This window comes from uncultured Apibacter sp. (assembly GCF_946479295.1).
In the GTDB taxonomy this organism is placed as follows: domain Bacteria; phylum Bacteroidota; class Bacteroidia; order Flavobacteriales; family Weeksellaceae; genus Apibacter.
In genome coordinates, this window is record NZ_CAMLFD010000001.1 from 403,699 (window position 1) to 519,041 (window position 115,343).

The window sequence follows — 115,343 nt, forward strand, 5'->3', positions numbered from 1 at the left end:
AAATAGATGAAAGGAATATTAAATTTGAAAAATTCTAATCGTATTGTCTTTTTCTAAACCAAAGATCATCAAAATTAAACCCTACCTTAAAATTAACAAAGTTTTCCTTAATTAACCCATTTGATTTAGTTCCTCTTTGCCCTAATTCAATTCCTAAATTAAGCATGGAAGGATCATATTTACCCCTCTTTCCTAAAGGTAATCCTAGTCCAGCTGTTAATGCATATTGGTTGATAGTTTTATTATTTACGTCAAGCCCTGTATTTTCATAATACACACCATAACGATAAACAATTTTTTCAAAATAAGATCTAAAACCATTTATATTTGGAAGATACCATCCACCTACAGCTACACGATATTTATTTTTATAATTAAAATTATCTTCCGGTATTTTCAATTTAAATTGATCAGTAAATTTAAAATCTGCACCTAAAGACCATTTATGTTCTTTTCCATAAGAAACCCCGAACGAATACGATGATGGTAATTTTGCATCATGGGTTCCTTTAACATAATTTAATGTATCAACAGTGATTTTTTCATTATTATTGTTATAATTATAAGTTGAATAAAGATAATTTACATCTGCATCTATATTATGTCCTATATTATAGGTCGCTCCGATTTTTAATATATGATTATCTTTTAATTTTTTATGATAAGCAACCCCTAACGTATAATCGAAGAAACCGTATTCTTGTTTATTAAAAATACCTGAAATTAAATTTGCATTTTGTAAAGATATTTCTTGATCTTTTTTCAAATCTCCCCATACATAACCAATTTTAGCTCCTAAAGAAAATTCCTCAGATATATTGTAGGAATACATTCCACTAAATGCATTGAGTCCACCCCTTCCTTTAAATAAGGATCTTTGGTTTACTATCCCTAAATTTTCCATATTTATATCATACCCTATATTGGTATAAGGTTGTAAGTTAACCCCAACTCTCGATTTGTTACCAACTGGAAAAGCTAAGGATAGATTGGCCAAATAAGTTGTAGATCGATCACTACTTACATTTGAAGTCTTTGCATTAGTATAATCGGTATTAATTACAATATTGTAACTAGTGTACCTTAAATTTCTATTAGCTGCCGGATTAATAAAGTTAGCTTCATTATTAAAATCTGAAATATAAGATGTACCTAAACCTCCCATCGATGAAATCACGATATCGGAATTAGTTTTACTTTCCCCTAATCCAAATGAAGAATAAGGTGAAGTAGAAGTTTGCTGAGCATAAATTACATTCAGAAAAATAATAAATGATAATATTGAGAAAATTTTAATTTTCATTCAGTGCGTTTTTATACAATATACAAATATGTTAATAATGTATCGATTATAAAAATAATTGTAAGTAAAAATTCTTAGCAAGAATAAAGAAGTAATAAAAAATTGATTTTTTTTTGAAAAATATTTTGTCATTAAAAAATATGTCCTATATTTGCAATCCCAAATGAGAGGTACCTTAGCTCAGTTGGTAGAGCAAAGGACTGAAAATCCTTGTGTCCTTGGTTCGATTCCAAGAGGTACCACTTCATAAATCCATAATCAATTCGTTAAGAAAAAGATTATGGATTTTTTTATTTAACGAATTTTTATCAATTTTATTTTCATGTAAATTTTTTTAAAAATTTAATTGCATTTTAAAGATTAAATCAGCTTTTTGCAAGTTCATTCTTAAACTCTTTTTCTGACATTAACAAAATCTCTATAAACTCTTGACAAGTTTGCCAATTGAAAATTTTAATTCTACAATATAATTCCAATTCTATCAGATTTAAAATAAATCAGTTATTTTCTTTTCGATAAAATGTAGATCACTTTCATAATTCCTTTTATCATTCATTTTTATTTTAAATAATATTTAATTATTTTTTTGCTTATTTTATTGAATTTTGGAATAAAATTAGATTATCATATTTATTATAATCTTAACTCTTAGAGCTAAAAAATACAATAAATATTTTTAAAGCATAGCTCTCATTAAATTATATTAATTATGAATAACATAAGCATTTTCGTTTTTTTAGCAGGAATAATTATATTAAATCTAATAGCTTTTTTGCTGGGAAATTTATATTGTTTTGTTCCAACTTGGTTAAATTATACTATGGTTGGAGTTGAATTATTCTGCCTTTTACTGAGTATATATGCACGCATGAAAGACTTTAAAAATATAGATGCTTCTATAGGTATTATCCTTAATATTTTTCTTACAATTTTATTAGTTTGCCATATGATACTATATAAATCATCCAGTTAAAACAAAATTGAATTATCTATAAAGTAATTTAGAAAACGTATTTTTGCTTTTCTATTTTTAATCTATGAATTATCTTTCAGTAGAAGACATTAGTAAGTCTTATGGTATAAGAACTTTATTTTCGAATGTTTCTTTTCATGTAAATGAAGGAGATCAAATTGCATTAGTTGCCAAAAACGGAAATGGAAAAACTACTTTATTAAAAATCCTAGCTGGGATTGAAGTTCCCGATTCTGGAACAGTATTGCTTAATAAAGACAGTAAAGTAGTTATGTTTGAACAATCGGAAAGTTTCGATGGAGAAGTAACTGCTGAAGAATATATATTTTCTCATTCAAATCCTGTTTTGGATATTGTTCATCAATACGATAAGATGGTGCAGAGCGATCCATCCAACCCCCAATTATTAAGACTTATTGAAAAAATGGATCAATACGATGGATGGAAAGTGGAACCTGTTATTCAGGAAATAATTTCTAAATTAAAAATTGATTTTCTTACACAAAAAATAAAAAATTTATCCGGAGGCCAGCAAAAAAGACTTTCACTTACCAAATTTTTAATTGATATAAGTTTTGAAAAAGGAAATATTTTATTAATACTTGACGAACCTACCAATCATTTAGATATTGAAATGGTTGAATGGTTGGAATTCTTTCTTAACAAGGAAAATAAAACTCTAATTTTGGTTACTCATGATCGTTACTTTCTTGACGCAATTTGTACACGAATCTTTGAATTGGAAGATGGAGTCATATATTCACATTCCGGAGACTATGAAACTTATGTAACAAATAAATCCTTACGAATTGAGAATCAATTAGCCCAAACGGATAAAGCAAAGAATTTATATCGTAAAGAATTAGAATGGATGAGACGGCAACCTCAAGCCCGAACATCCAAATCTAAAAGTAGAATTGAAAGCTTTTATAAAACGGAAGAAATCGCAAAAAAAAGCATATCGGATACAAAAGTTCAATTAGACATGCAAATGATTCGACTTGGGAAAAAAATTATTGAAATGGAGCATGTTTCTAAACATTTTGGAAATAAAGTAATTTTAGATAACTTTTCATATTCCTTTGCTAGAGGAGCGAAAATCGGAATAATAGGAAAAAATGGGGTAGGTAAAACAACTTTTTTAAAAATACTTGAAAAACATGAGCAATTTGATTCAGGAACCATAGAATGGGGCGAAACCTTAAATATCGGGCATTTCAAACAAGAAGGTCTTTCATTTAAAGAAGACCAAAGAGTAATTGATTTTGTGAAAGATATTGCAGATTATTTTCCTTTATCTAATGGAAAACAAATTACTGCCAGCCAATTTTTAGAAATGTTTCTTTTTACACCTGAAACTCAATATACCTATATTTCCAAATTGAGTGGAGGAGAGAAAAAGAGATTACAATTATTATCAATCTTATTTAGAAATCCAAATTTTCTAATTCTAGACGAACCTACTAATGATCTGGATTTACCAACCCTAACCGTTCTCGAGAGTTTTTTAAATGAATACCAAGGATGCGTATTGATTGTTAGTCACGACAGGTATTTTATGGACAAAGTAGTTGATGAACTAATGATCTTTGAAGGAAATGGAAAAATATCTCAATTTATAGGAAATTACACTCATTATTATTTAAAATCTAAAGAAAAAAATTCTGAAACTGTTAAAGATACATCTAAAAATGAAATAAAAGATATAAATACAAAAATTAACAAAACTCCTAAATTATCTTTTAAAGAAAAAAAGGAATTAGAAATGTTGGAAAAAGAAATTCCTAACTTGGAAAAAGAAAAAAATAAATTAACTGAAAAATTATCTTCTTTAAATTTAAGTTTCGAAGAAATTCAAGAAATCAGTAAACAATTAGAAAATTTAATACAGAAATTGGATTCTAAAGAAACACGATGGCTGGAACTTAGTGAACTTAAATCATAGAGTTATAGTAATTTTACGATTAGTTTTTACGATACCACATGCCCTAAACGCGAAAGTTTTTGATGGTTAATAATTTTTATTCTTCTGCCTTCCACTTCAATAAGTTCATCGTTTTTGAATTCTGAAATTAAACGGATGGCACTTTCTGTAGCTGTACCAATCAAATTTGCCATTTCTTCACGCGTTAAGTTTATTTTAATAAATCCTTCATGATCAACATCAAGTTTCTTTTCTAAAAAAAGTAAAATTACCGCCAGCCTTTCACGTACAGTGTTTTGCGCCAATAGAGTAATCGTTTTTCCCGCTTCACCTAAATGCTGAGAAATCTTTTTTAATACATCAAAGGCAACTTTTGAACTCACTTCTAATAAACGGTGAAAAATAATTTCAGGGATGTAAACAGCGGTAATATCATCGATAACTGTACAAGAGGCACTGAAGGTTTCTCCTCCTAATAAAGATCGGTATCCGACTATTTCTCCTTTTTTGACGAAACGAAGTATTTGCTCTTTACCATTAAATCCTCTTTTATAAATTTTCCCGGTTCCACTTAAAATTCCATATATACCGGTAGGCTTATATCCTTCATGTATAATTTCCTGACCTTTTTCATATCGAATCTCCTTCATTTCCTTATCTAGAATATTGCACTCATCTTTAGTAAATTTACTAAGAATTTCTTTATTTTTTAATTCTGATATAATTAAGTCTACTGAATTTTTAGGCATGATATTACTCATATTTTTAACAAATTATGCACAAAAATAATACTTTAATTTTAAATAAAAGGATATAACTTTGTACATCCAGGACTAGAATTTTTTATATGAGTGAGCATTGTTTTCATTGTGGACAAACTATCGAGAATAATATAAAAATTGATTTTGATAATAAAATATTTTGTTGTAATGGATGTAAGTCCGTGTACGAAATTTTAAATCAAAATAAGCTGGAAAACTACTACAGTCTCAATTCAAATGCAGGAATAAAACCTGAAAAAGGTCAAAATTATTTTGAATTTTTAGACACTCCTCAAATTTTTAATAAGATTATCGATTATTCGGAAGACGGAATAACACTGATTACTTTTAAAATACCGGCAATTCATTGCAGTGCTTGTATATGGCTATTGGAAAGCATAAAGGGAATCAACAAAAAAATTATTTATTCTACGGTTAATTTTTCCGCAAAAACAGTTCAAATAGCTTATAGAAATGAATCGTATAAATTAAGTGAATTGGCTCATTTTCTTACAGATTTAGGTTATAAGCCCGTAATTAATTTTGAAACTACAGAAAAAAAACATGAAAAAGTTGATCACACTCTACTCATAAAAATCGGTATCGCAGGATTTGCTTTTGGAAATATTATGTTATTAGCATTTCCTGAATTTCTTGAAAATGAAAAAGATCTATGGTTACAACAATACAGCTACTTTTTCAGAATTCTTATGTTTCTTTTTTCTCTACCTGTAGTTTTTTATTGTGCTTCAGATTATTATAAATCTGCATGGGGTGCTTTAAAGCATGGCGTTTTAAACATTGATTTCCCGATTGTTATTGGAATTATCGCCTTATTTTCGCGAAGCTGTTTTGAAGCATATACAGGGATCAGCAACGGCTATTTTGATTCACTCTGCGGACTTCTGTTTTTTATGCTTCTAGGAAAATATTTTCAGCAAAGAACCTATAAATCATTAGCATTCGATCGGGATTATAAATCTTTTTATCCTATTGCAGTTACCAAAATTGGTCCTAATACTAGCCAGGAAAATGTTCTTATTTCAAACTTAAAAATTGGAGACCGTATTCTAATCCGAAATCAAGAAATAATTCCTGCAGACTCCGTTTTAATTCATGGAGAAGGCTTTATAGATAATAGTTTCATCACTGGAGAATCTAAACTCATTGAAAAGAAGGTCGGAGAAAAAATATATGCCGGAGGCAAACAGTCCGGCACTACTATTGAGCTAGAAGTCATTAAAGAAGTTAACCAAAGCTACCTCACTCGTTTATGGAACAATGAAGCGTTCAAAAAAGATTCTTCCACCATTGAATCTATTACTAATAATATAAGTAAATACTTCGTTATTGTACTACTAATTATCACAATTTTAAGCGGTTTATATTGGTACTTAATTGAAAAAAGTCCTTCACAAATGTACCAAGTTATCACAGCTATATTGATCGTTGCCTGTCCTTGCGCTTTAGCTCTTTCAGCTCCATTTACCATAGGGAATATAATGAGGGTTTTCGGTAAAGAAAAATTTTATGTAAAAGATGCCATTACTGTAGAAAAGTTAGCAAAAATAAATCATATAGTTTTCGATAAAACAGGAACACTCACTATAAATAAAGCCAGTAAAATCAGCTATACAGGTAATGAATTAACTACTAAAGAATTAGAAAATTTAAAAGCTTTATTACAAAATTCCAATCACCCACTAAGCAGATCGCTTTATGAATACATATCGATGTCTTTTGAATTTATACCTGTTAAATTGTATGAAGAAATTCCCGGAAAAGGTATAAAAGGAAATGTTAATGGAATGTTCTTTAAAATAGGTTCTTCCGATTTTGTAGGAGCTAAAAAAAAGATAAGTTCAGATACTTCTGTTCATATCTCCATTAACGATATATATAAGGGGCATTATATCTTTAAAAATCAATATAGAAAAGATTTAAAAGAAACAATAAACGCTCTTAACAATTATAAAATTTCTCTATTAAGCGGAGATAACGATTCCGAAAAATATAGATTAGAAAAAATATTTTCACCAGAAACAATTTTAAAATTTAATCAATCTCCTCAAGACAAATTGGACTACATTAGGGAATTACAAGAAAAAGGCTATCATGTGATGATGCTCGGTGATGGACTAAACGACGCTGGAGCTTTGAGACAGTCTAACGTAGGTATCGCTATATCAGACGACATTAATAGCTTTACCCCTTCTTCAGATGCTATTTTAGATGGAAATAATTTTTCTTATCTACCTTCCTATCTTAAATTATCAAAAAAAGCATTAGGTATAGTATCCCTATGTTTCGTTATTAGTTTCTGTTATAATATTATCGGATTAAGTTTTGCTGTTTCAAATAAGCTTTCTCCATTAGTTGCTGCTATACTCATGCCACTAAGTTCCATATCCGTTGTAACATTTACTACCTTAGTAAGCAGAATTATTGGTTACAAAATGTTTATCCATAAATGAAATAAATTTACCACATCCCAAGTAAGTTATTGTACCTATACCTAGCCTTAATTTAGAAATATTCTAAATTAAACATCCGATGTAAAAATATGTAACAAATCATTATCATTCATATTAAATAAAATGTATTTTTGTTCAGTCAGTATGGAAATATTATATTTAATGATATTATGCAGCCTTTCGTTAGCCATTATATTTTTGGTTCTTTTTATCTATGGAATAAAGAAAGGACAATTTGACGATGACGAATCACCTGCCGTGCGAATATTATTCGATTCCAATGACGATAATATAAACGAAGAACAAAAAAATAATAAATAAGAAAATAATAAAGTAACTACATACTATACAAATGGAAACACAAAAATTTTCATATGATAATAAAATTACTAAAGCATTTGCCTATGCAACCATATTCTGGGGTATAGTCGGTTTCATTGTAGGACTTACTGTAGCCTCATTATTATTCATACCTACTCTACCCGAATTCTTTTTTGGTAGTGAAGGGGCCGAATTAGCAAGGTCTCATGGTTTTATGGGGTATGGAAGATTGAGAATGCTACATACAAGTGCCGTAATTTATGCATTCGTTGGTAACGGATTTTTTACAGGATTTTATTATGCAACCCAGCGACTATTGAAATGCCGAACTAATGATTTATTAAGCTGGATTCATTTTTGGGGGTGGCAATTAATTATCGTATCTGTAGCAATAACTTTTTTAATGGGAATAAATACTTCCAAGGAGTATGCAGAACATGAATGGCCTATAGATATTATGGTAGCCATCATTTGGATATTATTCGGGCTAAATATGTTTATAACCATTGCCAAAAGAAGAATAAGCCATATGTATGTGGCCATTTGGTTTTTTATAGCTACCTGGGGAGGTATTACCTTATTATGGGTATTTAATAACCTTGCTATTCCTTTAGATTCAAATATTTTATACGCAAAAAGCTATTCCATATATTCAGGAGTTCAAGATGCAATGGTACAATGGTGGTTCGGTCACAATGCTGTAGCATTTTTCTTAACTACACCTATTTTAGGGTTGATGTATTACTATTTACCAAAAGCAGCTAACAGACCAGTATTTTCATACAAATTGTCAATAATACACTTTTGGTCATTGATATTTGTTTATATGTGGGCTGGTCCACACCACCTATTATATACATCTTTACCTGCTTGGGCTCAAATGTTAGGAACTGCATTTTCCATTATGTTAATTGCTCCATCTTGGGGTGGTATGCTTAATGGATTATTAACCTTACGAGGAGCATGGGACAAAGTACGAGAAGATCCAATACTCAAGATGTTTGTAGTAGCTGTAACCTGTTATGGTATGGCAACTTTCGAAGGACCGTTATTAGCTACCAAAACATTAAATAAAATAGGCCACTTTACAGATTGGGTTATAGGTCACGTTCACTTAGGAGCTCTAGGATGGAACGGGTTTATAATTTTTGGAGCAATTTATTATATCATTCCAAGAATTTATAATACTAAGTTATATTCAGTAAGATTAGCAAATTGGCATTTTTGGTTAGGTACTATGGGAATAATCTTATATGTTATCCCTATGTACATGAGTGGATTTACTCAAGGACTTATGTGGAAACAGTTTAATCCAGATGGAACTCTAGTAACTAAAAACTTCTTAGAAACCGTTACTTCTTTAAGATATTTCTTTATTTTCAGATTTATCGGTGGAGTATTTTACTTATCAGGAGCTATATTATTAGTAATAAACATTATTGCAACAGTTAGAAAAGGAAAATTTGTAGCTAATGAAGAAGCAGAAGCTCCAGCATTAAATATTTCTCCAGCTAAAGGAGTCAATGAAAAAACTTTTTCTTGGTTGGAAAGAACCCCTCTTTTCTTCTCTATATTAGCTATCATTGCATTAGCTGTTGGAGGAGCAGTAGAAATATTGCCTACTATTTTTGTTAAATCTAATATACCTCAAATTACTAGCGTAAAACCTTATACTCCCTTAGAATTGGAAGGTAGAGATTTATATATTCGGGAAGGTTGTAATGCTTGCCATTCTCAAATGATTAGACCATTTAGAGATGAAGTGGTTAGATATGGAGAATATTCAAAGGCAGGAGAATATGTATATGACAGGCCATTCCTTTGGGGATCTAAAAGAACAGGGCCAGATTTACATAGAGAAGGAGGAAAAAACCCGGATTCATGGCATTTTACCCATCTATTCGATCCTAGAGAAACTTCTCCCGGTTCAATTATGCCTCGTTATCCTTGGTTAATATATAATAAACTGGATGTATCTAAAACCAAAGAAAAGCTTGAATTGATGAAAAATTGGTTTAATGTCCCATATGAGCAAAAAGATATAGACAATTATCAGGCAAATATGGAAGCACAAGCTAAAGAAATTGCTACCAGTATATTTACTGACAGACCAGACTATAAAGCCGGATTTGATACATCTGCTAAGGCTGAAGGCGCCAATTTTGTACCTTTAGAAAAAAGAGAAATTGTTGCAATAATAGCTTATTTACAAAGATTAGGTGTTGATATCAAAAAAACACAAACAGCTAATAATTAAAAAAATGCTAAAATTTTATAATAAGATAATCGCAGGAGTAGACAATGCAATAATTTATCAAAGCCTAGCCCTTCTGCTTTTTGTCCTATTCTTTCTTGGCGTAACCTTTATGGTAATGAATAAGCCAAAAGATTATTATACAAATATGAGCAATCTACCATTAGAAGAAAAAGATAAAAAGGAATAAATAATAAAATACAAAATGATCATATGAAACCTAGAACACCCTTTGTCATAAATGCTATACTAGCGGTATTTTTAATTACCGGAGCATTTTACATGTTCTTGCAAAATTTTGATTTCATCACAAATCCTATATTTTTGGCTACCATTGCCATTTCATTTGTGTTATTACTTATTAACAATTCTTTGAATGCACTTATAGATGCCGAAAAATTCAAACTGCTTACAGAAAATGAAAAAAAGGACTATTTAGAACTTGTAAAAACGCCTTATCTAACAAGAGTTTGGAGAGATGCATTTAAACAAAGTAAAGCAGAAGAGAGCGGCGAAATCAAGTTAATAGACCATGGATACGACAATATAAAAGAGTTAGATAATCGACTCCCCAGATGGTACATCGGCTTATTTGCTGTAACCATCACATACGGAGTGGTATATTTCTTCTCTTATTCATTTACAACCTTCGCACATCCGGATGTTGAATATGAAGAAGAATACAAAACTCAGTTAGCAGAAATTACTGAATATGAAAAAATTGCCCCTCAAGCTACCATAGAAACGGCACAATTTAATCCTGATGCTGTAGCCGATGGAAAGGTAATATATGATCAACTTTGTAAAACTTGTCATGGGGACGGCGCAAAAGGACTTTCAGGCCCCAACCAAACTGACGATTATTGGATTAACATTCAGGAAGAATATAATAATGCTAATGAAGATTCCGAGTTTAAAAATATATTCTATACCGTATGGAATGGAAGTAAAAACAATCCAACTATGAGAGCCTTTGGAGCAACTGGAGAAATAAAAGGTAATGATATTGTTAAAGTAGCAAGCTATCTATATCAATTAAATAAAAATTCACCAAAAGATGCTAAAGGTAAGTCTGTAGATAATACAGCTAAAGAGCCTCAAGGTACTTTAGCCCCTTGGTCTAAAGCATATAAAGGAGGCACAGCTCCAGCTACTGCACCGAATCCGAATGAAGCAGCTCCAACAGCTACTACACAAGCCTCATCAGATTCAGGAAAATAAAATAATAATCATATTAAGTCTGCTTAGTTTCTTAAGAAACTATCAGGCTTTTTATTTTTAAGATATAATTTTATCTATTTATTTTAGATTGTAATTTAATGAATAATAATTATATTTATACTAACCTAACTATTAAACACAATAAATAAAATAAAACACCATGTCTCAGGAAACGGATGATAGAAAAACTCCTGACCTTGAACAGCAAAAGGAAGATTTCAGAGAAAGCCTTGCTACTGCAGAAGTTTCAGGAGAAAGAAAATGGGTATACGCGAGAAAACCTCATGGAAAATTTACAAGATATAGAGATATAGTAAGTGCTCTTCTTCTTATTAGTTTATTTGTATTTCCGTTCATTAAAATTAATGGAAATCCTATCTTTCTTTTTGATATATTAAATAGACAATTTTATATTTTCGGTGCATATTTTTCACCATCAGATTTTTATCTTTTTGGGATAGGTCTAGTTACTACAACTGTCTTTATCATTGTTTTTACAGTCATTTACGGAAGAATATTTTGTGGCTGGATCTGTCCGCAGACCATTTTTATGGAACATGTTTTCAGAAAAATAGAATTTTTGATAGATGGAGATAGAAATATGCAAATACGTTTAGATAATCAAGTATGGAACGGTCAAAAAATAAAAAAAAGAATTTTAAAATGGTCCTTATTTCTAATCGCTTCCCTAACTATTTGTGCTATACTTTTTTCTTATGTATTAGGAACAGATGAGATAATAAAAATAGGTAAAGAAGGTATTTCTAAACACATAACTTTATTCATTGTATATATTATATTCACAACTCTATTTTATTTTGTATTTGCCTGGTTTAGGGAGCAAGCCTGCACTTTTGTATGCCCCTATGGTAGACTTCAAGGGGTATTAATAGATAAAGACACTATAAACATTGCTTACGATTTTGTAAGAGGTGAAGGTACTGCCGGAAGATCAAAGTTTAAAAAAAATGAAGATAGAAAAGCCTTAGGTAAAGGAGATTGTATAGATTGTAAACAATGTGTTGAAGTTTGTCCTACAGGTATCGACATAAGAAACGGTATGCAAATGGAATGTGTTAATTGCACTGCTTGTATCGATGCTTGTGATATGGTCATGACTAGAATGAAGATGCCTACAGGATTGATAAAATATGCTTCGGAAAATATGATTGAAAAAAGAACCGATTTCAAATTTACTCCGAGATTAATTGCTTATACTATCGCTCTTTTTGTATTTGTTTCTGTCTGTATTTCATTGCTCTTTTTCAGATCAAACGTTGAAACCAAATTTTTAAAAATTGTTGGTACTCAATTTACTATTGAAAAGCAGTTAATAGTCGATGAATATCAATTTATTTTTATTAATAAAACGACTGAAAAGAAAAAATTGCATGTCAAAATTGTAAAGCCAAATCACGCTATAATCACTTTAGTAGGTTACGGTACAGAATTTACGATACAACCCAAACAAACTCTTAAAGGTACCGCAACAATAAAAATCCCACAATCTGATCTAATTAAAACAAAAGAAGAGATTATTATTGGTATATTTGATGAAAATGGCAAAAAAATAGATGAATATAAGACCAACTTTATAGGCCCTTCTAAAATACGTTTTTAATTATGAAATTTAAATTTACCTGGGGGCATGGAGTAATAATTGCTCTTGCTTGCTTTATTATATTTATATGTACTCTAATATTCACAGTAGAATTTTCAAAAAATACTTTTGATTTGGTTACGGATAATTATTATGAAGAAGAAATAAATTATCAACAAGAAATTGATGCTACTAATAATGCCTCTTTATTAAAAGAAAAACCTAAAATTGAAATAATCCCTGATTCCGGCATCAAAATAACTTTCCCAAAAGAATTTAACTCAATCAATACGATTGGAAAATTTAAGCTTATTAGAGCCAATTCACAAGCTTTGGATATTAATAAAAAAGAGTTTGATTGGGTCCCGTCAAACACCTTATTTATACCAGCCAAAGTTTTGGTTAAGGGAAATTACACTTTAAAATTGTATTGGACAAAAGAAAAAACAAATTATCAAATGGAAATACCAATAAAATGGAATTAGATATAGTATATTTATATACGGCATTAAGTCTAGGATTATTAGGTGGATTTCACTGTATTGGAATGTGTGGTCCCATAGCATTTTCAATTGGTTTAGACGCTACTAATAAATTTAAATTCTATTCTCAAAACATCTTGTATCAACTTGGTAGAATAACTACATATTCATTATTAGGTGGAATTGTGGGAATTGTAGGAAAAAGTTTTAATATAGCCGGATATCAAAAATATATATCTATTTTTGCCGGAATTCTTTTAATTCTAATGGTTTTGTTGCCAGGAAAAACAACAGAAATTGGAGATAATTTTAAACCTATGAATAAATTTATGATAAAAATTAAAATATTCTTAGGTAGATTTCTCAAAAGAAAAGATAATACTTCTAGATATCTTACCGGAGTACTTAACGGATTTCTTCCTTGTGGAGCAGTATATGTTGCCCTAACTTCTTCTATTGCTTCTGGGGGAATTATTCAAGGTATGATGTTTATGTCTATGTTTGGGTTAGGAACATTTCCTTTTATGTTTATAACCACTTTAACAGGCAAATTTATAGGAGCTAAAATAAGATTTAAAATTTTGAAAATCTTTCCTTACTTTATCATACTCATAGGTATTTTATTTATTTTAAGAGGTTTAGGATTAGGCATACATCTAGTGTCTCCTTCTAATCAAGCATTAAAGTTAGAACAAACTGATCAAAAGAGAAGTTGTTGTCATTAATACAGATTCTTTTAAAAATAATCTTTCTTTTTTTAAAAACAAAAAAATAGTAACTTCGCACAATTATGGGAATGATTTCGAATATTGGTGCTTATTCTTTCTTAATGGCCAGGGTTTTCAAAAAGCCTCAAAAAAGAAATATTTTCAGAAAAAGCTTACTTAGAGAAATAAATGATTTAGGTGTTAATTCAGTAGGTTTGGTTGCTTTTACATCATTTTTTGTGGGTGCTGTTGTAGCAATTCAGATGTATAACAATTTTAAAACGTCCTCCTTTCCTATTCCTGATTATTATGTAGGTTATGCAACTAAAGTTGTATTGATATTAGAATTTTGTCCTACTATAATTAGTGTAGTTTTAGCAGGTAAAGTGGGATCTTTTATTGCTTCCAGTATAGGAACTATGCGAGTAACCGAGCAGATTGATGCATTAGAAATTATGGGTGTAAACAGCCCATCGTATTTAATTCTCCCTAAAGTAGTAGCCTCTTTGTTTTTTAATGTTATCTTAATCATGATTAGCCTTATCATGGGAATACTTGGTGGCTATTTTGCAGGAAGTTTTTCCGGAAGTTGGGCGCCTGTAGATTATGTTCAAGGACTGCAAATGGCTTCTCCTGATTTCTTTATTTACTACTGTTTTATTAAAACTATCGTATTTGCATTTATCATAGCAACTGTGCCTTCTTATTATGGATATATAGTAAAGGGAGGTTCTTTGGAAGTTGGACGTAACAGTACTTCAGCGGTTGTATGGACAACAGTTCTTATCATCATCACAAATTTAATGTTAACACAAGTTTTACTAGATTAAACAATGATTTCAGCAATAAATGTTACTAAATCATTTGATGGAGTAGAAGTACTTAAAGGCATTTCTGCTACTTTTAAAAAAGGGAAGACCAATTTGATCATAGGGCAAAGTGGTTCTGGGAAAACCGTCTTCCTTAAATGTCTGTTAGGCTTATTTGAACCTTCTTCTGGACAAATACTATATGAAAATACAGATGCATCGAAATTATCCGTATCATCAAGACAAAAATTAAGAAGTGAAATAGGAACTGTTTTTCAAGGAAGTGCGCTTTTTGACTCAATGACAGTGGAGCAGAATGTAAAGTTTCCTCTTGAAATGTTTGCGAATTTGTCCGAGAAGGATATGAGAGAACGCGTTGATCAAGTATTAGAACGCGTAAATCTGATTAATGCGCGCAAAAAATTTCCTTCAGAAATTTCAGGGGGAATGCAAAAAAGGGTAGCCATTGCTCGAGCTATTGTTAATAATCCAAAATATTTATTTTGTGATGAGCCTAATTCAGGGTTAGATCCTCAAACTTCTCAAATAATAGATACGCTTATTCATGAAATTACTCGTGAGTACGATACTACAACTATTATTAATACACATGACATGAATTCAGTTCTTGAAATAGGAGAAAATATAATATACTTAAAAAACGGAAAAAAAGAATGGGAAGGAGATAAAAATTCCATAGTTACTTCTGATAATCAGGCATTATTAGACTTTGTATTTTCTTCGAAAATATTTAAGATGGCGCGTGAAGCGATGTTATATCATTTAAAAAATAAAAAATAAGGTTAATAATATTAACCTTATTTTGATTTTTTATCTTCTTCTAATTTTTTAATATTTTCCAGATAATCTTTTATTTTTTGGTCGTTATCTCGAGGGCAAACTAATAGAGCTTCTGAAGTATCCACTATAATAAAATCTGTTAAACCGTCAATAATATATATTTTGTTTGAAAGGTCTGTTTTTATTATAGTATTACTGGTATCGTAGGTATATATGTTATTTCCATGAACCGCATTGCCTTCTTCATTTTTATTAAAATTCTCATATAATGCACTCCACGTGCCTAAATCACTCCAACCGAAATTAGAAGGAATAACCCAAACGTTGGTTGATTTTTCTAAAATTCCATAATCTATAGAATTTTTTTCAATTTTGGAATAAATATTTTCAACTGCTTCCGCCTCATTATTTGTATTATAATAGGGAACAATGGAATTAAATATTTCGTACATCTCCGGAAGGTATTTTAGATAAGAATTTAATATACTTTGAGAAGACCAAATGAAAATCCCAGAATTCCACAAAAAATTTTTACTTTTTAAAAATTCTTTTGCTGTTTCGAGATTTGGTTTCTCTTTGAAAGATTTTACTTGGTATAATCCCTCTTTTCCTTCTTTCGCATATTCAATATATCCATATCCTGTATCAGGTCTTGTAGGAGATATTCCTAGTGTAACTAATATATCTTCATTACTCGCATGTTGCAATGCGGTTAAAACATTTTTAATAAATAAGTCCTCATCGATAATTAAGTGATCGGATGGAGCTACAATGATACTTGCATTTGGATTTAACTTATGTATCTTTTCTGCCATGTAGATATTGCAAGCCGCTGTATTCATCATTTTGGGTTCACCAATAATCTGATTTTTGGAAATATCCGGCAATTGACTTAAAGTTAGTCCTACATATTCTTTATTGGTAATGACAAAAATATTTTCTTTTAGGATAACTTTATTTAATCTCTCAAATGTTTGTTGTATTAATGTTTTACCTGTTCCTAAAATATCATGAAATTGCTTTGGAAATTTTGTAGTGCTTATAGGCCAAAATCGGCTCCCTATTCCTCCGGCCATAATTACACAATAATAGTTCTTATTCTTTGTCATAAAACATTTATTTCAGTAACTGGAGCATTCTCAGCTATCAAATATCTTTTACCTGTCTTTTTTTCAATGCAAATATAACGAGTTTTTGATTTTTTTGATTTATAAAAAAATTTATTATTAATCTCAAATAGTGCATTTAAACATAAATCTTTTAATAGTAACGCATTAGGGCTCTGCATTCTTATAAAATATTCCGATAATTTTTTATCAGCATAAAAACTTGCTTTAGGATTACGCTTGTATTCAAATAGTAGTTCCTTCAATTCTTCTTCGTAAACTTGAATACTTTCCGAAATCATTTCAGAAAAAATTTTTTTCCACTCTTTTCCATGAGGCATAATATTTTTAGAATAAATATCAAATGCTCTTAAGTGGGCAATTTCATGAGTTAAAGTTAAAAAACATAAAGACTTCGGCATTCCTGAATTAACAGTAATTATATGAGGCATTCCCTTGATTGGAATTCTGTAATCACCTAGTTTAGTAACTCTTGGTTTTTTTATTACCAAATGAAACCAATAAGGACTCAACCATTTTTGAATAAAGCTTATTGCTTGTATGGGTATATGAGGAATTAATTTTGAATAATCTATTTTTTTATCAGTTTTCACAATATTTATAAATATTTCTGCAATTTTTATTCAAAAGTAAGTCTTTTATATTAAATAAAAGAAATATATCGGCTATTACCTTATGCTAAAATAATTCAATACAAAATATTTTAAGACTTATAACTTTAAAAATATCTATCTTTGTAAATTAGATTAATTTCGAGTAAATGGAAACATGCAGTTCTTGTAGTTCTGGTGAACTACCTAAAGGATGTAAAAATAATGGAGCTTGCGGAACTGGAAATTGTAACAGTAAACTTTCTGTATTCAATTGGTTATCCGATATACATCCTCCTACCCAAAAAAATCAACCCCAATATATTGAAGTCCGATTTAAAGATGATAGAAAAGATTTTTATATAAATGATTCAAACCTTGTCCTTTCCATTGGAGATATTGTTGCTGTAGAAGCAAATTCGGGACATGATGTAGGAGTTATTTCCTTAACAGGTGAATTAGTAAAGATTCAAATGAGGAAAAAAAAGGCAAAAATGGATGAGTTAGGTAAAGTTTATAGAAAAGCTACTCAAAAAGATATTGAAATTTGGCAAAACTTCAAAAATAAAGAACACAATGTCATGTTAGATGCGAGAAAGATTGCCAGAAGTTCGGGGTTGCAAATGAAAATCTGTGATGTAGAGTATCAAGGAGACGGGTCTAAAGTTACTTTATATTATACCGCTGAAGGAAGAGTCGACTTTCGACAGCTAATTAAAGATTATGCAATGGCCTTTCGATCAAAAATAGATATGCGACAAATCGGATATAGACAGGAAAGTGCTAAAGTAGGCGGAATTGGATCTTGTGGTAGAGAATTGTGTTGTTCTACCTGGTTAACAGATTTTAGGTCTGTTAATACAGCTGCAGCAAGATATCAGCAACTCTCCATTAATCCGCAAAAATTAGCAGGTCAATGCGGAAAATTAAAATGCTGTCTTAATTTTGAATTAGATACATATGTAGATGCGTTGGCGGATTTTCCTTCCAGTCAAACTGTATTAGAAACAGAAAAAGGAAAAGCCTATTGCATAAAAGTCGATGTATTTAGAAATCAAATGTGGTTTACTTATACAGAAAACCCCATCTCTTGGCATCCGATAAATATTTACGATGTAAAAAAATTAGTTGAACTCAATAAAAAAGGTATAACTGTAAAACCATTAGATGAATTATTGGAAAAAGAGGACCTTAAAATAGATTTAATTGAAGAAAACAATTTACATAGATTTGAAAAAAAATCTAAATCAACGAATAAAAGAAAATCAAGAAATAAAAATCAGCAAAAAACAGATACCAAAAACACAACGGACAAACAAAAAACAAAATCAAAAACTAACAATACCAATTCTAATCAACAAAAGAAAAGAACCCCAAAAAAACCTAAATAATTTTTTAGTATTATTTTAAAATGAAAAAATTTCTTTTTATATCCTTTTTATCCCTCATTTTTTTTTCTAATTGTAGTTATAAAAATGAATACTCCCGAATGGAAAATATAAATGATTCTTGGAGTAAAAAAGATACGATAAATTTTAACTTTAAAATTAAAAATGCTCCCACTAAAAAAAATATAAATTTTGTAGTAAGGAACAATAAAGACTATTTATTTAGTAATCTTTATTTATTTATAAAATTAAAACAAGGAAAAAAAGTTATTTGCACTGATACACTCAATTATAAATTAGCAGACAAAACGGGAAAATGGCTGGGCTCAGGCATGGGATCCATTAAAGAAATTTATTTCCAATATAAAAAAGATTTCTTATTTTCAAAAAGCGAGGATTACACAATATCCGTGGTCCAAGGTATGAGAAAAGATACTTTAAAAGGAATTGTTGATTTTGGGGTAAATATTGAATAAAATTATGGCATCAACGAATAAAAATAAAACTAGAACTGTTGCTAAAAAAAAACAGCCTAACACCAATAAAAAATTTATTACAAAATTTTTATTCTGGTTTTGGGGATTATTTCTAGCTGGAATTTTAGCATTTACTTTACTTTTTATCTTGACTATTTATGGCTTTTTTGGAGAAATGCCCAATGTTAGAGATTTAGAAAATCCGGATATTTTTATAGCTTCTGAAATTATATCTGAAGATGGTGTTGTTATACAAAAATTTGAAAAGGAAAAAAGAATACCGGTTGAATATCAAGACTTACCTCCTTCTTTAATTTATGCTTTAATGACTAAAGAAGATGAACGTTTTCCTAATCATTCCGGGGTCGATAAAAAAGCTTTATTCAGAGCTGTTTTCTATAGAGGAAAAAGAGGTGGCGGGAGTACTATTACCCAACAGCTCGCCAAACTTCTCTTTACTTTAAAAGAAGATGAAGATGGTAATTTTACCTATAAAGGTGTTTCCCAAAATAAATTTCAACGGGCTTTTCAAAAAATAAAAGAAATTATCATTGCTGTTCAACTTGAAAAATTATATACCAAAGATGAAATTATAACTCTTTACCTAAATAAATTTGACTTTCTCTTTAGTGCGAATGGTATTGCCACAGCTTCAAAAGTTTATTTTAACAAAAATGTAAAGGACTTAGATTTATCTCAAAGTGCAACTTTAGTCGCTATGTTAGAAAATCCCGTAATTAATAACCCTAAGATAAATCCTGAAAATGCTAAAAGAAGGAGAAATGTAGTTCTCGGATTAATGAAAGAACAAGGATATATTACCGAAGCTGAGTTTAACTCAATAAAAGATACTCCTATCGAACTTAATTACAAACCTGTAAAAGAAATAGGTGAAGGATATTCCGCTTATTTTAAGCATGCTCTAAAAAAAGAAGTAACCGCAGTGTTAAATGACTATGAAAATCAGACCGGAAAAAAATATAATCTTTATAAAGACGGCCTAAAAATATATGTAACCCTTGATTCAAGAATGCAAAAATATGCTGAAGAAGCGATTGAAAAACATTTAAAAAATCTTCAAAAAACATTTTTCAATGAACAAAAAGGAAGAACATATGCTCCTTTTTATACCTATCAGGGTGATCCTAAAATAGATTTCTTATATAACAAGCTCATGACAGACGCCATGAAAAGAACAGGAAGATATAAAAACCTGAAAAACAAAGGCTTATCCGATGAGCAAATTTTAACCGAATTTAAAAAACCAACTACATTACAAATATTCACATGGAAAGGTGATAAAGACACCTTAATGTCTCCATGGGATTCTATAAGATATCATAAGCATATTATTCAGGCAGGGCTCATGGCTATAGAGCCTCATTCAGGAAATATAAAAGTTTGGGTAGGCGGTATTAACTGGAAGCATTTCCAGTACGATCATGTTAAACAAGCAAGAAGGCAAGTTGGATCCACATTCAAACCTTTCGTATATGCCACAGCCATAAAAAACCTTAATTATACTCCGTGTACAGAAGTTTCAAATGCTACCTACACTAAAGGTAAATGGACTGTTTTAGGTAACGGAGCTTCCATGTCACTAAAATCAGCGCTTGCCTATTCCAAAAATGCAGTAACTGCTCGATTAATCGATGCTACAGGCTATGATGCCGTAATAAAAATGGCAAGAGATTTAGGGGTTGAAAGCCCTATTCCTAGAAATAATACCATAGCACTTGGTTCTGCAGATTTAACTGTATACGAAATGGTAGGAGCCTATAGTACTTTTGCCAATTTTGGTAATTATACGAAACCGGAAATGATCTGGCGTATTGAAGATAACAATAGTAAAGTAATTAAAGAATATAAGCCTCAGGTAAGAGAAGTTATGAATGAAATATATTCATACACTATGATAGAATTAATGAAAGGAGTAATTGATCAAGGTACCGGTAGAAGAATTCGATCCATGGGTATTGATGCCGAAATAGCAGGCAAAACTGGAACCACTAATAAAAATGCTGATGGGTGGTTCATTGGGATAGCTCCAAAATTAGCTACAGGAATATGGGTTGGATGGGAAGATAGATATGCGCATTTCGCATCTACTTCTATAGGACAGGGTTCAAGTATGGCATTACCTATTTGGGGATACTTTATGCAAAAAATTTATGCGAATCCTAAATTAAGCATCACTCAAAAAGACAAGTTTGTAAGACCGGAAACTATGAAAGATAATTTCAGCTGTGATGATTTAGCATATTATGGGGCTTATGATGGAGATTTTCCAGAAAATGGAGGTTATCATAATAATCACGTGGAAATTAATGAATCAAATAAACAAGGGAGCATAAATCAAAACCTTAGAAAAAAAGATTCTATAAATTTTGATAGATAAATAAAAAATAAAGTATTATTTTTATGCTACTTTCAAATTAATAAATTTAATAAATATAAAAAGGTAATTTTTCTTTAATTAAAAGTATTTTATCTAATTAATAATGCCTATGAATACTTATTAGTAACAAGTTATTCAAATAGAGTGAATAATTACTACTAGCTAATTTCTGTCACATTATAATAACATAAAATTACGTAACTTGCAAATTATTTTAATAATTTAATGATTTCTCTTATAACATCCGCAGTATTACTTGGATTAATTTTAAGCCTTGTATTAATAGGTCCCGTATTTTTTTTATTAATTGAAACGAGTCTTACTAAAGGTATTAAACCTTCTATAGCCCTCGAAGCCGGAGTTATATCTGCAGATATATTATGTATATATGTATCGCATACAGGAAGTAGAGGATTATTAAAATTTATAGATACTCATCCATCTGTATACATGATTGCCGGATTTGTCATATTTATTTATGGACTTTATAATATCCTATCCAAAGGCAATTTACACATAAAGACCAATGCCAATATTGCAACTACCAATTATTTTAAAACCTATCTGAACGGATTTTTACTTAATCTTGTGAACATCGGAGTTATTGTTTTCTGGTTAACAACCGTTGTATTAATATCTGCACAATATCCTAAGATGTCTGATTTTTATCTATATATAATCATTTTATTACTCACAATGGTATCTATAGATTTACTCAAAATATTTCTAGCTTCTAAATTTAAACATCAACTTACTGATAGGTTAGCCTATAAAATTAAAAAAATTGTTGGTATATCTCTTATAATATTCGGTATTATTATCTTTGGTAAAAGTTTTATAAAAACTAAAACAGAAAATCCATTTGAATTAATTGAAAATAATAATTTTCGTAAGAAAAATTAACACTAAAGACTATTTTTTTTATTATTTATTTTTTCATGTAACCTTTTAGTTTTAGCCTTGTCTATACAGAAAATAAATTTATTAAATGATTACAAAGAAAAATACATTATCCCTATTGTGTTTACTATTATATACCTTTATATTTTCACAAAACATCGTCATCACAGGAACGGTCACTACTAATACAAATCAACCGGTTCCTTTTAGTAGCATTACGCTTACAAACTTAGAAGATACCTCTAAAGTATTTGGAGGCTTGGCTGATGAAAAAGGAAAATTTACTATTAAAATAACACCGGGGGAATATGAATTGGTAGTTGATCAAGCGGGATTTGATTCTTTCGTAGATCTAAAATCACTACTTCAATCAACTTCATTAGGAAATATAAAAATAGAACAAAGTTCTAAAGAGTTGGAAGAAATTGTTGTGGAAGGAAAAAAGCCTTTATATAGAGTCGATCTGGATAAAAAAGTTTATGATGTTTCTCAAGACATAACAGCAAAAACAGGAACACTTTCCGACGTAATGCAAAACGTTCCTTCGGTAAATGTTGATGTAGACGGAACAGTCAGTCTTAGAGGAAATGAAAATGTAAAAATCTTGGTAGATGGAAAACCATCAGCTATGCTTGGTATTAATGATACCGCTGAAGCATTAAAATCCATACCTGCAGATATGGTCGAAAAAATCGAGGTAGTAACTAATGCTTCCGCCAGATATGAGTCATCCGGAACGGCAGGAATTATTAATATAGTAACTAAAAAAAACAGGAAAAAAGGATTAACCGGCAGCGTTCAGATATCTGGAGGGACTCCCCAATCATACGGTACTTCTATTAATCTGGGATATGGTAAAAAGAATTGGAATTGGTTTACCAATATAGGTTTAAGATATGGTAAAAATAAAGGAAAAGAGAAAAAAAATTATATCGGATATGATTTAAACGAGGAAATGATTGAAAATTCATTTCAAGATTCTAGAAGATATCGCGAAAGAACCTCTATTAATGCCAGTACAGGATTTAACTTTACCTTTGATAAAAATAATTCATTATCCGCTTCTTTAGGTTATAATTACAACATAAGCAATTATAAAAGTATCACTCATTACAATACATTATTATATCCTTCATTAATACAAAATCTTACGGAAAGAAAAGAACGAGAAAATAGAAATAATTACGGGATAGATGGCAACCTAAATTTTACTCATAATTTTTCAAAAAAGGGTAATGTATTGACAGTCGACGGATATTATTCTTATAATCTTAAAGACTCCGATTCCGATATTTACGATCGTACTCCGGGAAAAAATAAGAATGATAACACGCAAACCAAATTAATGTTAAAATCGGATTATATACTTCCTTTTAAAGAAGGTTCGCAATTAGAAGCTGGTATGAGGGCAGATTATACTAAAATTAATTCGGATTTTTCTTTAAATGAATTTAAAAACAACTCTTGGGTATTAAATCCGGATCAAACGGATAATACAATCTATGAAGAAAATATTTTATCTTCTTATTTACAATACGGAAATAAATGGGGCGCTTTTTCATTTTTAGCAGGATTAAGAGAAGAAACTTCTATTATTAAAGTACAGTCTCATCAAGCAAACTCAACAATACATAAAAATTATACAGACTTATTCCCTACTCTTCATCTTAATTATGATTTAACAGAAAAAAGTCAGTTGCAAATCAGCTATAGCAGAAGAATACATCGTCCGGATAGCAGAATGCTAATACCTTATAAGAACATTTCAGATGACAGAAATACTCGTCAAGGGAATCCAGATTTAGATCCTTCTTATACCAATTCATTTGAATTAGGATATAACCTTCAACACAGCATTTGGGGTATAACTCCTTCTTTATATTATCAAAGAACTCAAGACCCTTTACAGTTTATAACTACTTCTGATCAATATGGAAATTTAAATACAATGCCTACCAACTTAGGACATGAAAATCGGTACGGAGGAGAAGTATCTTACTCCATAAATCCATACAAATGGTGGAAAATTTTTGGAGATGTAAATCTTTTTCAATACAAAAGTTATGGAAGTTATACGTATGAAAAAATAAATACCGTATCCGGAACTACAACATTAATCACAGAAAATTTAGATAAAAAAGGGTTTACTTGGAGAACTCGTATGAACATGACCTTTAAACTTCCAGAAAATTTTAATTTTCAGGTACAAGGAAATTATATGGCTCCTTCTAAAAATGGACAAAATAAAAATAAAGAAATGTACGGAATGGATTTAGGTCTCAGCAAAGATATTCTAAAGGGTAAAGGAACCTTACTTTTTAATATACAAGATGTTTTCGATTCTAAAAAAAGAAAAACTAAAACTTACGGGGATGATTTTTACAGGTATTCCGAAATGCAGTGGAGACCAAGACAGTTTACTTTATCCTTTACTTATAGATTTAATAAAGATAAAAGAGCCGATAAAAAGAATCATTCTCAAAACAATAATTCTGATTCTGAATTTATGGATTTATAATTTTTTAATTATAACCTTACATTAGCATTGTCATAAAATCAAATTAAAAAAGTATTATTTCATTTTTTCCAATTTATGAAATACTTGAATATTATTAGCTCTTGTATGTAATGATCAAAAAATCATAAGGGAAAAAGATGAGAAACTGCTATTATATTTTATAGCCTGTTATTTATGGGAAGATAAAGAATATTTATCTTCCATTTTTAAATTAAAATGAATATAGAAAAAATATTTCAAGTTATTTATTTGACTATATTTCAGCAATCTGATAAATATATTTAATGACGGATGTATTAAAATTAATCTTTAACTTGCGTTAAATTAATTTTATTTAATGAAAAGAATATTTTTTATTTGCTTATTAGTATCAGGATTGATATCGAAATCACAAATAAATCCGTATTATCAACAAAAAGCTGACTATAAAATGAACATCGATGTTGATACCAAAGACTTTAAGTATAAAGGTAATCAACAAATAATCTATTATAATAATTCGCCTGATACACTTTCCGTTTTTTATTTTCATGTATACTGGAATGCTTTCCAGCCCAATTCTATGATGGATCAAAAATTGAAAGAGTTAAATAAATCTGCAGATAGGCGAATGGTCACTTCAGAAGGAATTTCAATTATTTCAATGCTAAAACCTAATGAGATAGGTTATCAAGAAATTAAATCTTTAAAACAAAATGGTATTCCTGTCAGTTTTGTTGTAGAAGAAACTATAGTAAAAGTAAAATTAGCTCAGCCTATTTTACCTCATTCAACGACTCAATTTGAAATGGAATGGTCTTCTCAAATCCCAAAAACCATTAGAAGAGCAGGAAGAAATAATAAAGAAGGGATAGATTTAACTATGACGCAATGGTATCCTAAAGTAGTTGAATACGACTATGAAGGATGGCATACATTTGATTATATAGCGAGAGAATTTCATGGAGTATTTGGTACTTACGATGTAAAAATAAATATAGATAAAAATTATATTGTCGGAGCAGGCGGAGTTCTTCAGAATCCTAAAGAAGTTAAAGGATATGACTTGAGTGCAAAGTCGAAAATAAAAAACAATAAAATTCAATGGCATTTCAAAGCCGAAAATATTCACGATTTTGCTTGGGCTGCAGACCCTGATTACTCAGTAGATACCGTATCTATACCTGAGGGACCTTTAGTTTATTTAGTATATCAAAAATCTGAGAAAACTAAATTTTGGAATGACACTAAACCTGTCATCAAAAAATATTTCCAATTGATGAAAGAGAATTTCGGACCCTACCCCTATCCTACGTACTCTTTTATACAAGGTGGAGACGGAGGTATGGAATATGGAATGTGTAGCATGATTATGGGAAATGCCAAATCTTTAGAAGGACTTGCAAGACTCATGTTTCATGAAGCCTCACATTCCTGGTTTCAACATATACTTGCTACTAATGAAAGCATGAGGGCTTGGATGGATGAAGGTTTCACTTCTTATGCTGAAGATTTGATGATGGCTAAAATATTTCCTGAAAGTGTTAAAGATTTTCCTAATCCGTATTTTAAAAGTTTAGAATTATACACTGATTTTACCAAGTCCAAACAAGAAGAAGTGATGGGCATATTTTCCGATCATTTCACATCCAATAATGGTTATAGTATTTCAGCTTATATCAAAGGAGAATTATTTTTAGTTCAGTTGGAATATATCGTTGGACAGCAAACCCTTTCCAAAATCATGAAAAATTATTTTGAAACGTGGAAATTCAAACATCCTACTGACAGAGATTTTATACATATTGCTCAGAAAATATCCGGTATGGATTTAAAATGGTATTGGAATTATATGACTTATACTACCCGAACCATCGATTATGCTATTAAAAATGTCTCAAAAGATGAAAAAAAAACTAAAATAGAGCTTGAAAACCTTGGAAATTTTCCTATGCCTATCGATGTTTATGTAACATATTCAAATGGAACCAAACAAATATATAACATTCCTTTACATATGATGCATAACTATAAAAATCAAGAGAATACCATAGATCAAATAAATCTTCCTTATTGGAAATGGACCCAAAAAGAATATGAATTTAGCCTTCCTGTATCTCCTGAAATAATTAAATCTATTGAAATAGATGCAACATATCGTATGGGAGACGTAAACAGAGACAACAACATTTATACAAAATAAAATAAGTATGCTTTTAGTAGTGAACATCGGTAATAGTAATATACGCTTTGGTATATTTAAAGAAGAGGAATGTATTAATTCCTGGGTAATGAACACAAAGCCTTATAAAAGTGAAGATGAGCTATTTTCTCAATTTAAAATGACTTATCAAAATTATGGAATTAATCCTAATGATATAACTAAAATTGCAGTAGGTTCTGTCGTTCCTCATTTAACCTATCCAGTAAGAAAATCATTAACTCGATTGCATAATATTAAAACGGTACAAGTAACCAGAAATACTCCTACTGAATTAACTTCGAGTACTTCGCAAATGGGGACTGATTTATATGCCAATGCCTACTATGCCCATAAAAAATATAAAGGAACTAAAATTATAGTTGATTTTGGTACGGCATTAACTTTAACCTGTGTTGACAAAAATGCAGATATTAAAGGTGTTATTATAGCCGCAGGTGTCATTACTTCTTTAAATTCATTAATTGGAGCAACTGCACAGCTTTCAGATATTGAAATGCGTACTCCTAAGCATGTTCTTGGAAAAACTACGGAAGAGTGTATGCAAAGTGGAATGGTTTTCGGTTTTCTTAGTATGGTAGAAGGACTTATTGATCGAATCAATAAAGAATTAGGAGAAGATACTTTTGTTATAGCAACCGGTGGGCTTGGCCATCTTTTTGCTCCATTAACAACAAAAATTCATATTTACGATCGTTTTCATACGATAAAGGGTTTAAGAGAATTATATTTAAAACAGACATTAGAAAACGAAAATAAGGGATAATTTTTTATTATTCTCCTATTTTTAAATATTTAAAAAACATTAATGTATAATTTACCCCATAAGTAAGCCTATATTATTTTTTAATTTTAACATATTTTATACATAGAATTTACCTACCGTATTTTGGTAATATTAAAATCGAAATTAGGTGAAGATTATTATTAATTTATCCTTACAATATCATTAATTTTTACTCCTATGTTATTAGGTAAAACTGACGAACCTGTATCTACGCCAAAATAAATTTTATACCCTGCATTTATTGAATTAATATCGGACAAAGTAGGAAAAGCAACTTGAAATTTAACATTACTTCCAACATTTGTTCCTGCCGGAACAATGATGGCATCCGAATAAATGGTTTCATTGGTAGAATTAGAAATAATGGAAACGTTAAAAAAACCGGTAGTGGTTGGTTTCGTATTTAAAATTGCATATTCAAAATTAATTCGGAAAAAATTAGCTTGATCTGACATTTTATTTTCTAAAAGTAAAGTTCCTGAATCTCCATTTTTAGGAGAAAGTATATCTGATGGAGAGCTTGATTGAGAGGTCCAGATACCACTTACATACTTGGGATCAATACTTACAGAAGAATTTTGTAATAATAAGCCATACGATTGATATCCCGAGAGAGGAACATAAGCCGATTGATTAACAGCTATTTTTACTCCTGCAAGATTTCTTCCTTCGGTTGGTGAAATGCTATTCGTATTATTGGTTGCATATAAGCGTTGCCACTCTTGGCCGTTATACATATAAACACCTGCTTCTCTATTGTAAATCTTATTGTTAATTGTTTCTGAAAATCCATCAGGTTCATAGATGATTAAACCAGTTGCCGGGTTTTCAATAGTGGTTGTATCGGTAATCGAGGTAATATGAACCCGAGGAGGCAAAAAGCCTTTATTATTTGCTTTTATTTCTAAAAGTGAGGAACTATCCGGGTTTTCTGTCCCGATACCTACTTGTCCGAAGAAGAATATTGCATAAAATACGCAGAGGAAAATAGATAAATTTTTCTTCATACCCTTAAATTTAAACTGTTAAATGGATAATATTTTAGAACCTGAATATTTCTAAGACAGATAAATTAATGATAGAAGCTAGATATTTAATCACAAATAGCATGCCTTATATAGCTATAAATTAATTATTTACAACGTTTTAGCAAATAATCTTATTTTTATACATTTATGTATGCATATACCTAAAAATATATGTTCCTTTCAGGAAAAAATAACTGAAAAATGACTGAATTTTTGATAATTAATATTTTAAGCTTATTATTCTCTAAACTCAACTATAGCTCTAATAAAAGCTTCAGCGTTTTCTAGAGGCACATTGGGTAATATACCATGGCCTAAATTTGCAATATAACGTTGAACTCCAAAATCACGAATCATTTGTTGAGCTTCAGAATATATATTTTTTGGAGTTGACAATAATTTAGCCGGATCAAAATTCCCTTGCAAAGTAATAGCTTCGCCTGAAAATTCCCTTGCTTTTTGTGGAGTTATCGTCCAATCTACTCCCAGTGCCGAAGCTTTTGATTGAGACATGGTTGGTAAGGCATACCAACATCCTTTACCAAAAACTATCACCGGAACTTTAGTTGCTAAAACCTCTACTATTTGGTCTATATATCTCCATGAAAACTCTTCATAATCTTTCGGAGAAAGTAACCCTCCCCAACTATCAAAAATTTGTATAGCGTCTACCCCACTTTCTACTTTTCTAAGTAAATATTGAATGGTATAATCAGTAATTTTTTGTAATAATAAATGGGCCCATTCTGGATTTTTAAAGCAAAATGATTTAGCTTTATCAAAAGTTTTGGACCCTTTTCCTTCTACAGCATAGCATAAAATCGTCCAAGGACTACCGGAAAATCCTATCAAAGGAATTTCATTATGTAAAAGCTCTTTTGTAATTGAAATAGCTTCCAAAACATATCCTAAACTTTCCTCTATCGGAGGATTTTGTAGTCTTTCAACATCTTGCTTAGAGGCTATCGGATTTTGCAAATAAGGCCCTACGGATTCCTTCATCTCAAAATTCAGTCCCATTGCTTGTGGAACAACTAAAATATCTGAAAATAAAATAGCAGAATCTATAGGAAATCTTTTTACAGGCATCATAGTAATTTCCGCAGCCAATTCCGGCGTTTTACAACGGGTAAAAAAATCATACTTATCACGCAGTGCTCTAAATTCAGGCAAAAATCTTCCTGCTTGACGCATCATCCATACCGGAGGGCGTTTAACATTCTTACCTTTTAAAGCATCTAGAAATAAAGTATTTTTAATCATTTAGGGTCTTTTTTATTAGTTCAAGTAAAGATTCTTTAGTGGTTTCTTCAGGGTAATATATATCATAATTTCCCAACGTACTGACTGTCGCAGCTGTTGTTTTACCGCTTGTAAAGATAATGGTTTCCTGTGGAATCTTATTCATAGAACTAAAAGATCTAACGGCTGAAGGACTTGTAAAAACTATTGCATCATACGTTTTATCAATCTTATGTGGAGTAAGAATTGTTTTATAACTCTCAATTCCAACCACTTCCACTCCATGTTCTCTTAACGTATCCGGTAAAATAGTGAGTGATAGATTTCCTTTAAAAAAAACATATTTTTTTATATCAGTCTCAAGCATTCTTTCTAACAAATCTTCTGCATAATTAGTTATAAATGCGATATCCCTGTTTTGTCCGTACAACTCTTTGGCTGTGCTTTTTCCCACTACAAAGAACTCTCCTTCTAATTCAATATCTTTAATGGCTTTTGCAGAATTTTTACTAGTTACAATATATGATTGCACATCCGGAGGTATATATTTAATGATATCGTAATAAGGATATATTTCTGTATATATAAAAGGAATATAATCAATTTCATATTCCTGCTCATAATCGTCAGGAATTGAGAAAGAAGAAGTAAATAATATTCTTTTCATATCATTTTGATTTATACAAATATACTGTTTATTGCATGCACATAAAAAATCAATATTTAAAAAATTTATTGATTTTAAATTTTATTGTTTAATTTTTATATTTTTTATTCTTTTCATTAATTTTTTTAAGATAATATTCTCATAATTGTTAATTTATTAACAGCATTAAATTTATTTTTCCAACTGTTGGTAAAATTTAAAATTCCTACGTAAGAAAATTCTTAAAAAATATTACTACTATGAATAATAACTTTTTTATACAGTCATAAAAATTCCTACTTTTTTCAAGTTTATTCTTGAAAAAAAATACTTACTGGGATAATTAATTTTGTAGTTAAAATTTACATTTATTAACTAATTTAGGCGATTTTATAGCTGAAAACTTCTTGTTTTTGCATATGATTTTTTGAAAAGATTTAAGATCTATAATAGTTTTTGATATTCATAAAATTGTAGCTTACATTCTTTTCCAATGGACAGCTCTTCTTCACTTATAAACCAAAATCTATTAAATTTTGAAACGCATTCTACTAGATAATGAGATCCTTGAAAATAACTTCTTATTACTTTTACAGGTATACCTGTTTGAGAAATTACGAATTGATGCGGATAAACAATAATTTTATTTTCGTCTATTTCTTCAAAAAAATCCGGAAAATCTTCCCGCTTTATAATGGTACTTTCGCCAAATAAATTTGCTACATACATAATTTCAGGATTTTTGTATAAATCATTGGGATTACCGTATCGTACAACTTTTCCTTCTTTTAAGATCATCATTTCATCTGCATAAGCAAGAGCATCTTCTATCTCATGTGTAGCTAATATGATAGATATATTATTTTCTTTAGCAAAATCAAAAACGGCTCTCTTTAATACATTTTTCTTAAAAGTATCGACTTGAGAAAATGGTTCATCCAACAGAAGTACTGAAGGAGTTTGTGCTAGAGCTTTTGCTAAAGCTACTCTTTGTTTTTGACCTCCACTTAGTGAAATGGGTTTCTCATCAATATAGCTTGCCATGCCTACAATATCTAAAAGAAACATAATTCTATTTTGTTTCTCTTTTATATCTATATTAGAAAGGAATTTACCAACATTTTCTCCTACAGTAGCATAGGGCATCAGCCCAAACTCCTGTTCCAAATATTTAAATTCAGGTTCTCCAGGAACTAAATTCCCTTTAAATCCAGCTAATTTTCGTCCATTATAAAAAATTTCGCCGCTCTCCCACTCCAATAATCCGTAAATTAATTTTAAAACTGTACTTTTTCCACTTCCACTTTCCCCAACCAAGGCCAACATGTTTCCTTGCTGTAAGATAAAAGATAGAGATTCTATGATTTTTTTATCTTCGGTATATGAAAAAAAGAGATTTTTAACTTCTAGCATATAAATCAATTTGTTAAATTCTTATGTATCCTTAATTGATCGCAAAGCGTATAATTTTGTAAATAATCAAGCATATTTTCACAAATTTAAAATTTTAATACTAAAAAATTTCTTTCGAACTTTTATTTATTTTTTCATCAATAACTTAAAAATAAAAAATATTTGAAATGATTAAAAATAAAATTTTATTTTTATCTCTATTTTTTAAAATATTATTTCTTAATAATCACTTATCCAGTAATTAAATTAATGTATCTTTCAGCATGCTTACTATTTATTATGTACATAAAAAATTGCAATTTTGCAGGTACAAAAATGTACCTCACGCATGAAAGTATGTATTGCTGAAAAACCAAGCGTTGCTAAAGATATTGCCCAAATTTTGGGGGCTAAAGAAAGAAAAGATGGATATTATCAAGGAAATGGATATCAGGTAACCTGGACTTTTGGGCATTTATGTACTTTAAAAGAGCCTCATGATTATAATCCGAATTGGAAATTCTGGTATTTGGAAGATCTTCCAATTATCCCCACAAATTTTGGTATCAAACTCATATCAAATAAAGGAGTAGAAAAACAATTCAAAATTATAAAAAATCTGGTTTCCGAGTGTGACGAAGTAATAAATTGCGGAGATGCGGGACAAGAAGGAGAATTAATTCAACGGTGGGTATTATTAAAAGCCAAATGTAAAGTCCCTGTAAAACGTTTATGGATATCGTCTTTAACAGAACAGTCTATCAAAGAAGGATTTGAAAATCTCAAAGACTCTTCACTATATGAAAATCTATATTCAGCAGGTAGTGCTCGTGCCATTGGAGATTGGCTTTTGGGAATAAATGCCACTCGATTGTTTACTAAAAAATTTGCTTCCAATAAAACTCTACTATCAATTGGAAGAGTTCAAACACCTACCTTGGCCATGATTGTACAACGGCAGAAAGAAATTGAATCTTTTATTATTGAAGAATATTGGGAATTAAAAACTATCTATAAAGATGTTGAATTTAACGCCGATATTGACCGTTTAAAAACTGAAGAAAGAGCAAAAAAGGGATTAGAGTATTTACAAAAATATCCGTTTGAAATAATTTCTTTCGAAAAGAAAGAGGGAAAGGAAAAAAATCCAAGATTGTTTGATCTTACTTCTTTACAAGTCGAAGCAAATAAGAAATACGGTTATTCTGCAGATAATACCTTAAAATATATACAAAGTCTGTATGAAAAAAAGTTAGTTACATATCCTCGGGTAGATACAACTTATCTTTCTGAAGACTTATATCCAAAAATTCATGGAATTCTTTCCAGCATGAAATATTATGAAACCCTTATTTCTTTTCTTTTAAAGAATCCTATTCCTAAATCCAAAGCTGTATTCGATGACACCAAAGTAACCGATCATCATGCGATCATACCCACCGATGTATCGCCGGAAGGAATTTCATCTGATGAAAAAAAGATATATGATTTGGTAGCTCGAAGATTTATTGCTGCATTTTATCCAGAATGTAAGATTTCTAATACTTTGGTTACTTCAAAAGTTGGCGAAATCCCATTTAAAGCTAGTGGAAAACAAATTTTAGAACCTGGTTGGAGAATAATATATGAGCAAGATAAAAAGAATGAAAAAGAAGAAAATTTAATTCCTGTTTTTCAAGTCGGAGAAAGCGGGCCTCATAAACCGTTTATCCACCAAGGCAAGACTTCTCCACCTAAATATTATACGGAAGCCTCTTTATTGAGAAGTATGGAAACAGCCGGAAAGCAGGTTGAAGATGAAGAAATGAGAGAAGTATTAAAGGATAATGGAATTGGTAGACCATCAACTAGAGCAAATATCATTGAAACCTTACTTCATCGAAAGTACATTGAAAAAAAAAGGAAAAATATATATGCTACTCCAACAGGAATGGATTTGATAGATACTATACAAAGTGAATTATTGAAGAGTGTAGAGCTTACCGGACTTTGGGAAAAAAAACTTAGGTTAATTGAAAAAGGCACCTATTCTTCCGATCTTTTTAAAAAGGAACTCATAGAAATGGTAACTAATCTCACACAAGAAGTTAAAAATAGCCAATACCGTAGAATCTCAGTACAAGATAAAAAGAATGTAGAAAATAAGAATATTCATAAAAAATCAAACACTAATTCACAATCTGTGGAGGAATTGTTATGCCCTAAATGTAACGCTCGTAAGTTAATAAAAGGAAAATCTGCATACGGATGTTCCAATTATAAAAATTGTGATTTTACCGTTCCCTTTGAAATATACGGTAAAAAATTGTCTTTAAAGCAAATTTCTGATTTAATATGTAAAGGTAAAACTTCAAAAATAAAAGGCCTTACAAATCCCGAAACCCATGAGAAAACAGAAGGTATTTTATCTTTTGATAAAAATTTCGGAATAGTATTTGAATAATAGTTGAAGTATTAGTTGATTATATTATTTTAAAATTTAATTTATTTTTACAATCTTAATTAATTTTATTTTTTATGGGTTTTATAAAAGAATTTAAAGATTTCGCCTTACGTGGAAATGTTGTCGATATGGCTGTTGGTGTAATTATCGGTGGTGCCTTTAATAAAATTATTACTTCTTTAGTGGAAGATATTATTACTCCTTTAGTTCTGAATCCTGCCCTTAAAATGGCAGATTTAACAGATTTAGCTAAATTAACCATTCCGGGTACAGCTATTAAGTACGGTAATTTTCTTTCTACATGTTTATCTTTTATAATTATAGCTTTTTGTCTATTTACCATGATTAAAGTAATTAATAAGCTTAATAAGAAAGATGAGAACAAAAAAGAACAAGATAATACACCAAAACCACCTTCCCAAGAAGAATTACTAACTGAAATAAGAGATTTGCTTAGAAATAAATAAAAAAAATCCTAACAAATGTTAGGATTTTTTTTATTAAAATTATTTTTTAAAATCTCATGCCTAATGTTAACACAAAATTATTTTGTGTATTATTAACTTTTCCAAAATAGGGCTTATTCAAATCAAGATTTACATTTGATCCATCAACTGTATAAAAATCACCAGATAGAGTCGTATGATAATCTGTTTTTATATTTTGATATCCTAAATCAACAAAAAACACCCCTATATCGTATCCTACACCAAAAGACAATTTATTTTTTTCTCCAGCTAAATAGTTTTTTACATATACCGGACTTGAATCATTATCCCATACACCGGCTATAGATTGATCTTTTATTGGAGAAGAGGCATAAGCATATCCAGCTCTTAATTTAAGTTCTTTGAATCTATATTCTAACCCTGCACGATATTCTTGAGAATTTCTAACATAATTATTTACAAAGTTATTGTTAAGTCTATAATCTACATCTCCTTTAAACTCCATATCCTTATTGAAATAATTAATAAAATCAAAATTAAATGCCAAAGAATTATCATCATCAAAAATATTTGATGCAAAGGCACCACTCAAAACAATTTTTCCCGGGGACACATTTTTATAACGATCATAATATATATAATCTTGGAAAAATTGTCCTTTATCATTAACACTATACACCCATCTATAATCATCCATATCAGACCACCAAATCGGAGTATGATAAGCAGCACCTAAACGTATTTCAGGTGTGATCTTCCCTATTACCCCTACATTTAATCCGAAACCGTTTGCTTCTTGACTATAAGGAGTTAATTGTTCATCAAATCTCATATATTCTCCGTCAACAGTGTTTCTATGACCGTATTCTGAGCTCCTATCAACATTTAAATAATGCCAATCAAAACCAATACCGAAATAAATTTTATCCATATAATTGGTAGCAAAACTCAATTTCAATTTTGATTTATATCCATCAGTATATTGATCGTAATTAGCCATCTCATAGGTCTGATTTACGTTATCTTTGTTAGGAAATAAATAATTTATTTTTGAATTGCGTGAAAAATACACATCATTATCTACCCTTTGGTAAGAAAAATTTACTCCAAAATTTACTTTAAGCAGATCTGATTCATCCCCCAATGCTAAAGCAATCCCCGCTGCGGGAACATTAAAGTTGGTATCTGTATTGGAATTTACACCATTACCCATAGTAGCTTTATTCTTATTTGACAATACACCCATCGAAATATTAGCTACAGAATTTCTAAAAATACCTAACCCGGCAGGATTGGTCTCTACAGCGCTTAAATCTCCTCCTAAAGCACCCATAGATTCTCCCATACCAATATATCGTGCTGTTCCTGAAGTATTATTGGAATTATCTCCAAAAATATTAAAAGCATCTGAAACGTCATTTGGATAAAATTGGGTTGTCTGAGATTTCACTGTCATGACTAATGATGAAAGAATAAATCCATATAACAATTTCTTATTCATAATTTGAGTTTTTTATTATTTATTATCTTCGACCTCCAATAGATCCTCCACGACTTCCTCCTCCAATAGATCCTCCACGACTTCCACTACTTATGGAACCTCCTCCTATTCCACCTCGACTTCCTGAGCTTGGAACTTGATAGGTTGGGGAAGACATACGCGTGGAACCGGAATCATAATTTCTAGATCCTCTTGTTACTCCATTAGATCTTGATCCATTTGAATTACCTATAGTATTTCCTGAATTCCCTTGTGTTGTCCCTACATTATTTCTAGATCCTCTTATTCCTCCGTTAGATCTCGATCCGTTTGAATTACCTATAGTATTTCCTGAATTCCCTTGTGTTGTCCCTACATTATTTCTAGATCCTCTTATTCCTCCGTTAGATCTTGATCCGTTTGAATTACCTATTGTATTTTCTGAATTCCCTTGTGTTGTCCCTACATTATTTCTAGATCCTCTTATTCCTCCGTTAGATCTTGATCCGTTTGAATTACCTATAGTATTTTCTGAATTCCCTTGTATTGTCCCTATATTATTTCTAGATACTCTTATTTCTCCGTTAGATCTTGATCCGTTTGAATTACTTATCGTATTATTCCTTGAACCAGAAACTATACCTGAATTATTTCTTGAAATAGCCAAATCGTTGCCTCTACTTCCAGAAATAATCGTATTTCTATTATTTTGTCTTTGTATACCTTGAATTTGCCTTGAACGGGATGTTCCATAAGACCTAGATATGTATGAACTTCCTCTATAACTATTTAAATAAGCCGATCTTGAACCATAACTAGGATAGTATCTTGAACAACACCATCCATTATTCCAATAATGATGATGAGGTCTCCAATACCCCGGATAGTATCCCCAAGATGGCCCCCAGTAAGAAGGGTAATCCCAGCCAGACCAACCCCAGCCAATTGATACACCCCAGTTCCATCCATAATAAGGTCTCCAATAACTTCTCCACCCCCAATACGGATCGACCCAATAATTAGAATAATAAGGACCGTAACCTCCATAATAATAATTATTTACTATAGTAACATCATCGTCTCCCCAATTGTCTTTACTGTAATTGTAAGTATAAGACCGATCTATTTGCTCACTATAATGATTGGTGCTATTTGTACTAATATCTTCAGAAGAATCATTATCATCATACAATAAGTCACTTGCATTAGAAGTAGGATCTATATATTTCTTTCCTATGCGTACTTCAGTAGAATTTTGGCTCTCAACGGATGATTTTGAATCGTCATCGTATACATAATCGTAAGACGCTTGTTGCTTTTTTTTCTTTTTATTTTTGTGAGTTTTATGAGAATAATATACGCTATCCTCACCGGCATATGAAGTTTGACCTACGTAACATGACGTTAAAAAAACTGACACTATTAATAGAGCACATACTTTCATGAAAACTCGTCCTAAATTACAACTGATATTCTTCATGATATTTTTTTAGTAGTTTATATATTTATTATACTTTTGTTCTTAAATCATTTTGATTCACAAAAGTCATACCAATTTAAGAAAAAACAAAGGTCACAATTGTAAGGTGACTAAATAATTTAAGTATGATAACAGCAAATTAAATATAAGTTTAAAACATTAGAAAAGCAATATGGCAACACTTACATCAAGAGAAGATGATTACAGTAAATGGTATAACGAACTGGTAATTAAGGCAGACATGGCTGAAAATTCGGGGGTTAGAGGATGTATGGTTATTAAACCGTATGGTTATGCTATATGGGAAAAAATGCAACATCATTTAGATCAAATGTTTAAAGATACAGGACATGAAAATGCGTATTTTCCTTTATTTATCCCTAAATCTTACTTATCTAAAGAATCAGATCATGTAGAAGGATTTGCCAAAGAATGTGCTGTGGTTACTCATTACAGATTAAAAAATGCTCCTGACGGTCATGGGGTGGTAGTAGACCCGGAAGCTAAATTAGAAGAGGAATTGATTGTAAGACCCACTTCTGAAACAATTATATGGAATACTTATAAAAATTGGATTAAATCTCATCGTGATTTGCCTATTCTTATTAATCAATGGGCCAATGTGGTTCGTTGGGAAATGAGAACCCGACTATTTTTAAGAACTGCAGAGTTTTTATGGCAAGAAGGTCATACGGCTCATGTATCTAAAGAAGAAGCTATAGAGGAAGCAGAAAAAATGTTGAAAGTTTATACCGAATTTGTAGAAAATTTTATGGCAATACCTGTAATACAAGGAGTAAAATCTCCGGCCGAAAGGTTTGCCGGTGCGGAAGAAACCTATTGCATTGAGGCAATGATGCAAGACGGTAAAGCACTACAAGCGGGAACTTCCCATTTTTTAGGACAGAATTTTGCCAAAGCATTTGATGTAAAATATCAATCTAAAGAGGGGAAACAAGAATATGTATGGGCTACATCTTGGGGGGTATCTACACGTCTTATAGGGGCTCTGATTATGTCCCATTCTGATGATAACGGCTTAGTACTTCCTCCGAAAATCGCTCCAATTCAAGTAGTTATTGTACCTATACATAAAACCGAAGATCAATTAAATGCTATTGCCGATCTGGCTTACACGCTTAAATCTCAACTTAAACAAATGAATATCAGTCTTAAATTTGATGACAGAACTGAATACAAGCCGGGATGGAAATTTAACGAATATGAATTAAAAGGGGTACCTATACGGATAACCATAGGCCCGAAAGACCTTGAGAACAGACAAGTTGAAATTGCTCGTAGAGATACTTTGGAGAAACATTTGCATTCTGTTGATGGATTGGCTGAATATATCCAAAGCCTACTACAAGATATTCAACAAAATATTTTTAATAAAGCAAAAGAACGTAGAGATTTATTGATAACGGAAGTAAATACGTACGACGAGTTTAAAAAAGTTTTAGATGAGAAAGGAGGATTTGTTTCTGCACATTGGGATGGCTCTTTGGAAGTGGAAGAAAAAATTAAAGCCGAGACTAAAGCAACTATTAGATGCATCCCTCTAGATGCTAAAGAAGAAAATGGTGTATGTATTTACTCCGGAAAACCTTCCCAAAGAAGAGTTTTATTTGCTCGAGCTTATTAATGCTTATTTAGCTGTTGTAATTTCGCATTTTCGAAAAAATTTTAAATGAGATTTTTATTAATTAAATAAACATAGAATAATGAATTGCCTTAATTGTATTAAGGCAATTTTTTTAAGAATAATTGACTAAAAAATATTACATAAAACACAATAAATTTTGAATTCATTTTTATATACACTCGGAATTTACCTTTTAGGTATAGGCATGAAAATTGCTTCTTTTTTCCATCCTAAAGCTAAACTTTGGATACGAGGAAGAAAAGGAGTCTTCCAGAAAATAGAAAGAGAAATTTCTCACAATGACCTTGTTATTTGGATGCATGTGTCTTCTTTGGGTGAATATGAACAGGGACTTCCCCTACTTATTGCTTTAAGAAAAAAATTTCCTGAATATAAGTTAGCGGTTAGCTTTTTTTCCCCTTCCGGGTATGAAGTAGTTAAAAATAAATGCTTTGCAGATTTTTTGTTTTATTTACCTTTGGATACACCTTCTCAAGCAAAAAAATTAATTGAACTTTTACACCCTTCTTACACAATTTTTGTAAAATATGATTTCTGGTATAATGTATTACAAGCTCTTATTAGTAAAAACATACCGACTATATTTATATCCAGTGTATTCCGTCCAGATCAAGTATATTTTAAGCCTAGAGGAAAATGGTTTGTTTCAATATTAAAAAAAGTTACGCATTTTTTTGTTCAGGACAATAACTCAAAGACATTATTAAATTCTATTGACATTCAGCAGGTAACCATATCAGGAGATACGCGTTTTGACAGAGTTAAAATGCTTCTTAAACAAAACAATTATTTAGATTGGCTTTCTATTTTTAAAGAAAATAGTACTTTAATAGTTGCCGGAAGTACGTGGAAAGAAGATGATGAACTTTTAAAAAACTTTATTAATTCAACTTTCTTCACTAATTGCAAAATACTTATCGCGCCTCATAATATGAATGTTGATTACTTTCAAAGATTAAGAGCTGAATTTATACCAAAGACGCTGTTATTTTCGGAAATCAAAGATAAAAATCCAGCGGATTATCAAATCTTAATTTTGGATACCGTTGGAATACTAACAAAAGTTTACTCATATGCAGATATTTCTTATGTAGGCGGTGGTTTTGGGAAGGAGGGGGTTCATAATGTATTGGAACCTGCTATTTTTGCTTCTCCCGTTATTTACGGCCCTATTTATGATAAATTTATTGAGGCGGTTGAATTGCTTCAATATGGTGGAGCAGTAATTATACATAATCAAAATAAGTTTAATGAAATTTTGGTTGAACTGCTGGCCAATAAAGAAAAAAGAATAATTATTGGTGAGAAGGCAAAGGAATATGTTATAAGCAAGCCTGATTCTGTACAACTTATTCTTGATTATTTTGACAAGATTCAATAATTCTATAAAGCCAATTATGGATATATAGTTTTTTAAATAGATAAATTTAGAGCAAATATAAACCTCTGTTCTTACGTAGTTTGATATTTAATAATCTAACTATTATAAAGATAATAACTTGAGGCTATAAAAATTCCAGCCGTTTCTGTTCGTAAGCGATTTTCACCCAAACTTACTCCGATAGAGCCCATTGAATAAAGTTCTTCTACTTCCTTTTTAGAAAAATCACCTTCGGGACCTACTAAAAGAGTTATTTCTTTTTCTTTTTCTAAGACTTCTTTTAGTGAAATTTTATTATATTCTTTGTAACAATGTGTTAGGTATAATTTTGTTTGAGAAGATTGTATAAAGTTTTTAATAGAAGTTAGTGGAAATACTTCAGGAAAAATTGTTCTTAGGGATTGTTTACATGCGGTTTCTACCTGCTTTTTAATTTTATCAATATTTAAAATTTTCCTTTCTGAATTAGCACACAATAAAGGAGTAATTTTGGAAATTCCTAGTTCTACGGCTTTTTCTATAAAAAATTCAAATCTGTCTAAATTTTTAGTAGGAGCTATGGCAATATGCAATCCATTATGAAATGAAAGAGAGGTTGAATATGTTTCTATAATTTCTACCTTAACTCTTTTTCCCAATATTCGTAAGTTTCCCTTTAAAAGCGCTCCCCTTCCATCCGTGACATAAATTTCATCTCCCTCTCTCATTCTTAGCACTTTAATAATATGGTGTTCTTCCTCTTCCCGAAGTTGTACTTCGTTTTGATTTATTTCTCCGATAAATAATCTCATGCAATGTGCTTTTATAAAACAAAGTTATCTATTTATAATTGAAATTAAAGTCTTGTGTGGATTGATCGAAAATTTTTAATGTATTTTTAACGGATAAGGGGTGACTTTTTTATGGATTATTTATATTATTGATTAAATCTATAACTCAACTGATAGTATTAAAAAGAGAGACATAGTATGCCTCTCCTTCTTCTCTATTAGAGATTAAATAAATTTTAACTTTCTATGTTGTTATAAAAGGCCTAGGTCAAATTTAGCTTCTTCACTCATCATATCTTTATCCCAGGTAGGCTCAAAAGTAATTTTTACCTTTACTTCTTTCACCTCATCTATAGCACTTATTTTTTCTTCTACTTCCATAGGAAGTGTTTCAGCTACCGGACAATTGGGAGTTGTTAAAGTCATCAATATTTCTACATCTCCTTCGGTGCTTATTTGTATATCATAGATCAGACCTAATTCATAAACATCAACCGGAATTTCTGGATCGTAAACGGTTTTTAATTTCTCAACGATCTTTTCAGATAACGATTGAATTTGTTCTTCTTTTAATGACATGTTAACAAAATTCTGCGTAGGCTTGTTTTAAATTTTCAGCAATCAATTCCGGCGAATGACCTTCGATATGATGTCTTTCTAGGAAATGAACCAATTCTCCATCTTTAAACAAAGCTATAGAAGGTGATGACGGGGGGAACGGAGCCAAATGTTCTCTAGCTGTTTTTACAGCCTCCACATCAAATCCTGCAAATGCTGTTGTTAAATGATCGGGTTTTTTCCCCTCTCCCTCTACTGATAATAATACTCCAGGACGTGCTCCTCCTGCCGCGCATCCACAAACCGAATTAATAATCAATAGAGTGGTTCCTGGTTTTTTTAATGCATCTAATACTTTTTCTGATGTATTTAAATCTTCAAAACCTTTATTTGTTAATTGCGCTTTCATTGGCGCTACCATTTCCTCTGGATACATATATTCTGTTTTCTATTTATTTTTATGCAAAAATAATTAATGTTTATGATTATTACAAATGCCCTATCTTTGGCAGAGGAATTCTTAAAATTTTACTTATATCAAAACTGTCATTAATGTTTATGCTGTTTATTAGCATTAATGCGGAATATGTTTATATGAATCAAAAATATTCAAAAGAAGAACATTTAAAGGGTTACAAACTTATTAAGCATTTGTTTGAAAAAGGAAATTGGTATAATAAATATCCTTTAAGAATCATTTCTTGTGATTCTCCTGAATCCATACGATTACATAAAGTAGGTGTGTCAGTATCTAAAAAATGTTTTAAGCATGCTGTGGACAGGAATAGAATTAAGAGGCTGTTACGTGAATGCTATCGGTTGAACAAATTAGAATTATATAATACTTTTCCTACCCCACATTTATTCATGATAATCTTTTATGGCAAAGAAATCCCTACCTATAAAATTTTAAGTAAAAGCTATTTGCGTTTACTTGAAAAAATAAAATCTTCTTAATTATTTATTTGGATTGTACTAATTTCTTTAAACCTTTCACTATAAATATTAGCAGTATACCGAATATTGCTAATATAGAGCAATAGAAATATTTATCATTAGGATCAGTTGTTAATTCATAACTATAATTAATTTGCGTTGCATTAAAAACGATTATCAGTATAAAAGCAATAAGAGTTATATTTAAAAAATATTTCATCTTTAAATTTTTACAAATATACTAAATATGTTTTTTGTTTTTTATTGAGATACTTTTTCCAATAATGATGTTATATTTGCGGTAAATAGTTTAATGGAAATCGCTAGTAAAATTATCCCAAAAACTTTTTTCATTACTGAAATAACACCTTTTCCCAAGATCTGCTCTAGTTTTCCGGCATATTTTAAAACTAAGTAAACTACAACCATATTAAGGAGAATAGCAACAATGATATTTTCTGTATGATATTCTGCCTTTAACGCCAAGACGGCAGTTAATGCTCCGGCACCAGCAATTAAAGGAAATGCTAAAGGTACTATAGAAGCGGACTGTGGTTCATCGATCTTATTTATTTCAATACCAAGAATCATTTCTAAGGCTATCACAAAGAGAACCATTGCCCCGGCAACAGCAAAAGAATATACGTCTATTCCTATAAGCTTAAGTAATTTATCTCCTACAAACAAAAAAGAAATCATGATAGTACAAGCTACCAACGTTGTTTTTTTTGCTTGTAAATATCCTACCTTACTTTTTATGCTAACTATAATAGGGACACTACCAAAAATATCAATTATGGCAAATAAAACCATAAAACAACTTGCTATTTCCTGAATAGAAAAATGTACCGGCATATTTAAAATTTTAATTATAAAGAAATTTCTCAATAATCTTTTTTAAAAGTTTTTTAGATTTAAATCAGTATTTATTTTTTTAATTAAGTCTTTAGTTTTTGAATACACTGATAATAAGGATTCCTGCTCGGTTACACTTGAATACCGTTCGATTTGTGACTTTAACAGCAAATTCTTCCATTCTTCAGATAATTCATCCCCTAACTTATCTGCTAGCTCTTCTTCTAAATCAACTGAAGTCACATAACTTTCCTTTTCATTACGTAAACGTTGTTGGGCTACTTCTATTAATATCCTTTCTAATAGAATATAAAATTCTTTTTTATCTGTTCCTTCTTGTGCTAAGTGATTCAATTCCGATAATTCGGATTTGTAATCGTTGGGAACTGAATTAATATAAGGTTTTCTACTAAATGTAAATTTATTTTCTTTAGTTAAAGTAGGATTTAGTATTTTTTTAGATTCTTCTTTTTTAGATTTATTTTTCTTTATATATATAAATAAAATAATTGCAAGTCCTATAATAATTACAAAAATTAAAACTAACGGTAAGAGAATTAATACTTTTTCAACACTATTATTTTTCATCTTGAATGCTTCTTCGACCTTCTTTCTAATAGTGAATTTAGGTTCATGATGGATAGCTATTCCTGAGTCTGAATCTTTACTTGAAACATTGTATGAATCTTCATCATTCTTAATTAATGAGTTAGATAACACATTTATTGAAATTGGTTCTACAGATAACTGTTTGTATTTTTGTTCTTTTGGATCGAAATAGCTAATAGTCTCAACATTGACATTATATTTTCCAACTTTTTGAGGAACTAATATCGTGGAAGTATTTAATTTTCCTCTTATCCCATCAGAAGTATTCTCAGATTCCAATTTACTTTTTGGAGTATATTTTTCTATATCCTCTGATACATTTAAGTTTGGGGATTTAAGAAGACTAATATTACCTTTTCCATTAATTTCAACATTTACAGTAACTGCTTCCTCTGTTTGCAATTCTTTTTTATTAGCAGAAGCCTGCATATAAAACTGTCCTACAAGCCCATAAAAGTTTTCCGGAGAATCTTCAGGAAGTTTTTTAACTTGTAAAGAAACTGGAGCTGATTTTATATTTAAATCATGTTCATTAAAAAAACCATCCGGAATCGTTAATGTCAAGATAAATGGATTGATAATAATTGTTCCTGATTGGGTTGGAAACATAATATAAGATCCTATTACTTTCGAAAAATATATATCTCCGTTAATTATTTCTTGCTCAACAACGTTGTTTCTTTCTTTAACGTGTTGCACGAAAACTCCCTGACAATCAGGCATAGTCAGGTTAGTCATACTATTTAATAACTCTATTCTACGGGTATAAAATTTTAAATTTGTTACAATGCCTTCATTTTGGTAAGGACTTTTTTCAGAAACCTTTAATTTTAGAAAAAATTCTCCCATTTTGGAATTGAATGCTGTATCCTCTTCAGGACTATTAGGCTCTCCCGAAACAGTAATTATTAAAGGTTTTGTTTCATATTTTTTATAATTAACTGAAACTTGCGCAGCATCTATCCGAATGCTTCCTTTCTTTACAGCTCTTAATATAACTTCAACGCCATATTCAATAACATTGTTCCCTTCGCTATCATAGCTCTGATTTTGAATTACTTGCCTACCTATTACTTGTGTATTTGAAAATGAAGGTAATTTAATTCTACCAAGATTCTTAATTTCTTCATTTTTTATGGAAAGTAAAAATTGTATACGTACAGGCTCATTAATCCCTACTTGATTTTTTTGTGGTATGGCATGAAAAGATACTTGAGCTTTTGCCCATATCGTTCCTAAAATGATAAGTAAAAAAATTATAAAAAATTTTCTCATCACCAATCTTTATTTGATTGTCCTTTTGAGCGAACAGTCCGTTTGTTTATAATTTTTTGATGTGCTCTTTTTTCTTGTTCTTCCATTGCTTTTAAAATATTTTCATAGTAAGATTTCTGATACACATCTGATTGACTAGATTTATTACTAGTATGAGATTGTTTCTCTTGGTTCTTTATTGATTTATTTCCATTTCGGTCAGCATCCTCATTTTTTTTGGTCTCATTACTTGAAGCATCTGTCTTTCCTTGTTCGTCATTTTTATTATCTGGCTCAGCTTGATTATTTTTATCTTTCTTTAAATCATCCTTTTTATTTCCGTTATTTTGCTCCTGCTCGCTATTATTTTTTTTATTTTGCTCTTCTTGTTTTTGTTGTTTTTCTTCTATTTTTTGTTTTGAGAGGGTATAATTATACCTGGCGTTTTCATCGTTTGGATTTAATTTCAAAGCGCTTTTAAATGATTCAGCAGCTTTTTCATACAATCTTTTTTGAAAATAAGCATCTCCCATATTAAAATAAGCATTAGCTTTTTCAGTATTATCAGTTGCAAATGATAAAGATTTCTCATACTGGAGTAATGCATCATCATATTTTTTCAATTTATACATAGCATTTCCTAAATTGAAATTAGATTTAAACGAACCTTCTCCTTCTTGTATTGATCTTAAATAGTTAGCTGCTGCATCTTGATAAGATTCAGTCGTATAAGCCTTATCTCCTTCCAATAAATATTTTCTTGCAGCTCCTGTTTGAGCTTGAAAAATATTTATTAGTAAGATAAAAATGAGTGCCCAATATTTTTTTTTACTATACACCATAACAAAGATACTAAGATTAAACCATAAAATCTCTCTTATAATTTGTTAAAGAAACAATAAAAATTAGCAAAAGTGCTCCCCCTATAAAATATTGAAAATATTGTTTTGAATCATAATTAATGCTCATGGATTGGTCGGTTCTATCCAGGGTTGACATGGTTTTAAATAGTCGCGTAACAACATCTTTGGTATTACGTCCTCCATAAAAATATTGTCCTCCGGTTCCTTTTGCCAATTGTTTCAATGTGCTATCTTGCAACTTAGTTAAAACTATATCTCCATTTTCATCTTTTTTATATTCTGAATACCTGCTCCCTTCGTAAAATAAAGGTATAGGAGCTCCCTGAGAAGTACCTATTCCTACAGAAAATATGGATATCTTGTTTTTATTTGCTGTATTTATGGCTCTTTTTATTTCTCCTTCATGAGCCTCTCCATCAGATATTAAAAGTATCGCTTTAGATGTGTTTGAAGTATGTGATAACATATAAGAAGCTTCCAAAACTGCATCTGCTATATTAGTTCCTTGAGTGGTAATAAAGTTAGTACCAAGCTCGTTTAAGTAGAGCTCAGCAACGCCATAGTCTTTAGATAAGGGCATGATTGGATATGCATTCCCTGCAAAAGCTACAATTCCTACTCGATCCCCTCCTAATATAGATAAAAAATCGGATACAATTTTTTTTGCTTTTTCCATTCTGGATGGAGCTACATCTTCAGCATTCATTGATTTTGAAACATCAATTACGAAAACCAAATCTATTCCCTCGATTTTAACTTCTTTTTTTTCGGAACCACCAAAAAAATTAGCCAGCCCAAAAACCATCAAAACAAAGGCGCAAATAATGCCGATATTACTTAACGTAAATTTCGAAAAACCAATAGTTCCGAAAATAATTTTCTGTAACTGCGGTTCAGCAAATTGATTTATTTTAGATCGTTTCCATTTAAGCAGAAATAATAGCCTCCATACCAAAAAAGGTATGAATAACAATAAATAAAAATATGATATTTTCTCAAACTGCCAATTCATTATTTCTTTTTAATTTATACTTCTAAATACAAAACCTCTTAAAAATAATTCAATTAATAAAAGTATTAATGCTGGAAAAAGAAACATTCTATACTTTTCTTTATAATTATAATATTTTAAATCATTAATATCAGATTTTTCTAATTTGTTTATTCTATTATATATATTTTGAAGGCTGCCTGCATCGGTGGCTCTAAAGTATTCTCCCCCTGTTTTTTGTGCAATGTGCTTTAATAAATCTTCATCAATCTCTACTTTCTGTTTCTCAAAATAAATCTTTCCCGTAAATTGATCTATTTGAGTAGGGAATAATGCATAGCCATTCGTTCCAATTCCGATCGTATAAACTTTAATTCCTTCATCAGCTGCAATATCGGCAGCAAATGTAGGTTCAACATATCCATCATTATTTACTCCGTCCGTCATTAAAATAACTATTTTACTTTTTGCTTTACTTTTTTTGAGATGATTTACCGCTGTTGCTAAACCAACTCCTATAGCAGTCCCCCCTTCTAATGTCTGAGTTTTTAAATTTTCAATTTGTTGAACTAGAATATTTCTATCTACAGTTAAAGGAACCATGGTTAAGGCCTCCCCGGAATAAGCGATTAAACCAATCCTGTCTATTGGTCTTTCAAAGATAAAATTTTGAGCTACTTTTTTAAGTGCCGTGAGCCGATCCGGATTAAGATCTTTTGCTAGCATACTTAATGATACATCTACCGTCAACATTATATCAATACCTTTATCGCTTTCAAGCACTTGAGACTGTCCGACAACTCTGGGTCTTGCTATGGCAAGAATTAATAAGATCATGATAAATAATCTCAACCAAAATAATATAGGTCTAAAAAAAACCTTATTATTATTTTTAGCTTTAAAAGCATAGAGATTAGGTATTGCTACTGCTTTAGGTGCATTTCTTTTCCTATATTTTAAAAAAATAAATATCGGTATAATTAATAATAAAACTAAAAACCAAGGATATCCAAATTCTATATTATTGTTCATCTTGTGAAGTTTTATTATTGGAGGATTTAATTTTAGTGCTATTTATAAAATTTCTCGCAAAATCTGTGTGTAATTTCGTATCTTCAATAGTAGGCTTGTATTTTGCAAATTTTGCCAAATCAGCAGCATTGAAAATAACCGTAAGATTTTCTATTTCTTGTTGATCTACCCACTTTTCTTTTTTTATGTAATCCAATAAATCGTCAGATAAAAGTTTAGTGGCTGGAAAATCCCAAAGGGATTCCATATAGTCTTTTAAAATAGCTGTCAATTCTGAATAATATTTTTTATTTAATCCTTTTTCCAGATAATTTGATTTTTTGAGCTTTTTCAATCTTTTAAATGCAATTATATCAGGATTTATGATAGGATTAACCAATTTTTTTCTTTGTCTTTTTAACAAATAAAATATAATAAATGCTGCCATAAAAACAAGTAGTATACCCATTATTATTGCCACATAAATCCAATATTCTCGAAGGTAATCCCAACCGTTTTTAGGCTCTTTTATTATGTTTTTTATATCAAATAATGGAGTTTTAATACTGTCTGTAGGCACAGCTTCAACAGTAATTTTATAGGGAGGGGTAAAATATTCTCCGGAGTTTACAAGAATTCGTTGAGGAGGAACCGTGAATACTCCAGATTCGTAAGCTGAGAAAATTATACTGTCACTAAATAAACAAAAGTTTCCTTTCGTTAAAGTATCTTTTTTATTTTCTAAAACTTCAAATTTTGCGCTAAGCGTATCAATTATAGTTGGAAAAATTATAGTATCGTTCTTATGAGCTTTAACTAAAATTTTCAAGACAACAGGCTCTCCATATTTTATATGATCAGCTGAAATATTCGAAATAGGCCCTTGAGCTTGAATAAATAGGGATAATGTGAAAAAATATAATATGAAAATTTTAAACTTCACAATTAATGACGTCCTTTAAAATAATTAAACAATATTTTTATATAATCTGCTTGAGTGGGTACATGCAAAAAACCTGCTCCATTTTTAATAAATGCATTTTCTGTAAGAGTAATCAATCGCTGATAATATTCCGAATATTTATCCCGAACGGTTTTAGAGGATGTATCAACCCACTGCAATTTTCCAGTTTCTAAATCTTCAAGATAAATCATTCCCATGTCAGGAAATACTTTTTCTATACGATCGTATATACGAATTCCTGTCAAATAGTGCTTTCTAGTCAATACTCGTAGATTTCTTTCAAAATAGATAACATCGAAATCCGAAAGTAGAAAAATGGCTGATTTCCTTTTTATAGTTTTTACTATAAAATCAAATACTAGGTTTAAATCTGTTTTTGTACGTTTAGGCTCTGCTTCCAAAATCGTTTTTATTATTCTTACGATATGAGCATTTCCTTTATTAGGAGAGATAAAACAATCAATTTTATCAGAAAATAAAACTAATCCTACTTTATCATTATTTTTAACTGCAGAAAGAGCCAGAGTGGCCCCTATTTCTGCAACCGTTTCTTTTTTTAATTGTTTTTGAGTTCCGAAATTCATGGATGCGCTGATATCAATTAAAATCATTGACACCATTTCTCTTTCTTCCTCAAATATTTTCACAAAAGGCTCATTAAAACGTGCTGTTTTATTCCAGTCAATTTTTCTTACATCATCGCCAAATTGGTACTGACGAACCTCTGAAAATGTCATTCCTACTCCTTTAAAAGAACTAAGATATTCTCCTAAAAACATAGAATCAATCCTTCTTTTAGATTTTAGCTCAATAAGTCTCGCCTTTTTTAGAAGCTCTTCCGTAGTCAATTTCTACTATTTTTGATTTAATTATATAATTATTATTAGATTAGGGTGCTTTAATCGAATTAAGAATTTGATCAATTATATCTTCTGAAGATATATTTTCTGCCTCAGCTTCATAGGTAATTCCTATTCGATGACGAAGTACATCCTTAGCAACGGATTTTACATCTTCAGGAATAACAAATCCCCTTTGATTTAAAAATGCATTAGACTTGGCTGCCAATGCCATACTTATACTGCCTCTCGGGGATGAACCGAATAGTATATAAGGTTTTAAATTTGAAAGATTATACTTTTCAGGATGACGGGTAGCAAATATGATATTTAAGATATAACTTTCTATCTTTTCATCCATGTATATTTCTTTTATCAAATTCCTAGCTTCTAAGATATTATCTAATGTGACAACCTTTTTAACTTTATATTTTTCACCAAAAATATTTTGTCTTAAAATTGTTCTTTCTTGCTCAAAATCAGGATATGAGATTACACATTTTAACATAAATCTGTCAACTTGAGCTTCAGGTAATGAATAGGTTCCTTCCTGGTCAATAGGATTTTGTGTTGCCAATACTAAAAAAGGTTCTTTTAATTGAAAAGTTTCATCTCCTATGGTAACCTGCTTTTCTTGCATGGCTTCTAACAAAGCAGACTGAACTTTAGCCGGCGATCGGTTTATTTCATCAGCCAATATAAAATTAGCAAAGATAGGTCCTTTTTTTATCGAAAAATCATTAACTTTCATATTATAGATCATCGTTCCCAATACATCAGCCGGCAATAAATCAGGCGTAAATTGAATTCGCGAAAATTCACCATCAAGCGCTTCTGCTAAGGTTTTTATGGCTAATGTTTTTGCCAAACCCGGTACCCCTTCTAATAAAACATGTCCATTACTTAATAAACCTATTAACAATCGATTAATCATGTATTTCTGGCCTACAATTACCTGATTGATTTCTTTACTAAGTAAATTAAAAGGCTTGCTTTTTTCTTGTACTTTTTCTATAATGCTTTTTATTTCTTCAGAAGTTGTTGTATACTCCATTATTTTATTCGAAATTAACTGATAGCAAAGTTCAATATTTTATTCGAATTGTTTTGCTAATAATTCGTTAAAATTTACATTAAATACCCAAAATTTATATATATATAACAGTATATTTTAAGAATTATATTTTTTCATTATTTACAACACTCAAGATAATGACAATAATAAAGTTAGTAACTTTGCAAAAAGAAGTTACGAAAAGAGTGTAATTTATTGGAAATGAGCGTAGGTTAATTGCTCTTGATAGTAATAGGTTACGATTTAGTTAGTTATCTACTGCATTATCCTTCTGCGCGTTGCGTAACCTTCAAAGAACTCTTCGTATGCAAAAGTAGCTATTTAATTCGAGATTTTGATATAAACTCCCGTTTTTTATCCCCTCATTCATAAGAATTTTCCGTAAAAGCGGTATTGTCCGTCGGCACACCATTGCCCAAAACGAGTTTGGAACAAACGTGTGCCGACTACCGCATAGCTGGAGAAAAGGGCATTGCCTCACGCCTAAACGATGTTTAGACAGATGAAGCAATGCCCCTTTCTTTTGCGCCTATGCCAAGAGGTGCTTTTACGGGTTTTCAAATGATTTTTCTTTTTTCGCTGTCTCTTTTGCCGGAAGCGGAAAGTGAATGCAGAGTGTGTCAGCCTGCCCCATGAATGAAACAGGCGCCCACACACAGCCGGACAAACCGGGAAGAATGATTGTTGCCACCCGGCTGAACAAGTTCCGTCGGATCGGAAACAATCATACTTCCTTTGTTGTGGTTTGCCCTTTTCACGCTTCCGGTGATGTCTTTTTCCTTTTGGTGATTCTTTTTTTTACGGATTTTCCCCTGAAGTTTTTTTCTACACAATCTGCCTCTGTTTTCGTTTACCTCCATTTTGCGCCTTTCAGTAAGCCGCATCAGTCAGTCATTTTCGTTCTGGGCGCAAAGGTAATTCCGGGATTGGACGGGAAAGCAAGGTCAAGCCTCCTGTTTTCGGTAAAAATCTCCAGCCCTGCGGGTAGTATTTTGACCGAAAAACCTTGCATTCCCTAATCCCTACCTTTTCAAGCACCCGAAACGAAAACGACCGATGCGACAGAAAGACGCATAAAAAAAATGTCGGATAAACGAGAGGCAGATAAGATAGTTTGAAACTCAACTCCCTCAGCTCTTGAATCCGCATTAAAAACAAAAAAATCAAAAACAGCGAAGATATGACGGCAACGGCAAATTTCAGACAAATGGCGCAACACATCGGGTTGGCGATATGCGGCTTGATGATGCGCACCGCCTTCGGGGTGTTCGGCATCCTTTGGGGCATCATCAGAGAGATTGTAAACGGAGTGTTCCGAGTGGCGATAGGTGTAATCGTGGCTATCCTTTCCACCATTGCCTTCTTTGGCTTCATCCTTTGGTTATTCACCCTTTAACCCTTACCGACATGGCAAAAAGAAACAGCAAGACGGCAGCGCAGCAGTGCAGATATTACGAGGTGGACAACATCTTCGTGTATATGGTGGAAACGTACATCAACGGCAATTTTGAAACTTTCCGAAGATTGTACCACGAACTGAACAAGGACGCACGGAGGGATTTCATGGACTTCCTTCTCAGCGAGGTAGAGCCGACCTATTGGAGAGAGATACTGAAACAGATAATCTAAAAATGACAGCGATATGAAAGGAACAGACCATTTCAAGAGAACGATATATATGTACTTGGAACAGCGTGCGGAGGAAGATGCGCTATTTGCAAAGAAGTACCGCAACCCTGCCAAGAACATGGACGAGTGCGTGACCCACATTCTGAACTATGTGCAGAAAAGCGGTTGCAACGGTTTCACGGACGGAGAGATATTCGGGCAAGCCATCCACTACTATGAGGAAAACGAGATAGAGGTGGGCAAACCGATGGACTGCCAAGTGGTTGTGAACCACGTTGTGAAACTCACGGCAGAGGAAAAGGCGGAGGCACGTCAGAACGCTGTCCGCAAATACCAAGAGGAGGAACTCCGCAAGTTGCAGAACCGCCACAGACCGTCAGCGAGAAAAGAAAACCAACCCCAACCCTCATTATTTGATTTAGGCTTATGAAACCGAAGACCAAGATACAGAAAGAGGTGGCAAGACTTTCCGCCAACCTTCGCCCCATATCAGCGACACAAATAGATTGGGCATACCGCCACTGCGTTGAGCATATCGGCTACCGCACCAAGAAAGGGAACATCACCTGTTCCGACTGCGGTCACGAGTGGCACAGCGACAGCGGACTATGCGACACCCTTGAAGGCTGCACCTGCCCCAAATGCCATGCCGAACTCAAAGTGCAGGACACACGCAGACGCATCTACAAGGAAACGCAGAATTTCAGCGTGATAACCACCTGCAAAGGGTATCAGGTAATCCGCGTGGCGCAGGTCAGATGCGAGAGCAGGAAAGGCGAACCGATGCGTTTCTACTGCCACGAGGTCGTGCAGCGTTGGATTTCACCCGACGGCAAGGTTACGGACATGGCGTTGCTCCGTGGCTTCCTTTTCTGCTATTGCGATGTGTGGGCATTAGGCAGCGATATGGAGGTAAGACCGCACAACAGCCTATACGATGATGTGGTGGCAAGAAGCTGTGCATATCCAAAGATGAGGATATTGCCCCAACTCAGACGTAACGGCTTCAAGGGCGATTTCCACGGCATCTCCCCCGTGCGTCTTTTCAAAGCCTTGCTTTCAGACCCAAGAATTGAAACCCTTATGAAAGGCGGTGAGATTGAGGTCATGAAACACTTTCTTTTCAATACCCGTACTGCCGATGAATGTTGGGCATCATATCTGATTGCCAAGCGTCACAAGTATCAGATAGACAACCTCTCAATGTGGTGCGACTATCTGCGTATGCTCAAAAAACTCGGTCAAGACCTCCGTAACCCGAAGAACATCTGTCCCGAAGATTTCATGGCGGCACACGACAACGCAACCCGAAAAATTGAAGCCATACACGAGAAGGAAAGAGCCGCAGAGCAACGCCGTTGGGAGATTGAAAGGCGTGAGCGTGAGCAACAGCGACAACTCCAACGAAAGAAAGATGCGGAGGATTTCATCGCCAACAAATCCAAATTCTTCGGCTTGGTAATCACGGACGAGGAAATAATCGTCAAGGTGCTTGAAAGCATAGACGAGTATTACAACGAGGGCAAGACGCAGGGCATCTGCGTGTTTGGCAGTGGATACTACAAGAAAGCCGACACCCTCATACTATCGGCAAGGATTGGCGATGAGATTATTGAAACCGTAGAGGTGGACTTGCGAACCCTCGAAGTGGTGCAGTGCCACGGCAAGCACAACCAGGACACCGAATATCACGAGCGCATCATAGACCTTGTGAACAAGAACGCCAACCTTATCCGTGAGCGGATGAAAGCGGCATAGCATAACCCCTAAAACAACATTGATATGGAAGTAAGAATTGAAAGTATGATTTGTGTGTGGGATGATGCAATCCCCACGATGTTCCTTGAATTTGTGAACCTCCTCACTCTCACAACGAGTGAGGGGGAATTGAGAAAGAGCGTAAAGGAGTTTGCCGAGAAGCACGAACTTGACAAGTTTTTCCTTTACGGCTTCGGCTCACACCATTTCTACCTGCACCAACGCTACACAAGCAACCCCGAAATGGTGATGAAGAACAGAGTTCTGTCAGTACATTTTTAACCATCTAAAAAGCAACATTATGACAACACGAATGACCATCAACGGAGTAAGCACCTGCGCGGAAGCAGGTACGGAGAAATACGAGCGTTTCCAATCGGGTATCGGAAGACGCAGGCGGACACTTGTGCAGTACGACTACCGCCACCCCATAGACAGAGAATTGTTCTCTTGTGTCAAACCCACGTTGGACGAGTGCCGAGCCGCACGGGACAAGTGGCTGAACGCAAAGAAGGGAAAGGAGGACAGACTATGAACACGACCTATCAAACGCTGATAGTCAAGTTCAGCGAACCTATCACGGCATTGGACGGTATCTTTGACGATACCGGAGCGTGGGGAACGGACACCCTCAAGGGGTGGATAGATGATTACGAAAGCACACGTTTCACCGCCACCGACAGCCATACGGCAGTCATCACGAGCGAGTACAATATGGAATGTGTGAAAGAGTGGCTACAACGGCAGACCCCCATTTCCGAAATGCGAGAATTTTGAACGGGATGGCGGTGTCCGCACCGCCAATACTTAAAACCCTAAAAACAAAAGATATGATAGCCAAGACGATATTACAGCAGATAGGCGGAAAACGCTTCACCGCCATGACAGGTAGCCGTGATTTCATAGATATGGGCAACGGCTTACGGATGAGCCTTGCAAGGAACAAAACAAGTGCCAACCGCCTTGACATCATCTATGACGAAGGGGCAGACCTCTACAATATGCGCTTCTACCGCAGGACGTTCAGCAAAAAGACCTTTGAGTGCAAGACAAAGGACATTGCCGTACACGAGGGTATCTATTTTGATATGCTGGAGGAAATGTTCACGATGGTGACGGGACTTTACACACGCTTTTGAGTGGCGGGGCGGCGAGAGCCGCCCTACTTTCTTTCAGTGAGCATGATGGCGGACAAAGAAAGTAGCAAAGAAACCTTTGTCCAATCTGCGATAACTAAAAAATCCGCAAGTAAAACTTGCGGAGGCTATATATTGGGTCGTTATTTTTTGGTGGAGGGGAATGATAATCTCGAACCGTTGAACTACACATTTCTGCTTCGTCTCCATTTCCCCCAACGATTTGATACGTTCAATCATTTTTGTTGTTCCTTTCTGAATTTTCCTAAATACTTTCTTCATAATTTCGCTATACTTTTTATGGTTAATAACTATGTTTTGTATTGCTCTCACAACACTTACAACTTGAAGTGTTATTTGGAAACCGATAGGCAAAAATGGCTCAACGATGTCAATTAACGAGAAAATCCTACGATAATCTATCAAGTGATAGAGCAAAAGACGTGCCAAGTTAAATATGGCACGTCTTTTGCCAGTTTTGTCAGTCCTTTTATGGGATATACAACAGCGCAAACTCCGCCTTTCTCCGTTTGAGCAGCATGGCGTGGCGTTTTCCTTTGTAGTTGCAGAAGGCTATATACTCACGGTAGATGTTCCTGTCACCAGCTTCCAGCTTCTTGATTAAGGTGCTTTTGGGGATTGTTTTGCTGCCTAACAGCTTCGCCGGTCCCACATTGTAAGCTAACGTGCCAAGCAAAATCGAATCAACCCCGAATTTACGGAACATGGCGACAAATTTGCGCAGGTCTTTCCGCAAAAGTTCATCCGCATCCCGTTTTGTCATGGTTCGTGCCGAATACTTCTCGTTTGGCAAAAGTTTGTGACCCCAACCGACGTATGGGTAGTGTTTTTCTGAGTGCCAGCCTTCAAAGTAGCGGCAGCATAAAAAAGCACGTTCCATAAGCGGCAGTCGGTAGATTGCCGCCTGCCCGTCCGTTCCCTCTTGGCGGCTGATCTGCGCGGACACAGAACAGACCGTCAGAAGTGAACAGAGCATTGTCATGAATACACGCATCATTTCAACAAGGGGCTGAAGTTGCCGATGGGAACGATGGTAAGATCGTCGTCCTTTACATTCCTGTTGTTGAAGTCAAATTCCAGTTCGTAGGAGTTGCTAAAGTTATCCTCCACCACCACGATGAAATTATGCGCCTCATCACCCGCCGCCGTGTAGTACAGGCGGAATTTTTCGTTCTCCAGCAGGTAGCGGTCGTTAGGCAGGAAGGTGATGCCGTTATCCATTTTGAGCGAGCCTTCCCCCTCGAACTGGAAATAGCGGATGGTATAGAGCGTACCCGAAAAGTCGCCCTCCTTTTTCAGTTCACAGCGGATTTCCACTGTCTGCCCCTTTACTACCTTGTTCGGCACGGGCATGACCTCCACCGTGAAGGGATAGGACTGCTGGATGTCCATGTCATCGTCACATGACACGAGGGTGAATGACATGGCGGCTATCAGGCATAACGCCACTGCCTTGAATATTGATGTTCTCTTGTTTCTGTTGTTCAGTATGTTCATTGTTCTTCGATTTTTAGATGGTTGTTTTTCTGTTTTTTCGTTGTCAGTTGCAGGTACTCGTTCAAGTCCTTGCAACCGTCATAGAGGGAGGAACGGTCGGTGACACGTTCCCCGTATCGCATGGTAAGTGCGGCAAGCGTCCGCCGTCCGGCTTCGTCACGGTCGAGGAAGCAGCCGATGCGCCCGTATCCGTCCAGCAATCCCGCCGCCTTCTCCACGTTGGCGACTGAGTTCAGCACAAGACAGTCAGCGTTACCGGTTACACCAAGCGTCACGGCAGAGAGAAAGTCCATGAAGCCCTCGAACACGAGGCACTCGTCAGCCGGGATGTCATTCGCCTTTACCAGTGATACAGACTTCGGAGGTATGCAACCCTTGAAATATCGGCTTCTGACTTCATAGCCACCTGCCATGTTCGGAAAGCCAACGGCAAAATACCGTTTCCCACGCACACCGTAGTTCAAGCGGCAGCAGTGACGGGATGCGATGGCGTAAGGGATGCCCCGTTCCTCTAAATACTCCGTCAGCAGTGAGCGGAGCAGCGGAGCGACCTCCACATCCTCAAAAACGGATTCGGTCGGCTTCGAGAGATAGACGGGCTTTTCCCATCCGGCAACCGTCATATTGGCGGCTTCCGCTATGAACTTCGCTTGCTTCATGAAGTCATCGCTTTGCAGAAACTCCCCGGCAAGCGTGAAGATGTCGCCGCCCTTGCCCAAACCGAAGTCGTACCAGAGCTGTTTCGCCACGTTCACACGGAAAGAGGATGTGCGCTCGCCCCTGTACGGGGCAAGATACCACAGCTCGTTACCGCTCCTTCTGACAGGCTCATGCCCCAGCCGTGCGAGAAAATCCGCAAGCGGCATCCTTCTGACAGCATCTATTTCCGTCCTTTCCATGCCCGTGTCAGTTGATGATGAACTTGATACCGACCCCGAACTGCGTGTGGAACTTCCGTGTGTCGCCACCCCAAAGGCAACGCTCCCGCAGGTTGGCAAGCAGGGCGATACGGTCTGCCACGTAACACTCCACATCGAGCGTCAGCGCACCGCCGTAGATGAAGGCGTCCCGGTCGTGCAGCGTGGAGCCGTCATGCAGCACCTTCTTCCCCCAATTTACCGCCTCATATCCGGCGAGAGCCGAAGCCCCGGCATAGACGAAAACAATCTTTCGGGCGTCCGACAGTATCTTGAAGTAATAGCCGCCCTCCGCCGTGAACTGCGCCACGGGTATCTTGGTGTCCTTGTAGGGATTGTTCTTCAACAGGTATTCGCCACCGAACACCCACTTGTTCCCCTTCTTCGTGTAGGTGGAGAGAGCCGCCCCGAAGCTGTACCCGCCGTCCTTGCCGCCGAGATTGAAGCCGTCCGCCATGTCCGCCCTCACCTCGATGCCCTGCATCTTCGGCAGACACCGCTGGGCGTGCGCCTGCCCTGTAAAAAGGGCAAGCGACGCGATGATTATTGCGATGTACTTTCTCATGGTCAGCGTACTTGAAGTTCGTTGATGGTACCCGCGCGTACCAAATCCTCGTTCTCAATCACGAAGGACTGGTGACGGCCGCCGTTCTTCTCGTTCAATTCCACCACGAGGCACTTGTCATCGGGGATGGTGAACTTCGCCATCGTGAAGACCGTGCGCTCGCTCTTTTTGCCCGGCACGAGGGTGGCGTAGTTCTGCGCGCGGAGCGGCAGAATAATCTGCTCCTGCACGGCAGTACGCTTCGCAACCTTCTTGTCCACGATTTTCCAAGTGATGTAGTCCACATCGAAAGGCACGTTGCTCTGGTTCTTTATCTCCGTGTGGAAATAAAGCAAGCCGTTGTGCGTGTAGATGCCTTTCAACAGGTATTGGATGCCGAAACGCTTGCAGCCGATATGCTTCACCTCGCGCTTGTTCTGTTTGTGGATGGACTTCATGATAAGGCGCACCAGCATCGGGCTTTCGCTGCCCAGCTCTTTCAGATAGATTTCCTGCGCGTTGTTCGGGCGGTTCACCGTGCTGCCGTCATGGATGAAGTCGCACATCTCCACGTTGAGCAACAGCGGTTCGGCGGCGTACTTCACGTTGAAGGTGTAGAAACTGCCGTCCTCCGTGATGACGGACATATTCGTTTCGTTGGGAAAATTCCTTACGGTAGCCTTCACACGGATGATGTTCTCCGCTCCGTCGGCTTTCCCGGCAATCAGGTCGGGCGAGCCTAAATCGACATAGCGCACCTCCGCCGGAAAAATGACGTGGACGGTCTTGTCGTAGGTCACTTCCAGACCGTGCGGCGGTATCATGCGGTCGAAGGTCAGCTTGCGTGACAGCCCGTGATATAGGTCGCCGTCCGCCTCCTTCTGCGGATAGACCTCCTTCGTCAAGGTCGGTTGTTCACTTCCGTTGGTCGTTTCAACGGTTACATTCTCCTGCGCGTTGGCAGTTATGATGCCCATAGCGAGGGCAAACATGATGATTACTTTTCTCATTACTTTTGGATTTTAGTGGTAATTTTTATTGTTTTCAATATTTTTCTTGGTAAAGCATGACCCTGTACCCGGCTTTCAGATGCACCTTGACGGTTCGCATCTTTTTGGCGATGTACTGGCTCGTGCCTTGTATCAGCCCCTTGCCCAAGTCGGAGGCGAGCTGCGCCCCGGCATTGGTGGAGATGTTGATGCTGCTTCCCAGCGAGCCGCCCATGTTGGCGGCGACCTCCCGGACGGCGTTCATCTCCATCGAGTTCGGGATGAAGATGCCGGGCTGTCCGTCCGTGTCATAGACCGCAAGCTCCACGGGGATAATCGTGCCGTCGTATTCCAGCGAGGTAATCTCGATGTCGAGCCGCTCACCCTGTATCTTGCCCGTGCCGACCACCACCGCACCCCGGGGTATTGTCCTGCCTGCCACCGCCATAGGCTCCAGCAGGCGCAGCCTTACCGTCTGCCCGTCCGTCACGCTCTGCGCCCCATGCACGCACGCCGGTATGGTGTTCCTGTCCAATACCTCCGCCGTGCCGACAGCCGTGTTGAAACCCCGGTTGCGTTCCTGCGATAAGGCGGCGACAAACTCCGCGTTACTCATAGGCTGTGAGAGTGAAGAAACTACTTGATGCTCCACCTGTCTGATAGGCATTGCCTTGTTCTTCTTCCCTTTCTGCACGGTAGTTGGCTCTGCCCTCTGTTCCGCCGATGGCTGTCCTCCGTTCTGACCGCCCATGTACTTTGCCGCCAGCTCGTAGGACTTCTCCATAAGAGCCACCTGCTCGTCCATAGAGGAAGCCTTGCCCCTCTCGCTTTCCAGTTCCGACTCCAGCGATGCGATGCGCTCCAACAATTCGTCCATCTCCGCATTGTCGTTTTTCGGCTGGTCGTAGAAGTTTCCGAGCGTGGCGTTCAGGTCACGGTAGGCGGCTGCGGAGGACTGGATGGTCTGCGGCGTGGCTGGCTTTGCCCTTTCTTCCTTGCCGCCCGGATTGGCGAGGTCGAAGTCCACTCCGTTCTCCGTTCCCGCTATCTCGCGGTCGAACATGTCGCCCAGCTGCCCGATGGCACGGTTGCGGCTCTCCTGACGCTCTTCCATCTCCCCATGCTCGTAGGCTTTCAGCTTGTCGCCGATAATCTGCCGGTTCGCCTTGTCAGCGTCGGGCATCTCGGTGTTGTATCCGTCCGTTCCCGGCGGTTGCTCCTTGCCGGAGGACGGGGCGAATATCAGCCACATCGCCCCGATGAACACCAACACCATAGCGGGCAGCACGATCATCTTCTGCCGTTTCAGCCGTTGCGCCTCTGTCAGCGGTTCGCGCTCCTTTTTCGGTTTCCCCGTTTCGGGAGCAGCTTTGTTCTCTTTCGTCGGTTCATTCTTTGTCTGTTCCATATAAATAAGGTGTTAAGTGATTGCCTGTTTCCGCCGGGGTCGGCAGTTCCACCCGTCCGGCGTGTCCCGTTTCCATATGTGAGCCGTCGTTCCTGCCGATGTCATAGACGGCTCTGCCGAAGGTGTAAAGGGCAAGCACCGCGAAGGCGGCGAACATCCCCAGCACGATGCGGCGGCGTGTTTCCGGCGGCAAGCCGTCCAGATACCCTTTGAGACTTGCCGCCAAGCGTTTCCGTTTGTCGTGGAGTTTCCAATACATGCCCCACATTGATTTTCTGATACTTTTCATGTCCTGTTACCGTTTGATAGTCTGTAAATCCTTGTTCTCAATGATGGTGAAACCCTCGATGGTAAAACCGTTCGGGTTGTCATCCGACCGCGATGCGTTCAGCAGGCGGCAGGTGGTCACGAGGCTGCGCTCGGTGACGTTGCTCTGCCGGATGATTTTCTGTGTGGCGTAGGTCACGGCACGGTAGGGATAGGCGTTGAAGTCGCACACCACGCTGTCCACCTTCAGCACTTGGTTGATGTTCCCGGCGATGATGCGGTTGTAGTACCCCTTCTCCGCGAAGTCCGAATAATAGTGGTACACGCTCTTGTCCGCCAGCAGCAAGGCACGTTTCACGTTGTGTTCAATCGCGCTTTTTTCAGGTGATAGCGTGAAGAACATCTCGTGGAAACGGCGCACATGTTCCCGTGCCTCCGCCGGGCGGTTCTGCGACAAATCCTGAGACAAGGCGAGCATCAGGCTCTTGCCGTTGTCCAGCACATAGATTTTCTCCCGTTGCTTCTCTGCGAAACGGTAGGAGTTCCACACGCTCCACACCGTCACCACGGCGCACAGCGAGAGGAAGACGATACCGAACAGGCGTATCTGCCTGAACGACGATTCGATGTTTCTAAGTGATTTGAATTCCATTTATATTTTCCAATTTATGATTGCACATTGATTATTTCAGCAATTTGCCGACACGTCCGACTGCGTTTCCTGCGGCTGCACCCGCCACGCTGCCCGCCATGCTTCCGGCTCGTCCCGCCATCTGGTTCACGTTGCGACCGTAACCGCCCATGCCTCCGGCTTGGATAATCCAGCCCGCAACGGTGGGAATGGTAAAGTAGCCGATGATGCCGATGCAGAGGAATACGATATACACCCCGTCGCTCGAATCCAGCGAGAAGTTCGGGTCTGCCTGCATCCGCTCGATGTCGTTTTGCAGCATCAGAACCTGTATCTTCGCCAGTATGGTGCTGAACATGTCCGATACCGGTAGCCACAGATAGACCTGTATATAGCGGCATATCCACTGCGTGAGCGTGTTTTGGAAACCGTCCCATACCGACAGGGCGAAGGCTATCGGACCGAGAATCGCCAGCACCACGAGAAAGAAGGTGCGGACGGTGTCTATCACGAGGGCGGCGGCTTGGAACAGCAGTTCGAGTATCTCGCGGAAGAAGTCGCGGATGCTCTTCTTCATGTTGTACATTCCCCGGTCGATATACATTCCCGCCATCGTCACCATGTCGGAGGGCGACCAGCCGAGTTCCTCCAGTTGCTTGTCAAATTCCTCGTTGGACACGAGGTAGGCGGTTTCGGGGTTGCGTACCATCGCCTCGTATTCCAGTTTGTCCTTCTGCTCCCGGTATCGGTTCATGTCCAGCGTTTCCGCCTCCAGCATCTTTGCCGTGCCCTGTACGACGGGTGAGAGGATGCTGTTTATCGTGCCCAGCACCACAGTCGGGAAGAACATGATGCACAGACCGATGGCAAAAGGACGGAGCATCGGGAATACGTCTATCGGTTCAGCTCTCGCCAGCGACTGCCATACCCGGTAGGCGACGTAGAACAGCGCACCCAGCCCGGCGATGCCTTTCGCCACACCAGCCATGTTCCCACACAGCGGCATCATCTGCTCATAAAGTGAACGTAAAATCTGATGAAGGTTGTCGAACTTCATAGGCTACCAGTATCTTTCGTTCATGTTCCCGTACAGCCCCATGATGCGGTCGAGGTCGTTCTTCTTTTTCGCACGCAGGTAACTCACGGAGATGTTCTTGTTCGTGTAGTAGCTCACGAGGTTGCGGTAACGCTTCATCTTCGAGTGGCAGCGTTCCACCACGTCCATGCGCTCCTTGTCGGTCATGGAGAGCGTGGTGATGTTCACCACGTTCCTGAGTTCCGTCAACACTTCGTTGCTTTCCTCCAGCAGTTTCGTGTAGCCGAAAGCGATTGCGGAAAGCTCTTCGGGTCTGAAATTCCCGTCACGGAGCATCCGTTGGAAACTGTTCACATAGATGTCTGTGATGTCGCCCACCATCAGGATGGTCTGCTGCACCTTGCGGGCGTCCTTGACCAGATTGTTCACCGATTTGAGGGCATCGTAATACTTCTTGCCCTGCTGATAGATTTTCACCGTCTCCTGAAAGTTGCTCACCATGTTCGTGGCGGTCTTGGAGGTATGGATGATGTTTTTGGAGGCATTGATGATGCCCTGCGCTAGATTGCCCGGATCGCTTACGACCCACTGTGCGCTTGCCCTGCCCGCGAAAAGCAGGCACAGGCAGATAATCATTGTTATTCTTGTTCTCATGTTACTTTGGATTTTAGTGGTTGTTATTCTTCGGTCGGATGTCCCGGCTGCGGCTTCACCCGCACATAGTCCCCGTTTGGCGAGAAAGTCAGCACATCCGTGGCCTCGTTGTAGGACACGTCGATGCGGAAGCCGGTGTTCATGAACAGGTTGCCGTTCTCCTCCTGCAAGAGATAGGTTTCCGGCTTGAGCTTGCGGCGCAGACCGCTACGACGGAACACCGTCACTTTGTAGGCTTCGCCCTCCTTGTAGATAAGCACGTCAGGTTTTCCCTCCACGCTCTCCCAGTTCCCGCACAGCATGTCGCGGCGGTTGTCGGCCACGTCGCAGGATTGCAGCATCATGACCGCCAATCCGATAAGGCACTTGCTGACTTGCAGCATTTTCACTTTTGGTAAATTCATACGCGTTTTTCTTTTTTGGTTGATACATTCTGTTTTTTAGTTATTCCTTGTTTCTCCGCCTTTCGGCAAGCTGCCGGATGGCGGCTTCGATGTCGTCGCCCAGCTTCTCCGCCAGACGGTAAACCTCCACTTTTTCCGTTTCCTCGGTGGTGTACGCCAGATACTCTTCCGCGCTGACCTCCGTGGCATAGACCGCCGACTGCGTGCCGCCCAAGCCTATCCACACCTCCTTGTAGAGCCGTGAAGGGTTGTTCGCCATGTTGATGGAGAGTATCTGCGACTTCTCCTTTTCCGTCAGTCCGAGCAACGCCTGTATCTGGTCGAACTTGTTCATATATTTCCTTTGGTCAAGCAGGATTTTACAATCCGAGTTGTTGATAATGCTCTCTTTGACCACCGGAGAACTGATAATGTCGTCCACCTCCTGCGTCACCACGATTGCCTCGCCGTAATATTTTCTGACCGTCTTATACATATAGCGCAGATATTCAGCCATGTTCGCCGATGAGAGGGCCTTCCAAGCCTCTTCCACGATAAGCTGTTTCCGCACGCCTTTCAGCCGCCGCATCTTGTTGATGAAGGCTTCCATGATGATGATGGTCACGACGGGGAACAGTTCGCGGTTTTCTTTAATCGAATCTATCTCGAAGACGATGAACCGCTTGCCGAGCAGGTCGATGTTCTCCGTGGAGTTGAGCAGGAAATCGTAACGCCCGCCCCGGTAATACTGCCGCATGGTGGTGAGCATGTTGTCGATGTTGAAGTCGGACTTCTCCACCTTGATGTCACGCTGTGCCAGTTCCTTGCGGTAGTCGTCACGCATATACTCGTAGAAGGTGTTGAACGACGGCACGATGCTACGGTCGGATTGGATGCGCTCAATATAGGCACTCACGGCACTGCCCAGCTCGCCGCTCTCCGTCTTTGTCACCTTGTCGTCCTCCGACTTCCAGAGCGTCAGCAACAGGGTCTTGATGCTGTCCTTCTTCTCCACGTCGAAGATGTAATCGTCGGTGTAGAACGGGTTGAAGCTGATGGGCTTATCTTCCGTGTAGGTGAAATACACACCGTCCGCTCCGCCTGTCTTGCGTCGGATCATGCCGCACAAGCCCTGATAGGAGTTTCCCGTGTCCACCAATACCACATGTGCGCCTTGCTCATAATATTGGCGCACGAGGTGGTTCATGAAGAAAGACTTGCCGCTGCCCGAAGGACCCAGCACGAACTTGTTGCGGTTGGTCGTGATACCTCGCTTCATGGGCAGGTCGGAGATGTCAAGGTGCAGCGGTTTTCCCGTGAGCCTGTCCACCATCTTGATGCCGAAGGGCGAGAGCGAGCTGCGGTAGTTGGTTTCCTCTGTGAACAGGCACACCGCCTGTTCGATGAAGGTGTGGAAACTCTCTTCCGCCGGGAAGTCCGCCGCATTGCCGGGTATCGCCGCCCAGTAGAGTGTCGGGCAGTCGATGGTGTTGTGGCGCGGCACGCATTCCATGCTTGCCAACTGGCTGCCCACGTCGTTCTTGATATGCTTCAGTTCCTCCGCATCGTCGCTCCACGCCATGACGTTGAAGTGTGCCCGTACCGAGGTCAGTCCGTAGGAATGGGCTTCGTTCAGGTATTGGTCTATCCACTCGCGGTTGATGCTGTTGCTCCTTGAATAGCGAGATAGCGACTGCATGTTACGGGCGGACTTCTCGAACTTCTGCAAGGTTTCCTCACTGTTGTCTATCAGCACATACTGGTTGTAGATATGGTTGCAGGAGAGCAGAAGCCCCACCGGGGAGGCGAATGACAGTCGGCAGTCACTCCGGTCGGTGGAGAGCTTCTCGTAACGGGTGTCGGTAGCCACCTTGCCCGGCAGGTCTTCCGCGTCGGAGAGGGTGTGCAGACACAGGCGGTTGTCGCCGATGCGCATCTCCCTTGCCGAAAGCTCGATGTCCTGCAAGGTGGTGTCACCTTCCGGCATGAGCGAGAAGTAGCGTTCAATAAGTCCCGTCTTTCCCTCAGTACCCACAATCTCATCGGTGGAGAGGCGGCGCAGCCTGACAAGCCCGCTGTCGTTCATGATGCGCTCGAACTGTTCGCAGGCTTCCAAGAACTTGGTCGTGGTTTCCCTGTCCAGCTCCTTCGGGATGATATGTCCCCGGCACAGCGTGCTGAAATTGCTCTGCATCCGGTTACGCTCCTTTGTTGTCTTGGTCAGGTAGAGGTAGCAGGTGTGTTTCAGGTACGGACGCTCGTTGAAGTGACGCTCGAAAGAGCGGCTTAAAAAGCTCATGTCGTCCTTCTGAAGCTCCGGTTTGTAGCGTTCCTTGATGAACCAGTCCTGTTTGTGGACGACGGAGTAGTCCGGCAGCACCTTGATAGCCTTGCACCAGCAACTGTGTATCGCCTCGTACTCCGCACCCGTCACGGTGTAAAGTTCCGGTAGTTCCACCTCGAAAGCCACCGTGATGTCGGCGTCCTTTGAGATGATGCAGCCATGCTCCACCGCTAAAAGTGGGAACCTGTTTTCCAGTGTTGTCATTTTCGATGTATTCCTCATTGTCTTTCTTCCTTTCGTTGTCGTTTGAACAGACGGGTTATCCGCCGCCGGTTGATAAGGTATCGGGGATGGCTCCGTGCCGCTCCTAATTTCATCAGCCCGTGTTCACCGTACCGGGCGTTCAGCGCGAAGGTCTGCCATACAAGGAGGGAGGACGATGCCGCGCCGAAGCCGATACATATCCACTGGTCGATACCGACCATGTAGAGGATGACGAACAGGACGAAGAGAGCCAGCAGACCTCCGCAGAAGATGAAGAGGTACTGTGCCTTCAAGCCCTTGAACTCTACCGGACGGCCGATACCCTTGTTGATTGGGTATTCAGCCATACATTATTTATTAAAGGAAGAATGAGCGCAGGATGGTGGCGGCAACAATCAGGAAGATGCACGCGCCGAACCACGAGGCGGCTGTCTTGCTGGTGTCGGGGTCGCCCGATGAAAACTTGCCGTACACTTTTACGCCCCCGATAAGCCCGACGACTGCACCGATGGCGTATATCAGTTTAGTTCCGGGGTCGAAATAAGAACTCACCATAGAGGTGGCTTCGTTGATGCCCGCGATGCCGTTTCCCTGCGCGAAAGCGGAGGCGGTTGCGGCGATGACAAGTGCCGCGGAGAGGATTGCTTTTCTGTTTTTCAAGATGTTCTTGTTCATAAACTGTTCTTGTTTTTTGCCGTCAAAAGGGTGGATGGTCCTTTGTCGGGCGGTTGATACTTTGTTTCTTTACTTTGGTTTTAGTGGATGCCCGTTTGTTTCCACGGACGTGGGCGTGTCCGTTGCGGATGGGGATGCGCCTTGCGTTTCCTCGCCGCGTGGGTTGATGTCATTCTTTCATGTTCATTTCTTTTATTGTTGTCATACATAGTTGCGAATGTCGAACTCCTCGATGTTGTCCGGCACGACGAACTCCTTTTCAGATTTCTTCAGCCGAATCTCGATAAGCCCCTTGATGCGGATGCCTATCTCCGAAGAGCCTTCCATCATTTTCTCGTACAACTCCGTGCCCTCCATGTCGGTGAACACCTTAGCCGCCTTTTCACGTTCCGCCTGTGTCGCGTCCGGGTTTTTGGCGGTCTTGCAGGCGTCGTCAATCTCGTCAAAGCTGCTGCCCGAAGCCCGTGGCGTGTCCGAGGCGTCCTCTTCCGGTTCGTCGTCCCCGTATCCCAGTTCCTCCGGCGGTATGCTCGTGAAGGTCTCATCGAGTTTTTCCTCCGGGACTTGTGCCGGGCGGGATGCGTTTCCCGTTTTTCCGTCGTCAAAAGTAGCCTCTTCCTCCGACAGCTCAATGCCTTTTTCAATAGTGGCGGCTTCTTGCGTCGGTATGGCAGCGGTTGTCCGGGTGGATGCCATCCTGAAACGGCTCTTGCCGATGATGTCCGCCTTTTCCGCAGGGACTTCCTCGTGTGCCGCTATGCGTTTAGCCTCATTCCCGTCCAGTGACCGCCATAATCCGACAATGCCCTTGAAGAAGCGGACAATCCGCGTGTCCATGATGCGCTCGTAAAGGAGCAGGAACAGGAACCAGAGGTTGCAGCCGACCGATACCGCCAGCAGAATGTCTGTCATGCTGATTGTGTAATTCATATCCTTCCGTTTTTGGTTAGAATACTGAATTGTAATTTCGGGCATAAAGGCTCTTTATCGCATCTTCGCACTGGTTGAAGTGGTGCGTCAGCACATGGTCGATGTAAGCGGACAGCGTAAGCCGGTCATGCCCGATTACACGGGTGATACGCATGATACGCTCGTGGTACTCCGGGCGCACATACGCCATCTTCCCCTCACGTGCCTTTACTTCCGGGTCGCGGATGAACAGGCGTTCATAGTCCTTCTCACTGCATTTGCCGCTTACCGGGACAGGCGACAGTATTTCCACACTCGCCTGCACTTGGGTAAACATACCTCCGCAGTCTTGCTGTGGTCTTTTTTCATTCGGTGTCATTTCTTTTTCCATTTTCAAATCAGATCTTCACGTTGTTTCTTGTACAGTTCGTTGATTCTCTCCTTGTGCTGTTCCAGATGCTGGCGCAGCACGGTATCCACATATCCGCCTACTGAGATTTCCCCTCCGGCGATGTCGTTCACGATTCTGAGGATCTTGCCGTGGACGTCACGGCTGATATAGACACATTGGCGGGTCTTTATCTCGTTGCGGCGCAGGAATAGCTCGTTGTAGTCCTCGTCCTGCCTTTTCCGGCGTCCACTTTCCCTCTGCGCTTTTTCCCGTGTTACGGGTTGCACAGGAGATGGTTCCGGTGCGGCGGTGTCCTCTTCGGTCGGTGCAGCTGCGGGTACTTCCTGTGCGGGGCGCAGTGTCCCGTCCTGTGTGCGCCGCCCGATGGAGGCTAACAGCAGTTCCTCGTCGATGCCTTCCGTGTTCACTTTCCTGCTGCCCATGCTCACTGCGGTCTGATGATGTCGCTTATCTCTTCGGAAAACTCCCGGATGCCACTCCCTTTCAGCAGTGCCGTGTCCATCGGGAAGATGGTGGAGCGGAAAACGCTCTTGCGCTCTTCCGAAAGGTCACGGCGGAACTTCTTGCTGTCGGGCAAGCGGGTGGAAAGTACCGGAAAGCCCATTTCGGCTATCACTTCCTCGTAGATGCCGTACAAGTCGTTCCTCTCCCTGCCGTCCACCATCGTCCAGAACAGATGCAGCCCCTTTGTTTTCGCCTGTCCGGTAGTCATCAGCCTGTCGCGGAACATCGTGACGAATTTCAGGGTACTCTCCACGACAAAGCGGTCGGCACTCAGCGGAGTGAAAATGTAGTCCATCTGCGAGAGCGTCTTTATCACGCCGTTGCTTCGGAGTGTGCCGGGCATGTCGAAGAACACCACGTCGGGTTTCACGTCCTCAGTGGCAATCATCCTCTCGGCATCGTCGAGGGCGTTCACCGCATTGCTTTTGACGATGGTGTAGGCGTTCTTTTTGATCCGGCGGAAATGGTCGCAAGCGAGAGCCTTGAAGTAGGTGCTGCTGTCGATAAGCCCCATTTCGTGTTCGCGCAGCCCGTGGATGCTGTGCTGCGGGTCGTCGCAGTCCACGACGGCGACATTGTAGCCTTTCACGTTGTGCAGGTAGCTGGCGGCAAGTGCCGTGACAGTGGATTTGCCGATGCCACCTTTCTGTGTTGCGAATGCAACGAAGATTTCCTTACTCATAGTTCCATTTATTTTAATTGTTGATGATTTGTTTTTCTGTTTCCATACGGATTTGGCTGTCGCACCATCCGCTTCCGTGACTACACACGCAGGCGGGTCGTCGCGTATCCGGTTCTGTGGTGAAGCGGTGCGTCGGACAAATGGTGATTGACGACATTGCGTCATGAAGTCATTGAATCCATACGTCACCGAATTGTCGGAGAACCGGGTTTCCGACGGTTCGGGTATCCGTTTCGGCAAGTATCCGAAGAAGCGGATTTCCGGGTATTTGAATGTTCCGTTTATCATATCTTCAAATCGTTCGTTTCTTGAATCATGCTGCAAATAAACAAGTATATTTTGGAACCTGTATCACTTCTCCGGCAAGTGGCGGCACGTTGCGCCGGTTGGCAGTCATTGACCGGGTCAAGCATCTGTCCGATACCGCTTTAAGGGCGTAACTTTGCACCCGGACAGCAGGGTTCGCCGATGACGCGCGGCCCGGAGTCCTGAAAGGTATTTTCCCAATCCGTCCCCTGACGGATTTTTATGTTCACCTGAACATAGCAAGATGTCTTTTCAGCCGCTCAAAATATTTTGAGCAGCCACGAAAAGCACTTGCCCTTGCAGGGGGCGGGCTTTCCCTCCGAAGTCGGGAAGCCTTTCAGAACTGCGGTGCTGTAATCCGAAGCGGCGGCTTATGCCGTCAATCCGCTAAATCCAAAGTAATATGAAAGAGAAAAGGAAAAGCAAATCAGGGAGAAATCCCAAACTTGATCCGGCGGTGTACCGGTACACCGTCCGTTTCAACGAGGAGGAACACAACCGTTTCCTCGCCATGTTCGGAAAATCGGGTGTCTATGCACGGTCTGTTTTCCTCAAAGCGCACTTCTTCGGGCAACCGTTCAAGGTGCTGAAGGTGGACAAGACGTTGGTGGACTATTACACCAAACTGTCGGATTTTCATGCACAATTCCGTGCCGTGGGTACGAATTACAACCAAGTCGTGAAGGAACTGAGGCTGCATTTTTCAGAGAAAAAGGCGATGGCGTTGCTCTACAAATTAGAGCAACACACCGTCGAACTCGTGAAACTGAGCCGCCGGATTGTGGAACTTTCAAGGGAAATGGAGGCAAAATGGTCGCAAAAATCAGTGTAGGAAGTTCGTTGTACGGCGCGATTGCCTACAACGGGGAGAAGATTAACGAGGCGCAGGGGCGGCTTCTCACCACCAACCGCATCTACAATGACGGTTCGGGAACGGTGGACATAGGCAAGGCGATGGAGGGTTTTCTCACCTTCCTGCCACCGCAGATGAAGATCGAGAAGCCGGTGGTGCATATCTCTCTCAACCCGCACCCGGAGGATGTGCTGACCGATATTGAGTTGCAGAATATCGCCCGCGAGTATCTGGAAAAACTCGGTTTCGGAAACCAGCCTTATCTTGTATTCAAGCACGAGGACATCGACCGCCACCACCTGCACATCGTGACGGTCAACGTGGACGAGAACGGGAAAAGGCTCAACCGGGATTTTCTCTACCGCCGCAGCGACCGTATCCGCAGGGAACTGGAACAGAAGTACGGATTGCATCCGGCAGAACGTAAAAATCAGAGATTGGATAATCCGTTGCGCAAGGTGGCCGCATCGGCAGGTGATGTGAAGAAGCAGGTAGGCAACACCGTGAAGGCTCTGAATGGGCAGTACCGTTTCCAGACGATGGGCGAATACCGTGCGCTCCTTTCCTTATATAATATGACGGTGGAGGAAGCGAGGGGCAACGTGCGCGGACGGGAGTATCACGGGCTGGTCTATTCCGTCACGGACGACAAGGGTAACAAGGTGGGCAACCCGTTCAAATCCTCGCTTTTCGGGAAGTCCGCAGGCTATGAAGCCGTACAGAAGAAGTTTGTCCGTTCCAAATCGGAAATCAAGGATAGGAAACTGGCAGACATGACGAAACGCACCGTCCTTTCCGTGCTGCAAGGCACTTATGACAAGGACAAATTTGTATCCCAACTCAAAGAGAAGGGCATCGACACCGTACTGCGCTACACAGAGGAAGGGCGCATCTATGGGGCTACCTTCATCGACCACCGCACGGGATGCGTGCTGAACGGTTCGCGCATGGGTAAGGAGCTTTCGGCGAATGCCTTGCAGGAACACTTCACCCTGCCATACGCCGGACAACCGCCGATACCGCTATCCATCCCTGTGGATGCTGCGGACAAGGCACACGGGCAGACCGCCTACGACAGTGAAGATATATCGGGCGGTATGGGCTTGCTCACTCCCGAAGGTCCGGCGGTAGATGCCGAGGAAGAGGCTTTCATCCGGGCGATGAAGCGCAAAAAGAAGAAAAAACGCAAGGGCTTGGGTATGTAATCAGAGTATCAACAATTAAAAAATCAATGTATGTCACAACAAGAAGACGATTTGAGGGCATTGGCGAAAATCATGGATTTTCTGCGTGCCGTGAGTATCATTTTAGTGGTCATGAACGTGTACTGGTTCTGCTACGAAGCCATCCGGCTGTGGGGCGTGAACATCGGCGTGGTGGACAAAATCCTTCTGAACTTCGACCGCACGGCGGGGCTGTTCCATTCCATTCTCTACACGAAGCTGTTTTCCGTCCTTTTGCTTGCCTTGTCCTGTCTGGGTACGAAGGGTGTCAAGGGTGAGAAAATCACTTGGGGGAGAATCTGGACAGCATTTGCCGTCGGGTTCGTGCTGTTTTTCCTGAACTGGTGGTTGCTGCCCCTGCCGCTGCCGCTTGAAGCGGTGACGGGACTGTATGTCCTTACCATTGGAACGGGCTATGTCTGCCTGTTGATGGGTGGTCTGTGGATGAGCCGCCTGTTGAAACACAATTTGATGGAGGATGTTTTCAACAACGAGAACGAGAGTTTCATGCAGGAAACGAGGCTTATCGAAAGCGAGTATTCGGTCAATCTGCCGACACGTTTCTATTACAGGAAACGCTGGAACAACGGTTGGATCAATGTAGTTAATCCCTTCCGTGCGTCCATCGTGTTGGGTACGCCGGGCAGCGGCAAGTCCTATGCCGTGGTAAACAATTTTATCAAGCAACAGATTGAAAAGGGCTTTAGTCAATACATCTACGATTTCAAGTATCCCGACCTATCTACTATTGCCTACAACCATTTGCTGAACCACCCGGACGGCTACAAGGTAAAGCCGAAGTTCTATGTGATCAACTTCGACGACCCGCGACGCTCTCATCGGTGCAATCCCATTCACCCGGATTTTATGGAAGATATTACGGATGCCTATGAGAGTGCCTACACAATAATGCTCAACCTCAATAAAACGTGGGTGCAAAAGCAGGGCGACTTCTTCGTGGAGTCACCTATCATTCTGTTTGCCAGTATTATCTGGTATCTCAAAATCTATCAGAACGGGAAGTTTTGCACGTTTCCCCATGCTATCGAGTTTCTGAACCGCCGTTACGAGGATATATTTCCGATACTGACCTCTTATCCGGAGCTGGAGAACTACCTTTCGCCGTTCATGGATGCGTGGCTTGGAGGGGCTGCGGAGCAGCTCATGGGTCAGATAGCGTCGGCAAAAATCCCGCTTTCGAGGATGATTTCACCGCAGCTCTACTGGGTGATGTCAGACAGCGAGTTTACGCTGGACATCAACAATCCCGAAGAGCCGAAAATCCTCTGCGTGGGTAACAATCCCGACCGTCAGAATATCTACGGTGCGGCACTCGGTCTGTATAATTCCCGTATCGTGAAGCTCATCAACAAGAAGGGGATGCTGAAGTCATCGGTCATCATCGACGAGTTGCCCACAATATACTTCAAAGGGTTGGACAATCTTATAGCTACCGCCCGAAGCAACAAGGTTGCCGTGTGTCTGGGCTTTCAGGATTTCAGCCAGTTAGTGCGTGACTACGGGGACAAAGAGGCGAAAGTGGTGATGAACACTGTCGGCAATATTTTCTCCGGTCAGGTGGTGGGGGAAACAGCCAAGACGCTCTCCGAGCGGTTCGGTAAGGTGTTGCAGAAACGGCAGTCCATCTCCATCAACCGGCAGGATGTTTCCACCTCCATCAACACGCAGATGGACGCGCTCATTCCACCGAGTAAGATTTCCGGGCTTACGCAGGGAATGTTTGTCGGTTCTGTATCCGACAACTTCAACGAGCGTATCGAGCAGAAGATTTTTCATTGCGAGATTGTGGTGGATGCCGAAAAGGTGAAACGGGAAGAAAGTGCCTACAAGAAAATTCCCGTCATTACAAACTTCACGGACGAGGACGGCAACGACCGCATGAAGGAAACGGTGCAGGCGAACTACCGGCGCATCAAGGAAGAGGTGAAGCAGATTGTGCAGGAGGAACTGGAGCGTATCAAAAACGATCCGGTGCTGTGTAAACTGCTACCAGATAATGAGACTGTCTAACAAGTCCCCAAAATTGAAAATTATCCCTATCGAAGTTTGAAGTGACCCCCAAAAGTTGGATACAATTTTTTTGGGGGGCACTTCAGTTCTGACGGGTAAAATCGTAAAATTCGGACTTGTTAGACAAATACTTACGCGGTTTCAACCTCAGGTACTGAATCTATCGAATTGACAAATTTAACCAATTGCGGATCTGAATCTTTTTGTATGAGGTTTCGGAGACTCTTTTTCAATTCATAAGCATCATCCCCTGCTGTATTTATTAAATCCATATAAAAATCTTTGTTTTGCAGAATCAATGAACGGCATGCCCCATCGGAAATTACAGGTTTCACTATTTTATCAATAACGTCTCCAGCTTGACTTTTCAAATTACCATGCGATCTAAGCCATGTTTCGAAAAATTGAAACTTTATTGCATTGATAGTCTTTTTACCGATGCAGAAATCATTTCTTATATCGGTAACTGTCGATTTAATTTTTCGTTTATCCAATCTTTCAACTATATTCTTGAAACAATTAGGGAAAGGATTCAAACTTTGAGTTCCAGAAGCAATATCCATCAGAATCTTTTTGCCAAATTCAGTCAAGTTATCTGGCAAGGATTTGATTTTAGCCAGTAAATGTTTTATTGCGACAAACCAATAATATGATGTATGTGCTGTTCTTTGGGCGTATAATGTATCAACACTTATTTCAGACAACGCTTCGAACGCTATTTTATTGATATGATCGGTCAGGACATTGCTTATTTTAGTGGTCAAATCGTAAAAAGATGCGTCAGGAATTACATCTTTAATATTGTTCTTAGTGATATACTTATCCAAATCGGTATTCCACTCTGCTAAATGCTCGATAAATACCTCATCCGTTACACCTATTCTGTTCTTAATATCTTCAAATTGGGGCAATATGTCTGAGAGCAATAATTTATAGCCAAGTTTATGATTTACCATGTATTGTAGTGTTTCATTTAATAGCGGTATATTCCATCCCACACTATTTACTAATAAGTCTCCATGATCCACATAATAGTCCATGAGTTCTGCAACATATTTTATATCTCCACCCTCTATTAAGGAAACGGAATGACCATGTGCCAATTGCATGGCGACTAAATCGTAATATCCAGACTCTTTAATGTTTCGGCCATCAGTTTCTAATTCAGAATGCAACTGATTTATGTAGGTTGAATCTAACGTTACAGGTAAAGGTCTTTCTTCGTCAGATGCCAATAAACGATAGGTTGTAAATATAGCCCCTATATTATCTTTATTTACATTCTGTTCATCAATGCAATTCGTGATCGCTTGCAAAAGCGTTGGAAACGTATAGGTAGAATTATCTTTTAACGTTTTTACAATATCTGCATGGTCGAAATTATCGGGTAGTAAGTTTGCCAAATAATTATCGAGCGCCTCCGAATTTGTTGCTACTTGATAATATTTATATGCTTTAGTTGTCGCGTTATCCCGATAGGCAGCATCTGTTGCATTTGCAGCTTGAATATAATCGATAAATGTATTTGGCTTGACTGTTTTTGCTTCAATCAATGACGTAAAATCGCACGCCAACTTATTTTGCGCAATAAACCTGTCTATTGCATCTAACGTTTTGAAATAGTCGCCGCCATTGAAGTCATTGAACCGAACTATCTTCTTATATAATTGAGCAATCACATGGTTTTGGCTTTCCGTGTCTAAATGCAACAGCAGTTCTTGGTATTCGACAGGGAACACCTGCTTCTCTATGGATTCTTTTAATTTCAATTGTGCTATTCTTTGCCATACACGCAGAATAACATCGCTCTTTCGAGTTAATTTATGCAAACAATGTATAATCTTATCGATAAGCGCATTGTCCATACATTGTATAACTTCTTCTAATACAGTGTCAAATTGTTTATTAGTCTCTGCATATTGATTTATGTCGTGGTCTTCTTCTCCGTTGATGCAGCCTTCAATATATTTTTTCAATGGAATTTGTCGAGCATCTTCAACATCGACACCATATACCAAAGCTGCAATTTCGCGTTGTGTTTGCAGATCATTGTTAATTATTGTTTGAATGCCATTCAGATAGTCGCCGGACAATATTTGTTCTACTGGATTTGCCAGAATATCCGTCTTCTTCAAACAGAACAATGCTATGTTTATCATCAAAATTTCGTTACACCACTCTTGTTTAAGAGCGACCATCTCATTGATATATGATATAATTTCCCTAACATTGGCATTAGGATTTACCAATCTGAATATCCGATTTATAGTTTCTTTCGCTTCATTTTCTGTTTCTCCAAATGCTTCAACAAACAGTTTGTTGAATATACTTCGATAGTCGGTAATAACAGGAGGAGCAACACGATAAACAATAGGGAAAGTTTTATTGATAAAATACTTGGTCAGTTGTTTCGTTTGTTCGTCGGTCTCATCTCCGAATGCACAAGCTAAATGTGTTTCATCGAAAGGAATAACAGCCCAAACATTTTCAAAACCGCTATCGGCGAAGAACGTATGGATAGAAGACCATAATTCTTTTACTTTTTCAGCGGGGAGACGATCCATGTTGTCAAAAACAAGGACTAATTTACGTTGTCCTTTTTCCTTGATAAAATCAGAAATGTCTTGCATCCATGTTTTGAACTCGTAAACCGTTGGTTCGTCTTCGCTCAAAGTCTCATAGCAAACGTCCTTTTCGACTTTATCTTGATAAATAGCTAACATAGTTAATTATTGTTTGAATGCCATTAACTCCATCCATATTTATGATCTTTGCTATATGCCCATTTCCAAACGCACAATGCAATAAGAACTGGCAGTGCAGCTATGATAATAGACAATAAAGAAAACCACCATGTTGTGGGTGTAGGTTTTACTGCATACGCAATAAATGTAAATATCGGAGTTAAAACTGCAACCAAAAATGCCGCAACCATACCATTACTGATAAGGGGATATTTTTCGGTTACGGTCTCCGTTTTACGGGCTAATAAATATTTCAGCTTTTCAGACCATGATACGGTTTTCGTACCTCCACCTTTGACTTTTATTGTTGCATTTCCAGATAGGATACCATCATCAATAAGTTTGCTTGTAAGCAATTCCAATATAGAGCGGCGTTGCAAGTCCTCTTGATGTCCCCATGCGTCATACTCAAAAAAGTAATAGTCGTCTGATAATTCACGTTCCAACATTTTAACCACGTTGGATTTTCCAGATCCCCAAATACCTTCGATGCCGATAATTCGAGGTAAAGTACATTCCTCATCCAATGAATCATTCTGACAAAAATGGCGAGCAATAGTTTTTGCCAACCTTTCTTGCGAACCTCCATCGAATTTGTCAATACCACACGGTTTATTTTGGATAAACCGCGGATATTGCTGTTTGGATTGTAGTTTTGTTTCCATATACGTAATTTATTGATTATACGAACTCCAAATAATTCTCCCGATTTACCACATGAAACTCGGCATAGGGATAGGCTTCTTGGAAGGCTTTCGGTGCGGCCGGCATTTTATTTCCCCACTTGAACTCCAAGGCGGTAAGACTGTCGGCACTCTCCTCAATCAGGTCGATTTCCTGTTTGTCGTAGGTGCGCCAGAAATAGAACTCCCTGTGCAGTCCCTCATTGAAGTTCGCTTTGCGCCGCTCTCCGATGATGTAGTTCTCCCACAGCGCACCGACATCCTGCCGAATGGCCAGCGGTGAGAAAGCCCCGATAATGGCATTGCGAATGCCGTTGTCGTAGAAGTACCACTTGCCAGCTTTTGTAACCTCCTTGCGTAGGTTACGCGAATAAGCCCCCAGACGATAGATAACGAAGACCTTTTCCAATAGGTCGAGGTATTTTTCAACGGTCGTCTTGCTCATGCCGAGTTGTTTACCTAACTCTTCGTAAGAAACTTCGCTGCCCAACTGAAAAGCTATCAATCGCAGTAGATCGCGCATCTTGCTCGAATTTTTTAAGCCGTCAATTGCTAAGATATCTTTAAGCAGGTATGCACCGACAATATCACGTAGGTAGTCTGTTTTACGTTCATAGTTCTCCATCATTACTACTTCGGGATAGGAACCGTAAATCAAGCGCGCTTCGAGGTTCTGGCGGGTTTCAAGTGCCGTTTCCGTCTGTGCGATTTCCCGTTGCGAGAATGGTGTAAGGAGAAATTGCGTACTGCGGCCGACCAACGGTTCACCAGTCTTATTCAGCAAATCGAATGACGAAGAACCACTTGCCAAGACACTTATTCCCGGTATTTCATCAACTATCAACTTCAGAATACTACCGATTTGTGGTATGTTCTGTGCCTCATCAATAGCCAGCAAATCAATACCATCCAATAAATGCCGATAATTGGCTATTGAGCGATTCTCCAATAGTGCTAATGTGTCGTAGTCTTCGCCGTTGAGCATCATCGTCCTACCTGAATAGTTGTCCACAATTTTACGCATCATTACCGTTTTACCAACACGGCGAGCACCAAAAATCAGTACTGCTTTATTGGGCGCGATTCGTGCTGTAATCTTCTCTTGAAGTATTCTATTTACTGTTTCCATACCTTATAAAATATAATGCAAAGATAATCATATTTTTTTAATTGGCGAATTTTACAAAAAAAACGGGCTATTAAATGGCGATTTTTACAACCACAATCTTATGGAAGTTGTTTCATTGTTTTTAGTAATGATATATGTTCATACTATGATGACTCAATAATTTACCAGACATACGTTTCTGAAATTTGTCCTTATAGGAATGAAAAACTCACATATATTGTGCTAATTAATATATAATTAAATGAAAATAAAAAGACAGGATACGAGTATTCCTGTCTTCTCATATGTAATGGATATTTTTTTATTTTCTCATCCGCTCCAACTCCTCATCACGCAACATTCTCTCGTTCAGTTTTTCCTGCATCCTGTCAATGAAATAGGTGCGGCTTTCGTTCTTCCGGCGTTTGATATCAGTGTAGAAGCGGTAGCAGTCTTTAGAATCAACCCCGAATATCTTATAGAGAAGTGGGGCGAGCTGTTTGAGCGGCATATTGCCGTTGTTGATGCAGCCCATCACGTCTATGCCGTAGATAAGTTCCACGAGGTCGATGGCATTGCCCGTCCATTGAAGAAGGCTGGCGGTGGTTTCTGTTGCGTTGTTGGCGGATATTAGTGGTGGCACTTGGGGCGTGGCAAGGAATTTCTGCATCTTTCTTACGAAAGACAGAGCCTTGCTGACGTAGGCGGCAATCTCTCTTTTTTCTTCTGACAGATTACGTACGGGATGGTGCTGCAACTCGATTTCGATGTAGGCAAGCGCGATGACGGTAAGGTTCATGTCCATGCCGCCGTTGCACAGTTCGATCACTTGGGTGGCGAAAGCCGTGTATGCCGTTTCCATATTGCAGTCGCCGGCTTCGTTTATCAGGCGGAAAAAGTCGGTTTCCGCCAGCAAGAAATAATTCATGGTTCTGTCAATTTTGAAAATTACACTTTGTTTTCTGCGTGCGCACATGAATATAATTGGCAAAAAACGCGGCAGAAAATAAAAAATCCAACACTCAATTTTACAAAGTGCTGGATTTCAGAGGTATAAAATTCAGTATTTTTTCACAAGGACAAATTATCTCCGACTTAAATTGTTTGTAATCGGAACATTTATTCTATTCCTGAAAATAGAAATGTATGCTTGCCGCACATTTTGGCTATCTTGCTTTTTTATCAAGGATATAGATAATGCGACATACACCGTTGGGATAGCTTTTCAAAGAGGAAAGCGTCCAGTGTTGCTCTGGCAGAGCCGACTTAAAAAAATGTCGTCCGCTTCCGGATATGAAAGGAACGGTGTATAGTATGATTTCATCCACAGCGTGCATCCGCAGCAGTCCGTTTATATAGTCTGCCGTGTCCGGTGTGGCTTCCGCGAGGTAACGGATGTTTGTGCAGTCTTTTCTCCATTCGTGCAGCATTGAAATGGAATAGTCCGGTGTCACACGGTAAAAGGCTTTCTTCCTGATTTCATCAAGACCGCAACGGTCAAGGCACAAATCCTGATGTGCTTTATCATATAACTCTGAAGAAAGACATCCGTCCATCGTCAGTACGGCGAGAATCTGAACTTTACCCATAATCGTTTCCTTTCGTTAGGCAAGGGTAAAAAAGTAGCGTGCAATTCACACTACCTTCAAGCGATGGCTCTGGTAAAGCCTTTACGGAGAGTACGTGAATGCACGCTATGCGTAAGCATAGCATAAGCATCACGCAATCGTCTCCGTAGTTCCAATTTACCAGATTTTCGCTTGAAACGCCTTGCGGTCTTATCCTATATGTTGGCGGCGAAAAGCTCCTGCCAATCGCCGTTTTTCTCAAATGTTATGCAAAGATAGCCAAATTCAGTGAATTACGGGCTATGATTGCTTGAATTTATATTTAAGTCCATACTCTTCAAGTTTGCTGTATAGTGTTGTCCTGCCTATGCCGAGCAGTTCTGCGGCGACACTCCGGTTGCCGTTTGCCTGTTTCAACGCACGCAATATCCGCTCCTTATCCTCCGCGTCATTGCGCAAGGCGAAGCTGACAGTAGAGGTCGGTTTCGTCACGGCAAGTTCCAGATGCTCTTTCATGACAACACCTTCCTGCGCCTGCAATACAGCACCCATAACTTTCTGCCGAAGTTCCCGCACGTTGCCCGGCCATGCGTGTGTCAGCAACGCTTTACGTGCTTCGGAACTGAACCCGCTCACGCTACACTCCAGCTCTCTGTTTGCCATATCACGGAAGAACTCTGCCAGCGGCATAATGTCTTCTTGACAGTCACGCAACGGAGGAACGGTTATCCCGAAGTCGTGCAGGCGGTACAGAAGATCCTGCCGAAAACGCTTTTCATTCACCGATACCTCCAAATCTTCATTGGTAGCAGCGATGATGCGGACATTGAAATTCCGGTCTGCCTTGTCTCCGACCGGGCGATACCGCCTCTCCTGTATGGCACGGAGCAACATCTGTTGGGTTTCCAACGCGAGGTTTCCTACCTCGTCCAGAAACAACGTGCCGCCTTCCGCCTCATGGAAATATCCTTTCTTGGCATTGTCCGCACCTGTAAATGCACCTTTGACGTGTCCGAAGAAAGCCGACGGTGCAAGCTCTTTGGAGAGTGAACCGCAGTCCACCGCCACAAATGGCTTGCCTGCACGTTTGCTCTTGTCATGCAACAGGTGGGCAATATGCTCCTTGCCCGTGCCGTTCTCACCAAATATCATCACGCTCATATCGGTGGCGGCTACCAGCCTTATGCGGTGCATGATTTTCTGAAAGGCGGAACCTTCACGGGCGAATATAGGCATACGGCGTTGTCCTGCCTGACGTTCTTTCAGTATGGAACGGATCAGGGGGACAAGTTTATCCTCCACAAGCTGTTTGGGAATATAGTCTATCGAGCCGAGTTTCATGCTTTCCACGGCGGTATTAACTTCGGCGTAGTCGGTCATAATGATGAAGGGCTGCATCTTTCCCTCCTTTCGCATCCAGCACAAAAGGTCTATGCCACTGCCGTCAGGCAGACGCAGGTCGGCAACCACGATATCATTATCTGTTGCCTGTTGCAGATGTTTCTTCGCGGTTGAGAGGTGGTAAGCCTTCATATTGCGGTAGCCCTCCCGTGACAGCATATTGCAGACATATTCGCAATACACGATGTTGTCTTCCACCACAATTATTTTTGTCTTATTCATCTTCGTATTTTCTCCTTTCCTCTTCTGCCAACCGTATTATTTCCACTCCCTTATCCAGCACGGCAGTCACGGCATGGCTTAACGCTTCACCATCCGGGAGAGCATCGCCACGAAGCAATCCGTAAAGTACATTCAGCGGTTGGTCGGCACGGAGCACCTCCCACGAACTGCGCAGGTGGTGGATCAGGGAATCCAGCTTTTGCAGGTCTTTTTCTTTTGCTGCATCCCGTACCGCCTGCATTTCCTTTTCTGTTTCAGTTATCAACTTTTCCAGCATGACGGCTTCATTGCCATAGGACAATAAGGCGGAAAAGTCCGGTTTCCCGTCCGGTGTCGCTTTTATGGCACACCTGTCGGAAACCTCCATCAGTTCCGATATGGAGAACGGTTTGAACAGGCATCCGGCAAAGCCTTTTGCCAATAGTTCCCCTTTGTTACAACTGCCCGAAGCGGTTGCCACAACCACCGGGATTGTTGGTGAATTGCCCACGTTGGACGAACGCAACAGTTCCAGCAATTCGAAACCGTTTATATCGGGCATATTCAAGTCTGTCAGCAACAGGCTGTATTCTTTCTGGCGTATCATTTCCATCAGTGCCGCAGCATCGGTGCAAGTGTCGCAGTGTATTCCTTCTTGGGAATACATCTCTTTCAGCATCAGAAGTAATACCTCATCATTGTCAATGGCGACAACATCATGGAATTTATTGTTATGATAAACAGGTGTATTGCTTGTATATCCAAGCTGTTCTTCAGCTTCCTGCATAGAAATTTCAACTGTGAAACGACTGCCTTTCCCTTTCTTGCTGTCTAAACGGATTGTTCCGCCAAGCATCGACACAATATTACGCATTATGGCAAGCCCAAGCCCGAAACCCTCCTTTGCGGCGGCATTTGATAGACGTTCAAACGCACCGAACGCTTGTTTCTGTTCCTCTTCTGTCATGCCTGTACCTGTATCTTCAACGACCAGTGTCAGAACTCCATTATCATATTCAGTAATCAAAGAAACACCGCCTTCTTCTGTGAACTTGACAGCGTTTGACAGCAGGTTATTCCCGATTTGTATTATTCGCTCTTTGTCGGTCAATACAATGGCATCGTGTCCAGTCTTCACGGACAAGGACAGCCCTTTGTTCACGGCAACAGGCATGAACTCCGTTTCAAGTGTGTGCGTGATTGCTGAAATCCGGCAGGGTGACAGACGGGGCTGTTCCTTGCCGTTGTCCAGGCGGAAGAAGTCAAGCAAAGTGTTAAGCATATCCCGCATACGGTCGGAGGATTGCAGTATGTTTTGGATATACTGCCCGGACTTATCCTCACACTGTTCTTTCCGTATCAGTCCGGCATAGCCTGTTATTGCTGTCAGCGGTGTGCGCAGTTCATGGGTGATAGTATGTACCGCCTTCTTCCTTGACGTTATCAGTGCCTCGTTCCGTTGTACGGATTGTTCCAGTTGCCTTATCAAATCAGTTGTCTTGTGCTTGTATTGTTTAATGCTTTTTGCATCACGATGTATGATGATGTAGGAAATTAACAACAATAGAAGAACGAATCCCATTAAACCGCCTACTTGCATAAATGACTTTTCACGCATGGCAACTATTTCGTTTTCCCGGCTTTGCAGTTCGGTTTGTACCTTTTCTTCTATTTGGCAAATCAATTCTTGCAGTTGTCTGTTAAGTTCTGCATTACGAGCTGCAAGGCTGTCGGCTTGTTCCGACAATTGGCGATCCTGCACTTTCTGTTCGCTGATTACGTTTCTATTGACCGAATGAAGGATAGTGGTTGATACTGCTGGAGTTACTTCCTTTTTTTTGCCGAATATGCCTAAGAAACCTTTTCGTTTTGGCTTTTTGGACTGTTCCTGCACACTTTTCTGTACAATAACCGGAATTTGATTGCTATCTTCTTGTTAATAGATTGTTGTTCATCCATTAACCGGACTATCTGGAACATCTGTCGTTCCTTATCCTCTAAAAGACTGCGCACACTATCGATGCGCTCTGCTGGATAGGTGGCCTTGAAACGGCAGAGCATACTGTCCATTGCCATACGCCGTGCATGGTAATGCTCGATATCTTTATCGTTCCATTCCAGTATTGTTTCACCCAATAGAGAAAATTTTATCATTTGAATATTGATATTGTTTATTTCTTTTCGGAGCTCGTCTATTTTTTTATTGCCAAGTTCTAATGCTTCTATCTCCTGCCATTCATAGAGGCTATTATATGCCATACATCCGATAAGAATGGAGATAAGTATATATCCCAACCGTATTGCCTTATAGAAATTTCCTGACCGCTCCATTATTTTAATGACATTGATTTTTGGAACATGAATAAAAGTTTATCTTTTTCGTTCATGCGGATATTATCAGAATAACCGTCTTTTGTTATTTGATACCCACATGGCTTAACCATAAAAATGCCTAAGCCCTTAGTGTACGAACTTACTTCTGAGGCATAGTCTTTACTTGTATTTAATGGAACTTTCCCTTTAATATGACACCACTCATTATTACAACTGATGTCTTCAATCTCAGACATCAGTTTTTGCAAATCTGTAATAGCTTTGGAACTCGCTACTTGGGGTATCTGCAACTCAAAACAGAGCATCGGTTCGAGAATGTCCACACCTGACTGTTGCAAAGCCAGCCTGAAGACATAAGGGGTCAGCTGTCTGAAATCAGCAGGTGTACTTACCGGGCTATAATACTCGGCTTGAGTAAAAGTTACTTTCAGATCTGTCACTTCCCATCCATGTAAACCAGATTGGCAAGACATACGAATCCCTTCAAAAACGGCATTTTGAAAAGAATGGTTCAGATAACCATAGGAGATGTCACTTTCGATTTGCAACCCTGCCCCTAACGGTAAGGGTTCAAGAGTCAGCCCTATTGTGGCCCAGTAAGGGTTGGGTGGTACTTCGATCTGAATAATCTTATTGACCTTTTTTATAGGTCGTTCTTTGTAGATAGTCTTGATCTCATCAAAATGGACCTTTACGGAAAATCGTTCTTCCAGCAATGTCTGTATGATTTCCTTTTGGGTCAAACCATATAACGAGATTTCCAATTCATCACTATATGAGTTTATGGAAAAGGACAAAGACGGGTCTTCAATCCACAATGTATTCAGAGCGGATATCACCTTGCTTCTCTCTTCGGGCTTATTTGGCCGGACGGAGGATTTGAGAGCGGGATGCTGATGAGATAATCCTTGAATCAAACAAGGTTTAGCACCTAAATAATCTCCGATTCGAAAATCTTCTATATCTTCTACAATCGCGATATCATTGGCACCCACTTCATCAACATTTATCTCTCTGCCCTGATAAATAGTCTTTAGATTTTTAATCTTGATGAATTTTTCCGAATCGTTGATTCTTACAACGTCTCGAAGTCTCAGACTTCCGTCAATTATTTTAAGAAAACTTCTTTTATGCCCTTTGGGGTCATGCTCTATCTTATAGAGATAAGCTGAAAGTCTGTTTGAGACTGATGCCGGAGGAAGTATAAAAGAAGAAATGGCGTCCAACAACTCATTGATACCGATATTGAACATTGCTGATCCATGTAGCACCGGATAGACTTTGGCTTTTGCCACAAGAGCGATTATCGTATTCCAATAATCAGCCGGTGAAATTTCGCTATCCGCCAAATATCGTTCTAATATATCGTCGTCATGGTTGCATACAAATTCTTTGTATTCTTCCTTTATATATGTTTGGGAGCAAACCGGATAAACCGATCCATCGACAACAGTTTGCATAAACAGGACATCTTGCGACAGATTTGTTTTTATATCCATATACAAACGCTCCAAATTCACACCGGCACGGTCAATCTTATTGATAAATATAATTGTCGGGATTTGCAGCTTTTGTAAAGTACTGAACAGCAACTTTGTCTGCGCTTGTATGCCTTCCTTTGCGGATAAGATGAGGACTGCTCCATCAAGCATTTTGAATGTCCGCTCCACTTCCGCAATAAAATCCATGTGTCCCGGAGTGTCAATGATATTGCATTTCACTCCATTCCAGATAATAGATGTCGTAGAAGCCCGGACAGTAATTCCTCTACGTTTCTCTATATCCATAGAGTCCGTTATGGTGTCACCATTATCCACACGGCCGCACTTTTCCGTTGCTCCACTGGCAAACAGCAGATTCTCGGTTACGGAAGTTTTTCCTGCATCAATGTGAGCAAGAATTCCTAAATTTATAATATTCATTTGGATTAAGCAATAATATACTACAGTAGATGCATTGTCGAAACGCACCTTTTAATACCTCCTCGTAGCATATGAGAACTACAGGATTACTAACTCGTATTAATATGTATATTATTACTGCCGCATAACGATTACAAAATTACACAAAAAAAATATATCTAACAAAAGTGGGAGGATTTTTTAACTTTTTACCATAGACATTTTATTAGGGAAGCGTAGGTTCAACTGGCAAGTACAAATAAGTAGAAATGTTTGAACAACACCGTTTTAGGAAGTTGAAAAATCAAGTTTCTCTCTCGGTATAGCGTTTATTTTGGCCAATATCTTCTTTAGTTTAGCATTTGTGTATTTCCCATTCGTGTTCTATTTAGCTCCTTATTATGAGTATGTAGCAAGTTACTTATCAAATTCAGCCTCTTTGAGGGTCAAATATGGTTTTGCAAATGGTGACTGACAAGACATAAACAAGGTCAGCAGGAATTTTTTACATAAATGGACATGAATGTATATAACCTAAAATAAGAATAAATTTTAATAAGGGCTGCCCAAAAAGAAAAAAATGCAGTTGCCATCCTATAGATACTTGCAGAAAGGATAAAATTTACTTTTAGACCTTTTGGGATAGCCCTTATTAATACTTCAGATAAAATTCCTTAGGTTATATTTTCAATCCTTTGGACCGGGTTTCCTCCTTGGCATACAGTCCCGGACGCCCGATTATGACATGGTTGGCAACGATACTATCCGCCGGACTGCGTATCTGCGGCGGTGCATTTTCGGGATATTGCGCCTGCCTGTTCCTCACATCTTCCGCTTCCGGCTTGAGCTGTTGCCCTTCATTCTCCTTTTCTGCGACTTCGGGCGTGGGTGGCGCAAGCTCCAGCTGAATTTTTCGGTCAAGGGCGGCAAGTTCGGACTTCAACTGCTTCAGCTCGTCCTCCTTCTTCCACACCTTACCCGCTATCTCCTGTAACTGCGGTATCTCCATCTCCAGCACCTCGTTCTTCGCCTTGTACTGGTCGATGATGGAGGGTATCCTCTCCATCGCGTTGAGGAAGTTGCGGGCGGCGGCCAACGGGTCAGCCATCGCCAGATGCCCGTTGTTGTAGGTGTACTTGTAGTTCCCCTCGACCACGAAGCGGTTGTCGGTGAACTCCAATCCCTCTTTGAGTATCCTTTCGCTCACCACCTTTATCGGAAAACCGTAAAGTTCACCGACCTGCGTGTACAACCCTCCGGTCGTGGCATTCTTGGCTATCTCCTGCAAACGCTTTCCGATGACCTTCTCATCGGCGGAATCCACTCCGTCCACCTTTATTATATTAAGGCGGTTGCCCTCCTTGTCGGTCTGCACCACCGACAGGAAGCGGTTCCAGTCCTCCGTCATGGCATCTATGAAAGCCGTGTTGTTGCGCAACTCGCCGGTCTTTGACTCCAGCTTGAACTCCGAATCACGCTTGCCCTTGTTGAACGACTTGCGTTCCCCTTCGAGCGATGCGATCCGCTTTTCCAGTTTCGCCTTGTCCAACAGGTCGGTATTGCCGGAGAGCAACGCCATGTATTCCGAGAAATTCATGCCCGATTTTTCGTCCATTGCCCCCTCGTCGATGGTACGCGCACCCATCGCACCGCTTTTGAGCTGGCTTATGAAAGTCTGCTTGCAGTGCAGGAGGTTGAACTTGTAGCTGTCCAGTGACTTCTCCACCGCGTAGATGATTACATCCACGTTGTTCCCGGCGAAATGTTTGGCAATCTCATTACCTGCCCTAACTCCGCGTCCGTCACGCTGTTGCAAGTCGGACGGTCGCCACGGCGTATCGAGATGATGGATAGCCACACACCGTTTCTGGGCGTTCACACCCGTTCCGAGCATAGAGGTAGAGCCGAACAGCACACGCACCGTCCCGGCGTTCATGGCGTCTATCACCGCCTTCCGCGCCTTGTCGGTCTTGCACTCCTGAATGAAGCGCACCTCGCTTGGCGGTATACCGTAGTCCTCCGTCAGTTTGCGCTTGATTTCCGAATAGACGTTCCACCCGTCGCCCGGCTGGTATGTCCCCAAATCAGAGAAAACGAACTGCGTGCCTTTCTGGGCGTCGTATTTTTGATAATACTCCGCGATCATCTTGGCACAGTGACTCGCTTTGTTGTCGGGATGATCTTCGTAATTCGGGTCTATCATGCGCATGTCGAGTGCCATTTTCCGGGCATAGTCCGTGGCGATGAGCATCTTCGCCTTTTCTTCCGTTTCCGAAAGCGGCAGCCTGCCCAACAAGGTGGCATCGCCCGTCTTGGCGAACTGCATCAGTTTCTGTATGAAGTCCTCCTGTTCCGGCGTGGGCGGTATATGGTGCAGTATCTCGTTCTTGGCAGGACGGTCAACGCCCACATCCTCCGCCGTGCGGTAGTCCGTGATTTCATTATAGAAGGCGGCAAGCTCCGGCACTTTGATGAAGTAGCGGAAACGCTCCTTCTGGACCACATTGTTCGTCACGTTAAATTCAAAATCCGTCGTCTTCTTGGCAAATATCGCCGCCCAAGCGTCGAAACACCTTATGTCCTGCCGTTCCAGCTCCTTCGGGCGCAGGTACTTGAACAGCAGGTACAATTCAGTCAGTGAGTTGCTGATAGTCGTGCCGGAGAGGAAGGTCGCACCCAAGTCTTTTCCTGTGCGCTCCTGTATGGTGCGTATGGCAAAGAGCATGTTAAGTGCCTTCTGGCTTCCCTCGCTGTTTCCCAATCCCGCCACACGGTCGTGGCGCGTGTTGAAAGTCAGATTCTTGAACTGGTGGCTCTCATCTATGAAGATGTGGTCGATGCCCATCTGCTTGAAATCCACCACGTCGTCCGTGCGTGACTTTATGGCGTGTTCCACCTTCTCCAGCTTCGCTTCAAGGTTGTGCTTGCGCTTCTCCAATCCTTTCAGCATCGCCCGCGACACGTTCTTTCCCTGCTGCCGTAGCACTTCGAGGTTTTCCTCCACCGTGTCAAGCTCTGCTTGCAGGATGCGCTGCTGCAATTCCGGCGACTGCGGTATCTTGCCGAACTGGTCGTGCGACATGATGACGCAATCGTAGTCGTTGTTCTTTATATTATTGAAGAAGCGCACACGGTTGGCGGTCGAAAAGTCCTTCTCCGAAGCGTACAGAATACGTGCGTTGGGATATGCCGCCTGATAGGTGGCTGCAATCTCCGCAACGTTGGCTTTCAGCCCGATAATCATCGGCTTGTGTGCCAAATTCAGACGCTTCATCTCATGCGCGGCGATGCACATTATCAGCGTCTTACCGGTTCCCACCTCGTGGTCGCAAATTCCGCCGCCGTTCTGTTTCAACATCCAGACGCAATCCATCTGTGAGGGATAGACGCTCTTGATACCCCGGCTTGCCAGCCCTTTCAGGTTGAGGTCGGGAAAGGTCTGATGGGAGCCGTCGTAGCGCGGGCGCACGAAACAGTTGAACTTGCGGTTATACATCGTCACAAGCCGCTCCTTGAACTGCGGCGACTGCTCTTCGAGCCATTCGGAGAAGCCGTTTCGTATCTCGTCAATCTTGGCGTTGGCGAGTTGTATTCCCTCGCTGTCGCGCATCTTGATGTCGTTGCCATGCTCGTCCTTGCCGATGGACTTCATCATGTCAGGGCAGGTGTTGTGCAGGGCGTGTTTTAGGAGGTGCATACCGTCATAGTTCCGGTAATACCCCTTCACCAGAAACTCGTCCGTGATTTTCATGGTGCGGTAGCCGCACACCACCGAAAACTCGTCCATGCTTGCGGAATAGGCGATTTTCACCTCCGTGTCGAACAGCCGGCTCATGTAGGCGGCATAGACACCCGTCGGAATCCAGCGTTCCCCGAAATTGAAGTCCAGATCCTCGAAGGCGATGCGCTGCGGCTCGGCATCTTTCAGAGCCTCCAACGCCTGCTTCACCTCCGGCATACGCTCATTTTCGGGATTGTCACCCATCCATGCCTCTATGCGTTCCGCTTTCTCTATGACATTTCCGGCGATGAAACGGTCTTTGATTTCGTAACCGGTCACGAGCGGATTGTAGTAGATGCGCCCTTGCAGGGCAGTGAGCAAATCCTCCGCCGTGCTGTCGGTTATCTCCCGCATATAGTCGAGATTGACCGTACCATATTTGTTGAGCGACGCAGACAGGGCTTCTTCGGGAGAGCCTACGTTGGCATGGCTCTCCACCGCGAAGGAAACAGGATGCTCGAAGATGTCCGCCTTGACGAACTTTCCGTTTTCCATCCGTTCCAGCGAAAGGATGTCGCGCCCGCCCGCATCCATCATCACTAACTTCACGTTCTGCTTGGCGTTGAGGTTGCCGTAGCGCATGACAAACTCATCGTAACAGGTATTCAGATGCTCTCGCCACGGAACATTTGCCTCGCGCCGGAGCGATTCATAACGGTACAGACGCTCGTAGGCGTCACGCAGCGACACATACAACAACGCCTTTTCCTTCTGGTATCCTTTCAGGTCGAGCGGCTGGAATGTCGCCCCGTATGGCGTGATGTCTTTCAGGTAGCCGATGTTATGACGCCCCCGGTCAGCCACCAGCGACCCTTCGCGCAGGTGCATCTCCGGCGTGCGGTGGTAGGCACGCGGAGAAAGGTCCACGACTTCCTCCTTCGGCTTTTCCGCTTCGATGTCGGGGAAAAGGAAAGTCCCCACCGCTTCCGATGGGGTATCTGTAACGGCAGGTGCGGCGACTGCCTCCGGCTGTGTTTCCTCCTGTCGTGGCTGCTCACGGGAAGTTTCCGGCACGGCTTTCACTTCCGTCTTTTCCGCCACTTGTTTCTCGTTATGCTGCCTTGCCAGTTCCCGAAGTTCTTTCCTACGCTCCGGCGTCAAACCCATCATCATTTCATAGAAACCGTTGATGGGAGGATTGGTATCCCAGTCCAGTGTGGCATAGATGTCGTCCGGGTCGGCAGGCTTGGCGGTGTTCTCCGCTTTCACCTCCTTATTCTCCATTGCGGGTTTTGCAGTTGGAGCTGTCGGTGTAACCGTGACTTTCGGTTTGGGCGGAGTGGACTTTGCCGTAACTGCCTTTTTCACCGTCTTTTTCTTTTTGGAGGTTTTCGGTTGGCTGACCTCTTCCGTCATCCCCCAGAGGTCAAGCAGGGTGAGCTGCACGCCTGCGGAATATTGCGGGCGCGGTTCTATCTCCGGCTTTTCATCTGCGGGTTGCGGCTTTTCTGTCGGAGTTTCCACCGTCTGCGCCGAGGATACTGTTTCCAATTTTATGGCAGGACGCTCTACTTTATTTTGAACGGCAACTTTTTCTTCCGTTCCTGCCTGCCGGATTGAACCCGAATACAAGCGCATGGCAAGCCTGTAATGGAAATCCTCGTCGAGCATACGGCGCAAATCCCCGGCGATGCCTGCTGCCTTGCCCTCGTGCAGATAAACCATAGCGGGCTTCCCGTAGGGGTCTGTGTCAAGTTTCGCCATCGTATGCACGATGCGTTCCGGGTGGTGGATGAAATAGGCGTTGTCGGTCAGGGCGGTTTTCGTGTCCGTCTGTATCACGGTCATCAGCCGCTCGTCCTGCGACATTTCCTTCTTGCTGAGGTTCTTTTGCAGGACAATCAGGTCACTGCCCACCTCCGTGCCCGCGTTGTCCGTGAACAGGTTGTTGGGCAGGCGTATCGCGGATACCAGATTGGCCTGACTGAACAGCTCGTTACGCACGGAGGTCTTGGTGCTATTCAATACCCCTTGCGAGGTGATGAACGCCACGATACCGCCGTCACGCACGGCATCCAGTCCTTTGAGAAAGAAATAGTTGTGGATGGTTTTCTGGGCGGAGCGTCTGCCGAAAGAGTCGCTCCGCTGAAACTCCGCGTCGAACACGGCAATGTCACCGAACGGAATGTTGGACACCGCCAAGTCGAAATAATTGTTGAACGGTCTTTCGATTTTCTCAAAACCGCAGGTGCGCATTTTCTGGTCGGGATAGAGATGCCTCAAGATTGTACCCGTGAGCAGATCCTTCTCGAAAGCCATCACATCCGCATTGGGGCTGTGCCGCAGCATGGAATCCACGAACACGCCGACACCTGCCGACGGTTCGAGCATACGGGCGGGGCGGACGCTGTAATCTGCCAGCACGTCCGCGATGGTGTCGGTTATCTCTTTGGGGGTGTAGAAAGCGGTCAGCACGGACGCTTTCAGCGAATCCACAAACCGCTTGTACTCTGTTTCGTCCTTGCTGTTCTCACGGATAAGCCTGTGCAGCTCCACCGTCGGGGCGAACAGTTCGAGGTCGGATTTCGCCCACCGGACGGCATCCGTCAGTTCCTTTGCAGGGTTGAGGATACATTTCAGACCGCCGAAACCGCAGTACCTTTGAAGTATGGCACGCTCTTCGGTTGTCGCTGTCCTATTTTCCCTGTCAAGGATGAATGCCGTCCGTATCGCCTCGATGTTGTCCCGCAGTTTCTGTTTGCGGTTAAACGCCATATTCGTCTAAGTAAAGGACGGTTGCTCCCGTCAGCTCCGTGTAGAGCAGGTCGTAATCGGAAGACAGGGCGAAATTGTCATCCGAGAGGTCATAGACGGAGAACACGTTGCCGACAAGCGGCAGCAGTTTCAGGACAAAGGCTTCACGCTTCTCTTCCGGCACTTCATCGGCAAACTCGTTTTCCACGACTTCGCGGAGGATGGCGTAACGGGAATAATGCAGCCCGCGCAGCAGCGTGTCCATCGCCAGTTCCTGCGCACCATCGGCGGGATAGCCTTCAAGCCGTGCCCTCTCATACGTTTCGGCGGCACGGTCGGCCCGTTCCCGTATGAAAGCGGTGTCGTCAGCCTGTTCAAACTTGTTCGTGCGGAGATAGTCCAGCAGGTACAGACCGTAATAGGAAAAGTCGGTCTGACCCTCGTTTTTCTTCTTGTTGTTCATTACTTTGGATTTAGCGGATTGATAATTAACGGGATAATCGGTTGGAAAAAGGAAGAAAAAGGCACTCGGTATCCCTCCGAGTGCCACCACTAAATCCAAAGTATGAGTGTAATCCGGTATCGAAGAACAATTCATTACTCTGAACAAGTGGCAAAGTTAATACTATTTCTTCCGTCCTGAAAATTTCTTGTCCTTTTTAGCCTCCGGGAACACAAAAGTCGTGTTATATTCCCCGTCAAAGGCGACAACAGCATCGAAACTCTTGCCCTGTTTGCTCTTGAACCCTTTGAGCAGCTTGGTATGCCCTTCGGTGAGCAGGTCTTTGATTTCATCGTCGGACAGGGTGCGTCCCGCTTTCAGCCGGAACACGGGCAGTCCGCACTCCGTGTTGTCGCAGCGTACCACCTTGCCGTAGAACCGCATCCTGCCCGTGCCACACTTGGGACACGCGCAGCCGGAGTCACGGCTGCCGAAGAGCTTGTCGCACGAGATCAGTTCGGAGGTTATCTCACGTGTGTACGCCTCTATCTCCTTGCGGAAGGTGTCGTCGGACAGTTCCCCGCGCTCGATACGCGCCAGCTCCTTTTCCCATTCGCCCGTCATGGCAACATCGGCGATGCGCATCGTCTTGACGACGGAATTGAGGGCAAGTCCTTTTTCGGTGGGAACAAGCGACTTCTTGCAGCGTTCCATGTAACCGCGCTTGAAAAGCGTTTCGATGATGGAGGCGCGTGTGGCGGGAGTACCGATGCCACAGTCCTTCATCGCCTGCCGCAGTGCGTCGTCCTCAATTTCCTTGCCCGCCGTTTCCATTGCCGAGAGCAGGGTGGCTTCGGTATGCAGCGGCTTGGGTTTGGTCTTTCCTTCGGTAATGGACGAGCCTTTCGGTGTCAGCGTGTCGCCTTCCTGCCAGCCGGGGATGGTAATTTCCTCTTTTTCCTCGCCATAGACGGCACGCCATCCGGTTTGCTTCACGACGCTGCCTTTTACGGTAAACTCCACTCCGGCACATTCCGCCGTGACAGTGGTCACATCCTTGACGCATTTCTCAGAGAATGCCTCGACCATGCGCCCGGCAATCATCTGATAGATGGTATTGTCCTCTTTGGAGAGGAAGAGCGGTTTCTCACCCGTGACGAGCAGGGCATGGTGGTCTGTCACCTTGCCGTCGTCCACGCTGCGGCGTGTCGGGGCGGCTTTTGCCCGCACCTTGTCTTTCCATTCGGGCTGTGTGCCGATGAAAGCGAGCAGTTTGGGAATTTCGGCAAACACGTCTTCGGGGATGTAGCGGCTTCCCGTTCTCGGATAGGTTATCAACTTCTTTTCGTAGAGTTTCTGCGCGATTTCAAGCGTCTGTTCCGCCGTGAAGCCGTGCTTGGCGTTGGCTTCTTTCTGGAGCGTGGTCAGGTCGTAGAGCAAGGGAGTTTCCTCCGTCTTCTCCTTGCGCTCGGCTTTCGTGACAGTGGCGCAACCTGCCGCCTTTACCTTATTATATAGTTCCATCGCCGGTTCTTTCTCTTTCCATTTCTCGGAGGATGAGAATTTCACGACTTCGCCGTCGCAACCGTCCGTTGCGATATGGAGCTGCCAGAATGCTTCGGACGTAAAGCGGCGGTTCTCCCAGTAGCGTTCACATACCATAGCCAACGTTGGTGTCTGCACCCGCCCCACGGAATACGTGCCGTGTCCGGCGGCGATGGATAACGCCTGTGTGCCGTTGATGCCCACGAGCCAGTCGGATTCGCTCCGCGCTTTGGCGGCGAGGTAGAGGTTGTCGTATTTGCTGCCGTCTTCGAGTTTCCGCAGTCCCTCGCGGATAGCTTTGTCGGTGAGAGAGCTGATCCACAGGCGCACGAAAGGAGTGGTGCAACCCGTATAGTGGTAGAGGTAGCGGAAGATAAGCTCTCCCTCGCGTCCGGCATCGGTCGCCACGATGATATGTTCGCTTGTGTCGAACAGTCTTTTGATGACTTTTATCTGCGACACCACGCCGCTGTCGGGCTTGTAACCTTTCTCCGTCCTGACCTGACGGGGGACGAGCGTGAATGTGTCGGGAATAATCGGGAGGTTGTCACGGACAAATCCGCGCACGCCGTAGCCGTCGGGCATGGCAAGCTGAACGAGGTGTCCGAATGCCCATGTCACGGCATAACCGCCTCCCTCGAAATATCCTTCCTCTCTCTTTGTCGCGCCCACGATGCGGGCGATTTCACGTGCCACGGAGGGCTTTTCTGCAATGATTGTCTTCATGTCTTCTTCTTTTTTGTTGATACTTTGGATTTTATTTTGGATTCAGTGGCGGACACGGGATTACATTTTCATGCCCTTGCCCGTTTTCTTCTGCGGCTTCTCCTGCTGCTGTTGCTGGCGGGCGTCCTTCGGGTTGGTCTGACCTTTCTGCAACGGCTCTCTCAGATTCTTTGTAGCCTCGTTGGTCTTGCCATCGTTGTTCACCGCCACCTGCGTGCGGCTCTCGTTGGACGGAGCAACCTGCTGTGCATTGTCAGGGTTCGTGTCGTAGCGGTACGGGCGTCCCTTCTCCGGGTTGAACTTGATATACATCGTGGCATGGAAGCCCTGCTTGTCGGTCACGTTCTCCAGCTTCACGGCTTTACCCGCCACATAGTCGGCTTTCTGCTGGTCGGTGAAGCTCACGCCGCTCCATTTGCTGATGGGGCGGATGCTGCCGTCCTCGTTCGTCCACGTGTTGCGGCGTTGCTCCTTCTTGGTCTGTGCGGCATTTTCCCCGCCCTGCGCCTGACTTTTCGATGTGTCGCCTTTGGTTTCCTGTGTCTGTGCGGTACGGGGCGACTTGCCGGTTCCCGGCACGAACTCCACGCCGCGCTGCTCCACGTTCACTTGCAGGGTGGTGACGAACTTTCTGCCGTCGTTGCGCTCGATGAGCTTGTCGCGTACGGGCAGTCCGGCGCGGAGCATGTCCCGCTCCTGCGTGGTGATTTCCGTCTTGCCGATGCGCTCCGGGATGCGCACCCTGCTTGCCGGAATGTCCGTGATTTCATTCGTCTTGCGGTCGATGCTGATGTAGGAGGGGATGATCTCGCCCGTTTCCCTGTCCACAATGTCCACGACCCTACCGAGATTGCCCGTTTCGCGGAGGTTCTTCCGGTCATTGTCGGAGAATTTGTGTTCCTTGTACTCATCCAGCTTCTGCTCCTTGCGGATGAAGTGCGGCACGAGGCTGATGTTTCCCTCACCGTCCTTCTTGAAGGAGAGGCGGGCGTCCAGCTCGAATGATTCGCCGCCGAAGGTCGGTTTGACCTTTACCAAGTCGGACTTGCCATAGTTGAGCATCTTCGTAAGGTCGCCGGACTTTTCAAGGTTGTCCCGCTTTACGCCCCATCTGTCCTCCAGCTCCTGCCAGTTGATTTTACTCTCGTCGATGGGCTGGTAGCCACGTTTGCCCTGCATCTGTTCGGATTTGTCCTGTTGCTGTTCTTTCCGTTGTTCCATGTTCTCCTGTTTTTGAGGTTCTTGTTTCTCTGTCTGTTGTGCTGCCATCTCTTCCTGCACCTTCTTCTCATAGTCGGAGGTGTCCACCTTGTGAGGGGCGAGCAGCTCCTTGTTCGCTTCGGGGTCTTTCAGCAGTTGCTTCATCACCTCTAAGAGATTTTCAGCTTGGTCTGCCGCAATGCGGTAGAAACCGAAGCGGCTGGGTTCCTTGCACTGCCGGAAGAAGTTCTTGAAGAAGTTGTCCAGCACGTCGCCATGTCGGTCGAATTGCAGGAAACTCTGCGCGTTCTCCGCTTTTGCGGGGGTGCGCTTGGGTGTGCCGTCCGCGTTCAGCCCGGCTACCACGCTGATCTCGCCTGTCTTCTCGTCACGGACTACCAGCACGTCCTTTTCGTCTTTTTTCTTTGCCATCTGAAAAATGTTTTAATGGGTTATTTATGAAAGAAATTATGGATACGAGCCTTGTAGAAGGCTATATCTTCCTTTTTGAAGTCCTTGATATGGTTGGAAAGGAATGTCAGCACGTCCTCCTCGCTGTAATAGGTCTTCTTGCCCAGCGTCTTGTAGGGCAATGCGCCTACGCTGCGGTAGCGTTGGAGGGTGCGTTTGCTTATCTGGAGCAACATGCACAAATCCTGATTGTCGAAAAGGCGGATGCTTTCCGTGATAGTGGGCTGTTTCCCCTCAGCCTTCATCGCCAGCAGCAGTTCGTCCTGACGGTCGAGCCGTTCCATCAGCTTCTGCATCCAGCCCTCGAAGTTGTTTCGTGTGAGCAGTTCCATGACCTATGTCCTCCTTCCTTTTGGTTTGCCGCCCGTGCGCAGCGTGTGGTTGTGGAACAGGGTGTCTATTGTCCCTTCCTCGTTCCTTACTGTGTTGTCCTCCAATAGCCGCAGTATCTCGGAAAGGCGGTAGCGGCAGCTTCCGCGTACCACCACATACTCGATACGGTGGTCGGTGCGCATACGCTGCATGGTGCGCTTGCTCACGTTGAGCATCTTCGCCGCCTGTGCCGTGTCAAGCAGCTTGTCTTCGGTTTCCCGCTTCCGTTTCTTCTCGTCCCTTGCCTCGCGGATGTACCCTGCGATGTTCGCAATCTGCGCCATCATCTCCTTGTAGGCGGAACTTTCCATTGTTATCACTTTCATGTTCAGTCCTTTCTTTTTGTTTCTGCGACAAAATTCGGCAATAAACAAAAGGGGCTTTAACAACTCACTACGTGACTCACGTAAGATTTTTGCGGAAGATGGCTCCGTAACCCGGTCAAACGGCGCAACAGGCAGCCTTTCAGCGGAAAACGATACGTCTTGTATGCCGTTTCGTTACCTTTGCGGCAAACTCTAAATGACATGAATATGGAAATAGTATCTATCGAGAAAAAGACTTTCGAGATGATGGTGGCGGCATTCGGCGCACTCTCGGAGAAGGTCGCCGCCCTGAGGCGCAAAAGCGACACGGGGCGCATGGAAAGATGGCTCACGGGCGAGGAGGTCTGCGGGCAGTTGAGAATAAGCCCGCGCACGTTGCAGACGCTGCGTGACAGGCGGCTTATCGGCTACTCGCAGATAAACCGCAGGTTCTATTACAAGCCAGAGGAGGTGAAGCGGCTGATACCGCTTGTCGGCACGCTCTATCCGCACGGCAGATGATTTGATTTATTCACCCACTGAATCCGAAGTTATGATGAACGAGAACAACGATGTTTTTACGATGGAAGACGAGCCGATAGCCTCTGTGGTGCAGGATATGCGCAAAGGCTCGAAATGGCTGTCCGCATTTCTGGAAAGCTACCGTCCTCCGCTGGACGGGGAACGTTACCTGACGGACGGCGAGGTGTCGGAACTGCTCCGTGTGAGCCGGCGCACCTTGCAGGAATACCGCAACAACCGCGTGTTGCCCTTCATACTTTTGGGAGGGAAGGTGCTTTACCCGGAAACGGGGCTGCGCGGGGTACTGGAAGCGAACTACCGCAAGCCGCTGGAGTGAGGCGGTTTCATGAAAAAGTAAACGGGTGACACCTTTTGTGGTGCTACCCGTTTACTTGTCTTATGGGGTATGTGCAATCAGCAATACCCGGCTTTTCCGTTCTGTATGAACATCACGTATGTCTGCCGTTTCTCTTGTGAGAGTGCCTTTCCCACCAGCCATGTGCGGAACAGGTGGGTGTTGTAGGTATTCACCCTGAAAGCGACCGGGATGATGATTTCAAGGGCGTACACGTCCGCGTGCAGCCCGTTTTCAAGCTGCATGTAGCGGCACACCTCGTAGTCGTTCAGCACGTCCGACTTGCGGACGGCTCTGATGGCGGCGTTCACTGCCGGGACGGTCGTATGGAACAATCCGGCTATTTCGGTGGCGGTCATCCACACGTCGTTACCGGTTACGCTGACTGCCTTGTCCTCGATGATGATTGTGTCACGTTTCATGGCTTTTCTTTTTAGATGGTGCAACCTGCAAATTCCTCGACGCCGTTCAATCTTGCGGCAAGGTTCTCCATGTCCTGATTGAGCTTCTCTTTGGTTATCTTTGCGTAAATCTGCGTCGTCTTTATGCTCTTGTGTCCGAGCATGGAGCTGACCGTTTCGATGGGAACACCGTTGGAGAGGAATATCGTCGTGGCTGCCGTGTGGCGGCTCTGATGCCACGTGATATGCTTGGTGATGCCGCAACGCTTGGCGACGGCACGGATACCGGCAAGGCACGTGTTATAATGCGGAACGGGAAATATCCTGCCGTCCCCGCACAGTCCCCGGTATTTGCCGATTATGCGGTTGGCGATGTCGAGCAGGCGGATGTTGGACACCACGCCCGTTTTCTGGCGGTTGATGTTTATCCACTCGTGTTCGTCGAAGTAGGTGCGGATATTCTCTTCCGTAAGGTTGCGCATATCCGCGAACGACAGCCCCGTGAAGGCGCAGAACAGGTAGAGGTCGCGGTACAATTCCTGTTTGGCGTTTTTCAGTTTCCCCTCCATCAGCAGGCGGATCTCATCTTTGGTCAGGAAACTGCGTGTTGTTTCCTCCTTCTTGATTTCATACTCGCGGAACGGGTCGCGCGTCAGCCACTCGTTGTTGATGGCGATGAATACCATCGTCCGTAACGGGCAGACGTACAGCCACACGGTATTGGTGCAGCAGTGCTTGTCCGTGCGCAGGAACATCTCGAAGTCGGAGATGAAAGCCGGGGTAAGCTCTTTTAGGGCGATGTCCTTCACATGGTAGCGGATGTCGAGGAACTCTTGCATGTGCTTGTAAACGGTGCGGTACTTCAGCAGCGTGCCTTTGGCTTTCATGCCTGCCTCCACCTGCTTCTCGTAGTCCTCGTTGTGCTGGCGGAACACCTGCATCAGCGTGTGGTAGCGGTGTTCCAGTCCGAGAAAGGCGTTCTTCACCTTCTCCGCCGTGACGAAGTTGTCACGCTCCATGATTTCCTGATAATGCCTGTTGATGCGTACCCGCATCTTGTCAAGCATACGGTTCGTTTCGAGTGCCGCCGTGCTTCTGCCCGTGACACGTCCACCTTTGGTGTCCCACAGTTTCGGATCGACAGTCAGTTTGCAGCTGAACTGTGTCTGGCTGCCGTCCACCGTGATGCGTCCCATGACGGGAACTGTCCCGTCCTTTTTCACTACCTGACGCTTGAGGTAGTAGATTACTGAAAATGTACTCTTCATTGTCCTTAATTTTTGGGTTTCAAAATTAGTTGGTGAAGAGTCCGGTGTTGGTACGCAAAACGGGGAGGAACGGCGCAATCTTTTTCCGTAACCTGATTTTTCGCATGAGTTATGGATAACTCACTATTCCTTAGAGCCTTGTTTCGCTATTCGTACCCGTTTGTCGCATTTTCGGGCATGGTTACGAACAAGTAACGTAGCGGCGTCAGGATTTGGCTTCGGCAGGGATTGTAATGGCTTCACGGATTATCGCCACTTCAACCAAAACCCTTGTAACTCAATTCTATCACTATATCTTTCCGCATTTCACTTTTTTGTAGTAACTTTGCACGGTTAAAATTAGTTTTATGGAACCAACCACTTTAACAAAACCCAAATGGATTCGAGTAAAACTTCCTTCTGGAAAAAATTATAATGAACTTAGACAAATCGTTGATAAATATAAGCTAAATACAATTTGTCAAAGTGGAAGTTGCCCGAATATGGGAGAATGTTGGGGAGAAGGTACGGCTACTTTTATGATACTGGGTAATATCTGTACAAGAAGCTGCGGTTTTTGTGGTGTTAAAACAGGGCGTCCTTCAGAAATTGATTGGGAGGAACCGGAAAAAGTGGCTCGTTCTATCAAATTAATGAAAGTAAAACATGCTGTTTTAACTTCTGTAGATCGTGATGATTTAAAAGATATGGGGTCTATTATATGGTCGGAAACCATTAAGACTGTTCGCCGAATAAGCCCGGGTACGACAATGGAAACATTAATACCTGACTTTCAAGGAATTCATAAACATATAAATAGAATTCTTGAGGCTGCACCTGAGGTAATTTCACATAACATAGAAACAGTGAGACGACTTACTCGTGAAGTACGTATACAAGCAAAATATGACCGAAGCTTGGATGTTCTTCATTATATGAAAGAGCAAGGTCAACGAAGGACTAAGACGGGAATTATGTTGGGATTAGGGGAAAAACCATCGGAGGTTTACGAATCTATTAAAGAGATTCATGATGCTCGTGTAGACGTAATAACTATTGGGCAGTATTTACAACCAAGTAAAAAACACCTTCCAGTAAAGGAATTTATTTCGCTTGATCAGTTTAAAGAATATGAAAGTTTTGCTAGAAGTTTAGGAAATTTCAAACATATTGAAAGTAGTCCTTTAGTACGTTCTTCTTATCATGCCGAAAAACATGTGAATTGATTTCACAGTTTACAACGGCTTTACTTTATTTTTTCTTTTATAGATGTAAATTAAATTACCATAAATAGGAAATGGATTTAAAAATTAAATCCATTTCCTAAGTTGCAATTTTTTATTATAATAAAGTCTCTTTGAGATATGTAAGGATTTCTTCATCCTTTAGAAAATTATTTCATCTCAAATCCGACTCTATACATTTTAGGCCATAATTTTCCTGTAATTAAGAATGTATTTCCTTCCATATAAGCAATGCCATTCAAAACAGCCTCTTCATTGGATTTATTTTGTTTAACTAATTCTGAAAAATCGGCTTTTGCTATTACAGTTCCATTTTCCGGGTCAATGATAAGGATTATGGGCTGATCGAAAACATTTGCAAAGATATATCCGTCAGCATATTCCAATTCATTGATCCTGGAATAAACATTTTCATATCCGATTACCGTAATCCTTTTTTGAAGATTAAAATTTTTATCGTAAAATTTTAATTCTGAAGAACCGTCTGATACTACTATTTTATCTCCTATAGTAGTTGCTCCCCAGCCTTCAAATAAAGTGCCGGGATAGGTAAATTCTTTCTCTAATTTAAAATCAGATTCATTAAAAATGAGGCCTTTTTTTTCTCTCCAAGTTAGCAAATATAATTTCTTATCTAGAAGTGCAAATCCTTCTGCAAAATATTTAGGATCAATTTTAACACTTTGTGTATAAGAGGTTGACCCTAGCTTATATTTTACTAGTAATGATTTCCCATAAAGCCCGGAACTTTCAGTAATCCATCCGTCTTTATAAGTGAATCCTTGCGTAAATAATTCAGGATTATGAGGATATTCTTGAAAAATTTTATAGGTTATATCTTTCTCTTTTTCTTTTGGAAATACTGTAAAAGTAGCATCTATCTCTTTTTTATATTTTCCATTATAGTTTACAGTCAATACGAGATAATTACTCCCTAATTTAGCATTGGATTCATCCAGGATAATATTTTTCTTATCGTATATTTTGTCGTTTAATTTAATACTATACGAATCAATTATACCGTCTTTAGTATTAAAATCCAATGGAAGCTTATCTCCTATGTGTAACGGTTTATCATCTAATTTTTCAAAATTGGTACTGATACTTATATTTTCAGGGTCTTTACACCCTATTATACTTATAACGACCAGCATGCATAGTAATAGTTTTGATATTAGATTTTTCATTTTATTTTGCTTTTGAAGTATAAATCCTATTTTTAGCAGTCACTAATATGTAAATACCTGCAGCTATAAAAGGTACACTCAACCATTGACCTGTGTTTAAGCCTAACCAATTAATATACTCTTTTCCTTGAGGTTCTTTAAAAAACTCTACTAGAAACCTTATGCCAAACAGTACAATTAGAAAGTATCCAAATATCCAACCATAATATCTCTTTTTATCTGTTTTTAAATATATATACATTAGAGAAATAAATAATAGTAAATATCCTAAAGCTTCATATAGTTGAGAAGGATGACGTGGTACTAGGCTTCCGTATTCATCAGTATCTTGTTGAATAAATAAAACCGCCCAAGGTAAAGAAGAGGGCTTTCCAATAATTTCTGAATTAAAAAAATTACCGAATCGTATAAACATTCCTCCTATTGATACAGGAATTACAATTCTATCCAATATCCAATAAAGGGATCGTTTCAAATATTTTCTTGTAAATAAATATAAGGAAATTAGTATCCCTATGGCTGCTCCATGGCTCGCTAACCCGGAATAGCCAGTAAATTCGAAATAAGGTTTTGTACGTATGGGTAAAAATACGGCTAATGGATCTTGTATAAATAATTGCTTCTGATAAAACAGCACATGCCCTAATCTTGCCCCTATGATTACTGCCAAAAACATATAAATAAATAAAGGATCTAATAACTTTCTATCTTCCTTATCTTTCTTAAAAATAAAATCCATAAGATAAAAACCTAATCCAAACGCTATAACATACATCAAACTGTAAAATCTCAATGTAAAACTACCTATGGATATTCCCAAACTTGGATCCCATGTAATATATAAAAGCTGATTCATCTATTATCACTTAATTTTTCTAGGTACCGGATCATAACCCTTTCCTCCCCAAGGATGACATCGCAGAATACGCTTACTTCCCAACCAAAACCCATAGAATAATCCGTGAGTTTTTAATGCTTCCAGCATATAGGCAGAACAAGTGGGAGTAAACCTACAATTATTTCCCATCCAAGGAGATATAGCAACCTGATAGAAGCGTATTAATACGACTATCGGGAATATAGTTATTTTCCTTATCATTATATCAATTTCCCTACAAAGATACAGTTTTCCTTAAGATGACATTCTGCATTAATAAATATTTAACTAGCTAAAGCTAATTTATCGACATTAATATTATCTATTATAAGATTATTATCCTAGATAATGAGTTCCTATTTATATAGGTTATATTTCTTATTTTTGCGTCAAATTTAAGTTTAGCAATGACAGTAAGTGGAAAGATAGAATTGATGTGTCCGGCAGGAAATTTTGAATCATTACAAGCGGCATTGGATAACGGCGCTGATTCCATTTATTTTGGAGTCGAACAGTTAAATATGCGCGCGCGTTCCTCTGTTAATTTCACATTGGATGATCTGAATGAGATTGCCAGAAGATGTTCTCCCAAAGGTGTGAGAACCTATCTTACGTTGAACACTATTATTTACGATCATGATTTATCGATTATAAAAACTGTTTTGGATCGGGCAAAATCTGCTTCTATAACAGCCGTTATTGCTATGGACCAAGCAGTTATAGCTTATGCAAGACAAATTGGAATGGAAGTTCATATTTCTACCCAAATTAACATTACCAATATTGAAACTGTAAAATTTTATTCTTTATTTGCCGACACTATGGTGTTAAGTCGAGAATTAAGTTTGAGTCAAGTAAAAAAAATTACTTCACAAATCAATAAAGAACAAATTAAGGGACCAAATGGAAAATTAGTTGAAATAGAAATTTTCGGACATGGAGCTTTATGCATGGCTGTATCAGGTAAATGTTATTTAAGTTTACACTCTCATAATTCATCTGCAAATCGAGGCGCGTGCAAACAAAATTGCAGAAAAAAATATACGGTTATTGATCAGGAATCAGGGTTTGAAATTGAAATTGATAATGAATATATGATGTCTCCTAAAGATTTATGCACTATTGATTTTCTTGATCAGGTTATTGATTCAGGTGTAAAAGTGCTTAAAATTGAGGGAAGAGGGCGTGCTCCGGAATATGTTGCTACTGTAACCAAATGTTATCGAGAAGCTATTGATGCTATTTCTAATGGTACTTTTTGCAAAGATGCTGTTTCATTATGGATAAAAAAGCTGGAAACCGTATACAATCGTGGATTCTGGAGTGGCTATTATTTAGGTCAAAAGCTTGGCGAATGGTCTGACAATCCGGGTTCGAATGCAACTCAAAAGAAGATATACATTGGAAAAGGAAGGCATTTTTATCCAAAAACTAAAATTGGTGAATTTGAAATTGAAGCATATAATCTTAGTGTAGGAGATAAAATATTAATTCAGGGTCCCACCACCGGTTCTCAGGAAGCTGAGGTTATTTCAATGATGGTTGATGATATACCGGCTCAAGAAGCGAAAAAAGGAGATATTCTTACGTTACCGATAAGTTTTAAAATTCGTCCATCCGACAAATTATATAAAGTTGTTAAGGTATAAATTGATAAAATTATCTGGTTTTGGTTTGTTAAATTTATTAATAAAGTCATCTACATTATAAGTTAAATAATAATTGGTGAAAAAGATGAAATTGCGTATATGCGTATGATTATAGAGTAATAAAATGCAGTTGAGTTAGAGAATAAACTGATTTTAGCTTAGATTTTTTCTTAATATATGGTAATTATAACACTTCAAAGAGATAAATGTATTGGATGCAATTATTGTTCGGAATTTGATCCAGAAAATTTTCGTATGTCCAAAAAAGACGGAAAGTCCGTTTTGTTGAGATCTCAAGAAAAAAAAGGCTTCTACACATTAAAGAATCCTGATGATAACTGTTTTGATGTAGCCGATAAAGCAGCTAAAGCTTGTCCAGTAAAAATTATTTCCGTGAAAAAAATTTAAGGGTTACTTAGTTATGCTAAAAAAAGAAGCTCGTAAAAAATTTTTACAGTTAAGAACTTTACTTTCAGATCAAAAAGTTATTGCCTTGTCAAAAGACATTTGCATACAATGGAAAAATTCTTTATTGTCTCAATTTGATTCTTATCATATTTTCTTATCAATTCTTGAGAAAAAAGAAGTAGATACCTCAATAATAATCAAACATTTGTGGGATAATAAAAATAAAGTGTATTGTTCGAAGGTTGATGGAAATGCTCTTTTACATTATGAACTTTCTCCTGAAACTATCTTAAAAAAAAATACATGGGGTATTCCTGAACCTTCTAACCAAAGTAATCTATTTATTAAAAATATAGAATGTATTTTTATTCCTTTGCTAGCCTACGATTTTTTAGGCAATCGTGTGGGATATGGTAAAGGATACTATGATTCTTTTCTACAAAAATATTCTTCATCAATTAAGGTTGGACTTTCTTTCTTTGATCCGATTGATAGTATTGATGATTATGCAAATTGGGATGTACCTTTAGACTATATCATTACACCTACCTATTCATCAAGCTTCCCAATTGAGGTAAAATAAAATTTAAATTCCGACTTAAATTTCTCAGGATTTTTCTTTAAAATGTAATTTGCCTCATCCTTTTGGGTAGAAAAGTGCTTTTTCTTATTATTATAGTAATGAACCTTGTAATGGATTACTCCAACCGAATCATTTAAGATTGTTGAATCTTTCAACTCTTTTTTCTCTAATTCAATTTTTATATATTTAACTTGTAGTGAGTCTAAATATTTAACAATTTTACTCACATAAGCAGTGTCCTTTTTAGGAAAATATCCACGTAATTGTGATATGATAAGGGTATCAATTTCTTTATTAGATTTATTCTCTGTTGCTAAAATTGCCAAATCGTATACTTCTTGTAATTTTTGTTCTGTTATGTGCGAAATAACCGCTAAGGAATCCAACTTTTCAGAGGCGTAATAAACCTTATTATTATATTCTTTTATTTTAACGGGATCTTTTTCTCCTTCGTAATATTTGTCATTATTACAAGCTACAAAACCTTTTATCTGAAATATTATAATAATTAGAATTATATGCTTATTTATCATTTTTTTGGATTTTGAATTTTATTAAATCAATTTTTTTGTTTTTATTTATCTGACTATTTATAAGAACATAGTTTTTTAGTGAAGTAGTAGGTGTTGTCATAAAATCAATATATTTTTTCTTATCAAGCACTTCTACTCCAAATAATTCATTATCATAAACTTGATATATAAGTGCATCATCCGCAATCAATTTATTTAATTCCTCCTTTCTCTGTTTTATAAATTGTGATTTTTTGCTTTCATCCGAATTATTTTCGGCCGTAGAATAATAATATAGCATAATTGCATAATCATCCGGCCGTAATTTGAAATTTCTATTATTTTCATCTCCTTTATCTCGAATTTCTTTTAACCCTACCACAAAAGACTCTTTTTTATACATAGGAGAACTAATAGTCATTTTAAGTGTATCTCTTGAGGACCTATAGGTAAAACATCCATTGGAAACAGTGTAATATTCAGGAGACACACCATTTTTTTGTATAACAACTTCTAACTTGGATTTGATCAATGAACCTCTATCTGCATCATAAAAACAAAATTCAAAGGTGTTTATGTGCTCATAATATTTATCAACACCAATAATTACAAGCAATGTACTAAGTAAGCCTAATACTATATAAATAATTTTTTTGAAATTAGCTAATTGCTCTTGCTTATTCGTAACCTTTACTTTCTCATATTCGTCTATTCCTTTATTGCTAAGTTCTCTATCTTCTAAATAAATGTCTTGAGAATCCAAACTGTGGAAGTCTTTTTCCTTATTAGATAAATTGACATTAAAAATTTCTTCTTTTTCATTAAGATTATATTTCTCCAAAAATTCTGTCCAACCTCTTTTATACCCACAATATTGAGCTAAGAGATTAAGCATATCAATTCTTGGTAATTTTTCAAAAGAAGACTTAAAGTAGGTATAAAACCACTTTTCACTAACATTTCCTTTAACTCTTTGCCGAAGATGTTCTTGAAAATATATAATATCTAATCCTTTCCATTTTGAAATATCAGGGTTCAAGGTAGGAAAATCTTCTAAAAAGGTTTTAGTAACCTCTTTTTTCAATTGCTCAAAGAATATTTTTTCCTGTCCCGCCATTTGTAAAATAAATACAACTTACTGATTCTTAATATACATTTTTTGTAAAACTATTTTTAAAGTTTTACAAAAATATTACAAGCATTTGAATCTTGCAACAAAGTTTAACTGATCTATATTTGTCTTCTAAATTAAAATTATATTTAATTAAAAAAGCTTACAAAATGAAAAAACTAATTTTAAACATTGCAGCTGTAACTGTAATCGCTACAACTTCATTCATCGCATGTGACAAAGACAAAGCAAAAGGAAATAACGATGCTGCTTCTACAACTGATTCTACTGCAACTACTACTGTAGTTGATGAATCTACTACTCCAGAAGCTGCACCTGCTACTCCAGACTCAGCTAAAGTTGATGCTCCTAAAGCTGATGAAGCTAAATCTGCTGATGCTAAACCTGCTGATACTAAAGTTGATGCTCCTGCTCCTAAAGCTGATGAAGCTAAAAAAGCAAAATAAAATTTGTTTAAAATTAAACAAAATCGACAAAAGGTTACAATATTTTTGTAGCCTTTTTTCTGAAATTTAAAAAATATTACAATTTTTCAGAAAACTAATTTAAAACCTTACGTGATGAGAAAAATATTTTTAAAATTTACTGCCATCACAATTATAACAAGTTCATTGGTAGCTTGTGATAACAAGCACAGCAATAAAATCGAAAAACCTACTCAGCCTATGGTCGGATTAAATGCACAAGGACAAGAAGAAATTGCGCCGGCATCTCCCATAGATAGTTCAAAAACCCTTAAAAACGAAAATAATCCTCAAGTACAAGGGATGAATGCCCAGCCTCAACAAGAAATAGCCCCTAGTACAACAGGAAATAAGTAAAAATCAAAAACATTTTAAAAATTTATAGTTATGAAAAAAACAATTTTTAACATCACTACTGTCGCTGCTATTGTATCTATTTCATTCATTGCCTGTCAAAAGAAACAGGTTAAACACGCAGATTCAAATGCTGCTGTTACAGCTGATTCCATTGCAAATGATACAACTACATTAGGAGAAAAAATTGGAAAATTTACAGATTCTGCTACAGCTCATATTAAAGAAACAGCTCATGATGCTAAAGAAAGTTTAGAAAATACAGCAAATCATTTAAAAGAAGAAGTTAAAGATCAAAACAATAGCATCAAAGAAAACGCAGAAAATGCTAAAGAGGGTGTAAAAAACGCTGCTGAAGATTCTAAAAATGATATTAAAAATGCTACAAAAAAATAGCTTTTACATATTAAATTTTATAGAAAAGGCGCTGAAATTCAGCGCCTTTTCTATTATAATTATTTTTCTTTCATTTTACACAGATTCATAGGATTTATCCCCGTAATCTTTTCCAATTTTTTGTGATGCTTCAAAAGAAGTAATCATATTTGTTAACATATCACTTGCTGCGCTAGGATTATTAGGTAGTAATATCAAATTGGATCGTGAACTGGCGCCTATTGAACTTAAAGTATCATAATGTTGTGTTACGACAATAAGGGAGGATGCCTCCTGAGAATTTATGTTTACTCCATTTAAAACCTTTACCGATTCTTCTAACCCTCGGGCTATCTCTCTCCTTTGATCTGCGATACCTTTCCCTTGCAGTTGCTTACTTTCTGCCTCAGCTTTTGCCTTAGCTACTATCTTAATACGTTCTGCTTCTGCTTCATATTCGGCAGCAACTTTTTCTCTCTCGGCAGAATTGATACGATTCATAGCTTGTTTTACCTGCTCATCAGGGTCAATATCTGTTACTAAAGCTTTTACAATGCTGTGTCCATAACTCTGCATGGCTTCTTGCAGTTCGCTCTTTACTGCAACAGCTATATCGTCTTTTCTTTCAAATACATCATCTAAACGTAATTTGGGAACCTCTGCACGAACCACATCAAAAACATAAGATGTAATTTGCTCATATGGATTTTGTAATTTATAAAATGCATCGTATACAGCGGTCTGAACTACTTGATATTGAACAGATACTTTAAGGTGAACAAAAACATTATCTTTTGTTTTTGTTTCGATCATAACATCCAATTGCTGTATTTTTAAATTTACTTTTCCGGCAATTTTGTCTATTAACGGGAGTTTAAAATTAATTCCCGCGTTGCGATAAGAATTGAACTTCCCAAATCTCTCTATTATTACAGACGTTTGTTGTTTTACTACGAAGATAGAACTTGCTAACACACACAAAATAATAAATAATAATGATAAAAATATAACCATGTCTAATTAATTTTAGCCTTTATTCCAACAAATATATAAATTTTTTATAATGTATGCGGTTTCTGCCCCATTAGCATTAGATAAGACTTTAAAAAATCATCTATATTACCATTCATAACTGAATCCACATCAGAGGTTTCGGTCCCTGTACGAACATCTTTAATTAATCGATAAGGCTGCATTACATAATTTCTTATTTGACTGCCCCATTCAATCTTCATTTTGCCCGCCTCAATTTCGTCACGTTTTGCATTTCTTTTTTCTAATTCAATTTCAAACAAGCGTGATTTTAATAATTGCAATGCTTTTTCTTTATTTTGAAGCTGCGATCGACTTTCAGTATTTTCTATAATTATTTCTCTTTCTTCTGTCGTTTCTTCGTCTTTATATTTATAGCGTAGCCTTACACCTGTCTCTACCTTATTTACATTTTGACCTCCGGCACCACTAGATCTAAATGTATCCCAAGAAAGTGTAGCTTGGTTAATTTGTATCTCAATTGATTCATCAACTAAGGGATATACATATACAGAGGCAAAAGAGGTATGTCTTTTTGCATTTGAATCAAATGGAGAAATTCTAACCAATCGATGAACTCCATTTTCTCCCTTTAAGTATCCAAATGCGTAATCTCCTTCTATCTCTAACGTTACTGTTTTCACTCCTGCGACATCACCGGCTTGATAGTTAAGTTCTCTTATTTTAAAATTATGTTTTTCCGCCCACATTATATACATACGCATTAACATACTGGCCCAATCACAACTTTCTGTACCTCCGGCACCTGCTGTAATTTGTATTACTGCATTTAAATCATCTCCTTCAGAAGACAACATATTTTTAAATTCAATATCCTCAAGTAAAGATATCACGGATTGATAATGAGAATTTATTTCTCCTTCCGAAACATCTCCGGTCTTAAAAAAATCGTATAAAACTGTTAAATCTTCAGTCTGCGTTTTAATCTCCTGATATTCTTCAACCCATTTTTTCTTAGCCCTTAATTGTTTCAAAATTTTTTCCGCTTCTTTTGGATCTTCCCAAAATGACGGATCAGCAGATTTTTCTTCTTCATTCTCTATTTCTACTTGCTTTTTTTCAATTTCCAAATATTCATACAAATCTTTTAATCTTGCCTGAATTTCTTTTAGGTTTTCTTGAGTAATCATAAGTACTACAAAAATACAATGTAAAATGCAATAATAATAATTAAAATACAGCACCCAATAATACTATTATAAAAGGTTTTTCGTCCTTTAAAAGTTAATATTTTAAAAAGATTTTAAAATTATCTTGTACATGCTTATTTTTCAAACGTTTTTAAATCATTACACAATATGTTATGAAATATTAAAATTTATTAAAAGTTGATAAAATTTTGTTTGTAAATTTACTCCCGTTTTAGATATTGTTCATGATAGATAACTCGATGCTCTAATTCAAATATAAGGATAAAAAGGATAATCTAGATTTTTTTATCTGAAAACACCTTAAAGCAACTCATGTTTAGATATGGGAATATCTGAAAATAATTTAAATGAAATAATTTCACTTTTAACATAATGAATTTTAAAATATAATTCAGTCTATCCATCTTTTTGTTAAAAAGTTTTCATTTCTAATTATAATTTAATTTCTTTTTTGAGAAAGAATATACAATACAAATTGAATATCCAGTTATTTTAAGAAATAACGAAAGATAATTGGCATATTTGAAATATAAATGATATAATATATACTATGAAATTTTTAAGTAATTTTTTAAAAGATTATCATCTTCAATTAATAGCGACTATTATTGTAGCTATGGCAATTTATTTTCTAAAACTTATTATAAATAAAATTATATTAAAATATGGCAACCATTCCCATATTAAAGAGTTGAGGACAAGAGTTGTTATAAAATATTCCAATATATTAATTAATATTTTGGGCTTTATTTTATTAATAACTATATGGGGAGTTACTCCAGAATGGATATTTGCCACTTTTGCCTCATTTTTTGCTATTGTGGGAGTAGCATTTTTTGCCCAATGGTCATTATTAAGTAATGTAACTGCCGGATTTATCATATATTTTACAGTTCCTTTCCGAATTGGGGATACTATAAGGATTATAGATAAAGATAATCCGATTGTTGCAGTTGTGGAAGACATTAAAGCTTTCTATGTTGTTCTAAGAACCGAGGAAGGATATCCCATAACTTTTCCAAATAATTTAATTTTACAAAAAGCTATTTCAACAATTAAGACTTATGATGAAACTTTTTAAAATCTATATATAAAAAACTATTTATTCCATTTAATTTTATTCATCTATTTCAACTCAGATAATTTATGCACAAAATTTTGTTAATTCAGGCTTTCAAGAATTAAGAATTGGTAACATTTAAGCCATATTATTAACAGACGGATATCTTTACATATCTTCAGTACAACCCTCAATGGCTCTGAATATTAAAACAGAAGAGGTAAATAAAATAATAGTAAACAACTATTTATCAACAAACTTGAATTGGCTATAAATGTTTATTAATTAAAAAGAATAATCATTTAATTTTGTTTGATACGGGGACTGGAGATATTAATGGTAAGGGAAGAAAATTATTTGATGTTCTATTCCGAGTCAGTATTAAACCTGAACCAATTACGGATATTGTAATTACCCATGGCCATCTTGATTATATTAGAGGATTAGTAAGAGGTAACAAACCAACTTTTTCCAACGCAGTTGTTTATTTGAAAAAAAGATCATGAATTTTAGATGAGAAAAAACAAGATTTTTCCAAATCTAAAGGAGCAAGAAGTAAAACTGAATTAAATGGAATGATTAAAGATATATTAAAATTAATTATACCTAAAGTTAAATTCATCAAGGATAAAGAAACTTTTTTAGATTACATTACCTTTACTCTAGCTCCAGGACAAACGCCTGGACATATTATCCCTACCATTCATTGAAAAGACGAATCATTTAGTTGATATAGTGGTTTAATCCACTATAGAGCATCATTATTTCATCATCCTGAATGGGGAACGTGTTTTGACTGGATTTTTGATATGGACGTTAAAAACCCGTATCTCCGTACTTACTAATTTAAGTGAAAATTAAAGTCTTATTTTTGGTTACCATCTACCCCTATATCCGGGAATTGGCTATGTTCGGAAAATAGACACTAATGGCTTTCAATGGTTGCCCTATTCCATTTTTATCACATTCCAATAAAATAACATAAAAATAAGGCTATCATCTTTAGGTAGCCTTTTATTTATATTTTTTATTTGTTTAATGCTTGGGTAACCTCTGCTGCAGCTTCTTCTAAGGTAATAGCCGATATAACTTTCAATCCACTATTGTCAATCATTCTTTTAGCTATTTCCGCATTAGTTCCTTGCAGTCTAACAATTATCGGAACCTTTATAAAATCACTCATATTTTTATATGCATCTAAGATACCTTGAGCCACTCTATCGCAACGAACAATCCCTCCAAAAATATTTACAAGTATTGCTTGAACTCTATCATCTGCCAAAATAATTCTAAATGCTTTTTCAACTCTTTCAGCATCTGCCGTACCTCCTACATCCAAAAAGTTGGCCGGATCTCCTCCGGATAATTTTATTATATCCATAGTTGCCATTGCCAAACCTGCTCCATTAACCATACACCCCACATTTCCTTCTAATTTTACAAAATTTAATCCCGCTTCTCCGGCCTCTACCTCAGTAGGGTCTTCTTCTCGAATATCTCTCAGTTTCAAAAAATCCGAATGTCTGAAAAGAGAATTATTATCAATAGTTACTTTTGCATCTACCGCTGCAATTTGATTATCCGAAGTCTTTAATACCGGATTTATTTCAAATAAAGTTGCATCACTTGACAAGTAAGCTTTGTAAAGCGCAATCACAAACTTAACCATATTTTTAAACGCTTCTCCCGATAATCCTAAATTAAAGGCAATTCTTCTTGCTTGAAAATTTTGTAGGCCTACAGCCGGATCTATTTCTTCTGTAAAAATAAGTGAGGGTGTTTTTTCTGCCACAGTTTCAATATCCATCCCACCTTCTGTAGAATAAACAATAATATTTTTGGCTTTAACTCTATCTAGTAAGATAGACATATAAAATTCTTCAGTTTCAGCTTCGCCGGGATAATACATATCTTCTGCAATAAGCACTTGATGAACTTTTTTACCCTTTTTGGATGTTTGCGGGGTAATTAAATTCATCCCTATTATTTCTGATGCTTTTTCTCTAACCTCTTCTAAGGATTTAGCTAATTTTACGCCCCCTCCTTTTCCTCTTCCTCCGGCATGAATCTGTGCTTTAACAACCCACCAATTAGTTCCTGTTTTATGATTCATCTCTTGTGCTGCTTCTACGGCTTTTTCGGGTGTGGTCGCAACTATTCCTCTTTGGACTCTCACTCCAAACGATGAAAGTATTTCTTTTCCTTGATATTCATGTAAATTCATGGCTTATTTTCTTTCGGGTTACAATACGTTCCAATTACTGCGATAATGACAAATATAATGATTTTTTTGTTTGAGATTCTTAAATTAATTCAAGTATGGAAAATTTTAAA

General features: G+C 38.9%; 111 protein-coding genes, 1 tRNA gene and 2 pseudogenes. 48 read left to right on the forward strand and 66 right to left on the reverse strand.

Annotation, left to right across the window (positions count from 1 at the left end; all coding sequences use genetic code 11):
- Nucleotides 1–34 precede the first annotated feature (34 nt).
- Entirely contained in the window at nt 35–1,303 is a 1,269-nt protein-coding gene (locus Q0T35_RS01915; protein WP_293916504.1) for a hypothetical protein, read from the reverse strand.
- A 169-nt stretch (nt 1,304–1,472) separates the two neighbouring features.
- Between Q0T35_RS01915 and Q0T35_RS01920 the strand changes: the two genes are divergently transcribed.
- From Q0T35_RS01920 to Q0T35_RS01930, 3 genes are all read left to right on the forward strand, one after another.
- Nucleotides 1,473–1,545 (forward strand) — tRNA-Phe (locus tag Q0T35_RS01920).
- 467 nt (nt 1,546–2,012) lie between these two features.
- On the forward strand, nt 2,013–2,276 hold the full coding sequence (locus Q0T35_RS01925) for a hypothetical protein (protein WP_293916506.1): 264 nt from the start codon (nt 2,013–2,015) through the stop codon (nt 2,274–2,276).
- Between the two features lie 64 nt (nt 2,277–2,340).
- Complete coding sequence (locus Q0T35_RS01930; RefSeq protein ID WP_295840720.1) at nt 2,341–4,221, forward strand: ABC-F family ATP-binding cassette domain-containing protein; 1,881 nt, start codon at nt 2,341–2,343, stop codon at nt 4,219–4,221.
- Between the two features lie 26 nt (nt 4,222–4,247).
- On the opposite strand, the gene Q0T35_RS01935 is transcribed toward Q0T35_RS01930, so the two are convergent.
- On the reverse strand, nt 4,248–4,961 hold the full coding sequence (locus Q0T35_RS01935; protein ID WP_293916510.1) for a Crp/Fnr family transcriptional regulator: 714 nt from the start codon (nt 4,959–4,961) through the stop codon (nt 4,248–4,250).
- Nucleotides 4,962–5,047: 86 nt separating this feature from the next.
- On the opposite strand from Q0T35_RS01935, the gene Q0T35_RS01940 reads away from it, so the two are divergent.
- The 9 genes from Q0T35_RS01940 to Q0T35_RS01980 all read left to right on the forward strand — a co-directional run bounded on the left by Q0T35_RS01940 (nt 5,048) and on the right by Q0T35_RS01980 (nt 15,630).
- On the forward strand, nt 5,048–7,435 hold the full coding sequence (locus Q0T35_RS01940; protein WP_295809624.1) for a heavy metal translocating P-type ATPase metal-binding domain-containing protein: 2,388 nt from the start codon (nt 5,048–5,050) through the stop codon (nt 7,433–7,435).
- A 144-nt stretch (nt 7,436–7,579) separates the two neighbouring features.
- Entirely contained in the window at nt 7,580–7,756 is a 177-nt protein-coding gene (gene ccoS / locus Q0T35_RS01945; RefSeq protein WP_293916514.1) for a cbb3-type cytochrome oxidase assembly protein CcoS, read from the forward strand.
- A 31-nt stretch (nt 7,757–7,787) separates the two neighbouring features.
- Nucleotides 7,788–10,013, forward strand: coding sequence for a cytochrome-c oxidase, cbb3-type subunit I (gene ccoN, locus Q0T35_RS01950; protein ID WP_293916516.1), 2,226 nt, complete (start codon nt 7,788–7,790; stop codon nt 10,011–10,013).
- Between the two features lie 210 nt (nt 10,014–10,223).
- Nucleotides 10,224–11,231, forward strand: coding sequence for a cbb3-type cytochrome c oxidase N-terminal domain-containing protein (locus Q0T35_RS01955; protein WP_293916518.1), 1,008 nt, complete (start codon nt 10,224–10,226; stop codon nt 11,229–11,231).
- Between the two features lie 160 nt (nt 11,232–11,391).
- Nucleotides 11,392–12,852 carry a cytochrome c oxidase accessory protein CcoG gene (gene ccoG / locus Q0T35_RS01960; RefSeq protein WP_293916520.1) on the forward strand — a complete coding sequence of 487 codons (1,461 nt, stop codon included), beginning with the start codon at nt 11,392–11,394 and terminating at the stop codon, nt 12,850–12,852.
- A gap of 2 nt (nt 12,853–12,854) precedes the next feature.
- Complete coding sequence (locus Q0T35_RS01965; protein WP_293916522.1) at nt 12,855–13,316, forward strand: FixH family protein; 462 nt, start codon at nt 12,855–12,857, stop codon at nt 13,314–13,316.
- A complete protein-coding gene (locus Q0T35_RS01970) occupies nt 13,307–14,038 on the forward strand; it encodes a sulfite exporter TauE/SafE family protein (RefSeq protein ID WP_293916524.1) in 732 nt (243 codons plus the stop codon). Before Q0T35_RS01965 ends, Q0T35_RS01970 begins: the two co-directional genes overlap by 10 nt.
- A gap of 71 nt (nt 14,039–14,109) precedes the next feature.
- Complete coding sequence (locus tag Q0T35_RS01975) at nt 14,110–14,850, forward strand: ABC transporter permease (protein WP_293916526.1); 741 nt, start codon at nt 14,110–14,112, stop codon at nt 14,848–14,850.
- 3 nt (nt 14,851–14,853) lie between these two features.
- Nucleotides 14,854–15,630, forward strand: coding sequence for an ATP-binding cassette domain-containing protein (locus tag Q0T35_RS01980; RefSeq protein WP_293916528.1), 777 nt, complete (start codon nt 14,854–14,856; stop codon nt 15,628–15,630).
- 17 nt (nt 15,631–15,647) lie between these two features.
- On the opposite strand, the gene Q0T35_RS01985 is transcribed toward Q0T35_RS01980, so the two are convergent.
- Both Q0T35_RS01985 and Q0T35_RS01990 read right to left on the reverse strand, forming a co-directional pair.
- Nucleotides 15,648–16,739, reverse strand: coding sequence for a mannose-1-phosphate guanylyltransferase (locus tag Q0T35_RS01985; protein WP_295809618.1), 1,092 nt, complete (start codon nt 16,737–16,739; stop codon nt 15,648–15,650).
- Complete coding sequence (locus Q0T35_RS01990) at nt 16,736–17,350, reverse strand: SprT-like domain-containing protein (RefSeq protein ID WP_295809615.1); 615 nt, start codon at nt 17,348–17,350, stop codon at nt 16,736–16,738. Before Q0T35_RS01990 ends, Q0T35_RS01985 begins: the two co-directional genes overlap by 4 nt.
- A gap of 167 nt (nt 17,351–17,517) precedes the next feature.
- On the opposite strand from Q0T35_RS01990, the gene ricT reads away from it, so the two are divergent.
- From ricT to Q0T35_RS02025, 7 genes are all read left to right on the forward strand, one after another.
- Nucleotides 17,518–18,738, forward strand: a complete 1,221-nt coding sequence (gene ricT, locus Q0T35_RS01995) for a regulatory iron-sulfur-containing complex subunit RicT (RefSeq protein WP_295809613.1) — start codon at nt 17,518–17,520, stop codon at nt 18,736–18,738.
- Between the two features lie 20 nt (nt 18,739–18,758).
- Entirely contained in the window at nt 18,759–19,211 is a 453-nt protein-coding gene (locus Q0T35_RS02000) for a gliding motility lipoprotein GldH (RefSeq protein WP_295840723.1), read from the forward strand.
- Nucleotides 19,212–19,215: 4 nt separating this feature from the next.
- The gene (locus tag Q0T35_RS02005; protein ID WP_295809609.1) at nt 19,216–21,609 is read left to right on the forward strand and encodes a transglycosylase domain-containing protein; all 2,394 of its coding nucleotides are present in this window, start codon (nt 19,216–19,218) and stop codon (nt 21,607–21,609) included.
- Between the two features lie 225 nt (nt 21,610–21,834).
- Nucleotides 21,835–22,512 (forward strand): LysE family transporter, encoded by a 678-nt coding sequence (locus Q0T35_RS02010; RefSeq protein WP_293916540.1) that lies wholly within the window; start codon nt 21,835–21,837, stop codon nt 22,510–22,512.
- A gap of 85 nt (nt 22,513–22,597) precedes the next feature.
- Nucleotides 22,598–25,027 carry a TonB-dependent receptor gene (locus Q0T35_RS02015; protein ID WP_295840726.1) on the forward strand — a complete coding sequence of 810 codons (2,430 nt, stop codon included), beginning with the start codon at nt 22,598–22,600 and terminating at the stop codon, nt 25,025–25,027.
- Nucleotides 25,028–25,364: 337 nt separating this feature from the next.
- Nucleotides 25,365–27,209 carry a M1 family metallopeptidase gene (locus Q0T35_RS02020; protein WP_295840729.1) on the forward strand — a complete coding sequence of 615 codons (1,845 nt, stop codon included), beginning with the start codon at nt 25,365–25,367 and terminating at the stop codon, nt 27,207–27,209.
- Between the two features lie 7 nt (nt 27,210–27,216).
- Nucleotides 27,217–27,993, forward strand: coding sequence for a type III pantothenate kinase (locus Q0T35_RS02025; RefSeq protein ID WP_293916546.1), 777 nt, complete (start codon nt 27,217–27,219; stop codon nt 27,991–27,993).
- Nucleotides 27,994–28,154: 161 nt separating this feature from the next.
- Here Q0T35_RS02025 and Q0T35_RS02030 read toward each other — a convergent pair whose 3' ends face one another.
- From Q0T35_RS02030 to Q0T35_RS02045, 4 genes are all read right to left on the reverse strand, one after another.
- Nucleotides 28,155–29,021 (reverse strand): hypothetical protein, encoded by an 867-nt coding sequence (locus Q0T35_RS02030; RefSeq protein WP_295840731.1) that lies wholly within the window; start codon nt 29,019–29,021, stop codon nt 28,155–28,157.
- A gap of 258 nt (nt 29,022–29,279) precedes the next feature.
- The gene (hemE, locus tag Q0T35_RS02035; protein WP_295840733.1) at nt 29,280–30,305 is read right to left on the reverse strand and encodes a uroporphyrinogen decarboxylase; all 1,026 of its coding nucleotides are present in this window, start codon (nt 30,303–30,305) and stop codon (nt 29,280–29,282) included.
- Entirely contained in the window at nt 30,298–30,951 is a 654-nt protein-coding gene (locus tag Q0T35_RS02040; protein ID WP_293916552.1) for a uroporphyrinogen-III synthase, read from the reverse strand. The genes hemE and Q0T35_RS02040 overlap by 8 nt, the downstream gene beginning before the upstream one ends.
- A gap of 423 nt (nt 30,952–31,374) precedes the next feature.
- Complete coding sequence (locus Q0T35_RS02045) at nt 31,375–32,343, reverse strand: ABC transporter ATP-binding protein (protein ID WP_295840735.1); 969 nt, start codon at nt 32,341–32,343, stop codon at nt 31,375–31,377.
- Nucleotides 32,344–32,671: 328 nt separating this feature from the next.
- Here Q0T35_RS02045 and Q0T35_RS02050 point away from each other — a divergent pair, with 328 nt between their 5' ends.
- Both Q0T35_RS02050 and mscL read left to right on the forward strand, forming a co-directional pair.
- Nucleotides 32,672–34,765, forward strand: coding sequence for a DNA topoisomerase 3 (locus tag Q0T35_RS02050; protein ID WP_295840834.1), 2,094 nt, complete (start codon nt 32,672–32,674; stop codon nt 34,763–34,765).
- Between the two features lie 74 nt (nt 34,766–34,839).
- Entirely contained in the window at nt 34,840–35,232 is a 393-nt protein-coding gene (mscL, locus tag Q0T35_RS02055) for a large-conductance mechanosensitive channel protein MscL (protein WP_295840737.1), read from the forward strand.
- A gap of 46 nt (nt 35,233–35,278) precedes the next feature.
- Here mscL and Q0T35_RS02060 read toward each other — a convergent pair whose 3' ends face one another.
- The gene (locus Q0T35_RS02060; RefSeq protein WP_293919266.1) at nt 35,279–36,715 is read right to left on the reverse strand and encodes a hypothetical protein; all 1,437 of its coding nucleotides are present in this window, start codon (nt 36,713–36,715) and stop codon (nt 35,279–35,281) included.
- Between the two features lie 22 nt (nt 36,716–36,737).
- Entirely contained in the window at nt 36,738–38,174 is a 1,437-nt protein-coding gene (locus Q0T35_RS02065) for a hypothetical protein (RefSeq protein WP_295840740.1), read from the reverse strand.
- A 172-nt stretch (nt 38,175–38,346) separates the two neighbouring features.
- Between Q0T35_RS02065 and proS the strand changes: the two genes are divergently transcribed.
- Nucleotides 38,347–39,819, forward strand: coding sequence for a proline--tRNA ligase (proS, locus tag Q0T35_RS02070; protein ID WP_295809584.1), 1,473 nt, complete (start codon nt 38,347–38,349; stop codon nt 39,817–39,819).
- A 157-nt stretch (nt 39,820–39,976) separates the two neighbouring features.
- Entirely contained in the window at nt 39,977–41,221 is a 1,245-nt protein-coding gene (locus Q0T35_RS02075; RefSeq protein ID WP_295840742.1) for a glycosyltransferase N-terminal domain-containing protein, read from the forward strand.
- Between the two features lie 95 nt (nt 41,222–41,316).
- On the opposite strand, the gene Q0T35_RS02080 is transcribed toward Q0T35_RS02075, so the two are convergent.
- The 3 genes from Q0T35_RS02080 to Q0T35_RS02090 form a co-directional block, all read right to left on the reverse strand.
- Nucleotides 41,317–42,012, reverse strand: a complete 696-nt coding sequence (locus Q0T35_RS02080; protein WP_295840743.1) for an RsmE family RNA methyltransferase — start codon at nt 42,010–42,012, stop codon at nt 41,317–41,319.
- 231 nt (nt 42,013–42,243) lie between these two features.
- Complete coding sequence (locus Q0T35_RS02085; protein WP_293917506.1) at nt 42,244–42,570, reverse strand: SUF system Fe-S cluster assembly protein; 327 nt, start codon at nt 42,568–42,570, stop codon at nt 42,244–42,246.
- Between the two features lies 1 nt (nt 42,571).
- Nucleotides 42,572–42,985 (reverse strand): BrxA/BrxB family bacilliredoxin, encoded by a 414-nt coding sequence (locus Q0T35_RS02090; protein WP_295809576.1) that lies wholly within the window; start codon nt 42,983–42,985, stop codon nt 42,572–42,574.
- A 122-nt stretch (nt 42,986–43,107) separates the two neighbouring features.
- Here Q0T35_RS02090 and rnpA point away from each other — a divergent pair, with 122 nt between their 5' ends.
- A complete protein-coding gene (gene rnpA, locus Q0T35_RS02095; protein WP_293917508.1) occupies nt 43,108–43,506 on the forward strand; it encodes a ribonuclease P protein component in 399 nt (132 codons plus the stop codon).
- 240 nt (nt 43,507–43,746) lie between these two features.
- Here rnpA and Q0T35_RS02100 read toward each other — a convergent pair whose 3' ends face one another.
- The 9 genes from Q0T35_RS02100 to Q0T35_RS11095 form a co-directional block, all read right to left on the reverse strand.
- Nucleotides 43,747–44,340 carry a MarC family protein gene (locus Q0T35_RS02100; RefSeq protein WP_293917509.1) on the reverse strand — a complete coding sequence of 198 codons (594 nt, stop codon included), beginning with the start codon at nt 44,338–44,340 and terminating at the stop codon, nt 43,747–43,749.
- 42 nt (nt 44,341–44,382) lie between these two features.
- Nucleotides 44,383–46,224, reverse strand: coding sequence for a BatD family protein (locus Q0T35_RS02105; RefSeq protein WP_293917511.1), 1,842 nt, complete (start codon nt 46,222–46,224; stop codon nt 44,383–44,385).
- Nucleotides 46,224–47,045, reverse strand: a complete 822-nt coding sequence (locus tag Q0T35_RS02110; protein ID WP_293917512.1) for a tetratricopeptide repeat protein — start codon at nt 47,043–47,045, stop codon at nt 46,224–46,226. The genes Q0T35_RS02105 and Q0T35_RS02110 overlap by 1 nt, the downstream gene beginning before the upstream one ends.
- 16 nt (nt 47,046–47,061) lie before the next feature.
- Entirely contained in the window at nt 47,062–48,078 is a 1,017-nt protein-coding gene (locus Q0T35_RS02115; RefSeq protein WP_295809567.1) for a VWA domain-containing protein, read from the reverse strand.
- A gap of 9 nt (nt 48,079–48,087) precedes the next feature.
- The gene (locus Q0T35_RS02120) at nt 48,088–49,089 is read right to left on the reverse strand and encodes a VWA domain-containing protein (RefSeq protein WP_293917516.1); all 1,002 of its coding nucleotides are present in this window, start codon (nt 49,087–49,089) and stop codon (nt 48,088–48,090) included.
- Nucleotides 49,079–50,011, reverse strand: coding sequence for a hypothetical protein (locus tag Q0T35_RS02125; protein WP_295840744.1), 933 nt, complete (start codon nt 50,009–50,011; stop codon nt 49,079–49,081). Before Q0T35_RS02125 ends, Q0T35_RS02120 begins: the two co-directional genes overlap by 11 nt.
- 2 nt (nt 50,012–50,013) lie before the next feature.
- Nucleotides 50,014–50,880 carry a DUF58 domain-containing protein gene (locus Q0T35_RS02130; protein WP_295840745.1) on the reverse strand — a complete coding sequence of 289 codons (867 nt, stop codon included), beginning with the start codon at nt 50,878–50,880 and terminating at the stop codon, nt 50,014–50,016.
- A 40-nt stretch (nt 50,881–50,920) separates the two neighbouring features.
- Nucleotides 50,921–51,925, reverse strand: a complete 1,005-nt coding sequence (locus Q0T35_RS02135; RefSeq protein ID WP_293917522.1) for a MoxR family ATPase — start codon at nt 51,923–51,925, stop codon at nt 50,921–50,923.
- Nucleotides 51,926–52,235: 310 nt separating this feature from the next.
- Complete coding sequence (locus Q0T35_RS11095) at nt 52,236–52,448, reverse strand: hypothetical protein (protein ID WP_007567577.1); 213 nt, start codon at nt 52,446–52,448, stop codon at nt 52,236–52,238.
- Between the two features lie 106 nt (nt 52,449–52,554).
- Between Q0T35_RS11095 and Q0T35_RS02140 the strand changes: the two genes are divergently transcribed.
- The 9 genes from Q0T35_RS02140 (at nt 52,555) to Q0T35_RS02180 (ending at nt 56,472) form a co-directional block, all read left to right on the forward strand.
- Nucleotides 52,555–52,965 (forward strand): hypothetical protein, encoded by a 411-nt coding sequence (locus tag Q0T35_RS02140; RefSeq protein ID WP_004291538.1) that lies wholly within the window; start codon nt 52,555–52,557, stop codon nt 52,963–52,965.
- A gap of 161 nt (nt 52,966–53,126) precedes the next feature.
- On the forward strand, nt 53,127–53,342 hold the full coding sequence (locus Q0T35_RS02145) for a hypothetical protein (protein ID WP_004291535.1): 216 nt from the start codon (nt 53,127–53,129) through the stop codon (nt 53,340–53,342).
- An 11-nt stretch (nt 53,343–53,353) separates the two neighbouring features.
- Nucleotides 53,354–53,575 (forward strand): hypothetical protein, encoded by a 222-nt coding sequence (locus tag Q0T35_RS02150; RefSeq protein ID WP_004291534.1) that lies wholly within the window; start codon nt 53,354–53,356, stop codon nt 53,573–53,575.
- Nucleotides 53,576–53,588: 13 nt separating this feature from the next.
- Complete coding sequence (locus tag Q0T35_RS02155) at nt 53,589–54,005, forward strand: PcfK-like family protein (RefSeq protein WP_004291533.1); 417 nt, start codon at nt 53,589–53,591, stop codon at nt 54,003–54,005.
- Nucleotides 54,002–55,333 carry a PcfJ domain-containing protein gene (locus Q0T35_RS02160; protein ID WP_004291532.1) on the forward strand — a complete coding sequence of 444 codons (1,332 nt, stop codon included), beginning with the start codon at nt 54,002–54,004 and terminating at the stop codon, nt 55,331–55,333. The genes Q0T35_RS02155 and Q0T35_RS02160 overlap by 4 nt, the downstream gene beginning before the upstream one ends.
- Nucleotides 55,334–55,357: 24 nt before the next feature.
- Nucleotides 55,358–55,615 (forward strand): hypothetical protein, encoded by a 258-nt coding sequence (locus Q0T35_RS02165; protein ID WP_004291531.1) that lies wholly within the window; start codon nt 55,358–55,360, stop codon nt 55,613–55,615.
- A 19-nt stretch (nt 55,616–55,634) separates the two neighbouring features.
- A complete protein-coding gene (locus tag Q0T35_RS02170; protein ID WP_004304291.1) occupies nt 55,635–55,868 on the forward strand; it encodes a DUF3873 domain-containing protein in 234 nt (77 codons plus the stop codon).
- Nucleotides 55,865–56,110 carry a hypothetical protein gene (locus Q0T35_RS02175; RefSeq protein ID WP_004291529.1) on the forward strand — a complete coding sequence of 82 codons (246 nt, stop codon included), beginning with the start codon at nt 55,865–55,867 and terminating at the stop codon, nt 56,108–56,110. The genes Q0T35_RS02170 and Q0T35_RS02175 overlap by 4 nt, the downstream gene beginning before the upstream one ends.
- Before the next feature lie 53 nt (nt 56,111–56,163).
- On the forward strand, nt 56,164–56,472 hold the full coding sequence (locus Q0T35_RS02180) for a hypothetical protein (protein WP_004304290.1): 309 nt from the start codon (nt 56,164–56,166) through the stop codon (nt 56,470–56,472).
- A gap of 33 nt (nt 56,473–56,505) precedes the next feature.
- On the opposite strand, the gene Q0T35_RS11100 is transcribed toward Q0T35_RS02180, so the two are convergent.
- From Q0T35_RS11100 to Q0T35_RS02280, 20 genes are all read right to left on the reverse strand, one after another.
- The gene (locus tag Q0T35_RS11100) at nt 56,506–56,751 is read right to left on the reverse strand and encodes a hypothetical protein (protein WP_004304288.1); all 246 of its coding nucleotides are present in this window, start codon (nt 56,749–56,751) and stop codon (nt 56,506–56,508) included.
- A 208-nt stretch (nt 56,752–56,959) separates the two neighbouring features.
- Nucleotides 56,960–57,487 (reverse strand): hypothetical protein, encoded by a 528-nt coding sequence (locus tag Q0T35_RS02190; RefSeq protein ID WP_004291526.1) that lies wholly within the window; start codon nt 57,485–57,487, stop codon nt 56,960–56,962.
- Nucleotides 57,484–57,987 carry a DUF3872 domain-containing protein gene (locus Q0T35_RS02195; protein WP_004291525.1) on the reverse strand — a complete coding sequence of 168 codons (504 nt, stop codon included), beginning with the start codon at nt 57,985–57,987 and terminating at the stop codon, nt 57,484–57,486. Before Q0T35_RS02195 ends, Q0T35_RS02190 begins: the two co-directional genes overlap by 4 nt.
- Nucleotides 57,984–58,886, reverse strand: a complete 903-nt coding sequence (locus Q0T35_RS02200; protein WP_004291524.1) for a toprim domain-containing protein — start codon at nt 58,884–58,886, stop codon at nt 57,984–57,986. The genes Q0T35_RS02195 and Q0T35_RS02200 overlap by 4 nt, the downstream gene beginning before the upstream one ends.
- Nucleotides 58,887–58,893: 7 nt before the next feature.
- A complete protein-coding gene (locus Q0T35_RS02205; protein WP_004291523.1) occupies nt 58,894–59,469 on the reverse strand; it encodes a conjugal transfer protein TraO in 576 nt (191 codons plus the stop codon).
- Nucleotides 59,470–59,471: 2 nt separating this feature from the next.
- Nucleotides 59,472–60,458: a conjugative transposon protein TraN gene (gene traN / locus Q0T35_RS02210; protein WP_004291522.1), complete on the reverse strand. Its 987-nt coding sequence runs from the start codon at nt 60,456–60,458 to the stop codon at nt 59,472–59,474.
- Nucleotides 60,459–60,492: 34 nt separating this feature from the next.
- On the reverse strand, nt 60,493–61,845 hold the full coding sequence (traM, locus tag Q0T35_RS02215; RefSeq protein WP_004291521.1) for a conjugative transposon protein TraM: 1,353 nt from the start codon (nt 61,843–61,845) through the stop codon (nt 60,493–60,495).
- Nucleotides 61,826–62,134, reverse strand: a complete 309-nt coding sequence (locus Q0T35_RS02220; protein ID WP_004291520.1) for a TraL conjugative transposon family protein — start codon at nt 62,132–62,134, stop codon at nt 61,826–61,828. The genes traM and Q0T35_RS02220 overlap by 20 nt, the downstream gene beginning before the upstream one ends.
- A 6-nt stretch (nt 62,135–62,140) precedes the next feature.
- Complete coding sequence (traK, locus tag Q0T35_RS02225; RefSeq protein ID WP_004291519.1) at nt 62,141–62,764, reverse strand: conjugative transposon protein TraK; 624 nt, start codon at nt 62,762–62,764, stop codon at nt 62,141–62,143.
- Nucleotides 62,765–62,795: 31 nt separating this feature from the next.
- Nucleotides 62,796–63,800, reverse strand: coding sequence for a conjugative transposon protein TraJ (gene traJ / locus Q0T35_RS02230; protein ID WP_295840749.1), 1,005 nt, complete (start codon nt 63,798–63,800; stop codon nt 62,796–62,798).
- A gap of 3 nt (nt 63,801–63,803) precedes the next feature.
- Complete coding sequence (locus Q0T35_RS02235; protein ID WP_004304283.1) at nt 63,804–64,433, reverse strand: DUF4141 domain-containing protein; 630 nt, start codon at nt 64,431–64,433, stop codon at nt 63,804–63,806.
- A 23-nt stretch (nt 64,434–64,456) separates the two neighbouring features.
- Nucleotides 64,457–64,837, reverse strand: a complete 381-nt coding sequence (locus Q0T35_RS02240; protein WP_004291516.1) for a DUF3876 domain-containing protein — start codon at nt 64,835–64,837, stop codon at nt 64,457–64,459.
- 40 nt (nt 64,838–64,877) lie between these two features.
- The gene (locus Q0T35_RS02245; protein ID WP_004291515.1) at nt 64,878–67,382 is read right to left on the reverse strand and encodes a TraG family conjugative transposon ATPase; all 2,505 of its coding nucleotides are present in this window, start codon (nt 67,380–67,382) and stop codon (nt 64,878–64,880) included.
- The gene (locus Q0T35_RS02250) at nt 67,379–67,711 is read right to left on the reverse strand and encodes a DUF4133 domain-containing protein (protein ID WP_004291514.1); all 333 of its coding nucleotides are present in this window, start codon (nt 67,709–67,711) and stop codon (nt 67,379–67,381) included. The genes Q0T35_RS02245 and Q0T35_RS02250 overlap by 4 nt, the downstream gene beginning before the upstream one ends.
- A 10-nt stretch (nt 67,712–67,721) precedes the next feature.
- Complete coding sequence (locus Q0T35_RS02255) at nt 67,722–68,039, reverse strand: DUF4134 domain-containing protein (RefSeq protein WP_002560983.1); 318 nt, start codon at nt 68,037–68,039, stop codon at nt 67,722–67,724.
- 201 nt (nt 68,040–68,240) lie between these two features.
- Nucleotides 68,241–68,969, reverse strand: a complete 729-nt coding sequence (locus Q0T35_RS02260) for a hypothetical protein (RefSeq protein ID WP_004304280.1) — start codon at nt 68,967–68,969, stop codon at nt 68,241–68,243.
- A gap of 16 nt (nt 68,970–68,985) precedes the next feature.
- A complete protein-coding gene (locus Q0T35_RS02265) occupies nt 68,986–69,339 on the reverse strand; it encodes a DUF3408 domain-containing protein (RefSeq protein ID WP_004291505.1) in 354 nt (117 codons plus the stop codon).
- 2 nt (nt 69,340–69,341) lie between these two features.
- On the reverse strand, nt 69,342–69,782 hold the full coding sequence (locus Q0T35_RS02270) for a DUF3408 domain-containing protein (RefSeq protein WP_004291503.1): 441 nt from the start codon (nt 69,780–69,782) through the stop codon (nt 69,342–69,344).
- Nucleotides 69,783–69,784: 2 nt separating this feature from the next.
- Entirely contained in the window at nt 69,785–70,546 is a 762-nt protein-coding gene (locus tag Q0T35_RS02275) for a ParA family protein (protein ID WP_004304276.1), read from the reverse strand.
- 313 nt (nt 70,547–70,859) lie between these two features.
- Entirely contained in the window at nt 70,860–70,994 is a 135-nt protein-coding gene (locus Q0T35_RS02280; RefSeq protein ID WP_005653613.1) for a hypothetical protein, read from the reverse strand.
- A gap of 261 nt (nt 70,995–71,255) precedes the next feature.
- On the opposite strand from Q0T35_RS02280, the gene mobA reads away from it, so the two are divergent.
- From mobA to mobC, 3 genes are read left to right on the forward strand one after another with little or no spacing between them, the layout of a single operon-like run.
- On the forward strand, nt 71,256–71,684 hold the full coding sequence (gene mobA, locus Q0T35_RS02285; RefSeq protein WP_004291488.1) for a conjugal transfer protein MobA: 429 nt from the start codon (nt 71,256–71,258) through the stop codon (nt 71,682–71,684).
- Nucleotides 71,663–72,910, forward strand: coding sequence for a conjugal transfer protein MobB (gene mobB / locus Q0T35_RS02290; protein WP_004291483.1), 1,248 nt, complete (start codon nt 71,663–71,665; stop codon nt 72,908–72,910). The genes mobA and mobB overlap by 22 nt, the downstream gene beginning before the upstream one ends.
- Nucleotides 72,911–72,940: 30 nt before the next feature.
- Nucleotides 72,941–74,959, forward strand: a complete 2,019-nt coding sequence (mobC, locus tag Q0T35_RS02295) for a conjugal transfer protein MobC (RefSeq protein WP_004291482.1) — start codon at nt 72,941–72,943, stop codon at nt 74,957–74,959.
- 131 nt (nt 74,960–75,090) lie between these two features.
- Here the strand turns inward: mobC and Q0T35_RS02300 are convergent.
- The 14 genes and pseudogenes from Q0T35_RS02300 to Q0T35_RS02365 all read right to left on the reverse strand — a co-directional run bounded on the left by Q0T35_RS02300 (nt 75,091) and on the right by Q0T35_RS02365 (nt 98,487).
- Nucleotides 75,091–78,368 (reverse strand): annotated as a pseudogene (locus tag Q0T35_RS02300) (P-loop NTPase fold protein).
- A 16-nt stretch (nt 78,369–78,384) separates the two neighbouring features.
- Entirely contained in the window at nt 78,385–79,515 is a 1,131-nt protein-coding gene (locus Q0T35_RS02305) for an ATP-binding protein (protein WP_004291480.1), read from the reverse strand.
- Nucleotides 79,516–79,816: 301 nt separating this feature from the next.
- On the reverse strand, nt 79,817–80,422 hold the full coding sequence (locus Q0T35_RS02310) for an RteC domain-containing protein (RefSeq protein WP_004304269.1): 606 nt from the start codon (nt 80,420–80,422) through the stop codon (nt 79,817–79,819).
- Between the two features lie 238 nt (nt 80,423–80,660).
- Entirely contained in the window at nt 80,661–81,083 is a 423-nt protein-coding gene (locus tag Q0T35_RS02315; protein ID WP_004291474.1) for a dihydrofolate reductase family protein, read from the reverse strand.
- Between the two features lie 279 nt (nt 81,084–81,362).
- Entirely contained in the window at nt 81,363–82,685 is a 1,323-nt protein-coding gene (locus tag Q0T35_RS02320) for a sigma-54 dependent transcriptional regulator (protein WP_004291471.1), read from the reverse strand.
- Nucleotides 82,678–84,995 (reverse strand): annotated as a pseudogene (locus Q0T35_RS02325) (ATP-binding protein). The gene Q0T35_RS02320 and the pseudogene Q0T35_RS02325 overlap by 8 nt, the downstream one beginning before the upstream one ends.
- Complete coding sequence (gene tet(Q), locus Q0T35_RS02330; protein ID WP_004291466.1) at nt 84,995–86,920, reverse strand: tetracycline resistance ribosomal protection protein Tet(Q); 1,926 nt, start codon at nt 86,918–86,920, stop codon at nt 84,995–84,997. Before tet(Q) ends, Q0T35_RS02325 begins: the two are co-directional and overlap by 1 nt.
- A gap of 658 nt (nt 86,921–87,578) precedes the next feature.
- Nucleotides 87,579–93,395 (reverse strand): N-6 DNA methylase, encoded by a 5,817-nt coding sequence (locus Q0T35_RS02335; RefSeq protein ID WP_004291462.1) that lies wholly within the window; start codon nt 93,393–93,395, stop codon nt 87,579–87,581.
- Nucleotides 93,385–93,837, reverse strand: a complete 453-nt coding sequence (locus tag Q0T35_RS02340) for a DUF1896 domain-containing protein (protein ID WP_004304266.1) — start codon at nt 93,835–93,837, stop codon at nt 93,385–93,387. The genes Q0T35_RS02335 and Q0T35_RS02340 overlap by 11 nt, the downstream gene beginning before the upstream one ends.
- A gap of 162 nt (nt 93,838–93,999) precedes the next feature.
- A complete protein-coding gene (topB, locus tag Q0T35_RS02345; RefSeq protein WP_004291456.1) occupies nt 94,000–96,087 on the reverse strand; it encodes a type IA DNA topoisomerase in 2,088 nt (695 codons plus the stop codon).
- 60 nt (nt 96,088–96,147) lie between these two features.
- Nucleotides 96,148–97,719, reverse strand: coding sequence for a DUF3945 domain-containing protein (locus tag Q0T35_RS02350; RefSeq protein WP_004291455.1), 1,572 nt, complete (start codon nt 97,717–97,719; stop codon nt 96,148–96,150).
- Nucleotides 97,720–97,739: 20 nt separating this feature from the next.
- Nucleotides 97,740–98,090: a helix-turn-helix domain-containing protein gene (locus tag Q0T35_RS02355; protein ID WP_004291454.1), complete on the reverse strand. Its 351-nt coding sequence runs from the start codon at nt 98,088–98,090 to the stop codon at nt 97,740–97,742.
- A 3-nt stretch (nt 98,091–98,093) separates the two neighbouring features.
- Nucleotides 98,094–98,396, reverse strand: a complete 303-nt coding sequence (locus tag Q0T35_RS02360) for a helix-turn-helix domain-containing protein (protein ID WP_295840837.1) — start codon at nt 98,394–98,396, stop codon at nt 98,094–98,096.
- The gene (locus Q0T35_RS02365; RefSeq protein WP_018676470.1) at nt 98,326–98,487 is read right to left on the reverse strand and encodes a hypothetical protein; all 162 of its coding nucleotides are present in this window, start codon (nt 98,485–98,487) and stop codon (nt 98,326–98,328) included. The genes Q0T35_RS02360 and Q0T35_RS02365 overlap by 71 nt, the downstream gene beginning before the upstream one ends.
- A gap of 170 nt (nt 98,488–98,657) precedes the next feature.
- Between Q0T35_RS02365 and Q0T35_RS02370 the strand changes: the two genes are divergently transcribed.
- Together Q0T35_RS02370 and Q0T35_RS02375 are read left to right on the forward strand one after the other, a co-directional pair.
- On the forward strand, nt 98,658–98,957 hold the full coding sequence (locus Q0T35_RS02370) for a helix-turn-helix domain-containing protein (protein WP_004291426.1): 300 nt from the start codon (nt 98,658–98,660) through the stop codon (nt 98,955–98,957).
- Nucleotides 98,958–98,988: 31 nt separating this feature from the next.
- Nucleotides 98,989–99,294, forward strand: coding sequence for a helix-turn-helix domain-containing protein (locus Q0T35_RS02375; protein ID WP_004291424.1), 306 nt, complete (start codon nt 98,989–98,991; stop codon nt 99,292–99,294).
- Nucleotides 99,295–99,371: 77 nt separating this feature from the next.
- Here the strand turns inward: Q0T35_RS02375 and Q0T35_RS02380 are convergent, their stop codons facing one another.
- Nucleotides 99,372–99,734, reverse strand: a complete 363-nt coding sequence (locus Q0T35_RS02380) for a hypothetical protein (RefSeq protein WP_004291423.1) — start codon at nt 99,732–99,734, stop codon at nt 99,372–99,374.
- 11 nt (nt 99,735–99,745) lie between these two features.
- Nucleotides 99,746–100,981 (reverse strand): site-specific integrase, encoded by a 1,236-nt coding sequence (locus Q0T35_RS02385; protein ID WP_004291422.1) that lies wholly within the window; start codon nt 100,979–100,981, stop codon nt 99,746–99,748.
- Nucleotides 100,982–101,328: 347 nt separating this feature from the next.
- On the opposite strand from Q0T35_RS02385, the gene lipA reads away from it, so the two are divergent.
- On the forward strand, nt 101,329–102,186 hold the full coding sequence (lipA, locus tag Q0T35_RS02390) for a lipoyl synthase (protein ID WP_293917523.1): 858 nt from the start codon (nt 101,329–101,331) through the stop codon (nt 102,184–102,186).
- Between the two features lie 167 nt (nt 102,187–102,353).
- Here the strand turns inward: lipA and Q0T35_RS02395 are convergent, their stop codons facing one another.
- From Q0T35_RS02395 to yidD, 3 genes are read right to left on the reverse strand one after another with little or no spacing between them, the layout of a single operon-like run.
- Nucleotides 102,354–103,391: a glutaminyl-peptide cyclotransferase gene (locus tag Q0T35_RS02395; RefSeq protein ID WP_295809555.1), complete on the reverse strand. Its 1,038-nt coding sequence runs from the start codon at nt 103,389–103,391 to the stop codon at nt 102,354–102,356.
- A gap of 1 nt (nt 103,392) precedes the next feature.
- Nucleotides 103,393–104,247, reverse strand: a complete 855-nt coding sequence (gene lgt, locus Q0T35_RS02400; RefSeq protein ID WP_295840791.1) for a prolipoprotein diacylglyceryl transferase — start codon at nt 104,245–104,247, stop codon at nt 103,393–103,395.
- Between the two features lie 6 nt (nt 104,248–104,253).
- A complete protein-coding gene (yidD, locus tag Q0T35_RS02405; protein WP_293917531.1) occupies nt 104,254–104,490 on the reverse strand; it encodes a membrane protein insertion efficiency factor YidD in 237 nt (78 codons plus the stop codon).
- A gap of 185 nt (nt 104,491–104,675) precedes the next feature.
- Between yidD and Q0T35_RS02410 the strand changes: the two genes are divergently transcribed.
- The 3 genes from Q0T35_RS02410 (at nt 104,676) to Q0T35_RS02420 (ending at nt 106,908) form a co-directional block, all read left to right on the forward strand.
- Entirely contained in the window at nt 104,676–105,917 is a 1,242-nt protein-coding gene (locus Q0T35_RS02410) for a U32 family peptidase (protein ID WP_295840794.1), read from the forward strand.
- 177 nt (nt 105,918–106,094) lie between these two features.
- On the forward strand, nt 106,095–106,325 hold the full coding sequence (locus Q0T35_RS02415) for a ferredoxin (RefSeq protein WP_293917535.1): 231 nt from the start codon (nt 106,095–106,097) through the stop codon (nt 106,323–106,325).
- A 13-nt stretch (nt 106,326–106,338) separates the two neighbouring features.
- Nucleotides 106,339–106,908: a 5-formyltetrahydrofolate cyclo-ligase gene (locus Q0T35_RS02420; protein WP_293917538.1), complete on the forward strand. Its 570-nt coding sequence runs from the start codon at nt 106,339–106,341 to the stop codon at nt 106,906–106,908.
- On the opposite strand, the gene Q0T35_RS02425 is transcribed toward Q0T35_RS02420, so the two are convergent.
- Nucleotides 106,875–107,441 (reverse strand): hypothetical protein, encoded by a 567-nt coding sequence (locus Q0T35_RS02425; RefSeq protein WP_295840796.1) that lies wholly within the window; start codon nt 107,439–107,441, stop codon nt 106,875–106,877. The genes Q0T35_RS02420 and Q0T35_RS02425 overlap by 34 nt on opposite strands.
- Complete coding sequence (locus Q0T35_RS02430; RefSeq protein ID WP_293917542.1) at nt 107,431–108,537, reverse strand: hypothetical protein; 1,107 nt, start codon at nt 108,535–108,537, stop codon at nt 107,431–107,433. Before Q0T35_RS02430 ends, Q0T35_RS02425 begins: the two co-directional genes overlap by 11 nt.
- A gap of 164 nt (nt 108,538–108,701) precedes the next feature.
- Between Q0T35_RS02430 and Q0T35_RS02435 the strand changes: the two genes are divergently transcribed.
- The 3 genes from Q0T35_RS02435 to Q0T35_RS02445 all read left to right on the forward strand — a co-directional run bounded on the left by Q0T35_RS02435 (nt 108,702) and on the right by Q0T35_RS02445 (nt 109,766).
- Entirely contained in the window at nt 108,702–108,998 is a 297-nt protein-coding gene (locus Q0T35_RS02435; RefSeq protein WP_295840798.1) for a hypothetical protein, read from the forward strand.
- A gap of 114 nt (nt 108,999–109,112) precedes the next feature.
- Nucleotides 109,113–109,373: a hypothetical protein gene (locus Q0T35_RS02440; RefSeq protein ID WP_295840800.1), complete on the forward strand. Its 261-nt coding sequence runs from the start codon at nt 109,113–109,115 to the stop codon at nt 109,371–109,373.
- Nucleotides 109,374–109,403: 30 nt separating this feature from the next.
- Complete coding sequence (locus Q0T35_RS02445; RefSeq protein ID WP_293917549.1) at nt 109,404–109,766, forward strand: hypothetical protein; 363 nt, start codon at nt 109,404–109,406, stop codon at nt 109,764–109,766.
- A 75-nt stretch (nt 109,767–109,841) separates the two neighbouring features.
- Here the strand turns inward: Q0T35_RS02445 and Q0T35_RS02450 are convergent, their stop codons facing one another.
- Nucleotides 109,842–110,759: an SPFH domain-containing protein gene (locus tag Q0T35_RS02450; protein WP_293917551.1), complete on the reverse strand. Its 918-nt coding sequence runs from the start codon at nt 110,757–110,759 to the stop codon at nt 109,842–109,844.
- Between the two features lie 44 nt (nt 110,760–110,803).
- On the reverse strand, nt 110,804–111,928 hold the full coding sequence (prfB, locus tag Q0T35_RS02455; protein WP_293917553.1) for a peptide chain release factor 2: 1,125 nt from the start codon (nt 111,926–111,928) through the stop codon (nt 110,804–110,806).
- 571 nt (nt 111,929–112,499) lie between these two features.
- Between prfB and Q0T35_RS02460 the strand changes: the two genes are divergently transcribed.
- The 3 genes from Q0T35_RS02460 (at nt 112,500) to Q0T35_RS02470 (ending at nt 113,719) form a co-directional block, all read left to right on the forward strand.
- Nucleotides 112,500–113,030: a mechanosensitive ion channel family protein gene (locus Q0T35_RS02460; RefSeq protein ID WP_293917555.1), complete on the forward strand. Its 531-nt coding sequence runs from the start codon at nt 112,500–112,502 to the stop codon at nt 113,028–113,030.
- A gap of 263 nt (nt 113,031–113,293) precedes the next feature.
- Complete coding sequence (locus Q0T35_RS02465; protein WP_295840839.1) at nt 113,294–113,515, forward strand: MBL fold metallo-hydrolase; 222 nt, start codon at nt 113,294–113,296, stop codon at nt 113,513–113,515.
- A 69-nt stretch (nt 113,516–113,584) separates the two neighbouring features.
- Nucleotides 113,585–113,719 carry a hypothetical protein gene (locus tag Q0T35_RS02470; RefSeq protein WP_295840803.1) on the forward strand — a complete coding sequence of 45 codons (135 nt, stop codon included), beginning with the start codon at nt 113,585–113,587 and terminating at the stop codon, nt 113,717–113,719.
- Between the two features lie 317 nt (nt 113,720–114,036).
- Here Q0T35_RS02470 and sucC read toward each other — a convergent pair whose 3' ends face one another.
- The gene (sucC, locus tag Q0T35_RS02475; RefSeq protein ID WP_295840806.1) at nt 114,037–115,233 is read right to left on the reverse strand and encodes an ADP-forming succinate--CoA ligase subunit beta; all 1,197 of its coding nucleotides are present in this window, start codon (nt 115,231–115,233) and stop codon (nt 114,037–114,039) included.
- Between the last annotated feature and the right edge of the window lie 110 nt (nt 115,234–115,343).

What these genes read in the sequence shown, in the direction of transcription:
- Q0T35_RS01915 (WP_293916504.1), bottom strand. Translation starts at nt 1,303, where the DNA reads ATGAAAATTAAAATTTTCTCAATATTATCATTTATTATTTTTCTGAAT.
- Q0T35_RS01925 (WP_293916506.1), top strand. Translation starts at nt 2,013, where the DNA reads ATGAATAACATAAGCATTTTCGTTTTTTTAGCAGGAATAATTATATTA.
- Q0T35_RS01930 (WP_295840720.1), top strand. Translation starts at nt 2,341, where the DNA reads ATGAATTATCTTTCAGTAGAAGACATTAGTAAGTCTTATGGTATAAGA.
- Q0T35_RS01935 (WP_293916510.1), bottom strand. Translation starts at nt 4,961, where the DNA reads ATGAGTAATATCATGCCTAAAAATTCAGTAGACTTAATTATATCAGAA.
- Q0T35_RS01940 (WP_295809624.1), top strand. Translation starts at nt 5,048, where the DNA reads ATGAGTGAGCATTGTTTTCATTGTGGACAAACTATCGAGAATAATATA.
- ccoS (WP_293916514.1), top strand. Translation starts at nt 7,580, where the DNA reads ATGGAAATATTATATTTAATGATATTATGCAGCCTTTCGTTAGCCATT.
- ccoN (WP_293916516.1), top strand. Translation starts at nt 7,788, where the DNA reads ATGGAAACACAAAAATTTTCATATGATAATAAAATTACTAAAGCATTT.
- Q0T35_RS01955 (WP_293916518.1), top strand. Translation starts at nt 10,224, where the DNA reads ATGAAACCTAGAACACCCTTTGTCATAAATGCTATACTAGCGGTATTT.
- ccoG (WP_293916520.1), top strand. Translation starts at nt 11,392, where the DNA reads ATGTCTCAGGAAACGGATGATAGAAAAACTCCTGACCTTGAACAGCAA.
- Q0T35_RS01965 (WP_293916522.1), top strand. Translation starts at nt 12,855, where the DNA reads ATGAAATTTAAATTTACCTGGGGGCATGGAGTAATAATTGCTCTTGCT.
- Q0T35_RS01970 (WP_293916524.1), top strand. Translation starts at nt 13,307, where the DNA reads ATGGAATTAGATATAGTATATTTATATACGGCATTAAGTCTAGGATTA.
- Q0T35_RS01975 (WP_293916526.1), top strand. Translation starts at nt 14,110, where the DNA reads ATGATTTCGAATATTGGTGCTTATTCTTTCTTAATGGCCAGGGTTTTC.
- Q0T35_RS01980 (WP_293916528.1), top strand. Translation starts at nt 14,854, where the DNA reads ATGATTTCAGCAATAAATGTTACTAAATCATTTGATGGAGTAGAAGTA.
- Q0T35_RS01985 (WP_295809618.1), bottom strand. Translation starts at nt 16,739, where the DNA reads ATGACAAAGAATAAGAACTATTATTGTGTAATTATGGCCGGAGGAATA.
- ricT (WP_295809613.1), top strand. Translation starts at nt 17,518, where the DNA reads ATGGAAACATGCAGTTCTTGTAGTTCTGGTGAACTACCTAAAGGATGT.
- Q0T35_RS02000 (WP_295840723.1), top strand. Translation starts at nt 18,759, where the DNA reads ATGAAAAAATTTCTTTTTATATCCTTTTTATCCCTCATTTTTTTTTCT.
- Q0T35_RS02005 (WP_295809609.1), top strand. Translation starts at nt 19,216, where the DNA reads ATGGCATCAACGAATAAAAATAAAACTAGAACTGTTGCTAAAAAAAAA.
- Q0T35_RS02010 (WP_293916540.1), top strand. Translation starts at nt 21,835, where the DNA reads ATGATTTCTCTTATAACATCCGCAGTATTACTTGGATTAATTTTAAGC.
- Q0T35_RS02015 (WP_295840726.1), top strand. Translation starts at nt 22,598, where the DNA reads ATGATTACAAAGAAAAATACATTATCCCTATTGTGTTTACTATTATAT.
- Q0T35_RS02020 (WP_295840729.1), top strand. Translation starts at nt 25,365, where the DNA reads ATGAAAAGAATATTTTTTATTTGCTTATTAGTATCAGGATTGATATCG.
- Q0T35_RS02025 (WP_293916546.1), top strand. Translation starts at nt 27,217, where the DNA reads ATGCTTTTAGTAGTGAACATCGGTAATAGTAATATACGCTTTGGTATA.
- Q0T35_RS02030 (WP_295840731.1), bottom strand. Translation starts at nt 29,021, where the DNA reads ATGAAGAAAAATTTATCTATTTTCCTCTGCGTATTTTATGCAATATTC.
- hemE (WP_295840733.1), bottom strand. Translation starts at nt 30,305, where the DNA reads ATGATTAAAAATACTTTATTTCTAGATGCTTTAAAAGGTAAGAATGTT.
- Q0T35_RS02040 (WP_293916552.1), bottom strand. Translation starts at nt 30,951, where the DNA reads ATGAAAAGAATATTATTTACTTCTTCTTTCTCAATTCCTGACGATTAT.
- Q0T35_RS02045 (WP_295840735.1), bottom strand. Translation starts at nt 32,343, where the DNA reads ATGCTAGAAGTTAAAAATCTCTTTTTTTCATATACCGAAGATAAAAAA.
- Q0T35_RS02050 (WP_295840834.1), top strand. Translation starts at nt 32,672, where the DNA reads ATGAAAGTATGTATTGCTGAAAAACCAAGCGTTGCTAAAGATATTGCC.
- mscL (WP_295840737.1), top strand. Translation starts at nt 34,840, where the DNA reads ATGGGTTTTATAAAAGAATTTAAAGATTTCGCCTTACGTGGAAATGTT.
- Q0T35_RS02060 (WP_293919266.1), bottom strand. Translation starts at nt 36,715, where the DNA reads ATGAATAAGAAATTGTTATATGGATTTATTCTTTCATCATTAGTCATG.
- Q0T35_RS02065 (WP_295840740.1), bottom strand. Translation starts at nt 38,174, where the DNA reads ATGAAGAATATCAGTTGTAATTTAGGACGAGTTTTCATGAAAGTATGT.
- proS (WP_295809584.1), top strand. Translation starts at nt 38,347, where the DNA reads ATGGCAACACTTACATCAAGAGAAGATGATTACAGTAAATGGTATAAC.
- Q0T35_RS02080 (WP_295840743.1), bottom strand. Translation starts at nt 42,012, where the DNA reads ATGAGATTATTTATCGGAGAAATAAATCAAAACGAAGTACAACTTCGG.
- Q0T35_RS02085 (WP_293917506.1), bottom strand. Translation starts at nt 42,570, where the DNA reads ATGTCATTAAAAGAAGAACAAATTCAATCGTTATCTGAAAAGATCGTT.
- Q0T35_RS02090 (WP_295809576.1), bottom strand. Translation starts at nt 42,985, where the DNA reads ATGTATCCAGAGGAAATGGTAGCGCCAATGAAAGCGCAATTAACAAAT.
- rnpA (WP_293917508.1), top strand. Translation starts at nt 43,108, where the DNA reads ATGCTGTTTATTAGCATTAATGCGGAATATGTTTATATGAATCAAAAA.
- Q0T35_RS02100 (WP_293917509.1), bottom strand. Translation starts at nt 44,340, where the DNA reads ATGCCGGTACATTTTTCTATTCAGGAAATAGCAAGTTGTTTTATGGTT.
- Q0T35_RS02105 (WP_293917511.1), bottom strand. Translation starts at nt 46,224, where the DNA reads ATGAGAAAATTTTTTATAATTTTTTTACTTATCATTTTAGGAACGATA.
- Q0T35_RS02110 (WP_293917512.1), bottom strand. Translation starts at nt 47,045, where the DNA reads ATGGTGTATAGTAAAAAAAAATATTGGGCACTCATTTTTATCTTACTA.
- Q0T35_RS02115 (WP_295809567.1), bottom strand. Translation starts at nt 48,078, where the DNA reads ATGAATTGGCAGTTTGAGAAAATATCATATTTTTATTTATTGTTATTC.
- Q0T35_RS02120 (WP_293917516.1), bottom strand. Translation starts at nt 49,089, where the DNA reads ATGAACAATAATATAGAATTTGGATATCCTTGGTTTTTAGTTTTATTA.
- Q0T35_RS02135 (WP_293917522.1), bottom strand. Translation starts at nt 51,925, where the DNA reads ATGGAGTATACAACAACTTCTGAAGAAATAAAAAGCATTATAGAAAAA.
- Q0T35_RS02140 (WP_004291538.1), top strand. Translation starts at nt 52,555, where the DNA reads ATGCAGAGTGTGTCAGCCTGCCCCATGAATGAAACAGGCGCCCACACA.
- Q0T35_RS02145 (WP_004291535.1), top strand. Translation starts at nt 53,127, where the DNA reads ATGACGGCAACGGCAAATTTCAGACAAATGGCGCAACACATCGGGTTG.
- Q0T35_RS02150 (WP_004291534.1), top strand. Translation starts at nt 53,354, where the DNA reads ATGGCAAAAAGAAACAGCAAGACGGCAGCGCAGCAGTGCAGATATTAC.
- Q0T35_RS02155 (WP_004291533.1), top strand. Translation starts at nt 53,589, where the DNA reads ATGAAAGGAACAGACCATTTCAAGAGAACGATATATATGTACTTGGAA.
- Q0T35_RS02160 (WP_004291532.1), top strand. Translation starts at nt 54,002, where the DNA reads ATGAAACCGAAGACCAAGATACAGAAAGAGGTGGCAAGACTTTCCGCC.
- Q0T35_RS02165 (WP_004291531.1), top strand. Translation starts at nt 55,358, where the DNA reads ATGGAAGTAAGAATTGAAAGTATGATTTGTGTGTGGGATGATGCAATC.
- Q0T35_RS02170 (WP_004304291.1), top strand. Translation starts at nt 55,635, where the DNA reads ATGACAACACGAATGACCATCAACGGAGTAAGCACCTGCGCGGAAGCA.
- Q0T35_RS02175 (WP_004291529.1), top strand. Translation starts at nt 55,865, where the DNA reads ATGAACACGACCTATCAAACGCTGATAGTCAAGTTCAGCGAACCTATC.
- Q0T35_RS02180 (WP_004304290.1), top strand. Translation starts at nt 56,164, where the DNA reads ATGATAGCCAAGACGATATTACAGCAGATAGGCGGAAAACGCTTCACC.
- Q0T35_RS11100 (WP_004304288.1), bottom strand. Translation starts at nt 56,751, where the DNA reads ATGAAGAAAGTATTTAGGAAAATTCAGAAAGGAACAACAAAAATGATT.
- Q0T35_RS02190 (WP_004291526.1), bottom strand. Translation starts at nt 57,487, where the DNA reads ATGATGCGTGTATTCATGACAATGCTCTGTTCACTTCTGACGGTCTGT.
- Q0T35_RS02195 (WP_004291525.1), bottom strand. Translation starts at nt 57,987, where the DNA reads ATGAACATACTGAACAACAGAAACAAGAGAACATCAATATTCAAGGCA.
- Q0T35_RS02200 (WP_004291524.1), bottom strand. Translation starts at nt 58,886, where the DNA reads ATGGAAAGGACGGAAATAGATGCTGTCAGAAGGATGCCGCTTGCGGAT.
- Q0T35_RS02205 (WP_004291523.1), bottom strand. Translation starts at nt 59,469, where the DNA reads ATGAGAAAGTACATCGCAATAATCATCGCGTCGCTTGCCCTTTTTACA.
- traN (WP_004291522.1), bottom strand. Translation starts at nt 60,458, where the DNA reads ATGAGAAAAGTAATCATCATGTTTGCCCTCGCTATGGGCATCATAACT.
- traM (WP_004291521.1), bottom strand. Translation starts at nt 61,845, where the DNA reads ATGGAACAGACAAAGAATGAACCGACGAAAGAGAACAAAGCTGCTCCC.
- Q0T35_RS02220 (WP_004291520.1), bottom strand. Translation starts at nt 62,134, where the DNA reads ATGAAAAGTATCAGAAAATCAATGTGGGGCATGTATTGGAAACTCCAC.
- traK (WP_004291519.1), bottom strand. Translation starts at nt 62,764, where the DNA reads ATGGAATTCAAATCACTTAGAAACATCGAATCGTCGTTCAGGCAGATA.
- traJ (WP_295840749.1), bottom strand. Translation starts at nt 63,800, where the DNA reads ATGAAGTTCGACAACCTTCATCAGATTTTACGTTCACTTTATGAGCAG.
- Q0T35_RS02235 (WP_004304283.1), bottom strand. Translation starts at nt 64,433, where the DNA reads ATGAGAACAAGAATAACAATGATTATCTGCCTGTGCCTGCTTTTCGCG.
- Q0T35_RS02240 (WP_004291516.1), bottom strand. Translation starts at nt 64,837, where the DNA reads ATGAATTTACCAAAAGTGAAAATGCTGCAAGTCAGCAAGTGCCTTATC.
- Q0T35_RS02245 (WP_004291515.1), bottom strand. Translation starts at nt 67,382, where the DNA reads ATGAGGAATACATCGAAAATGACAACACTGGAAAACAGGTTCCCACTT.
- Q0T35_RS02250 (WP_004291514.1), bottom strand. Translation starts at nt 67,711, where the DNA reads ATGGCTGAATACCCAATCAACAAGGGTATCGGCCGTCCGGTAGAGTTC.
- Q0T35_RS02255 (WP_002560983.1), bottom strand. Translation starts at nt 68,039, where the DNA reads ATGAACAAGAACATCTTGAAAAACAGAAAAGCAATCCTCTCCGCGGCA.
- Q0T35_RS02260 (WP_004304280.1), bottom strand. Translation starts at nt 68,969, where the DNA reads ATGAATTACACAATCAGCATGACAGACATTCTGCTGGCGGTATCGGTC.
- Q0T35_RS02265 (WP_004291505.1), bottom strand. Translation starts at nt 69,339, where the DNA reads ATGGAAAAAGAAATGACACCGAATGAAAAAAGACCACAGCAAGACTGC.
- Q0T35_RS02270 (WP_004291503.1), bottom strand. Translation starts at nt 69,782, where the DNA reads ATGGGCAGCAGGAAAGTGAACACGGAAGGCATCGACGAGGAACTGCTG.
- Q0T35_RS02275 (WP_004304276.1), bottom strand. Translation starts at nt 70,546, where the DNA reads ATGAGTAAGGAAATCTTCGTTGCATTCGCAACACAGAAAGGTGGCATC.
- mobA (WP_004291488.1), top strand. Translation starts at nt 71,256, where the DNA reads ATGAAAGAGAAAAGGAAAAGCAAATCAGGGAGAAATCCCAAACTTGAT.
- mobB (WP_004291483.1), top strand. Translation starts at nt 71,663, where the DNA reads ATGGTCGCAAAAATCAGTGTAGGAAGTTCGTTGTACGGCGCGATTGCC.
- mobC (WP_004291482.1), top strand. Translation starts at nt 72,941, where the DNA reads ATGTCACAACAAGAAGACGATTTGAGGGCATTGGCGAAAATCATGGAT.
- Q0T35_RS02305 (WP_004291480.1), bottom strand. Translation starts at nt 79,515, where the DNA reads ATGGAAACAGTAAATAGAATACTTCAAGAGAAGATTACAGCACGAATC.
- Q0T35_RS02310 (WP_004304269.1), bottom strand. Translation starts at nt 80,422, where the DNA reads ATGAATTATTTCTTGCTGGCGGAAACCGACTTTTTCCGCCTGATAAAC.
- Q0T35_RS02315 (WP_004291474.1), bottom strand. Translation starts at nt 81,083, where the DNA reads ATGGGTAAAGTTCAGATTCTCGCCGTACTGACGATGGACGGATGTCTT.
- Q0T35_RS02320 (WP_004291471.1), bottom strand. Translation starts at nt 82,685, where the DNA reads ATGAATAAGACAAAAATAATTGTGGTGGAAGACAACATCGTGTATTGC.
- Q0T35_RS02335 (WP_004291462.1), bottom strand. Translation starts at nt 93,395, where the DNA reads ATGGCGTTTAACCGCAAACAGAAACTGCGGGACAACATCGAGGCGATA.
- Q0T35_RS02340 (WP_004304266.1), bottom strand. Translation starts at nt 93,837, where the DNA reads ATGAACAACAAGAAGAAAAACGAGGGTCAGACCGACTTTTCCTATTAC.
- topB (WP_004291456.1), bottom strand. Translation starts at nt 96,087, where the DNA reads ATGAAGACAATCATTGCAGAAAAGCCCTCCGTGGCACGTGAAATCGCC.
- Q0T35_RS02350 (WP_004291455.1), bottom strand. Translation starts at nt 97,719, where the DNA reads ATGGCAAAGAAAAAAGACGAAAAGGACGTGCTGGTAGTCCGTGACGAG.
- Q0T35_RS02355 (WP_004291454.1), bottom strand. Translation starts at nt 98,090, where the DNA reads ATGGAACTGCTCACACGAAACAACTTCGAGGGCTGGATGCAGAAGCTG.
- Q0T35_RS02370 (WP_004291426.1), top strand. Translation starts at nt 98,658, where the DNA reads ATGAATATGGAAATAGTATCTATCGAGAAAAAGACTTTCGAGATGATG.
- Q0T35_RS02375 (WP_004291424.1), top strand. Translation starts at nt 98,989, where the DNA reads ATGATGAACGAGAACAACGATGTTTTTACGATGGAAGACGAGCCGATA.
- Q0T35_RS02380 (WP_004291423.1), bottom strand. Translation starts at nt 99,734, where the DNA reads ATGAAACGTGACACAATCATCATCGAGGACAAGGCAGTCAGCGTAACC.
- Q0T35_RS02385 (WP_004291422.1), bottom strand. Translation starts at nt 100,981, where the DNA reads ATGAAGAGTACATTTTCAGTAATCTACTACCTCAAGCGTCAGGTAGTG.
- lipA (WP_293917523.1), top strand. Translation starts at nt 101,329, where the DNA reads ATGGAACCAACCACTTTAACAAAACCCAAATGGATTCGAGTAAAACTT.
- Q0T35_RS02395 (WP_295809555.1), bottom strand. Translation starts at nt 103,391, where the DNA reads ATGAAAAATCTAATATCAAAACTATTACTATGCATGCTGGTCGTTATA.
- lgt (WP_295840791.1), bottom strand. Translation starts at nt 104,247, where the DNA reads ATGAATCAGCTTTTATATATTACATGGGATCCAAGTTTGGGAATATCC.
- yidD (WP_293917531.1), bottom strand. Translation starts at nt 104,490, where the DNA reads ATGATAAGGAAAATAACTATATTCCCGATAGTCGTATTAATACGCTTC.
- Q0T35_RS02410 (WP_295840794.1), top strand. Translation starts at nt 104,676, where the DNA reads ATGACAGTAAGTGGAAAGATAGAATTGATGTGTCCGGCAGGAAATTTT.
- Q0T35_RS02415 (WP_293917535.1), top strand. Translation starts at nt 106,095, where the DNA reads ATGGTAATTATAACACTTCAAAGAGATAAATGTATTGGATGCAATTAT.
- Q0T35_RS02420 (WP_293917538.1), top strand. Translation starts at nt 106,339, where the DNA reads ATGCTAAAAAAAGAAGCTCGTAAAAAATTTTTACAGTTAAGAACTTTA.
- Q0T35_RS02425 (WP_295840796.1), bottom strand. Translation starts at nt 107,441, where the DNA reads ATGATAAATAAGCATATAATTCTAATTATTATAATATTTCAGATAAAA.
- Q0T35_RS02430 (WP_293917542.1), bottom strand. Translation starts at nt 108,537, where the DNA reads ATGGCGGGACAGGAAAAAATATTCTTTGAGCAATTGAAAAAAGAGGTT.
- Q0T35_RS02435 (WP_295840798.1), top strand. Translation starts at nt 108,702, where the DNA reads ATGAAAAAACTAATTTTAAACATTGCAGCTGTAACTGTAATCGCTACA.
- Q0T35_RS02440 (WP_295840800.1), top strand. Translation starts at nt 109,113, where the DNA reads ATGAGAAAAATATTTTTAAAATTTACTGCCATCACAATTATAACAAGT.
- Q0T35_RS02445 (WP_293917549.1), top strand. Translation starts at nt 109,404, where the DNA reads ATGAAAAAAACAATTTTTAACATCACTACTGTCGCTGCTATTGTATCT.
- Q0T35_RS02450 (WP_293917551.1), bottom strand. Translation starts at nt 110,759, where the DNA reads ATGGTTATATTTTTATCATTATTATTTATTATTTTGTGTGTGTTAGCA.
- prfB (WP_293917553.1), bottom strand. Translation starts at nt 111,928, where the DNA reads ATGATTACTCAAGAAAACCTAAAAGAAATTCAGGCAAGATTAAAAGAT.
- Q0T35_RS02460 (WP_293917555.1), top strand. Translation starts at nt 112,500, where the DNA reads ATGAAATTTTTAAGTAATTTTTTAAAAGATTATCATCTTCAATTAATA.
- Q0T35_RS02470 (WP_295840803.1), top strand. Translation starts at nt 113,585, where the DNA reads ATGATTAAAGATATATTAAAATTAATTATACCTAAAGTTAAATTCATC.
- sucC (WP_295840806.1), bottom strand. Translation starts at nt 115,233, where the DNA reads ATGAATTTACATGAATATCAAGGAAAAGAAATACTTTCATCGTTTGGA.